The sequence below is a fragment of the Pseudomonas sp. MF6394 genome (genome assembly GCF_002018845.1).
Lineage (GTDB): Bacteria > Pseudomonadota > Gammaproteobacteria > Pseudomonadales > Pseudomonadaceae > Aquipseudomonas > Aquipseudomonas lactis.
Genome location: NZ_MVOJ01000005.1, coordinates 173,015 through 275,804, shown reverse-complemented (window position 1 = coordinate 275,804; position 102,790 = coordinate 173,015). Strand labels below are relative to the sequence as shown.

The following is a 102,790-nucleotide window of genomic DNA, read 5'->3' as shown; positions in this document are numbered from 1 at the left end:
GTGGGGGCCTGGGGCAAAACAAAGCGGGTGCTCAGCAAGGTTTCCTGCAGCGCTTCGGCCACCGGCAAGAAGTCGTAGCGATCGGCGCCCAGGCCATGCAGCCAGATAACGCAGGCGTCTGCGGGCTTGGCAGGCTGAAGAATCAAGGGTTCGGTCATGTTTGCTCCATAGATGTGCGGGCGCTCCGATTAGGTGCGTCGGAACGGTGCGCGACAGGTTGATCTGTTAAGAGAATGTCGCAAGGCTGAATCTTTTGCCATTCAAGCGCAGTTGCAGCCACTCGGCCAAGACTCTGGTACGCGCCTTGCTATGTGTATCTCGATGTCAGAACTCTCCTAGGACGGTAACACTATCAGTGACTGCCGCTCGTGGGAAAGCAACTGGAATTACCGCAAAAACCTCATGCTGCTTGGCCCCAAAAAAAACCAACACGGGTCGATATCGCCTCATAAGGGTGCGCTGAGGTTGGAGCTCCGACACAACAAGAGCAATTGGAGGTTTGTAATGAAGGTATTGAAATCCACCCTGGCCATCGTCACTGCGGCGGCTGTACTGGGTGTCAGTGGTTTTGCCCAGGCGGGCGCCACCCTGGACGCCGTGCAGAAAAAAGGCTTCGTGCAGTGCGGTGTGAGTGACGGCCTGCCGGGTTTCTCGGTGCCGGATGCCAGCGGCAAGATCCTTGGGATCGACGCTGACTATTGCCGCGCTGTGGCGGCTGCCGTGTTTGGCGATGCCACCAAGGTCAAGTTCAGCCAGTTGAACGCCAAGGAGCGTTTCACCGCGCTTCAGTCAGGCGAAGTCGACATCTTGTCGCGCAACACCACCATGACCAGCTCCCGCGACGCGGGCATGGGCCTGAAATTCCCGGGCTTCATTACCTACTACGACGGCATCGGCTTTCTGGTGAACAACAAGCTGGGCGTCAAGAGCGCCAAGGAACTGGACGGTGCAACCATCTGCATCCAGGCCGGTACCACGACTGAGCTGAACGTTTCCGACTACTTCCGCGCCAACAACCTCAAATACACCCCGATCACCTTCGACACCTCCGATGAAAGCGCCAAGTCGCTGGAATCCGGGCGTTGCGACGTTCTGACGTCCGACAAATCCCAGCTGTTCGCCCAGCGCAGCAAGCTGGCTTCGCCGAAAGACTACGTGGTGCTGCCGGAAACCATTTCCAAGGAGCCCCTGGGCCCGGTCGTGCGTAATGGCGACGACGAGTGGCTGGCCATCGTGCGCTGGGTGGGCTACGCCATGCTCAACGCGGAAGAGGCCGGTGTGACCTCCAAAAACGTCGAAGCTGAAGCCAAGTCCACCAAGAACCCGGACGTTGCGCGTCTGCTCGGTGCCGACGGCGAATACGGCAAAGACCTGAAAGTGAAGAAGGACTGGGTAGTACAGATCGTCAAGCAAGTGGGTAACTACGGCGAGATGTTCGAGCGCAACCTGGGCAAGAGCACGCCATTGGAAATCGACCGTGGCCTGAACGCCCTGTGGAACAACGGCGGCATTCAATACGCACCCCCTGTGCGCTGATCGCTGATGGTTCTGTCACCCGGTAGGCCAACTGCCGGGTGATGTTCTGTTCCATTATTTTCGGGGCACTTCATGCAAAATCAAATCGGCGCACCCAAGCAGAAGCTCAGCTTCAGCGACCCCAAAGTGCGTGCGTGGCTGTTCCAGATCATCACGATCGTGGCGGTGGTCTCGCTGGGCTGGTACTTGTTCCATAACACCCAGACCAACCTGCAACACCGGGGCATCACCTCGGGTTTCGACTTTCTTGAGCGCAGTGCCGGCTTTGGCATCGCGCAGCATTTGATCGACTACACCGAATCGGACAGCTATGCCCGGGTGTTTGTCATCGGCCTGCTCAACACCTTGCTGGTGACCGTCATCGGTGTGGTGCTGGCAACGCTGCTCGGCTTCATCATCGGCGTGGCGCGCTTGTCGCCCAACTGGATGATCAACAAGCTGGCGACGGTGTACGTGGAGGTGTTTCGCAACATTCCGCCGCTGCTGCAAATCCTGTTCTGGTACTTCGCGGTGTTCCTGACCATGCCAGGGCCGCGCAACAGCCATAACTTCGGTGACACCTTCTTTGTCAGCAGCCGTGGCCTGAACATGCCGGCAGCGCTGGCGTCCGACGGGTTCTGGCCGTTTGTGGCCAGCCTGGCGGTCGCCATCGTTGCCATCGTGCTGATGACCCGCTGGGCCAACAAGCGCTTTGAAGCGACCGGGGTTCCTTTCCATAAATTCTGGGCGGGCCTGGCGCTGCTGGTGGTGATCCCGACGCTGTGCGTGTTGCTCTTCGGCACGCCGCTGCATTGGGAAATGCCCAGGCTTGCTGGCTTCAACTTCGTCGGCGGCTGGGTGCTGATCCCGGAACTGCTGGCGTTGACCTTGGCGCTGACGGTGTACACGGCAGCGTTCATTGCCGAGATCGTGCGCTCGGGCATCAAGTCCGTCAGCCATGGCCAGACCGAAGCGGCACGTTCACTGGGCCTGCGCCCAGGGCCGACGCTGCGTAAGGTCATCATCCCGCAAGCGTTGCGCGTGATCATTCCGCCGCTGACCAGCCAATACCTGAACCTGGCGAAAAACTCGTCGTTGGCCGCCGGTATCGGTTATCCGGAAATGGTTTCGCTGTTTGCCGGCACGGTGCTCAACCAGACCGGCCAGGCCATTGAAGTCATTGCCATCACCATGAGCGTGTACCTGGCGATCAGCATCAGCATTTCCCTGCTGATGAACTGGTACAACAAGCGCATTGCGCTGATCGAGCGGTGAGGACACACCCATGACTACGCATACGTTCAAACCTGACATGCCACCGCCGAGCAAAGTCTTCGGGCCGGTGGCCTGGATGCGCGCCAACTTGTTCTCGAGTTGGCTCAATACACTGCTGACCTTGCTGGCGATCTACCTGGTGTACCTGGTGGTGCCGCCGATCCTGCACTGGGCCATCCTCGATGCCAACTGGGTGGGCACCACCCGCGCCGACTGCACCAAGGAGGGCGCCTGCTGGGTGTTTATCCAACAGCGCTTCGGGCAGTTCATGTATGGCTACTACCCCGTCGACCTGCGCTGGCGCGTGGACATGACGGTATGGCTGGCCATCGTCGGCGTGGCGCCGTTGTTCATCGCGCGTTTCCCGCGCAAGGCGATTTACGGCCTGGGCTTTCTGGTGCTGTACCCGATCATCGCCTACTGCTTGCTGCACGGCGGCGTGTTCGGCCTGAGTAATGTGGCGACCAGCCAATGGGGCGGCCTGATGCTGACCCTGGTGATCGCCACCGTGGGCATCGCCGGTGCCTTGCCGCTGGGCATTGTGCTGGCGCTGGGACGGCGTTCGAACATGCCGGCCATTCGGGTGGTCTGCGTGACCTTCATCGAGTTCTGGCGCGGCGTGCCGTTGATCACTGTGCTGTTCATGTCGTCGGTGATGCTGCCGCTGTTCCTGCCCGAGGGCATGAACTTCGACAAGCTGCTGCGGGCGCTGATCGGGGTGATCCTGTTCCAATCAGCCTATGTGGCCGAAGTGGTGCGCGGTGGTCTGCAGGCGATTCCCAAGGGGCAATACGAAGCCGCTGCGGCGATGGGCCTGGGCTACTGGCGCAGCATGGGCCTGGTGATTTTGCCGCAGGCCTTGAAGTTGGTGATCCCTGGGATCGTCAACACCTTTATCGCCCTGTTCAAGGACACCAGCCTTGTGATCATTATCGGCCTGTTCGACCTGCTCAACAGCGTCAAGCAAGCCGCCGCCGACCCCAAATGGTTGGGCATGGCCACTGAAGGCTACGTGTTCGCCGCTTTGGTGTTCTGGATTTTCTGTTTTGGTATGTCGCGCTATTCCATGCATCTGGAACGCAAGCTCGACACTGGCCACAAGCGTTAGGAGTTTTTTGATGAGCGAAGCAATCAAACAGCCTGTGAGCCCTGAAGGCATTATCCAGATGCAGGGCGTCAACAAGTGGTACGGCCAGTTCCACGTGTTGAAAGACATCAACCTCAACGTCAAGCAGGGCGAGCGTATCGTGCTGTGCGGCCCGTCGGGTTCGGGCAAGTCCACCACCATCCGCTGCCTCAACCGCCTGGAAGAGCACCAGCAAGGCCGCATCGTGGTCGATGGCGTGGAGCTGACCAACGACCTCAAGCAGATCGAAGCGATCCGCCGTGAAGTCGGCATGGTGTTCCAGCACTTCAACCTGTTCCCGCATTTGACCATCCTGCAAAACTGCACGCTGGCGCCGATGTGGGTGCGCAAGATGCCCAAGCGCAAGGCCGAGGAAATCGCCATGCATTACCTGGAGCGCGTGCGCATTCCGGAGCAGGCGCACAAGTTTCCGGGGCAGCTTTCAGGTGGTCAGCAACAGCGCGTGGCGATCGCCCGCGCGCTGTGCATGAAGCCCAAAATCATGTTGTTCGATGAGCCGACATCGGCGCTGGACCCGGAAATGGTGAAAGAGGTACTGGACACCATGATCGGCCTGGCCGAAGACGGCATGACCATGTTGTGCGTGACCCACGAAATGGGCTTTGCCCGCACCGTGGCCAACCGCGTGATCTTCATGGACAAGGGCGAAATCGTGGAACAGGCGGCGCCGAATGACTTTTTTGATAATCCGCAGAATGAGCGGACTCGGTTGTTCTTGAGCCAGATACTGCATTGATGGAGCGTTAAAAAATAAACCCGGCCTGGTAGCCTAATGCCGTTCAGTCAAGGATTTTTGTAGGAGCGAGCTTGCTCGCGAGAAACTCACAGGCGCCGCGTTCAATCAGGAAACACGCGTTCTCGTTGACGTTTTTCGCGAGCAAGCTCGCTCCTACACGGCATGGTTCAGGAGGCTTGGGCCGCCATAAGGTTTTCTACTTTTCCATAAGACACCTGCGTCCAATAATTACCCTCTGAGGGTAATTTTCAATCGAAAATACTGCTCCTTTTCCTGCCTAAGAACCCTAGTGCGTTGCCTTTGTAGGCAACTCCGAATAGCCTGTAGGAAAATTCATCCTATGATTGGACGAAAGCGCAAATCCCATGACAGACATCGCCCCGCTGATCAAACGCTCGCTGGTTGACCAGGCCCTGGAGCAACTGCGCCTGCGCATCTCCCAGGGCGTATGGGCGATCGGCGAGCGCCTGCCCACCGAGCCCGAGTTGTCCGCCGAGCTGGGGATCAGCCGGAACACCGTGCGTGAAGCCATGCGGGTATTGGCCTTCTCGGGCTTGATCGACATTCGCCAGGGCGATGGCAGTTACCTGCGCTCGATGACCGACCCGCTGGGCACGATGCGGGCGCTGTCTCATTGCACGTTGGAGCAGGCGCAGGAGACGCGCCAGATTCTGGAAGTGGAGGCCATCGGCCTGGCGGCATTGCGTCGTACCGAAGCGGACCTTGAGGCATTGCGCAAGGCGCTCGCTCTCAGCGCCGAGCGGTATCACGGTGATCTGGAGGCCTATATCTGCGCCGATCTTGTATTCCACCAGCACTTGGTAGACGCGGCGCACAACCCGGCCTTGAGCGAGCTGTACCACTACTTCTCGGCCATTGTCGGCGCGCAGCTGCGCCAGACCCTGAACCGCTCACCGCGACGCCAGGCGGTGTTCGACCTGCATGGAGCGCTGCTCGATGCGGTGGAACAACAAGACCCGGACCGCGCCAAATCCCTCTGCCGGCAGTTGATCAATGAACCCTGAAGCCCCACGCAAGACCGAACTCGAAGAACTGTTGATCGATGCCGAAGCCGACGACGACAGCGTGCAGCAGGCGCCGCCGAGCGTGGTTCGGCCATGGCTGCTGTTGCTGGGCCTGGTGTTGGTGGCCTTGAACCTTCGCCCGGCCTTGTCGAGCCTGTCGCCGTTGCTGGCAGAGGTTTCGAACAGCTTGGGACTGTCCGCCGCCAAGGCCGGTTTGCTGACCACCTTGCCGGTGCTGTGCCTGGGCCTGTTCGCGCCCACTGCGCCGATACTGGCACGGCGTTTCGGCGCCGAGCGCGTGGTGCTCGGTATCCTGCTGACCCTGGCCGCCGGGATCATCCTGCGCAGCTCATTCGGTGAGGTGGGGCTGTTCCTCGGTAGCCTGGTTGCCGGGGCGAGCATTGGCATCATCGGCGTGTTGCTGCCGGGTATCGTCAAGCGTGATTTCGCCAGGCAGGCCGGGGCCATGACCGGTGTCTACACCATGGCGTTGTGCTTGGGCGCCGCCATGGCGGCCGGTGCCTCGGTGCCGCTGAGCCAAGCCTTTGGCGACAGTTGGAAGATCGGCCTGGGCTTCTGGATCCTGCCGGCTCTGGTGGCGGCCCTGGTATGGTTACCCCAGATTGGGCAGAAGCACGGCGCCCATCGTGTGGCCTATCGTGTGAAGGGTTTGCTGCGCGATCCCCTGGCCTGGCAGGTCACCCTGTACATGGGCCTGCAATCGTCCCTGGCCTACATCGTGTTCGGCTGGTTGCCGTCGATCCTGATCGGCCGTGGCCTGAGCGCGACCGAAGCCGGGTTGGCGCTGTCGGGCTCGATCATCGTGCAACTGCTCAGCTCCCTGGCCGCACCGTGGCTGGCGACGCGCGGCAAGGACCAGCGCCTGGCGATTGTGGTGGTGATGCTGCTGACCCTCGGCGGGCTGTTCGGTTGCCTGTATGCACCGCTGGAGGGCCTGTGGGGTTGGGCGATTTTGCTCGGCCTGGGACAGGGCGGTACCTTCAGCCTGGCACTGACCTTGATCGTGTTGCGCTCGCGCGATTCCCATGTGGCGGCCAACCTGTCGAGCATGGCCCAGGGCATCGGTTACACCCTGGCGTCGATGGGCCCGTTCGCGGTCGGCCTGGTGCATGACTGGACCGGCGGCTGGACCGCCATTGGCTGGATCTTTGCCGTGATCGGCCTGGGTGCCATCGTGGCCGGCCTGGGCGCCGGGCGTGCGCGCTATGTGCAGGTCACCAGCGAGAAGGTCTAGAGATACACCACTTCCAGCGTGGCTGAGCCATCGAGCGCAGTTTCCACGCTCAGGTCCAGGTTCTGGCGGGCATTGATCACGGTCTGCACCGTGACATTGCCCCCCAGGGTACCGATGGCCGTGGGCCCGCTGACGCTGCCTTCCACGTCGGTAAAGCCCAGGTAGCTTCGCGAGCCAATATCGATGGGGTTGAGATTGGAGGTGCGCCACGCCAGGCCACCGGTGGTGGACTCGGTGCCATAGACCTGCGCGGTGTTGCTGGCCTGGGTTTGCCGCGGGTCGAAGGTCATGGAGTAAACCCCCAGGCGGTTGCCGCTGCTATCAAACCCCAGCCCGTAGTAAATCTCGCTGTTGACCATGGCCGAGCCGTCGCGGTTGTCGCGCATGCGAAGGGCGTAGCGGACGGGGCCATTGCAGGCGATGCCGACATGCAGCGTCTTCAAGGGCAGGCGCGTGGCGGTCTCCAGGTTCAGGTCTTGCTGGGCAACCTTGCCGTAGTCGATCAGGCCGCCGCTGGAAAGCTGCGGCATGCAGGCGGCGGGGACGATCAGGCCGTGGACGCTCAGGTCTACCGCCGAGGCGGCCAGCACCGAGGGCGCGCAGGCCAGTGACAACAGGCTGGAAAGGATGCGGGTTTTCATGGGAGGGACTCCTTACAGGGGGCTCAGGGGTAGACGATCTCGAGCGTGCCGGAACCGTTGATGTGCACCACGTCACGCAAGTCCAGGGTTTGCATCGGCGCCAGGTAAGTCTTGATACGCATCGTGCCGGTCAGGGTATGCAGGGCGACTGGCCCTGTGGTAACGCCGGTTTTGTCGGTAAAGCCCATGATGCTGTTGGCCGCCATGGGGATTTGCCTCGCGGTGGAACTGCTCCATGCCACGCCATTGCTGGTGGAGTCGGTGCGGTACAAGGTGGGGAAGGCATCGGCGCTGAATTCGGCCGGGTCGATGGTCAGATAAAAGCGCCCGATCTTGTTGCGGCTGGCATCCAGGTCCAGCCCGTAGGCCGTTTCATCGGTGCCGCCCGTGGCCGAACCGTCGCGGTTGTCCTTCATGCGCAGGGCGAAGCGGATGGGCGCGTCGCAGGTCACGTTCAGGCGCAAGGTGCGGGTGGGCAGCGGTGTTTCAGTGCTGGCGTTGAGGTCTTTGGCGTACAGGGTGCCGTAGTCCACCACGCCTTGGTCGGACAAGCTCGGCAGGCAGGCGATAGGCGCGAAGTGCGCGCGCAGTGTCAGTTCCCGGTAGCGCCCGTGGCGCGGGCCATACAGCATGCCGGCGACTTCCCAGGTGGTCGCATCGCGTACTTGGGTGGCGGCAGGGTCGGCCCAGGCGCGCAGGGTCAATTGCAGCGCCAGGGTTTTTCCGCTGAGCACCACGCCCCTTTCCACCGGTGCGATGCCGTGGTCGGGTCGCCATTGCATGACGCTGCCGGTGGCTACGGGCGCCTGCCCCACGGCGGGCAGCACACCCAGCTCCACCGCGCGGCCGTCGAGCAGCCCATTCCCGACTTCAATGGCGTAGCTACCGTGCTCGGTAAACTGCCAGCGCTGTGGGTTGGCAGCTTGCGCTCGGTAGAACAGGCTGAGGTCTTCGGCCTGGGGGCAACTGACGGTCACACTCAGTCGACGCTCGCCGAGCAGGCGTTGTGGTGCGCTGTCGTTCTGGGCCAGGCGGCTCATCAGGCCCAAATCGAGCAAGGGTTCACTGACGTTCAGTTGGCATTCTTCAAAAGCCTGGGCTGTGCCGGCGACGCCGACCAACAGCCCCAGGCACAGTTGACGCAAACAGCTTGCAAGGGGCATGGCGGGAATCCTCAAGGTGCGTGACAGCGTGCGGGGGCCGTTTCGAAGTACACCGAGGGGTCGGCTTTTTCCGGCAGCGAATAACGCAATTGGCAACGACTGCCCTGGGGCGTGGTTATCCACAGCGTCGATTGGCCCAGCACATTGGGTAGAAATACTTGGCTGCCGTCCTGCACCAGGGTGATGAACTCACCCTCGGCACTGCTGACCGAGGCACCCGCCGGCAGCGGTGCGCCCTGGTCGTTGCTGACGGTGAGCAGCAGGCGGCGGGTCAGGCCGACGCCGAACTCGACGCGGTCCACGGCGCCGCGGCCGGACGAAATCATGGCCAGGCCGTTGTTGATATCGGCGTTGCGCGGCAATGAACGCGTTTGCACTTCCACCGGGCTGCGCCCGTAGGCGGCGACCTGCGGCACCACAGCCTGGCCTTGCCAGTCGGTCCACACCGGGCCGCTGGGGGTGCTGAGCTTGATGCCGCTCATGTCGCCGACCGACACCAGCGCGAAGGTGTCGCGCACCGGGTAGGGGGAAAAGGTCATACCGTCGCCATGCAGCACCACACCGCCGCGCGCACCGCCTTGATAGCTGGAACGCTCGGCGTCGGAGCGGCTGTAGCTGAGGTCTAGCTGGCTGTAGCGTGGCAGCGCGGAGATGCCCAGGGTGGTTTCCACTTGATGGTCGCTGCTGTCGTGTTCGGCGCTGACGCGGTAGCTGAGTTGGTCGTCGATCTGTTCAGTGATGCCCAGGCCGGTGCGGTTTTCGCCGCCGGAATTGCGCACCCAGCTGCGCAGCCGACGGCTCTCGCCCAGCGGTACGCTGATATTCAGGTACACCGCGTTGTCCTGCTGCTGGTCGCCGCCCATTTGCCACTCGGCGCTGGCCGACAACGACACCGCACCGATGCTCGTGCCCCAGGAGGCCAGCGCCCGGCTGCTGCTGTCGCCGGCAAAATTGGCCGAGCGCGAAACCCCGGCGCTGAACGCACCCAGACGTGGATGGGACCAGCCCAGGTTGAGGCTTTGCTGGTCGCGGTAGCGCGAATCCCGGTTGTTGTCGTCGCGCGCGTAAGTGCTTTCTTCAAGCTCGCGATAGCCGATGCTGCGCCAGGAATTGGCGGCGCTGATCGACCACTGCTCACCCAGGCGCTGGGACCACGACAGATCGGTCTGTACCCCGGAGACTTTGTCTTGCGCCTGGCTGTTGGACACTTGCGTGGACAGCTGGATCTGACTGTCCAGCCACGGCAGCCAGCCCAGGCTGGCGCCCACCGAGCGGTATTCACTGGCCGCCAGCACGCCCGTGCCGAGGGTCAATTGCGGGTGCAGGGCGCCGGTCCAGCCGCCACTGACTACCCACGGATCCTCGCCTTTGGCATCGCCCACATTACGCACTCGGCCCGCTGCCACGGAGTAACCCGGGGCTGGCAACCCAAGCCCGAGCATGGCCGCTGGCACGGTGAAGCGTCGTTCACCGCCGACGCTCTCCTTGACCGTGACTTCAACGTCCGAGCGCGTGTTCAAGCGACGCACATCGGTGAGGGTAAAGGGCCCGGCGGGCACCACGGTGGAATGAATCAACGCGCCGTTCTGGCGAACCTCGACCTGGGCCGGGCTGTTGGCGATGCCCTGGATCAGCGCGCCCTGGCCCTGTTCTTGAAGGGCGTGCTCGGTGAGCACCTGCACGCCGGTAATCTGCGCGCCGGACAGCACCGGGTTGTACAGGTTGATTTGCCCGGCTTGCAGCACCGCCTGGTGGCTGGCGAAGGTGCGTTGGGCATAGGCTTGCAAATGGGTGCTGCGTGACAGGCCATCCTGCCAGGTCTGCACCTGGCGGCTGCGCACGATCCAGTCGCCGGCATTGAATCCCACCTCGGTATTGGCCGAGCCAAACCGGCTGGCGTCATCGCCGAAGCGGTTGTAGAAGCCGCTGAGGTCGTAGTTGAGCAGGCCGGCAAACCCGCCGGTTTCGTAGCCGGAGATATCCTGCTGCACGGGGCGCAGGGCGTCGGTGGGCACCACCAGCGACACCGTCAGTGTCGCCGGGTCTGGTTCCACCAGGGTTTGCGGGTAGCGCGCAAGAAAATCATAGCAGCCCTCGATTTCACCGGGCGGCATCAGATTGGCGGCGTCCAGCAAGGCGCGGTCAAAGCACAGATTGCCTTGCTGATCGAAGTTCACCGCCAGCCGGCCACGGCGCTGGCCGTTGACGCGCAGGTTGACGGTGTGTTGCCCGGCCGCGTAACGCGGTGCGGAGAGCAACAGGCTGGCCAGCTGTGGGTCGATACCACGTTGTTGCAAGGTCTGGGCATCGAAGCCGGACGGGCTGGAATCTTCGGCGCACACCTTGGCCGGTATGAGCGCACACAGCAGCAACGCCAGCACCAGGGCAGGGCTGGCAGAGGGAGCGGGCACGGCTTCGCCGTCACGGTAACTCAATACTGTTTTCACGCAAGGTACTCGAATAGTGAACGCGCAGCCCTTGTGGGCCGGGCGTTCTGGTGACGATCAACAAGCCGTCACTTCGTTACTCAGGCGGCGCAGGGGGGTACGCCGCCTGGGGTGTTCCGTCAAAAGCTGATTGGTGCGTCGTAAGCCTTGACCGCGAACCCGTACACCGTGGCCGGCTGCAGCCTGACTGTCTTGGCCTGGCTGCTGCTGGCCGGCACGCTCAAGGCTTCGCCGGGCAGCACATACGTACGCGGCAGCAGGGCCTTGCCGTCGCCTGGCAGCAGTAACAACTCCTGCGCGAGACGCACCACATAGGGCGTGTCGTTGCGCACCTGCAACTGGCCGTCGCGCAGTGTCCAGGTCAGGTCGGTCCAGGGCGTACGGTTGGGCGCCAGGCCCTTGGGGTGCACGATCACCGGCAGGTTCTGGCGCACGGTCACGCCCACGCGGGCATGCCCGGCGGCTGTGGCGGCGCGGCCTTGGGGCATGCCTTCGAACACCGCGCGTTTAAGCCGCTGGGTCAGTAACGGTTGCTGGTTTTGCAGAATAAAACGCACCAGCTGGGATTTGGACGCTTCGACGCGTGACAGCGGCGGTGTCACCACCAGCAGCGGTTCGGTGTCTTCCGGAATGTCCTGCAAGGTCACATGCAATAGGGCGAGTTGGCTGTCGGTGTTGGTCACCGACACGGCCGCTTCGCCTTCGGCCTCGTGCACGATCACCACGGAGGTGTCCGGGACCATGCCGTCGGCTTTAACCTGGTCGCCGAGCATCAAGAGCAAGGCAATCAGGCCGACAGCGGTGTTTGAGAATGTCGTCGTCATGACGGGTTTCCATTAGCCAATAAAGAGGGGCGGTCAGAGGTAGCGCAGGTCCAGGACGATGGCACCGTCGAGCGGGACTTCCTGGTCCAGGGTCAGGTACTGGGAAAAGTTGATGGCGGTGCTCACCTGAACCTGGACGGTCAGTTGGCCGATGAAGTCCGGTTGACGGTCGCCGACTGGCGCAAAGGCCATGTAGGTGCGGGGGTAGGCATTGGGCTCCTGGGACCAGGTTTCACCGTTGTCGCTGGACGCCATTACCTGCATGGCCTGCGCATCGCCCACCGCGTTGCGATAGGCCAACGCCACAGAACCCAGGCGCTCTTCGGGGACGTGGATATTCCTGCCCAGCCCGTAGAAATAATCAGGGGCCGACGAGGAGTCGGCGCGCTCGTCAATGCCCACCAACGCAAACAGCATGGGCCTGGCGCACTGCACACGCAGGTCGAGCGTCTGGATGGGCAGCACGGTGAACTCGTCGGCGTTGAGGCTGTGGGCAGGAATCTTGCCGTGATCGACGGTGCCGTCATTGGTCAGCTCGATATGGCAGGCGTCCGGGGTGACCCGGCCGGTAACCGTAAGGTCGACAGCCGACGCTGCGTGGGCATCGGTCATCGCGGCCAGGCCAAGCACCATGACCACATTTCGCCCCCATGCCATCAGCATGGGCAACGCCAGACGCCGCCCATGCCTGCCACTATTCAAGGACGGGGCGGCCATGGGTCAGAGGTACTTCACTTCAAGGGTGGCGGAGCCGTCGATGGTGACTTCGTTGCTGAGGTCCATCCCGGCAGTGCCCATGATGAAGGTGTGTACTTGCAGATCGACCAGCAGGTCTTTGACAGGTAACGGCTGGCTGTCGTCATCCATTGCGGCGACCGACATGTATAGGCCCGAATCCCAGAACTTTTCTTTAAACCAGGTATTACCTTGGTCGTACGATGCAATGGGTTGCACCACTACACCATCCTCTGCCAGTGGATTGGCCAGCGTGAGGTTGTATCCCCCGAGCTTCTGGGTGTCATTGATAAAGCCCAGGCCGTAATTCGAACCGATACTTGAGGAGGCACGGTTATCGATCGAGTGCAGGGCGAACTTGATTGGCGCGTCGCAATTGACGGCTAGGATCAGGGTATGGTTGCCAATGACTGTCGGGTTGTCCGGTTTCAGATCCTTGGCGGAGATCTTGCCATGGTCGATCACTCCCCCACCGGACAGGCTCGGTGTGCAGGCGCTGGGCACGATCAGGCCTTTGACAGTCAGGTCCACGCTGGAGGCGGCGAAGGTGTTGGCCGAGTGAAGCAGCAGCACGCTGGCGGCCAGGGTGGTCAATCGGGTTTTCATCGGGAGGCTCCTTAGAGGTAATTGACTTGCACAGTGGCGTGGCCGTCGATGGGCACTTCGTCGGTCAGCGTCAGGTTGCTGGCGGGGGCGATGTGGGTAATCAGGCGTATTTCGGCGTCCAACGCCTGGATCGCAATCGGCGCCAGGCCGTCGCTGTCGGCGACGGCCGTCAACAAGGTGTGGCTGAGCATCACCGAGGGGATCCAGGTCACGCCGCCATCCCGGGAGGTGATGGTGCGTACCGGGATGCCATCGGCCACCGGGCTATACAGGCCAAGCCCGGCATCGCCGACTTTTTCATCACTGGGCGTCATCCCCAGGCCGTGCCAGCTGAAGTGGCTGGCGGCAGTGCCCGCACGGTTGTCGATGGTGTTCAGGGTGAAAATGGTCGGCCCTTCGCAACGCACACTCAGCAGCAGGGTTTCCCTGGGCAGGTCGGTGTAGGTGTCGGCATTGAGGTCTTTGACCGACACCTTGCCGAAGTCGACGGTGCCGCCGCCGGAGACCACGGGCGCGCAGGCGCTGGGGGTGATGACCCCTTTGACCGTCAAGTCCTGGCTACTGGCGGCCCATACCGGGCCGGCGCCGATCAGCAACAATGTCGCGGTGAGGGTAGTGAGGGGGCTAACCATGGGTCACGTCCTGTGGGTGGGTTGGCGATTACAGGTATTTCACTTCAAGGGTGGCGGAGCCGTTGATCGGCACTTCTGTGCTCAGGTCCATGCCGGCAGTGGGAGCGATCACGGTTTGCACCATCAGGTCTGCCGTGACCTGCTGGACCGGGGAGGGTGCCCAACTGCCGGAGGAGCGATCGCCAAACGAAGCGTGGGAGGTAATCGGCCAGGCGTCACCTGGGTAACTTTCATGCCAGGTGAGACCGTTATCCACAGATTCAATTGTGGAGATCACCGCGCCGTCAGCCATAGCATTACTTAGCGCCAGTAGGTATTCGCCCAATTTCTTGTCGCCAACCAAACCCAAGCCATAGCTGTTTCGTGAGTCAAACGCGTTACCGATATTATCGATGCCCTTTAGAGCCAACAGGGTTGGCGCATCACAGGTAATCGCCAGTTGCAGGGTGTGGTTGTCCAGCATTGTCCAGTGGTCGGGCTTCAAATCCTTGGCTGCGACTTTGCCGTGGTCGACGAGGCCGCCGCTGGAAAGGCTGGGCGCACAGGCGCTGGGCGTGATCAGGCCCTTGACGGTCAGGTCGACGCTGCTGGCGGCGCACACGGCGTTGGACAGGGCGAGCAGCAGGGCGAGCAGCAGGGCACCGCCCAGCAGGGGCATGCAGGTTTTCATGTGGGAGGCGTCCATTTACAGGTACTTGACTTCAAAGGTCGCGGAACCGTCGATCGCGACTTCGTCGGTCAATGTCAGGTCTTTTGCGGGATTAATCGTCGCTTCGAGCGTGACATCCATGACCGCGTCCTTGATAGGGTGAGGCGCCCAACCGCTGTCGCCCCGACTACCCAGCGCCACCAGTACGTGGGGGCCAATGACTTCGTCAGACAGCAGCGTCACCCAGAACCCGTCAGCGTTGTACATGGCCAACAGGGTGGAGGGGGTTTCGGCCACCGGGTTGGTGAACGCCAGCAGATACCGCCCCAGCTTCTGGTTTTCGTTGGTCATGCCCAGGCCAAAGTAAAACCTGTTAACCGCAGAGCCGGCTCGATTGTCGATGGGCTGGATGGCGAACAGCGTTGCTGCATCGCAGTTCACGCTCAGTGGCACGGTCTTGCGTTCAAGCAAGGTACCGGTGTCGATATTCAGGTCTTTTGCCGCGATTTTTCCGAAGTCGATATCACCTGGCAGGCTCGGTGTACAAGCGCTGGGCGTGATCAACCCTTTGACACTCAGGTCGACGCTGCTGGCGGCAAACACCGAGGATGTCATGGTGAGCAGCAGGGCACTGCTCAACAGGGATACAGGGGTTTTCATTTCCAATTGTTCCATTGCAGTCTGGCAGATAGAGACGCGTACAGGTCAGCGCTCGGCCCTGTGTGGGCGAGTGGTTGGCGTGGTGGCGTTCTCACTGTTTTTTTGCGTTGCCGGGAAGTGGCAAACCGTCCCTCTTTTGGGGTGGGCACAATTTAGCGAGGGGGCTTTGAGGGGGAAATACAACTAATACGACATTGGCGGGTTGGGCTGTAAACGCGGTGCGGGACGGTAGATTTTCGCGGCGTTTTTCGTAGTTGTTGTATCGGCGTAAGGCCATTCAAAAGGTTATAGGTTGAAAGCCGATAACAATCAAAAGGGTGCGCCTGGCATTGCTGTATCAGTGCCCTGGATGGCTGCCGAATTAATCACCACGAAGAGGTACTGATGGGTTCGCCAGGAGGTTCAACCGCAGGAGCGAGCCGGACAGTCAAACCGCCTTTTTCTCCCCCGCCTCATTGGCAGGACTTGAATGTTCTGGTCGTGGAGGATCATTCAGCCTATCGCCTGTTGCTGGGTTGGTTGTTGCAAAAACTGGGGCTCGGACACGCGTTGGCCACCGATGGCTTTATGGGATTGGACGCCTTTACCAACCGGCCCTTCGACCTGGTGATCAGTGATTGCCGGATGCCCTTCATGGACGGTTACAGCATGGCCCGTGCGATTCGCCAGCATGAGCGCGAGCACGGGTTGAAGCGGGTGCCCATCATTGCCTTGACCGCCAACCTGCAAAACGACAGCCCCCAACGTTGCTGCAAGGCCGGCATGGATGCCTGGCTGCTCAAACCCCTGACCCTTGAACAACTGCACGCCGTGCTGGTGCGCTGGTTACCGGGCGGGGAAGGCCGTTCTGTCGAGCCATACGCTGCTGCTGCGGTGGCGAACTGGCCCACCCGAGCCACGCTTGTGACCACGTTTGGCAGCGACCTGGTCGTCGACCAAATGCTGGAAACCCTGTTGATGGAGGCCTGGGAAGACCAGCGGGTGTTACGTCATGCCCGTGTGACGTTGAACGCGTCATTGACCGCCGAGCGTCTGCATCGGCTGGTGGGCAGCCTGGTATTTCTGGGCGGCACGGGGTTGGAATCCAGTGCCGTGAGCTTGATCGAGCAGGTCCAGGCCGAGGGTGTCGCTACGCATAAGGCGCAACTGGAAGTGTTTGAAGCACGGCTGTGCGCTTATCTGGAGTATCTGTCTGAGTTGTGAAGAATGCTGTTGCAGAGCGTTATACCTGGTCGTTGGTCTAAGTTTGGCTGTAGGTATTTTCCTATTGTGTTGTAGTCCAAAAAACAGCCACTACTGAACATTGGGTTCGGCCGCAAGCGCCTCTTTGTTAGCAGTTGTTGATGATCGCAGGCAGAGGTATTTTGCGCGGATTCAAGTTGCCATCATTCGTGGGTGCCTATGCTTCGAGTAATTATTGCTGACGATCACCCTATTGTCCGGGTCGGACAGAAAGTTGTGATCGAGGCGAATGGCAAGTGCAAAGTGGTCGGTGAGGCCGACGGTCCCGATCAGTTACTCGACGTGCTCAGTCGCACGCCGTGCGACGTACTGGTCACGGACTTCGCCATGCCAGGCGGCCAGCAGGCCGATGGCTACTGCTTGTTGGGCCTGTTGCAGCGCCAGTATCCGCAGTTGCCGGTGGTACTGGTCACCATGTTCGCCAACGTCGCCACGTTACGCGCAGCCTTTGCCCACGGCGCCAGGGCAGTGGTCGCCAAAAGTGCTTCGGCCAAGGAGTTGCCCTTGGCGATCAAGGCGGTGTGTGCTGGCCAGACCTTCGCCAGTGAATGCCTGCGGGTGCAACTGGTGGAAGCCGGCACTGGCGATCAATCCCAGGAGCCGCAGTTGTCCGGCAAGGAACGCGAAGTGGTGCGCATGCTGGCCAGCGGCATGACCGTCAGCCAGATTGCAGCCCAGGTCAACCGCAGCATCTCCACCATCAGCAAGCAAAAAAGCACGGCGATGCAGCGCCTGAGTATTTCCACCGACGTTGACTTGTTCGCTTATGCCCGCAGTACCGGGATAGCGCCGTAGCGCGCTTATTTGCGTGGCGAATGACAGTAGCCATGACGGCCTGGGCGGCTTATCGTGCGCCTACTCTTTTGACGCCTGCGGAGCCTGCCCATGAGTGATGCCCATAATGCCCTGATCAGCCAGTTCTACAGCGCCTTCCAGCGTCTGGATGCCGAGGCCATGGTCGCCTGCTACAGCGATGACGTGGTGTTCAGCGACCCGGCCTTTGGTGAACTGCGAGGCCGTGACGCAGGGGACATGTGGCGCATGCTCACCACCCGTGCCAAGGACTTTTCGTTGACCTTCGACCAGGTGCGCAGCGACGAGCGCACCGGCAGTGCGCATTGGGTGGCCACCTACCTGTTCAGCACAACCGGCAATACGGTGGTCAACGATATCCAGGCGCGTTTTGTGCTGCGCGACGGCAAGATCTGCGAGCACCACGACCACTTCGACCTGTGGCGCTGGTCGCGCCAGGCGTTGGGCACCAAGGGCCTGCTGTTGGGCTGGACGCCGCTGGTACGCAATGCCGTACGCGCCCAGGCGAACAAAGGCCTGAAGGCATTCCAGGCCAGTCGTTGATAAACTGCGCGCCCCTTTTGCCTTGCCGAACCTGTCCGTGAGTACGCCTGAACCCAAGCCTTGGTATGTCTACCTGGTGCGCGCCGCCAATGGCGCGCTGTATTGCGGCATCAGCAACGACCCGGTGCGCCGGTTCGCTTCGCACCAAAGCGGCAAGGGCGCGCGGTTTTTTCTGTCCAGCCCCGCAGTGGCGCTGGTGTACACCGAGCAATGCGCGAGCAAGGGTGAGGCGCTGCGCCAGGAGCGCCTGATCAAAAAGTTGAAGAAGAGCGCCAAGGAATGCCTGGCCGCAAATGGCTCATCACTCTGACTGATAGGTTCCCATCACGCAGTCAGGACCGTTTGCGCGGTAATCTGCGTGCTCATTCGCCAAGCGGAAATCCGTATGTCTGAGCTCATCCTGCACCATTACCCGACCTCACCCTTTGCGGAAAAAGCGCGGCTGTTGCTGGGCTTTAAAGGCCTGTCCTGGCATTCCGTACACATCTCGCCGGTGATGCCCAAGCCCGACTTGACGGCCTTGACCGGCGGCTACCGCAAAACTCCGGTGCTGCAGGTGGGAGCGGATATCTATTGCGACACCGCCCTGATCGCTCGCCGCCTGGAGCAGGAAAAGTCCTCGCCGGCCCTGTTTCCGCTGGGCCAGGAAATGATCACCCAGACCTTCGCCACCTGGGCCGACAGCGTGGTGTTCGCCCATGCCGTCAGCCTGGTGTTCCAGCCCGAATCGGTGGCGGTGCGCTTTGGCAAGTTACCGCCCGAGGCCATCAAGGCCTTTATCGCTGACCGCGCCGCGCTGTTCAGTGGCGGCACGACGAGCAAGCTCCCGGCTGAACTGGCCAAGCACCAATGGCCGGCGATCATGGCGCGGTTGGAGCAACAGTTGCAGCGCGAGTCCGGCGACTTTCTGTTCGGCGCGCCGTCGATTGCCGACTTTGCCTTGGCCCACTCGCTTTGGTTCCTCAAGGCCACGCCGGTCACCGCGCCGCTGGTGGATGCTTACCCGGCCGTGCTGGCCTGGCTGGGGCGCGTGCTGGGTTTTGGTCATGGAACTGCCAGTCAGATGACCGCGGAGCAGGCTTTGGATATCGCCCGCAATGCTACACCGGCACCTCTGCCGGATGAGGTGTTCGAGGATTTGAACGGCTTTAAGGTGGGTCAGGAGGTGACCATTGCGGCTATCGACTATGGCGTTGATCCGGTGGCTGGCGAGTTGCTGTTCGCTGGGCGTGAAGAGCTGATCCTGCGTCGCACGGATGAGCGTGGTGGTACGGTGCATGTGCATTTCCCGCGCTGGGGGTTTCGTATCCAGGGCATAGGTGCCTGAAGGGTGAACTAATCACTCCTGTAGGCACTACGTGGCCAGTGGGGGAGCTGGCTTGCCTGCGATGGCGGCCTGACAGCCGACACCTATCTACCTGATACCCCACGATCCAACTGTGGGAGCGGGCTTGCTCGCGAAGGCTGCCTGACAGTCAACACGGTTGGATTGTGTACATATCCATTGCTGCGGTAACGGCTACTTAGGGTTCCGCCCTGACGGCGGCTCACTTTTGAAAAGCGCAAAAGTAAGCAAAACGCTCTTGCCCCACCACTCGGCACCTCGCTTAGGCTCGGTGTGCCCGTAATCCGCCAGTGATTTGGGGGGCCGCCGCCACGCGCCATCCATGGCGCGGGGCGGCTAAACCGGCATCCCTGCCGGTTTACCCCCCAAATCCCTGTCGAATTCCGGCCAGCGTGGTTTGACGGGGCGCTTAAGATCAAGATCACAAGCAGATCAAGAGCAAGAGCAGCTCGCTTCGCATCGTGGTTAGCGTTGAGCGAAATGGGCCAACTGGCCCCATCGCAGGCAAGCCAGCTCCCACAGGGTTTTGTGGTGTGGTGCTGAGGGGGTTATTCGGCAGGCAATGCCAGGCGCTGGCCGGCCATCAGCAGCGACAGACGGCTCAGGCTCATCCATGGCGAGCCGGCTGCCTGGCCTTTGATCTGTGCATCGATGCGCTGTGCTTCCAGCAGCAGTTGCGCCCAGCGTTGCGCCGAGTGCCGTTGCAGGGCTTTGCTCATCAGGGGTTTGCGTTTGTCCCACACCGGTGGCCGGGCCTGGCTGAAGCATTTGTCCAGCGGGGTGCCCTGGCTGTATTGCAGGGCAATGTTCGCCAACACGCGCAGCTCACGGGCCAGGGCCCACAGGATCACCGGTGGTTCCACCCCTTCGCCGCGCAGGCCTTCGAGCATGCGCAGGGCGTGGGCGGGCTCGCCGTTGAGGATGGCGTCCACCAGGCCGAACACATCAAAGCGCGCGCTATCGGCCACTGCGCCTTGTACGGTTTCGACGGTGATCTGCCCGTCTTCAGCCATCAACTTGAGCTTTTCGATCTCCTGGGCGGCGGCAAGCAGGTTGCCTTCGACCCGAGCGGCGATCAGCTCCACGGCGTCCTGTGTCGCCGCCAGGCCTGATTGCGACAGGCGCTGACGAATCCACTGCGGCAACTGGTTGCTGTCCACCGGCCAGATCTGGATGAACTGAGTCTGTGGACCTTCGACCAGGGCCTTGCCCCACTTGGTTTTCTGAGCGCTGCCGTCGAGCTTGGGCAGGCTGATCAGCAACACGGTGTCTTCGGCGGGGCGCGAGCAGTATTCCATCAGGGCTGCCGCGCCTTTATCGCCCGGCTTGCCCGAGGGCAGGCGCAGTTCCAGCAGGCGTTTCTCGGCAAACAGCGACATGCTCGCGCCAGCTTGCAGCAGCGTGCCCCAGTCGAAACTGGCGTCAGCGCTGAACACTTGGCGTTCATCGAAGCCTTGCTGGCGTGCGGCGGTGCGGATCGCGTCGGCCGCTTCCTGGCACAGCAGCGGGTCATCGCCGCTGACGATATACACAGGCGCAAGGCCACCTTGCAGGTGTTTGGCGAGTTGGGCGGGGGCAAGTTTCATAGGCGGGGCGAACGGGGCGCCAGGGGCGCCCCGTCTGGCTTACTCGACAGGGACTTCAACAGGCGACTGTTTCGGCGTGTTGTCTTCATATTCCTGCGCGGCTTTCAGGGCGTCGGCGTCAGCCTTGGCCTTGTTGTCGGCCACTTGCTGCAGCTCAGCCAGTTTTTCCGGGGTGAGCATTTGCAGGCGAGTCATCATGCGCTGGATCAGCTCACGACGCATTTCCTTGCGCACCTGGATGGTCTCGGAGTCCGAACCCACGAGGTTGTTGCCGTCGTGGCTCACCACTTTCTGCACCTGGATCTTATCACCCATCAGCGGCAGCTGATCACGGCCTTGTATTTCGAACATCAGCGCCGTGTTCAATTCAACGTCGGACGCACGGCCGGCACTGGCGTAGCTGATATTGCGCTGGGTTTCGCGTTCATCCGTCAGGATCAGCTTGTAGGTGGCGCCGTTGTACACGTGCACACCGCTGTTTTCCAGGGTCTGGCGCAGCTGGGTGACGGTTTCGCCGTAGGCGTTGCGGGCGCTGACGTCGAGTTCCTTGAGCGACAGCTCATTGGTGCCGGTGCCGCGCAGCTGGAAGCCGCAAGCGCTCAACAGCACGGCAAGGCCCATAACCAGCAGATTGCGTTTGATCATTTTGTTGCTCCCCTTGAAACCAGGTGGGCCTTCTCGGGCCCTAAAGGTTTAGTTCGGCGTGGGGCCCAAGCCCCGCGCCCGATCCGATTTAGCTGGCGACGATATTGACCAGTTTGCCGGGCACCACGATCACCTTGCGGATGGTCAGGCCTTCGGTAAAGCGCAGCACGTTCTCATTGATACGTGCAGCTGCTTCAACCTCTTCACGGCTGGCGCTGGCCGGCATGTCGATCTGGCCACGCAGTTTACCGTTAACCTGGATGACCAGTTGCAGCGTGTCCTGTACCAGGGCGCTGTCATCCTGCACCGGCCAGGCGGCATCGATGACGGCACCGCTGTGGCCCAGGCGGCTCCACAGTTCATGGCTGATGTGCGGCGTGATCGGCGCGAGCAACAGGGTAACTGTTTCCAGGCCTTCCTGGATCAGCGCACGGTCTTGTTCGCTTGCCTGCGGGGCTTTTTCCAGCACGTTCATCAGCGTCATCACCTGGGCGATGGCGGTGTTGAATTTGTGGTTCTGCCCGACGTCCTGGCTGGCCTGGCGAATAGCCAGGTGGATGCTGCGGCGCACGGCTTTCTGCTCGTCGTTCAAGGCGCCGAGGTCCAGCTTGCCCGGCAGGCCCTGGCTGACATGGGCGTGGGCCAGGCGCCAGACGCGCTTGAGGAAACGGTGCGAGCCTTCGACACCCGAGTCGGACCATTCGGCGCTCATATCGGGCGGTGAGGCAAACATCATGAACAGGCGGCAGGTGTCGGCGCCGAACTGGTCGATCATCGACTGTGGGTCGACGCCGTTGTTCTTGGACTTGGCCATCTTCTCGGTGCCACCGATTTCCACCGGCAAACCGTCGGCTTTCAACTTGGCGCTGATGACCTTGGCCTTGCTGTCACGCTCAAGCTCGACATCCGCCGGGTTGAACCAGGTGTAGGCGCCATTGGCTTCGCGACGATAGTAAGTGTCGGCGATCACCATGCCCTGGGTCAGCAGGTTCTTGAACGGCTCATCGGAGCTCACCAGGCCTTCGTCACGCATCAGCTTGTGGAAGAAGCGCGCGTACAGCAGGTGAAGGATGGCGTGTTCGATGCCACCGATGTACTGATCCACCGGCAACCAATGGTCGGCTGCGGATTTCTCCACCAGGCCACCTTCATAGTGCGGCGAGGCGTAGCGGGCGTAGTACCACGAGGACTCGACGAAGGTGTCCATGGTGTCGGTTTCACGCTTGGCCGGCGCGCCGCATTTAGGGCAGCTGCACTCGTAGAACTCAGGCATGCGTGCCAACGGCGAGCCAGCGCCATCCGGCACTACGTCTTCTGGCAGCACGACCGGCAGTTGGTCTTCTGGCACCGGCACGTCACCACAGGTTTGGCAGTGGATGATCGGGATCGGGCAGCCCCAGTAGCGCTGGCGGCTGATGCCCCAGTCGCGCAGGCGGAACTGGGTGCGCGAGGCGCCGAGGTTTTTCTTGATCAGGGCCACTTCCATGGCGTCGAACGCGCCCTGGAAATCCAGGCCGTCGAATTCGCCGGAGTTGATCAGCGTGCCGTGCTCGCCGTAGGCGTCTTGCCACGGCGCGGGGTTGGTGTCACCCGAGCTGGTGCGCACAACCGACTTGATCGGCAGGTTGTACTTGGTGGCGAATTCGAAATCGCGCTCGTCGTGGGCCGGCACGGCCATGACGGCGCCATCGCCGTAGTGCATCAATACGTAGTTGGCGACCCATACCGGCAGCTTCTCGCCGGTCAGCGGGTGCTCGACGAACAGGCCGGTTGGCAGGCCCTTTTTCTCCTGGGTGGCGACGTCGGCTTCGGCCACGCTGCCACCTTTGCATTCAGCGATGAACGCCTGCAGCTCAGGGTTGTTCTGTGCGGCCTGGGTGGCCAGCGGGTGTTCGGCGGCCACGGCGACGTAGGTCGCGCCCATCAGGGTGTCGGGGCGGGTGGTGAACACCTTGAGTGCGCCCGCTTCGCCGATGGAGTCGACGTTGTACGGGAACTGCACTTCCATGCCTTTGGATTTGCCGATCCAGTTGCGCTGCATGGTCTTGACCTGTTCAGGCCAGCCCGGCAGATCGTCGAGGCTCGACAACAGTTCATCCGCGTAGGCGGTGATCTTGAAGTAGTACATCGGGATTTCGCGCTTTTCGATCAGCGCGCCGGAACGCCAGCCGCGACCGTCGATGACCTGTTCGTTGGCCAGTACGGTCTGGTCGATCGGGTCCCAGTTCACGGTGCCGCTTTTTTTGTAGATCACGCCTTTTTCGAACAGGCGAGTGAACAGCCATTGTTCCCAGCGGTAGTAATCGGGCTTGCAGGTGGTGACCTCGCGGGACCAGTCCACCGCCAGGCCCAGGCTGCGCAGCTGGGTCTTCATGTAGGCGATGTTTTCGTAGGTCCACTTGGCGGGCGCCACGTTGTTTTTCATCGCGGCGTTTTCTGCCGGCATGCCGAAGGCGTCCCAACCCATGGGTTGCAACACGTTCTTGCCGAGCATGCGCTGGTAGCGCGAAATCACGTCGCCGATGGTGTAGTTGCGCACGTGCCCCATGTGTAGCTTGCCGCTGGGGTAAGGGAACATCGATAGGCAGTAGTAAGTCTCCTTGCCTGGCTGTTCACTGACTTCAAAGGACTTTTGCTCGTCCCAGAAGGTTTGGGCGGCATTTTCTATTTCACGGGGCTGATATTGTTCGTGCATGGCTACTTTTGAACTGGATAGGGGTGGCCTAATCCTCTTCGGTGCACTGTCCGGGTTGTTCGACACCAAGAAGCGGCGCGTCCATGCCCAAACCCTGCGGGAAGTGGAGTTACAGGAAGCGCCGTAGCATACATGACCCCACTCTATCGAGGGAAACCCTGATTGCGCGCCAAGGGCCGTCTGTCGCGGCACCGGGCAGGCGCAGCAACGGGGGCTACGCTGTTTAGTGGGGAGCAAGTATTTCTTCAATGAGGTGAGGGGATGGTTGAATCGCAGCGAACTTTAACGAAACCGCAGTTGTACGAAGGATTGATCGACCGTTTGGGTCGGGCATTGGATGCCGCAAGAACCGCAGGCCGATTGCGTGATGAGCGGCCTCTGGAGCTGGAGTTGCGAGGCTTGAGCCAGGCGGAGCTTGAATTGATCAATAACTACCTGGCGTTGAATCACGACCGCGCCTCCCATGGGCAGGCTTCCCCGCCCGCTCATTCGGCCAAGGTCATCTGGATCAAAGACCTGGCGACCGGCCGCAGGCCAGAGAACTTGCGGTCTGTGCGGTGCAAGTGAGCCCCGCGTTATCCGTTAGCGTTATCAAAATGTTGTCGGTAAGGATTGTTGCAAAACCCCGTTGCATCTAGGCTTCGGGCATCTTTGGAGATGCCCGATGCCTTTTCGTTATTTCATTAAACAACTGTTGTTGCCGCCCGGTATTTTTCTGCTGTTGTTGGCGTGTGCCTGGTGGTTTCGCCGCAGCCGTCCGCGCCTGGCGGGCTTGTGTTTTGCCCTGGGGCTTGGCGGGATGTGGTTGATCAGCCTGCCCGTGATGGTGCAGTGGGGCGCCCGTGCCCTGGAGACAGAGCCGCCTTTGGCCCGGGAAGACTGGGCTACATTGGCCCAGCGTGCCGACGCGATTGTGGTGCTGGGCTCGGGGCGCGAGCGTGGGGACATTGCGTGGGGCAGCGACCAGCCCACTGGTATCGGCCTGGAACGTGAGCGTTTTGCCGCGCGGCTGGCCAAGGCATCCGGTTTGCCAGTGCTGACCAGCGGCGGCTTGCACTACGGCACGCCACCCAGTGAGGCCGAGCTGATGGCGGTGTCGATGCAGGATGACTTCGGCGTTAGCGTGCGCTGGAAAGAAGAACGCAGCCGCACCACCTGGGAAAACGCCCAAATGAGCGCCGAGATTTTGTTGCCGCAAGGCATCAAGCGGGTGGTGGTGGTGACCCAGGCCTGGCACATGCCGCGTTCGGTGTGGAGCTTTGAGAAAGCCGGCTTCACCGTGGTGCCGGGGCCGGTGGGCTTTCTGGGTGTGGACCATGGTCGACCGCTGGGCGGTTGGATGCCGGACGTCAAGGCGGTGTGGCAAAGCGGGCAGTTGATCAATGAAGCGGTGGGGCAGGTGGGGTATCGGTTGTTCTACCGATAGGTGCAACACAGGCGATCAATGGTGGGAGCTGGCTTGCCTGCGAAGACGGCCTGACAGTCAACACAGTTGGACCGTGTACATATCCATTCCTGCGGTAACGGCCACCTAGGGTTCCGCTCTGACAGCGGGTCACTTTTGGAAGGACCCAAAAGTAACCAAAAGGTCCTCGCCCCACCACTCGGCACCTCGCTTAGGCTCGGTGTGCCCGTAATCCGCCAGTGATTTGGGGGGCCGCCGCCACGCGCCATCCATGGCGCGGGGCGGCTAAACCGGCATCACTGCCGGTTTACCCCCCAAATCCCTGTCGAATTCCGGCCAGCGTGGTTTAACGGGGCGCCTGAGATCAAAAGCAGATCAAGATCAAGAGCGACTCGCTTCGCATCGTGGTTACCGTTGAGCGTTACAGTGTTGTGTAGATACCTATCGCCATCGCAGGCAAGCCAGCCCCCACAGGTCAGAGCGTTTTGGACATTCGTGCGGCCAGCAGAGCCCAGCCAAACAATGCCAGGCACACAATGATCAACGGCCACGAACGCCATTGCAGGTACGGCGTGAGGTTATGCATCGGCACCACCTCCCCATAGAGAATGCCGCGCTCGAACTGCGGGATCTGCGCGGTGATCTGCCCGAACGGGTTGATCAGCCCGGTCACGCCGTTGTTGGTGGCGCGGATCATCCAGCGGCCAGCCTCCAATGCACGCATCTGCGCCATTTGCAGGTGCTGCAGCGGGCCGATGGAGCGGCCGAACCAGGTGTCGTTGCTGATGGTCAGCAGCAGGTCGCTCTGGGCCGACAGGCCGGCGGCGAATTCGGGGTACACCACTTCATAGCAAATGAACGGCGCAATCTGATAACCCTTGGCCTGCAGCATGGCCTGGTCAGAAGGGCCGCGGGCGAAGTCCGACATGGGCAGGTCGAAGAAGGCAATCAGCCCACGCAGCATGTCCTGCAGCGGCACGTACTCGCCAAATGGCACCAGTTTTTGCTTGAGGTAGGTGCCGTCGCCTTCACCCACCACGGTGATGCCGTTGAAGTAGCGCTTCTGGTGGTGCACTTCTTGTCGAATCGGTACCCCGGTGATCAGCGCGGTGTCCCGGTCAGCGGCAAACTTGCCCATCATGCCCAGGTAGCCCTCCACGGACTCCTTGAGCACCGGCACGGCGGTTTCCGGCCATACCAGCAGGTCGACACGCTTGGAGCTCAGGCTCATGTCGCGGTACAGCGCCAACTGTGCATTGAGCTGGTCCGGGTCCCACTTCATGCTTTGCTCGACGTTGCCCTGGATCGCGGCCACGCTCAGCGGCGCGCCAGACGGCGATGTCCAGGCGTGATGCTTGAGCGCCAGGCCAATGGCCCAAGGCGCAACCAGCAATAACAGGCCTGCGCCGATGAAGGCATTGCGCTTGCTCGCCAGCAGGCGCGGCAGGTTGCACAGCAATGCGGCGGTGAGTGCCAGCGCGAAGGAAATCAGCCACATCCCGCCCAATGGCGCGAGGCCGGTCAACGGCCCATCGAGTTGACTGTAACCGGAGTACAACCACGGGAAACCGGTAAGGAACCAGCCCCGAAAGGCTTCCTGGCCGACCCACAACGCGGCGAACGTCAATGCGTCCGCCAGCGGTGCTTCGTTGCGGCGCAACCAGCGTGCCCATAGCCAGGCGGGCAGGGCGAAGAACCAGGCGATGGCGGCGGTGAACAGCAGCATCAGGAACCCCGCCAGCAGCACCGAAGCGCCGCCGAAGTGGTGGATGCTGTAGTAGATCCAACTGGTGCCGGCACCAAACAGGCCGAAGCCGAAACACCAGCCACGGCCCAGGGCCTGGCGGGGCGAGAGTTCCCGCAGGCCGATATAGAACAGGCCGACCGCTACCAGCGCCAACGGCCAGATATCGAACGGCGCCAGCGCCAGGGTAGTGATGGCGCCGGCCACCACGGCCAGCAGATTACCGGGCCAGCCGGGTGCGGTGAGACGGCGCATGTCAGTCCTTAGCGGGCAATAGGTGTCAAACGGATCAGATGGATACGACGGCTATCGGCATTCAAAATGCGGAAGCGATAGGCACCGATCTCGGTGGTTTCATTGCGCTTGGGCAAATGCCCGAACGCACTCATCACCAGGCCGCCGACGGTGTCGAACTCATCGTCCGAGAACTCGCTGTCGAAGAACTCGTTGAAGTTCTCGATCGGCGTCAGCGCCTTGATCAGGAAATCACCGCTGGGCAGCGGCTTGATGTAGCTGTCTTCTTCGACGTCGTGCTCGTCTTCGATGTCGCCGACGATCTGCTCCAGCACGTCCTCGATGGTGACCAGGCCGGCCACGCCGCCGTATTCGTCAATCACAATGGCCATGTGATTGTGGTTGGCGCGGAACTCGCGCAGCAGCACATTCAGGCGCTTGGACTCGGGCACGAAGGTGGCCGGGCGCAGCAGGTCCTTGATGTTGAAGCTGTCGCCGTTCTCCTTGAGGATCAACGGCAGCAGGTCCTTGGCCAGCAGGACACCCATGACGTCGTCATGGCTTTCACCGATCACCGGGTAGCGCGAGTGCGCCGAGTCGATCACGGCCGGGAGGAATTCCCGTGGGGTCTGGGTCGCCTTGATGCTGATCATCTGCGAGCGCGGGACCATGATGTCACGCACTTGCAGGTCAGCCACCTGAATGGCGCCTTCGACGATGGCCAGCGCTTCGCTGTCCAGCAATTTGTTCTGGTGTGCATCGCGCAGCAGCTCCAAGAGCTCCTGGCGGTTTTTCGGCTCGTGGGCAAAAGCCTGGGTCAGTTTACCCAGCCATGACTTCTGCCCGTTGCTCGATCGGTCTTCGCTCATAGCGATTACTCTAAATCCTTTGATATGACAGTTGAGTGTTGATCAGCTTTCGTCGTCTGCATACGGGTCGCGGTGACCCAGTTCTGCAAGCAACGTTCGTTCCAGCGCTTCCATTTCCCAGGCTTCGTCATCGTCTATATGGTCGTAACCCAAGAGATGCAAGCAGCCGTGGATGACTAGATGGGCCCAATGGGCCTCAAGTTCCTTGCCTTGTTCCGCCGCTTCGCGTTCGACCACCGCGACGCAGATCACCAGGTCGCCCAGCAACGGGATATCCAGCAATTCGTCGGGTACGTCGGCTGGGAAGGACAGCACGTTGGTGGCGTAGTCTTTCTGGCGCCAGGTGTGGTTCAGCTCACGGCCTTCGGCCTCGTCCACCAGACGAATGGTCAGCTCCGAGTCGGCGGTGCGCTGGCGCAAGGCCAGTTCACACCATTGGCGGAACTGGGCTTCGCTGGGGGCGGGCGCGTCGGTGGCCAGCTGCAGGTCTAGCTCAAGCATCGTGGCGAGCGTCCTTGGCGGGCGCGTCGTCGCGGTGTTCGAAACGCTCATAGGCTTCGACAATGCGCTGCACCAGCGGGTGGCGTACCACGTCCTTGGGCATAAAATGCGTGAAGCTGATACCCGGCACGTCCTTGAGCACCTCGATCACTTGGCCCAGGCCCGACTTGGTGCCCTTGGGCAGGTCGACCTGGGTGATGTCGCCCGTGATCACGGCGGTTGAGCCGAAACCGATACGGGTGAGGAACATCTTCATCTGCTCGACGGTGGTGTTCTGGCTTTCGTCGAGAATGATGAAGCTGTTGTTGAGCGTACGGCCACGCATGTAGGCCAGCGGGGCGATCTCGATCACCTGGCGCTCGATCAGCTTGGCCACGTATTCAAAGCCGAGCATTTCGTACAGCGCGTCGTAGAGCGGTCGCAGGTACGGGTCGATCTTCTGGGCCAGGTCGCCGGGCAGGAACCCGAGCTTTTCGCCGGCCTCGACCGCTGGGCGCACCAGCAGGATGCGCCGCACTTGCTCGCGCTCCAGGGCATCGACGGCGCAGGCCACCGCCAGGTAGGTCTTGCCGGTACCGGCCGGGCCGATGCCGAAGTTGATGTCGTTGCCGAGGATTTCCTTGACGTACTTCTGCTGATTCAAGCCGCGTGGGCGAATCATGCCTTTTTTGGTACGCAAGGCCACGCTGGCTTCGGCCACCGGGTTGTTGGCCAGGTCTTCCACAGCCGATTCCTGCAAGTACAGGTGCACGGTCTCCGGCGACAGCTCGCTACCCTTGGTTTCGCGGTAGAGGCGGCGCAGCAGGTTTTCTGCAGACGTGGTGTGTTGGGGTTCACCAATGAGCTCGAACTGATTGCCGCGGTTGCGGATCTCGATGCTCAGGCGTTGTTCGATCAGGCGCAGGTGCTCGTCGAACTGTCCGCACAGGTTGGCGAAACGGCGAGCCTCAAAAGGCTCGAGGATAAAACGATGGGGTTCTGCTATGGGTGCGTTCAAGGTTGCTTTTAGCCGCCCTTTGGCTGATGAGGTGAGAGAGAGAATAACGCCAGGCGCCGGTGTGCGAAAGCACTTAAATAGCCCGAGTGTGGCGCAGATCCCATGTGGGAGCGGGCTTGCTCGCGAATGCGCCAGTTCAGTCGATATTTATATTGGCTGACACACTGCATTCGCGAGCAAGCCCGCTCCCACATTTTGATCTCCATCAGACAAAAATATCGATGGGTTACTGGATCAGCGAGCCACGCAACGAGTGTGGCTGCGCCGCATCAATGTGCACATCGGCAAACTGGCCGATCAGCGTGGGATTGTCGCAGCGGAAGTTGACGATTCGGTTGTTCTCGGTACGCCCCTGCAATTCACCCGGGTCTTTCTTCGAATAATCGGTGACCAGAATGCGCTGGATCGAACCGACCATTTGTCGGCTGATTTCAAAGCCCTGTTGATTGAGGCGATGTTGCAGCGCGTTCAAACGCTCTTTTTTCAACGCCTCCGGGGTTTCATCCAGCAGGTCGGCAGCCGGGGTGCCCGGGCGCTGGCTGTAGACGAACGAGTAGGAGAAGTCGAAACCGACGTCTTCGATCAGCTTCATGGTCTGCTGGAAATCTTTCTCGGTTTCACCCGGGAAGCCGACGATAAAGTCCGAGCTGATGCAGATGCCTGGCACGGCGGCGCGCAGTTTGCGCAATTTGGATTTGTATTCCAGCGCGGTGTGGTTGCGCTTCATCGCCGACAGAATGCGGTCCGAACCCGATTGCACCGGCAAGTGCAGGTGCTTGACCAGCTCTGGTACTTCGGCGTGGGCCTGGATCAGGCTGTCGGAAAACTCCAACGGGTGCGAGGTGGTGTAGCGGATGCGCTCGATGCCGTCGACGGCGGCGACCACGCGGATCAATTCCGCCAGGTCGGCCAGGCGGCCATCATCGGTCTGGCCACGGTAGCCGTTGACGTTCTGGCCCAGCAGGGTCACTTCGCGCACGCCGTTTTCAGCCAGGTGGATGATTTCTGCCAGCACATCGTCAAACGGCCGGCTGACTTCTTCGCCACGGGTGTAAGGCACCACGCAGAAGGTGCAGTACTTGCTGCAGCCTTCCATCACCGACACATAGGCGCTCGGCCCGTCGATGCGCGGTTCGGGCAGATGGTCGAATTTTTCGATTTCGGGGAACGACACGTCCACTTGCGGCAGCTTGGTGACGCGTGCGGCGTCGATCATTTCCGGCAGGCGGTGCAGCGTTTGCGGGCCGAACACCACATCGACATAGGGCGCGCGGTCGCGGATCGCAGCGCCTTCCTGGCTGGCCACGCAACCGCCGACGGCGATCACCATGTCCGGGTTGGCCAGTTTCAATTCACGCCAGCGGCCCAGCTGCGAGTACACACGGTCCTGGGCCCGCTCGCGGATCGAGCAGGTATTGAGCAGGATCACGTCGGCATCTTCGGCGCGGGCAGTGACTTCCAGGGCCTGGTGTTCGCCCAGCAAGTCGACCATGCGCGAGCTGTCGTACTCGTTCATCTGGCAACCGTGGGTTTCGATGTAAAGCTTCTTGGCCATGGGAATCGTCAACTGGTGGTAAATAACAGCGCATTATAGGGGGCATGCCCATTGGTTCCTAGCGCTGTGCATCGGGTGCCATGCTATAGTTCGCGCCCTCTTTTATATCCCCATGTGTTGTTCGCCCACCATGACCAAACGTGAAGCTCCAATCTATAAGGTGATTTTCCTCAACCAGGGCCAGGTGTTCGAAATGTACGCCAAGCAGATCTATCAAAGTGATCTGTGGGGCTTCCTGGAGGTGGAAGAGTTCGTCTTTGGCGAGCGCACCCAGTTGGTGGTCGATCCGGGCGAAGAAAAGCTCAAGGCCCAGTTCGAAGGGGTAGTGCGCAGCTTTGTGCCCATGCATTCGATTGTGCGCATCGATGAGGTCGAGCGCCTGGGCACGCCGAAGATCAGTGAGGCTCGGGGCGTGAGCAATGTGATGCCGTTTCCGATGCCGATGCCTGAGAAGTGATCTGCAATTAATTTGTAGGGCGTTTCCGAAACTGCCTCTCAATGGATAGACATTTTGTTTGAAAGATAGCAAATTTTGTTTATTCAGAGAGGGCATCATGAATATACCAATAATAAGAAAACCTCGAAGTTTCCCCCGTTCGACTGCGTTTAATCACGCCACTCATTAGCGTCAAGTTCCATCACGCCGTCATTAACGAACTGACCTGTTCGGGAGTAGCCCTGTGCGCGATCCTCGCTATGACATTCTGTTTGAACCGGTGCAAATAGGCCCGGTGCGTACCCGCAATCGCTTTTATCAAGTTCCGCACTGTAATGGCATGGGCCACGTGCACCCCTCGGCGATGGCGCGCATGCGCGCAGTGAAAGCCGAGGGCGGCTGGGGCGTGGTGTGCACGGAAGAATGCGAAATCAGCCCGCTGAGCGAGTTCTCCCCTTATATAGAAGCGCGTCTTTGGGATGAACGCGATATTCCTGCACTGGCGCGCATGTGTGAGGGGGTACACCGTCACGGGGCGTTGGCTGGGGTAGAGCTGGCATTCAATGGTTACTCGGCGCCCAACCGCTACAGTCGCGAAATTCCCTGGGCGCCTTCCAATACCCCGGTGCGCAGTTACGACCCGGTGCAGGCTCGGGCCATGAGCCATGCCGATATCCGGCAATTGCGCGCCCTGCATCGAGCCGCCGCATTGCGCGCCCGGGAGGCGGGTTTCGACATCATCTATGTGTACGCCGGCCACGACTTGAGCGTGCCGTTCCATTTCCTCACGCCACGCAATAACCGGCGTACCGACGAATACGGCGGTACGCTGAAAAACCGTGTGCGCCTGTTGCGCGAGTTGATTGAAGACACTCGCGACGCAGTGGGTGATCGGTGTGCCGTAGCGGTCCGCCTGGCGGTGGATGAGCAAATGGCCGACGGCCTCAGCCGCGAGGGCGAAGGTGCCGAAATCTTCTCGATGCTGGCGGACCTGCCGGACTTATGGGACGTCAATGTCGCCGATTGGTCCAATGACAGCGTGACGGCGCGCTTTGCCGGGGAGGGTTACCAAGAGGCCTTCCTGCTGGGGCTCAAGGCGCTGACCAGCAAGCCCGTGGTGGGCGTCGGCCGCTTCACTTCGCCGGACACCATGGTGTCTTTGGTTCGCCGTGGCGTACTGGACCTGATCGGGGCGGCCCGCCCTTCGATTGCCGATCCGTTCTTGCCCAAGAAGATTGAAGAGGGGCGCGCCGAGGAAATTCGCGAATGCATCGGCTGCAATGTATGTGTCAGTGGCGACCACACCAGCACGCCCCTGCGCTGTACACAGAACCCGACCATGGGCGAGGAGTGGCGGCGTGGCTGGCACCCCGAGTCGGTCAACCGTACGCAGCAACCCGGCCGGGCGCTGGTGGTCGGCGCCGGGCCATCCGGGCTTGAGTGTGCACGGATCCTAGGTGCGCGAGGGATGGAAGTGGCCCTGGTCGACAGCCTGCGCACCCTAGGCGGGCGTGTAGCGTTGGAAGCCCGGCTGCCGGGGCTGGCGAGTTGGGCACGGGTGATTGACTATCGACTGGATGCGTTGAGCCGCATGCCGTCAGTCGAGATCTATCGGGAAAGCCCCTTGCAGGCCCAGGATGTGCTGGATTTCGCCGCCGAGCATGTGTTCATCGCTACGGGTTCCCATTGGCGGCGGGATGGCTTGGGACGCGCCTTGCGCTCTCCCTTAACGGGCCTGGAGAGCCTGCCCGTGCTGACGCCTGATGATCTGATGGCGGGGGTGTTGCCCACTTCGCCGGTGTTGCTGTTCGATGACGATCACTATTACATGGGCAGCGTGCTGGCCGAACACCTGGTGGCGCGGGGTGTGGAGGTGATATTCATCACCCCTGCGGCGGACGTGGCGGCCTGGACCCATAACACTCTCGAGCAGCACCGCATTCAGCGTCGTCTGATGCAGTTGAATGTCACGATCATACCGTCCCATACGCTGGTCAGCGTTAAGCCAGAGGGTGTGGTAGCGGGTTGCATCTACACCGAACGTACGCGGTTGATCCCAGCTGCAGCCTTGCTGCTGGTCACTTCCCGGGAGCCTGAGCAGGCGCTGTATCAGGCCTTGAACAACTCACCCGAACAGTTACAGGCGGCAGGCATCCGAACGCTGACGCTGATCGGCGACTGTGTGGCGCCGGGCACCATTGCGGCGGCGGTGTATTCAGGTCATCGCATCGCACGTGAGTTCGATGCGCCCGAAGGCTCGCTGATAGTGCGGCGGGAAATTCCATTTATCGAGGTGTAGTCAGTTCGACTGTTCAATCAATAACGAGGAATACAATAATGAAAAAAATACTCCTGATGTTATTCACCACACTCCTTATTAATTCATCGTTGTTTGCCAGCGATTATAAAGTGATCCGTTTCGCTGCCGATCCCAACTATGCGCCCTTTGCTTATAAAGACAGTACGGGCACTTTGACCGGTTTTGAAATAGATATTGGCAATGCAATTTGTGCACGTTTGAATGTTCGCTGCCAATGGGTCGAGAGTGACTTTGACGGCATGATTCCCAGCCTCAACGCCGGCAAGATCGACGCCATCCTTGCTTCAATGACCATCACTGCCGCTCGGCAAAAGGTCATCGACTTTTCCTCGGAGGTGTTTTCCAGTCCCACCGCCATGGTGATGCGCCCTGGCACTGAGCTTTCCACAGGCATGGCCGTCGGCTATTTGCAGGGCAGTACTCAAGAAGTGTATGCCCGGCAAGTGCTCGCCGGGCAGGGTATGAAGGTGGTGGCTTATGCCGATCAGGAGCAAGTGTACGCGGACCTGCTGACAGGGCGTTTGCAGGCATCGCTGCAGGATGCTCAGCAAGCACAGAGCGGATTTTTACGTTCACCCCAAGGCGTCGGGTTCGTGCTGGGCCCGTTGATTGACAGCGAGTTGATGCCGTCCAAAAGCGGCATTGGCATCGCCAAGGGCAACCACACGTTGAAAGCGCTGTTGGATAAGGGGCTGGCTGCCCTGCACGCCGATGGCACCTACGCTCGCCTGCAAGAGCAGTACTTCCCCGGAGTGAACATGTTCAGCGGCCAATAACCGCCCTCAACGGCCAGCGAGGACACAATCATGCTACCTGCCTTCACTCAATTCGCCGCGTCCCTGGGCGGTTTTTTGCCGATGTTACTGCACGGGGTCTGGGTCACCCTGCAACTGGCACTGTTGTCATTGCTGCTGGGGCTGATCCTGGGCCTGCTGGGGGCAGGCGCCAAGCTGTCCAGGGTCAGGGCATGGCGCCTGTGCGCGCAGGTGTATACCACCTTGATTCGCGGGGTTCCGGACCTGTTGTTGATGCTGTTGATTTTCTACGGGTTGCAGACAGGCCTGAGTCGTCTGACCAGCGAATTGGGCTGGGCCTACATCGATGTCGACCCTTTCAGCGCCGGCGTGATCACTCTGGGGTTTATCTACGGCGCCTATTTCACCGAAACCTTTCGCGGCGCGTTGCTGGCTGTGCCACGGGGCCAGTTCCAGGCTGCCAAAGCCCTTGGCCTGACCTTCAGGCAGAGTTTTGTGCATGTGATATTCCCGCAAATGATGCGGTTTGCCCTGCCGGGGCTGGGCAATAACTGGATGGTCTTGCTCAAGGCCACGGCGTTGGTGTCGATCATCGGCTTGGCAGACTTGGTGAAAGTGGCGCAGATGGCGGGCAAGAGCAGTCAGCAATTACTGGCTTTTCTGCTGCTGGCGGCGCTGGTTTACCTGTTGCTCAGCAGTGTTTCAAACGCGGCGTTGCGCTGGCTGGAGCGTCGGTATGGTGACGGTGTGCAGGAATCATCATCATGATCGAGCTTATCCAGGAGTATTGGCGGCCGTTTATCTATTCTGACGGCCAACAAATCACCGGCCTGGCCATGACCTTGTGGCTGACTAGCGCCTCTTCGTGCCTGGGCCTGCTGTTGGCGTTGCCACTGTCCATTGCCAGGACGTCCAGCCGACGCTGGCTGCGTTGGCCGGTGCAAAGCTTTACCTACGTGTTTCGCGGCACACCGCTGTATATCCAGTTGCTGATCTTCTACACCGGCATCTACAGCATTGGCGCCGTTCGCGAGCAACCGTTGCTGGATGCTTTTTTTCGCGAAGCGCTCAATTGCACCCTTCTGGCGTTTGCCCTCAATACCGCGGCCTACACCACGGAAATACTCGCGGGCGCGATCCGGGCGATGCCGCGCGGTGAAATCGAGGCTGCACGGTCGTTGGGTTTCGACGGTTGGAAGCTGTACGTGCACTTGATCATGCCCTCGGCCCTGCGCCGGTCGTTGCCCTACTACAGCAATGAAGTGATCTTCATGTTGCATTCCACCACCCTGGCGTTCACGGCAACGGTGCCGGATATCCTGAAAGTCGCACGGGATGCCAACGCTGCAACCTTCCTCACCTTCCAATCCTTTGGCCTAGCCGCGGCGCTCTACTTGTGCATTACGTTCGCGTTGATCTGCCTGTTCCGTCTGGCAGAACGACGCTGGCTGAGCTTTCTTGATTCGAATCGATAGGAGGCGATATGCAGACTTGCAGACATGAACTGTTGACGGCTGTGCCAGGTACCACGTGGCATATTCATAGTTTTCATTACGGCCCAGCCGATGCGCCGAGCAAGGTTTACATCCAGGCTTCCCTGCACGCCGATGAGTTGCCGGGGATGTTGGTGTTGTGGCATCTCAAACTACGGCTGGCAGATCTGGAGGCCAAAGGTGCGCTGCGTTGGCAGGTGGTGCTGGTGCCGGTGGCCAATCCGCTGGGTTTGGAGCAGGTGCTGATGGACGTGCCGCAGGGGCGCTTCGATAACGACAGTCGAGAGAACTTCAATCGCTTCTTCGTCGACGTCAGCCAGCAGGTCGGGGATCAGGTCCAGGATGTTCTGACTGATGATCCTGCGCATAACCTGCACCTGATCCGCGCGACCTTGCGGCAAACCCTTGTCAGCCAAGTGCCGGGGACCCAGCTGCATTCCCTGCGCCTGGCCCTGCAAACGCTGGCCTGTGACGCCGACAGAGTGCTGGACCTGCATTGTGATTTCGAGGCGGTGCAGCACCTGTACCTGGCACCGGACGCCTGGCCCCAGGTGGAACCGCTGGCGCGGTACCTGGGCGCCCGGGCCTGCTTTATGAGCCCGGACGCGGGCGGGCATTCGTTCGACGATTGCTACACCTTGTTCTGGGCACGGATGCAGGCGCGTTTTCCTGGGGTCTTTGCGGCGCCGGGTTTTGCCGTGACCGTGGAGTTGCGCGGCGTGGCTGATGTGAGCCACGGGCTGGCGCGACAGGATTGTCAGGCGTTGATCAACTATCTGACTTTGCAGGGAGGCGTTGAGGGGCAAGCGCCTCCACTACCGGCGTTATTGAGTCCGCCAACACCCTTGGCGGGGGTCGCGCCGGTGGTGAGTGCGGTGGGAGGCTTGATTGTGTTTTGCGCGCAGGTGGGGGATTACCTGGAAGCAGGACAAATCGTGGCGCACGTCATCGATCCGATTACAGACCGTGTGACCGAGGTAGTGTGTGAGCGTGCAGGGCTTTTGTATGTACGATCAATACGCCGAATGGCAAGCGCCGGTATGGCGATTGCCCACGTCGCAGGGGCCACGGCGTATCGACAGGGCTACCTGTTATCGCCGTGATCAAGGCAGGGGAGAGAAAGGCGAACGCCCATCGGCGCTCTGCAACTCCTGCAGGTAGTTGCGGAAAATCTGCCCCAGCACCTGGGTCGCCACTTCCAGTTCATCGCGCTGCATGTGCTCGGCGACTTCGTCGGCGGTGTCCAGCGCGTCTTCGGCGCCATTGACCGCGGCCATTTTCAGCACGATGTACGCCTGAATGTTGTTGGCCGGCACGCCTTCGCCTTTGAAGAACATGTTGCCCAACTGGTATTGCGCCTGGGCGTGGCCCTGCAACGAGGCTTTCTCGAAGTAGCTCAACGCTTTGTTGAGGTCAACGGCCGGGTTCTTGCTGTCGTGGTAGTACTCGCCCAACTCGTATTGCGCCTGCGCATCTCCGTCCTCGGCCTGTTTCTGGCACGCGCTCAGGGCTTCGGCCTGGCTGTCTGGCTGGGTATTGAGGGTGCAACGACCCATCGCTGGGATTAACAACGAGTTGCCGCCGGCCTGGGCATGTGCCAGTAGCGGTTGAAGGAGCAACAGGCAGCCCAGAACCAGGGTGCGGCCGGTGCGTTTCATGGGAATCGACTTACCTCTGACGGGGCGCGGGACCCTCGGGGGAGTCCAATAAGCGCGCATTATGAAATAAGCAGGCCTCTGCTTACAAAGTCTTTACTCGTTTTTCTGCTGCTTGGGCAAGTTATCTGCCGGATTGCAGGGCAATTCTCGAAAAAACCAGGAATTGTCTGTAAGCAAAGTAGCAAATCTGACGCTGCCAGGGGCAACGTCAGAAGGTTGCCGTCACTTATTTCAGGGCCGCGAAGGCGCGTTCGGCAGCATCCAGGGTCAATTTCAGCTCGGCTTCGCCATGGGCGATCGAGGTGAAGCCAGCTTCAAAGGCGCTCGGTGCCAGGTACACGCCGCCTTCGAGCATCAGGTGGAAGAAGCGCTTGAACAGCTCGGCATCGCTGCCCATCACGTCATCGAAGGTGACAATATCGTCGGCGCCGCTGAAGTACAGGCCGAACATGCCACCGGCCTGGGTGGTCACGAACGGGATGCCAGCGGCATCGGCGCGCTGTTGCAGGCCGTCGAGCAGGCGCGTGGTGTAGTCGGTCAGCTCGGCGTGGAAGCCCGGGCGGCTGATCAGGCGCAGGGTGGTCAGGCCGGCGGCCATTGCCAGCGGGTTACCCGACAAGGTGCCTGCCTGGTAGACCGGGCCGAGCGGGGCGATGTGTTGCATGATCTCGCGCTTGCCGCCGAAGCAGCCTACCGGCATGCCGCCGCCGATGATCTTGCCGAAGGTGCTCAGGTCCGGCGTGACGCCGTAGTAAGCCTGGGCGCCACCAAGGGCGACCCGGAAACCGGTCATCACTTCGTCAAAAATCAGCACCACGCCATGCTTGTCGCACTGCTCGCGCAGGCCCTCAAGGAAACCCGGGGCCGGGGGGACGCAGTTCATGTTGCCGGCGACTGGCTCGACGATGATGCACGCCACGTCCTGGCCGACTTCGCTGAGCATCTGCTCGACGGCCGCGATGTCGTTGAACGGCAGGGTCAGGGTGTGCTTGGCGAACGCCGCAGGTACGCCAGCGGAATTGGGTACGCCTTGGGTCAGCGCGCCGGAACCGGCTTTTACCAGCAGGCTGTCGGAGTGGCCGTGGTAGCAGCCTTCGAACTTGATGATGTTGTCACGGCCGGTAAAACCACGGGCCAGGCGGATCGCGCTCATGGTCGCTTCGGTGCCGGAGCTGACCATGCGTACCATCTCCATCGACGGCACGATCGAGCAGACCAGGTCGGCCATCTCGGTTTCCATCGCGGTCGGGGCGCCGTAAGACAAGCCGTGTTGCAGTTGCTGGCGCACCGCGTCGAGCACGTCCGGATGGCTGTGGCCGAGGATCATCGGGCCCCAGGAGCCGACGTAGTCGACATAACGCTTGTCGTCTTCATCGGTGACGTAGGCGCCTTCGGCATGCTTGAAGAACAGCGGCGTGCCGCCCACGCTCTTGAACGCACGCACGGGGGAGTTCACACCGCCGGGGATGTGTTTCTGGGCGTTGGCAAACAGGGTTTCGGAACGGGACATGGTCGGGCTCTCTAAACTGAAGATTTAAGAAGGTCGTTGAACGCACGGGCGCGGCGGGTGACTTCCTGGGTGCTGTCGGCACCGAACAGGCCATGGACCACGGCGAGCAGGTCGGCCCCGTGGGCCACCAGCGGCTCGGCGTTTTCCAGGGTGACGCCGCCGATCACGCAGATCGGCAGGTGCAGGCGCTTGCGGGCCTGGGCCAGCATGTCAACGGTGGCGGCAGGTGCGCCGGGTTTGGTCGTAGAATTGAAGAAGCGGCCGAAGGCGACGTAGCTGGCGCCTTCTTTGGCGGCCTGTTCGGCCAGTTCGATCTGGCTGTGGCAGGTGGCGCCGATGATCGCCTTGGCGCCGAGCAGTGCCCGGGCCGAGGTCAGCGGGCCGTCGGTCTGGCCCAGGTGCACGCCGACGCCCAGGCGCGCGGCCAGTTCGGCATCGTCGTTGATGATCAATTGAGTCTTGTAGCGCGAGCACAGCTCATGCAGCTTTTCGGCTTCACGCAGGCGCCGTGCTTCGTCGCTGCTTTTGTCGCGGTACTGCAACAGGGTGACGCCACCGTCCAGCGCCGCCTCGACGTAGGCGAGGAATTTGCCGGCCAACAGCTGGCTGTCGGTAATGGCGTAAAGGCCGCGTAGTTTCATCGGGCAAACCCCTTGCTGACGAGCGATAAGTTACGAGCAGAAATCCAGCGGCAATCGGCGCGGCACGAACTGGCCCTGGCCGAGTTGTTCGGCATCGCGCAGGGTACGCCACGTGTAGTTGAGGGCCGTTTGCACGGCGCTGGCCAAGCCTTCGCCCTGGGCAATGCGCCCGGCCAGCGCACTGGCCAAGGTGCAACCCGAGCCGTGATAACTGCCGGGCAGGCGCTGGCAGGTAAAGGTCTGGCGCGTGCCGTCGCGGCTGTACAGACGGTTGTGCACTTCGTGCTCATCGCCATGGCCGCCGGTGATCAGCAGGTGCTTGATGTACGGCAGCAGCTTCTCGGCGCAGTCGTCGGCGCTGCCGTCGGGCAGTTCCGCGAGGATCCGCGCTTCGGGCAGGTTGGGGGTGGCGATCAATGACAACGGCAGCAGCCGCTCGCGCATCGCATAACCGACCTCGTCCTTGCCCAGGCTACCGCCGCCGCCGGCGCGCAGCACCGGGTCGCAGACCACTGGCAAATGCGGGTGCGCCTGCAGCAGTTCGACCACGGTGTCGACCATCGCGGTGGAGCCGAGCATGCCCAGCTTGACCGCCGCGACTTCAGAGTCGCCGAGCACGGCATTGGCCTGGGCCAGTACCCACTCACGGTCAAGCACGCGGAAGTCGCTGACATTGACGGTGTTTTGCACGGTCAACGCGGTGACGGCCGGGGCCGCGTGGCAGCCCTGGGCGAGCAGGGCTTCGATATCTGCCTGCAGGCCGGCGCCACCACTGGGGTCGTGGCCGGAGAGACAGAGGACAACGGGGCGAGAGCAGTAGATATTCATGGTGCGCGAGCTTACCACCAAACGCTTTTTGCGTGGCTGTATGGCAATGGCAGAAGTTTGCCGCTGCGGTGTCGCTTTGCGTGGCTGAAAACCGCAATGGAAGTGGTCTGAAAGCATTGCCCTAGAGCCGTTCTAAAAAAAGTTCCAGCAGTGGCTAATGGCTTTTACTGGCTATGCTAAAGTGCATCCAAACAACTTACTGTATCGCCGGTGTACGTCTTCTCAAAAGGAATGGGGGGCTTTTGACACAACCGGACCAGGCTACGCTGGGGCTCTATGCGCTATTTGCTGATTTTTTTATTGTGCGGGCTGCCGATGCTCGCCAGCGCCGTCGAGTTCAACCAGAACACGCGAAGCCTCCCGTTGGGCCGGGTCATGCAAGTGCTCGAAGACCCAACCGATGCCCTGACCATCGCCGATGTCAGCTCTCCCGCCTATGCCGCCCAGTTCAAGACCCATGACAAAGACACCCTCAATGCCGGCTATTCGCGCTCGGTGTTCTGGCTGAAGGTCAACCTGCACTACACCGCCACAGATCCCCGCGCACCACGCACCTGGTTTCTGGAACTGGCCTACCCGCCGCTCAATCGCCTGGACCTTTACCAGAACGACGGCACCGGGAATTACCGACTCACCGCCCGCACCGGCAGCGCGTTGCCGTTTTCCAGCCGAGAGGTGAGCCAGAGCAACTACCTGTTCAAGCTCAGCTTCTTGCCCGACCAGCAACAAACCGTCTACCTGCGCTTGCAAAGCCAAGGTTCGATCCAGGCACCGCTGACATTATGGGCCGGCACCGCCTACATGGAGGAGCAGCCGCTGCGCTTGTACGTGCTCGGCGCCATCTACGGTGTGTTGCTGGGCATGCTGATCTACAACCTGTTCATCTACCTGAGCGTGCGCGACACCAGCTACCTCTATTACATCCTCTATATCGCCTCGTTCGGCTTGTATCAGCTGTCGGTCAATGGTGTGGCGGTGGAGTACTTCTGGCCGAACAACCCGTGGTGGGCGAATGCCGCGGTGCCCTTCCTGATTGGCTCGGCGTCCTTGTTCGGCAGCCTGTTCGCGCGCAGCTTCCTGCACACCGCGCAGCACAGCCGCTGGCTCAACCGTATTCTGCTGGCGCTGGCGGCCTGTGGTGGGGTGGTGATGGCGCTGGCGCTGTTGACCAGTTACGCCGTGGCTCTGCGCCTGGCCACTGCGCTGGCGCTGGTGTTTACCGTGACCATCTTCGTGGCGGCCATCAAGGCCTGGTACTGCGGGCAGCGCATGGCGCGTTATTTCATCATCGCCTGGTCGGCCTTCCTGCTCGGCGGGGTGGTCAATACCCTGATGGTGCTGGGTTACCTGCCTAACGTGTTCCTGACCATGTACGCCAGCCAGCTCGGCTCGGCCATTGAAGTGGCGCTGTTGTCCCTGGCCCTGGCCGACCGCATCAACGGCATGCGCGAACAGCAGGCACAGATTCTGCTCGATGCCAGCCAGAAACTCGAAGCGCTCAACCAGCAACTGGCCCGCAGCAACCGCCTCAAAGACGAATTTCTCGCCACCCTGACCCACGAACTGCGCACGCCGATGAACGGTGTGATCGGCTCGTTGGAGCTGATGCAAACCGTGTCATTGGACGATGACATGACGCAGTACCAGCAAACCGCCGCCGGCTCGGCGCGGGACATGATGCGCATGGTCAACGGCATTCTCACCCTCACCGAGTTGCAGGCCGGTCGCCTGGTGGCCCAGCCGCAAGTGTTCAGCCTGCGCGGCACGCTCGACACCTTGCGCCAGCAGTTCACCGGCAGCGCCCAGAGCAAGGGCCTGGCGTTCTCCATTGATATAGCCGATGAGGTGCCGGATCGGCTGATCGGCGATGCCGACAAACTCCTCCAGTGCCTGGATTGCCTGCTCGATAACGCCTTCAAATTCACCCACGTCGGCGCGGTGCGTTTGCGCGTGGTGGGCGTGCCCCAAGGGGACGGCGCCTTGCACCTGAGCTTTATCGTCACCGACACCGGTATCGGTTTTGCCTTTCTCGATGAAGCCACGCTGTATCAGCGTTTCTTCCAGCTCGATGGTTCGATGACGCGTGAATACGGCGGCCTGGGCATTGGCCTGGCGATCTGCCGGCAGTTGATCGAACTGCTGGGCGGGCGTCTGACCCACCATTCGGAACCCCGTAAAGGCAGCCGCTTCCAGTTGGAAGTGGACGTCTCGGTGCCGCAGCAGATCACGCCCGCCACGCAAACGCTGCCTGCACAGCGTGCGCCTCAGGAATGCACGGTGCTGCTGGTGGACGACAACAGCGTGGGCCAACTGGCGGTGCGTGGCATGTTGCTCAAGCTCGGTTACCGGGTCAAAACCGTGGACAGCGGCCCGGCAGCCCTCGCTGCATTGCAAGGGCACAGCTTCGACGCCGTGCTGCTGGATGTGCCAGAGGGTGGTTTCTCGTTGTGCTGTCAGATTCGCGCGTTACCTGGCTGCGGTGAATTGCCGGTGATCGCCCTGAGCACTTCGCCCAATGGCCCGGAGCGTGAGCGCTGCCATGGCATTGGCATGACGGATCGGCTGGCCAAGCCGGTGCGTTTCGATGCCTTGCAGGCGGCGCTTGAGCGCAGCGTGCTGTGCGCGGATGAGGGTGAAAGCGCCGAACATTCGGCGCGTATGCCACTTTTTTAAGCGCAGTGGCAGTGCTTAACTGAAAAAACCGGCCTCAATCGATCTGTGTTTTTTTGTAGGAGCGAGCTTGCCCCCTCCTGGGTTAGCGCGTTGCGCTCAGGTTTTTCGCGAGCAAGCTCGCTCCTACAGGCAGCCTGAAATCGATGCGGCCTTTTTTCCAGGAGGCCCGTCATGAACCTGCATCAGTTTGCCGAAACCCACGACGTCACCAACCAGCCACCGTCCCTGGACGGCACCAACCTGTATCGCATCGACGTGCCTTTGCAGGAATGGTCGCGCCGCTTTGGCGCTAGCTGGGCCGAGTCGCGCATGGATGCCTACGGCGCGCTCGCGGGTGGGCCGTTGATGGCGGCCGGGTTCCTGGCCAACCAGAACAAGCCGGTGTTCAGCAGCCACGACCGTTATGGCCATCGCATCGACCTGGTGGAGTTTCACCCGGCTTATCACGAACTGATGCGCACCGCCGTCGAACATGGCCTGCCGTCGTTGCCGTGGGCCTATCCGCAGGCTGGCGCGCATGTGGCGCGTGCGGCGATGACGTACCTGCACAGCCAGGCCGAAGCCGGTAGCGGTTGCCCGCTGACCATGACCTTCGCCTGCGTCCCGGCCCTGCGCCTGCAACCGGAGTTGGCGGACCTCTGGCTGCCGAAGATCCTCAATACCCAGTACGACCCACGCAATGTCGGCATCGCCCACAAGGCCGGCGCCACTATCGGCATGGCCATGACCGAGAAGCAGGGCGGCACCGACGTGCGCGCCAACACCACCCGCGCTTACCCCGTGGGCGCGGGCGGCCCCGGCCAGGCCTACGAACTGGTGGGGCATAAATGGTTCTGTTCGGCGCCGATGTGCGATGGCTTTCTGACCTTGGCCCAGACCGACAAGGGCCTGACCTGTTTCCTGCTGCCTCGGCACCGCCCGGATGACACGCGCAACGAGTTCTACATCCAGCGCTTGAAGAACAAACTCGGCAACTGCTCCAACGCCTCCAGCGAAGTGGAATTTCGCGGCGCCCTGGCGTGGATGGTCGGTGAAGAAGGCCGCGGCGTTCCAACCATCATCGAAATGGTCGCCATGACCCGTTTCGATTGCATGGTCGGCTCCAGCGCCTTGATGCGCCAGGCGCTGACCCAGGCCAGCCATCACTGCGCCCATCGCCAGGTGGGTGGCCGCGTGCTCAGCGAGCAGCCGCTGATGCAGAACGTGCTGGCCGACCTCGCCCTGGAAAGCGAAGCGGCCCTGGCCTTGAGCCTGCGCATGGGGCGCGCCCTGGATCATCTCGATGATGCGCATGAAGCCAAATTTGCCCGGCTGGTCACGGCCGTGGGCAAATACTGGATCTGCAAGCGCGCACCCGCGATGATCAACGAAGCCGCCGAATGCATGGGCGGTGCCGGGTATGTGGAGGACAGTATCCTGCCGCGCCTTTACCGCGAGGCACCGGTGAATTCGACGTGGGAAGGTTCCGGCAATGTGCAGTGCCTGGACGTATTGCGTGCACTGTCCAAAGAGCCCGGTGTGCTTGAGGTGCTGTTTGTCGAACTGGGCGATGGCCACGGCCACAAACAGTTGGCGCGGCATATCGAGCAGTTGAAGGCAGCGTTCATGGACACCCAGGACATCCAGTATCGGGCGCGGCAACTGACCGAGGACATTGCCCTGGCGTTGCAGGCCAAGTTGCTGTTGGAGGCGGGTAATGCGGCGGTGAGCGATGGGTTTATTGCCAGCCGGCTGGGTGAATCGTCGGGGCGCGTATATGGCACCTTGCCGCGTGGCGTCGACGTGGAAGCAATTGTCGCCCGCTCAACCCCGCAATCGCTCTGAATAAACACAATCCAAATGTGGGAGCGGGCTTGCTCGCGAATGCGGGGGGTCAGTAACTGAATAGGTAACTGATACACCGCATTCGCGAGCAAGCCCGCTCCCACATTATTTACCGCATTCCAATCCTGTGGTTTCGGTGAAGCCTGGATACAGGCAAGATAAAGGCCTGCAAGTCAGAACACAGGATGCTTACCGTGACCGAAGCTTTTGTTGTCGTTAAAACCGCCGAAGAAGCCGTGGACCGGCTGGCGGCGCTGCATGAGCGTGCCACTGGCGCGCTCAACCAGGCGCTCAAGCAATACCTCAAGGACCGCGTCGAGCCCGACGCCGCGCAGCGCGCATTGTTTCGCTACCCGGAACTGCGCCTGACCTACCACTGCCACGGTGAAGTGCCACAGACCACTCGGGCGTATGCCAAGGTGCAACTGCCGGGTACCTACAGCGTCACCGTGACCCACCCGGCCGCGTTCCGTAAGTACCTGCTGGAGCAACTGGTGCCGCTGATGCACGACTTCACCGTCACGGTGGAAGTGGGCGTCAGCCAGCAGAACATTCCGTACCCCTATGTGGTGGAGCAGGGCGATGAACTGGCCGGCTCCGGTGTTACCGCCGCGACCCTGGCTCGCGTGTTCCCCAGTACCGACCTGTCTGCCGCCACCGATGGCATTGCCGATGGCCTGTACGACTGGGAAAACACCGACCCGCTGCCCCTGGCCCTGTTCGATGCCGCCCGCGTGGACTTTTCCCTGCGTCGCCTGGTGCATTACACCGGCAGCGACTGGCGCCATGTGCAGCCGTGGATCCTGCTGACCAACTACCACCGCTACGTGGACCAGTTCATCTTGCATGGCCTGGAACAACTGCGCAGCGACCCGCGGTTCATCCGCATGGTGCTGCCCGGCAATGTGGTGATCGACAAGAGCATGGACCACGGCGAAGCCTCGGCCATTGCCGCCGGCGTGGTGTGGCACCGCTACCAGATGCCGGCGTATCACCTGCAAGCCACTGATGGCCACGGCGTGACCCTGGTGAACATCGGCGTGGGCCCGTCCAACGCCAAGAACATCACCGACCACCTGGCTGTATTGCGCCCGCATTGCTGGCTGATGATCGGCCACTGTGGCGGCCTGCGCCAATCCCAGACCATCGGCGACTACGTACTGGCCCACGCCTATATGCGCCGCGACGGAATTCTCGACCGCGTGGTACCACCGAACATCCCGATCCCGGCCCTGGCCGAAGTGCAGTTGGCGCTTCAGCAGGCGGCGGCCAAGGTCACTGGCGAAAAAGGCGAAGAGCTGAAAAAACGCCTGCGCACCGGCACGGTGCTGACCTACGACGACCGTAACTGGGAACTGCGCTGGGCTCAGGAGCGGCCGCTGATCAACCTGTCCCGCGCCGTGGCCGTGGACATGGAAAGCGGCACCATCGCTGCCCAGGGTTACCGTTTGCGCGTGCCTTACGGCACCTTGTTGTGCGTATCGGACAAACCCTTGCACAGCGAGATCAAGCTGCCGGGCTCGGCCAACGCGTTCTATGAGCGTGCGGTCAGCCAGCACTTGAAGATCGGCATCGAAGCGGTCGACCTGTTGCGCACCGAACTCAACTCCCTGCACTCGCGCAAACTGCGCAGCTTCGACGAGCCGCCGTTCCGCTAAGCGGTTGGGATGGTCATTTAGCGGTCAGGCCACTAGCATTGTCGGTCCTGACCGTTAGATGTTCCTTTGCCATGTCCCGTCCCACTCGTCCCGATTCACGTCGCCCTGGCGTGAAACCTCCGCACTCTGCCGCTCGCCGCGTTGCCAAGGCGCCACCGGCCGAGCCGAAGTTGATCCTGTTCAATAAACCTTTCGACGTGCTGACCCAGTTCAGCGACGAAGGCGGGCGTGCGACGCTCAAGGATTTTATTGATATTCCCGGTATTTACCCGGCAGGGCGCTTGGACCGGGACAGCGAGGGCCTGCTGCTGTTGACCAATGATGGTCAGCTACAGGCGCGGATTGCCGACCCCAAGCACAAACTGGCGAAAACCTACTGGGTGCAGGTAGAAGGCGAGCCCACCGAAGAGCAACTGCAACGCCTGCGTGACGGCGTGGAGCTCAACGACGGCATGACCTTGCCGGCCGAGGCACGGCAACTGGATGAACCGGCATTATGGCCGCGCAACCCGCCGGTACGTTTTCGTAAAAGCGTGCCCACCCACTGGCTGGAATTGGTGATTCGCGAAGGGCGTAACCGCCAGGTACGGCGCATGACCGCGGCAGTAGGCTTGCCGACCCTGCGCCTGGTGCGCGTGCGTATTGGTGAGTGGTCGATCGACGGCCTGGATCAAGGCCAGTGGAAGGCGGTGCCGGCGCGCTTATAAGGCGCCGGATTCGATCAGGCCGATCACCACGCTCTTGATGATGAACGCCGCCACGCCCAGCCCCAGCACGAAAAACAGGATGAACGAACCAAAGCGCCCGGCCTTGGATTTCTTCGCCAGGTCCCAGACGATAAAGCCCATGAAAATGATCAGGATGCTGACCAGGCCAGTCATCATCCATTCTTCAAACAGGGCGGGATCGATGTTGTTCATGGGGCTCTTCCGACAAGACAAGCGAGCAGTATACGGCAGCGTCACACCGGCAACATTGACCTGAGTCCTGCACGGTCAAACGGCGGGGGGCCTGATGCCATTGTAGGAGCGAGCTTGCTCGCGAAAAACTCACAGGCGCCGCGTTCATTCAGAAGGCAGGCGTTATCGTTAACGTTTTTCGCGAGCAAGCTCGCTCCTACAGTTGGACATCGTTGTTCTCAGGTGCGCAGGTGGGTGAGGGGCAGTTCGGTGCTGTTCAATACCTGATTGAGCACAAAGCTGGAGCGCACGCTGGTCACGCCTTCAATCCGCGTCAGGTGGCCCAGCAGCAGCTTCTGATAATGGTCCATGTCCGGCACTACCACCTTCAACTGATAGTCCGCATCCATGCCGGTCACCAAACTGCACTCCAGCACTTGCGGCAGGGTGCGGATGGCGGCTTCGAAGTTTTCGAAGCGTTCCGGCGTGTGACGGTCCATGCCGATCAATACATAAGCCGTGAGGCTCAGGCCGAGCATCTTGCGGTCGAGCAGGGCGACCTGGCGGGCGATGTAGCCGTCGTCTTCCAACTGCTTGACCCGGCGTGAGCAGGGCGAAGGCGACAGGCCGATGCGCTCGGCCAGCTCCTGGTTGGAGATCCTCGCGTCGCGCTGCAATTCCGCCAGAATACTCAGGTCGTATCGGTCAAGCTTGCTCATTGGGTTGGCCTTTGTCGTAACTATTGCGGTGAATTATCCATGAAGGGTTAAAAATTGCGCAAGCACTGTTTATTGACGCAATCTTCGCAATCCTCTGCCCGCCCGGCACGCCTATGATTACCAACAGAATCACCGCCTGGACAACAGTCCACAGCAACGCGCCCAATCAGGCCCGTTGCGGCCGCCGCCCCAGCAGGGTTGAGCCGGCCTCCAGGCTGCACACTGTCCACAAGACGGCGTGAGGTGAGCCAACGTCAAAAGCGTTGAGCCAGGACGAAATTCTCAAGGGGTGGCCGACGGGTCACCCCTTTTTCTTTGTGTGCGTTTTGCCTTCAGAAAATAGTTCTCGTGACTGATAACCTGTCTCAGAACCGGGCGAGGCTTTTCCAGTCTCATGATCAAGCCCCAATCCGCAGTGAGGAAAAGCATGAAGCGCATCTGGCGTATGGCAGGTGTTGGTTTGCTGGTGGTCAGCGTCGGCTCCCAGGCGATGGCCGACGAACGCGATAACTCACCGGGCCCGGGGCATGGGCCGCAGGGGCAGCATGAACGGGGCCCCGAAGGTGGGCCGCGGCCGGAGCATAACCTGCCGATCCAGGGCCGGCCCGATACCGTGCGTCAGACTCAGGAGCCGCGCCAGGGTTATTACCGTGATATTCCCAGACGTCCCGATGACAATCGGCATTGGGAGGCCGGCGGCCCTGGTTCGCGTCCGGGTAACGATCGCCCCGGTGATAACCGCTGGCCAGGCCGCCCCGACGGGCATGGCAACGGCTGGGGCCCTGGCCCGCAACATCGCCCTGGTTATGTCATCGACCGTTTTCCCGACCGCAATTACCGCGTGCCTTACCGTGGCCAGGACTACTTTTTCTCCGGTGGCTACTGGTATCGCCCCCAAGGTCCGCGCTACGTGGTGGTGACGCCGCCCTACGGCATCCGCGTGCATTACCTGCCGGACTACGCGCGTGAAGTGTGGGTAGGCGGCTCGCTGTTGTTCCTCGCCGCAGGCGCGTATTACACCTATGAGCAAAGCACCCAGCAATACGTAGTGGTGCAGCCGCCGACGCAGGTGCCATCACCCCAGCCGGCGCCTCAAGGCAACGGCTATGACGTAGTGGCTTACCCGGCCAATGGCCAATCCCCGGCCCAGGTCCAGCAGGACGGCTACGACTGTTATCGCTGGGCGGTGCAGCAAAGTGGCTTCGACCCGCGCACCGTGACTTACGCCCCCGATCCGGCAGTGGTGCAAACCTACCGCCAGGCCCAGGGCAACTGCCTGGGCAGTCGCGGGTATCAGGTGCAGTACTAGGCCTTGTTGCCGGTGACCACTTCCCGTGGGTCGGCGTGCACCAGCACTTCGGCTTTCGGGTATTCCCGGTGAATGGCATCGGCGGCCTGGTCGCTGATGCCGTGGGCCACCGACAGGGTCAATTCCCCCGGCAATTCCAGATGCAATTGCACAAACCAGTGATTACCGGAAACCCGCGTGCGCAAGTCGTGGGCACCCAGTACGCCGGGCACGCCCCGGGCCAGTTCCAGCATGTGCTGGCTGACGTCTGGCGGTAACTCTTCATCCATCAGCACCGCAAAGCTTTCCCGGGCGATCTGGATCGCGCTCCACAGAATGTAGGCGGCGATTCCCAGGCCGAACCAGGCGTCGACCTGATGAAAGCCAAAGCCTGCCAACACCAGCGCAATCAGGATACTGCCATTGAGCAGCAAGTCTGAGCGGTAATGCAGCGAGTCGGCACGCACCGCGTTGGAGCCGGTCTCGCGCACCACGCGGTGTTGCAGCATCAGTAGGGCTACGGTCAGCGCCAGGGACAAAATAATCACGCCGATACTCAACCACGGTGCGCCGACCGGCTCCGGATGCTTGAGCCGTTCATACGCCTGCAGCGCAATCAGCACTGCACTGCCGGCGATAAACAAGGCCTGCGCCATTCCCGCCAGTGACTCCGCCTTGCCATGCCCATAGCGGTGATCGTCATCGGCCGGGCGCAGGGCGTAATGCACCGCCAGCAAGTTCAACAGCGACGTCACGCCGTCGAGCAGTGAGTCGGTCAACCCGGCGAGCATGCTCACCGAGCCGCTGAGCCACCAGGCGATGGCCTTGGTCACAATCAGCACACAGGCCACGCCCACCGAGGCGCGGGTGGCCAGGCGCAAGAGCCTGGCGTGTTCGGGGCTGCTGGTCATGGGCAGCCCTTACGCGGCAGGCTGCAGGCCCAGGGCCGCCAGTTGCTGCACGCTGCCCTTGAACTGGATCAGGCGCGGGTCATCCAGCGGCAAAGTGCGGCCGGTTTCCTTCTGGATGATGCTTTGCAGCTTGGCGTTATCGACCTTGCCGTCGGCGCCGATGGCTTCGTGCAGTTTCTCGGGGGCGACCTGGGCGGTCTTGCCCGGTTCGAAGTAAATGGCGCCCGTGGCAAAGTCGACACCGAAGGCGATCAGGCCGGGGATCACATAAAACAGCAGGCCGAGGGCATCGAGTACCGCGATGGTCGGGTCGATCTTGCCGTCGATCTGGCCACGGCGGTCGGGGTAGAAAATCGACCCGCAGGCGGTAAGTTGGCTCAGCAGGGTAACGGCGAGGACACCGCCGATGACACGGGAAGCGATACGCATGAAAAAGTCTCCTGAACGCATTTGAAGAATGACTATAAGCGAGTCTACAAGGCGATGATGTCCAAATGTGGGAGCGGTGTATCAGCCATCCGATATGTCGCAGACCCACCGCATTCGCGAGCAAGCCCGCTCCCACATCTGACTCTGTTCCCAATGGGATTATGCAGTTCGCCGTTATACTCGCCGCTCTGCTTTGGAGCCAGTATGAATTCGTTGCCGATCGATGATGTTTTACCCGCCCTGCGTGACGCCTTGGCGCATCGCCATGAAGCCGTGCTGGAAGCGCCCCCCGGCGCCGGTAAAACCACCCGCGTGCCCTTGGCCTTGTTGCATGAGCCGTGGCTTGCCGGGCAAACCATCCTGATGCTCGAACCCCGGCGCCTGGCTGCCCGTGCTGCTGCCGAGCGGCTGGCCAGTGAGCTGGGCGAAAAGGTCGGTGAGACCGTGGGCTACCGCATTCGCCTGGACAGCAAAGTCGGCCCTAATACGCGCATCGAGGTGGTCACCGAAGGTATCCTCACCCGCCGCCTGCAGGACGACCCGGCGCTGGATGGCGTGGGCCTGTTGATCTTTGACGAGTTCCACGAGCGCAGCCTCGATGCTGACTTGGCGCTGGCCTTGAGCCTCAACGGTCGCGAGCTGTTTCGCGACGAGCAGCCGCTGAAGATCCTGCTGATGTCCGCCACCCTTGAGGGCGAGCGCTTGGCGGGCTTGCTGGATGACGCGCCGATCCTGCGCAGTGAAGGGCGCATGTTCCCGGTGCAGATGCGCTGGGGCCGGCCGTACCAGGCTGGGGAGTTTATCGAGCCGCGCGTGGTGCAGACTGTCCTCGAAGCCCTGCATGACGAGACCGGCAGTGTGCTGGTATTTCTGCCGGGGCAGGCGGAGATTCGCCGGGTCAACCAGCAACTGGCCGAGGCCTTGGGTGATCGCCCTGATGTGCTGCTATGCCCGTTGCACGGTGAGCTGGACCTCAATGCCCAGCGCGCCGCCATCGACCCGGCGCCGGCCGGCAAGCGCAAAGTGGTGCTGGCCACCAACATCGCCGAGACCAGCCTGACCATCAACGGCGTGCGTGTGGTGATCGACGCTGGGTTGGCGCGGGTGCCGCGTTTCGACCCCGGCAGCGGCATGACCCGCCTCGACACCCAGCGCATCTCCCGCGCCAGCGCCACCCAGCGCGCCGGCCGGGCAGGGCGGTTGGAGCCGGGGGTGTGTTACCGGTTGTGGTCTGAAGACCAGCACGACGGTCTGGCTGCTTATGGCAGTGCGGAAATCCTCGCCGCCGACCTGGCAGGGCTGGCCTTGCAACTGGCCCGTTGGGGCGTGACGCCCAACCAATTGGTGTGGCTGGACGTACCACCGACGGCCGCATATGCCCAAGCTCAGGACCTGTTGCAACGCCTCGGTGCATTGAACGAAGAAAACCTCACCGCCCATGGCCAGAAGATGGCGGAGTTGCCGGCTCACCCGCGTATCGCCCATCTGTTATTGCGTGGCCAGGACCTGGGTCTCGCCGCCACCGCCTGTGACGTGGCAGCCCTGTTAGGCGAGCGCGACATCTTGCGCGGCGGCGGTGCCGATTTGCACAGCCGCCTGGCGCTGATGTCCGGAGAAGAGCGTGCGCGCGGCACTCAAGGTGGCGTGCAGCGCGCCAAGCAACTGGCCCGGCAATACCGTGGCTACCTGCGGGGCAAGGCGACCCAGCCGGTGGACAACCCGGACCACCCGCGCTGGCTCGGCGCCTTGCTGGCACTGGCCTACCCAGACCGCGTCGCCCAGCAACGCCGCCCCGGTGGCGCTGAATACCGTCTGGCCAATGGCCGAGCGGCGCTGTTTGCCGAAGCCGACAGCCTGATGAAACAACCCTGGCTGGTGATCGCCGACCTGGGCAGCCGCCAGGGCCAGCGCGAAGAACGCATCTACCTGGCGGCGGATTTTGATCCGGCGCTGTTCGATACGGTGCTGGCCGAGCAAGTGCGCAACGTCGACCAACTCGACTGGGACGAGCGCGAAGGCGTCTTGCGCGCCGAGCGCCAGCGTAAAGTCGGCGAGTTGGTACTCAGCCGTGAACCCTTGACCGGCCTCGACGAGTCCGCCCGCAGCCAGGCGCTGGTCAACCTGGTGCGCCGCAAAGGCCTGGAACTGCTGCCCTGGACCCCGGAACTGCGCCAATGGCAAGCCCGTGTGATGTTGCTGCGCCAACTGGATGCGGGCAACACCAGCGAGTGGCCCGACCTCAGCGACAAGGCCCTGCTCGCCAGCCTGGAGCATTGGCTGATGCCTTACCTGGGCAAGGTCTCGCGCCTCAGCCATTTCGCCAATCTGGATATTTCCAGCTACCTGCACAACCTGCTGCCCTGGCCCTTGCCCCAACGCCTGGAAGAGCTGGCGCCGCAGCATGTGAAAGTGCCGTCGGGCTCCTCAGTGCGCCTGGACTACAGCGAGCAGCCGCCGATTTTGGCAGTGCGCTTGCAGGAATTGTTCGGGCTGGCAGACACCCCGCGCATTGCCGGCGGGCGCCTGGCCGTGAAGCTGCACCTGCTGTCCCCGGCGCGGCGGCCGGTGCAGGTCACGCAGGATTTGGCGAACTTCTGGCGCAGTACCTACGCCGAGGTGAAGAAGGATTTGAAAGGGCGCTACCCCAAGCATTACTGGCCGGATGACCCGTTGGTGGCCGAAGCGACGGCTCGGATCAAGCCTCGCAAACCCTAACGACAAAGATCCAATAGGTGGGAGCGGGCAATGACCGGCAAATGGTTGGAGATGCGCAACGTGTCTTCCTGCCTCACCTTTGCCTCTACCCGCTTGATGCGCGGGCTGTAGAACAGGTAATCCAAGGTGCGATCCGGCCCGTCCAGGCTTGGGTCGTTGGGGAAGTGCGTCAGCCATTTTTCGCGATCAACCCCGCTGGATTCGCTATTGCGCGGGATCATCGGGTACTTGTCCCACAGCAGGTGCAGCTCGCTGTCCGGCGAATACTGCCCGCGCTTAGCGGCGTCCAGGCGCAGGTATTGGCCCAGTGGCAGCAGGTTGAAATCCCCGCCGATCAACCAGGGCGTGCCCCGGCCTTCGAACTTGTCCAGCAGTTTGGCTGTGGCTTGCACCTGTTGTTGCGCGGCCGAGCGGCCAGGTGCGCCGCCGTCCAGGCGTGTATTGAGCACGGCCAGTTGGCCGCCATCGCTCAAGGGCAGGTAAGTCAGCAGCAACGCAGGTTTAGGCTGGAACTGGCGGCTGATGAAGTTGGCTTCGGCGGCCGGCAGTTGCAGGCGTTCGGCGTGTTCGATCTGGTAGCGGCTGAGTGTCGCCAGCTTGCGCCCGACGCTACCGAAGATAGGCAGGCTGGGCACAAAGTCGGCCTTCCAGTCGAACGCCTGAGTGCTGCACGGGTACAGATCCACCAGGCGCTCCTGCAACAGCGCAAGCTGGTCCTGATAGTGGGAAGGCTTGGCGCCTTCGTCGACTTCCTGCAACAGCAGGACGTCAGGCTGTTCGTCGCGAATCACCCGCGCCACTTCGTCGAGGCTGAACGCCATGTCTTCGACGGTGGGGCGATCGTCCGGGCCGCTGCCATCCGGGGTGTCGTACCAGAACACGTAGTTCTTGCCCGCCAGGTATTGCACATTCCAGGTCATGACCTTGAGCGCCTGCCCCGGCAACAGCGTCGGCGCGCGGGGTGCCACGCAGCTGACGGGCAGGGTTTCTTTGTCGGCAGGGCGCCAGGTCAGGCTGTAGATCAGCGCGGCCAGCAGGCCGGCGATGATCAACAGGCTCAACAGGGTGATGCGCAATAAACGGGTCATCGGCTCGGCTTATATGCGTGTCAGAAGAGCCACGGAGCATATCACCGCACGTCGGCGTCGCCACCGATCAGCATGAATAAACGGAACAACACCACGCTGGTAAACAGTTGCAGGAAGCTGTGGGCGCTGTCCATCAGCAGCCCCAGCAACGGCGCCGGCTCAGGGTACGCCGCTACGCTGGCGCCCTTGAGCAGCCACAACGGCGTCATCACGCACAGCAGGCACACCAGGATGCGCCAGAAATGCCCACGGGTCAGGCGCAGGCTTTCTTTCATCGCCGCTAACGCCGGCATGCCGCGCAATACCAGCAGGTATTCGGCAAACGCCAACACCACCATCAGCCACAAGCCCGGCAGGAAATACAGCGACAGCCCCAGCAGAATCAGCAAGGTGCTCATGGCCGTCAGCAGGGCGAAACGCGGCCACAGGCTCAAGGCCATGGCCCACACATCCTTGGTGCGCGGCGACTCACCGCGGGTGCGGGCGTCGAGAAACAGGATCAAGGCGCCGGTGTACAGCGGGTACACCAACAAACCCACGACCACGCTGTAGCCGGGAAACGCATCCGGGCCCAGCGTGTGGTCCAGCACCTGTTGCAGCAAGGCTTCGAGGATCACCAAGGGCAGGCACAGCTGGACGATGGCGCCCAGGTTGCGCTGGGTAAAACGGAAAGAGTCGCGCAAAACGTCTAACGGATTCATCAGGGTCATCACAGGCCTGGAAGCAGAGGGCGACACTTTAACCGATCAGGCTCAAAGGGGCGCAAACGTAAACCTTGAGTAAAGACCATTGAAACAACTCGTAACATCCCCATAACTGAAACGCCCCTGGCCTGATCACAGGCGGGACGAGAATTTTTTATCGGCAATCTACGAGGTCGCCATGAACAGCGAAGAGCAAACCCTGATCGATGGACTGTTTTCACGGTTGCAGCAAGCCGAAACGGACTCAGCCCCCCGCGACGCCCAGGCCGAAGCGCGGATCAAGGAGCATATGGCTCGTCAACCCGCCGTCGGCTACTACATGACCCAGTCGATTCTGGTGCAGGAACATGCGCTGCAGAGCCTCGACGCGCAGAACAAGCAACAGGCCCAGCAGATCCAGCAATTGCAGGACGAGCTGCAACGGGCCAAGGCCACGCAACCTGCGCCGGCCAGCGGTGGTGGGTTCCTGTCGAGCATCTTTGGCGGCAGCTCCCGTGACCCACAGCCTGCGCCGAGCAACTCAGGTGGCGGCTGGCGTGAGCCGGCGCGGCCCGCTTTTGGCCAGCCAGCGCCGCAACAGAACTACCAGCCACCTCAAGCACCGGTCGCCGCACCAGCCGGCAGTGGTTTCCTAGGTGGCGCCATGAAGACCGCCGCCGGCGTGGCCGGTGGTGTGTTGCTGGCCGAAGGGATCAGCAGCCTGTTCCATCACAACTCGCAGCCCCAGGTGGTGGAAGAGATCATCGAACAACCGGCACCGGCCAGCGATCAAGGCAACTGGGGCAACGACGACCAGCAGTTCGCCGGTAATGACCGCTGGGGCAGTGATAACACCGACAGCGATTATTCGGACGATTCCTCATCCTTTGGCGACGACGATTCTTTCGTCTGACCCACGCAGACCGGAACGCTGCGGCGCTCCGGTCTGATTTTTTCCCGGAAACACTCCCTTGGCTGGCATACTGGCGCCCTTTCCGGGCGCTGGCGCCTGGCTGTCCATGAGGAAGTGCGGTGAAAAAAATTGCGGTGTTCGCCGATGTGCAAAACCTCTACTACACCGTGCGCCAGGCCTATGGTTGCCACTTCAACTACGCCGCCCTGTGGGCTGACATCAGCGCGCGCGGGCAGATTGTCGAGGCGTACGCCTATGCCATCGACCGTGGCGACAGCAAGCAGCAGCAATTCCAGCAGATCCTGCGCAACCTGGGCTTTACGGTAAAACTCAAGCCGTATATCCAGCGCAGCGATGGCTCGGCCAAGGGCGACTGGGACGTGGGCATCACGCTGGACATCATGGACGCCGCCGACCATGTCGACGAAGTCGTGCTGGCCTCCGGTGACGGTGATTTCGACATGTTGCTCGAGCGCATCATCCACAAGCATGGCGTGCGGGCCGTGGCCTACGGCGTGCCGGGGCTGACGGCCAACTCATTGATACGCGCCGCCAGTCACTATGTGCCGATCGAAGGCGCGTTGTTGCTCAAATAGATCGTAGAACGGAGTTGGAACAGGTTTGGAACGTATAGCGGTCATCGACTTTGAAACCACCGGCATCACCCCCAGCAGCCACTGCCGGGCCACGGAGATTGGCGTGGTCATCCTTGAGCGCGGGCAAATCGTGGACCGCTACCAGAGCCTGATGAACGCTGGCGTGCGCATACCGGCGTTTATCGAACAGCTCACCGGCATCAGCAACGCCATGCTGCGCAGCGCGCCACCGGCTGAGCGGGTGATGAACGAGGTCAATGAGTTCGTCGGCACCACGCCCTTGATGGCGCACAACGCCGCGTTCGACCAGAAGTTCTGGGACTTTGAGCTCGGCCTGATCCGCCGCACTCGCCTGCAGAAATTCGCCTGCTCCCTGCTCCTGGCCCGCCGCCTCATACCAGCGGCGCCCAACCACAAGCTCGGCACCCTCAACGCCTACGCCAAACTGCCCCACACCGGCCAGGCTCACCGTGCGCTGGCGGACGCGGAAATGGCCGCCAACCTCACGGCCCACCTGGCCCAGGAACTGCGCCAGACTCACGGCCTGCGTGAACTGTCCCATGACCTGTTGTGCACCTTGCAGAAAGTGCCGGCGGCGAAGATCAATGAACACCTGAAGAAACATCGCGGGTTCTAAGTACGCTGAAGATCCCCATGTGGGGGCGGGCTTGCTCGCGAATGCAGGGTGTCAGTCGCTAAATAAGTTGACTGACGCACCGCCTTCGCGAGCAAGCCCGCTCCCACAGGGGTTATGCGTCGACTATCGAGGCTGTGCGCACTCCAGCGCCTGGTCCATCACCCCGTTCATCACATCATCCGACGCATGGGCCAGGGTATCTTCGAGGCTCAGGTTGTTATTCAGGATAAAAGGCGGCTAGAAATGAAGGATCATTCGACCAGAGCCGAGATCAGCGAAAAAGTGATCCAGCTATTCGTCGATATCATCGGTTTTATCGACCGAAGCGAAGTGACGGAGCAAACCGACTTCATCCATGACTTCGACATCATTGATGACGACCTGACGTGCTTTGTCATGCAGATCAAATGGCAGTTCAAGCTGCAAGCGACGCAGGAGGATTGGGATCACATCACGACCATCAAGCAGATAGTCGATCTGATCGAGCGCAGATCAAGCCCTTTGTAGGAGCGAGCTTGCTCGCGAAGAACGCCAACGGTGACGCTGGCATCCTGAATGCACGCGGCGCCCTCAGGTCTTTCGCGAGCAAGCTCGCTCCTACAGGGGGCGGCGCGCAAGCGGTGAGGCCACTGACGCCATCGCAGGCAAGCCAGCTCCCACAGTTGACCGCGTCGCTCGGGCAGTGCGCGATCGCTCAGCCAGCATTTTTGCCATTGGTGTCCAACTGCCCCAACGGCACCCGCCGCTCTATGGCGCTGGACAAAATAATCGAGGTCTTGCTGAAGCCGAACTTCGCCACCCGGTTAATCAGGTTTTCCAGCTCGGGCATCGAGCCCACCGCCGCTTGCATGATCACGCACGGGTCGCCTGTGACGCGGTGGCATTCGGTCAGTTCGGGAATTTGCGCCAGGGCGTCGTACACCTTTTGGCTGCCATGGTTGGTCAGCCGCAACTCGATCACGCATTGAATCGGCAAACCCACTTTGGATAAATCCACCTTGGCCTGGTACCCGGTGATCACGCCGCTGGCCTCAAGCTTGGCCACGCGTTCGGCCACGGCGGGGGCGGAGAGGTTTACGGTGCGTGCCAGTTGCGCGTAGGAAGCGCGGCCATCTTCAAGCAGGGCGCTGAGGAGCATGCGGTCGTATTTGTCCATGATAAGGCTCCGGTTGCGCATCGCTTTCGAAAGCACGGTTTATAGCCTTGATAACCATGGTTTGAGAAGTGTATTGGCGTTTTAAACAGGTTTTGTAACTTAAGTTTATCCACCTTCGTTTCTAGAATAAGTCTCCCATTTCCTGCCATAGAGCCGCCCAATGCCTGGCCCACGTCGCTTTCCCTTACCGTTGATCGCCGCCTTTTTTGCGTTGTATGTGATCTGGGGTTCCACCTACCTGGTGATCCGCATTGGCGTGGAGTACTGGCCGCCGTTGTTGCTGGCGGGCATTCGGTTTTGCACGGCGGGCGCGTTGATGTACGGCTTTCTCAGGTGGCGCGGGGTGCCGGCGCCGACCTGGCCGCAGTGGAAGGCGGCCGGGATGATCGGCATTTTGCTGCTCACCGTGGGCAATGGTGGCGTGAGTGTGGCCGAACATATGGGCGTGTCATCCGGCGTGGCCGCGCTGGCGGTGGCGACGGTGCCGCTGTTTACCTTGCTGTGTGGGTTTTTCTGGGGCGCACGTAATACACGGCTGGAATGGGCCGGGGTGCTGCTGGGGATCATCGGCATTGCCATGCTCAACATGGGCAGTACCTTGCAGTCGAGCCCACTGGGCGCGGTGTTGCTGTTGATGGCGGCGGCGTCCTGGGCCTTCGGCTCGGTGTGGAGCCGCCACTTGCCGCTGCCCCAAGGCGCGATGGCCAGCGCCGCGGAAATGCTCGTGGCTGGCGTGGCGCTGCTGATCGTCAGCGCATTGTCTGGCGAGCACCTGCAGGCCATGCCGCCGCTGGAAGGCTGGCTGGCCCTGGCGTACCTCACGGTGTTCGGCTCGATCATTGCCTTCAACGCTTATATGTACTTGCTCAAGCACGTCCGCCCGGCGGCGGCGACCAGCTATGCCTATGTGAACCCGGCCGTGGCCGTGTTACTGGGGATTGTGTTCGTGGGTGAGAGCATCGGCCTGGAAGAAGCCCTGGCAATGCTGGTGATCATCAGCGCGGTGTTGCTGATCAGCCTGCCCCAATGGCGCAAGCCCAAACCCGAAATAAGGTAAACTGCCGCGCATTACGCCCTTGCGCTGAATTTTTCCTACGGTAACTACATGACTTTCGCCACCCTTGGCCTGATCGAACCCTTGCTGCGCGCCCTTGAGACGCTTGGCTACCAGACCCCGACGCCGGTGCAGGCCCAAGCCATTCCGGCCGTGCTGGCCGGTCGCGACCTGATGGCCGCGGCCCAGACCGGCACCGGCAAGACCGCAGGTTTCGCTTTGCCGCTGCTGCAACTGTTGACCATGGAAGGGCCGAAAGTCGCCGCCAACTCGGCGCGTGCGCTGATCCTGTGCCCGACTCGCGAACTGGCCGAGCAAGTACACGCCAGCGTTGCCGAGTACGCCCAACATCTGCCGCTGACCACTTACGCGGTGTACGGCGGCGTGAGCATCAACCCGCAGATGATGAAGCTGCGCAAGGGTGTGGACATTCTGGTCGCCACCCCTGGCCGCCTGATCGACCTGTTCCGCCAGAACGCGCTGAAGCTCAACCAGCTGCAAACCCTGGTGCTGGATGAAGCCGACCGTATGCTCGACCTGGGCTTCTCCGAAGAACTGGCGAACATCTATCGCATGTTGCCGAAAAAGCGCCAGACCCTGCTGTTTTCCGCGACCTTCTCCGATGACATCCGCCTGCTGGCCGGGCAAATGCTCAACGACCCGCTGAGCATCGAAGTCAGCCCGCGCAACGTCGCCGCCAACACCGTCAAGCAGTGGGTGGTGCCGGTGGACAAGAAGCGCAAGCCGGAACTGTTTGTGCACCTGATGCGCAAGGGCCGTTGGAAGCAAGTGCTGGTGTTCGCCAAGACCCGCAACGGCGTAGACGCCTTGGTGGACAAGTTGCAGGGCCTGGGGATCAACGCCGACGGCATCCATGGCGACAAACCCCAAGCCACCCGCCAACGCGCACTGGACCGCTTCAAGGCCAGCGACGTGCAGATCCTGGTGGCTACTGATGTGGCGGCCCGTGGCCTGGATATCGAAGACCTGCCGCTGGTGGTCAACTTTGACCTGCCGATCGTGGCCGAAGACTACATCCACCGCATTGGCCGTACCGGGCGTGCGGGCAACACCGGTGAGGCGATTTCCCTGGTGTGTGCCGATGAGGTGAACATGCTCTCGGCCATCGAGATGCTGACCCGCCAGACCCAGACCCGCAAGATGGAACCGGATTTCGAGCCCGAGCACCGCGTGCCGGATACCGATGCCAGCGGGCAGGTGGTGAAGAAGCCGAAAAAGCCGAAGAAGCCTAAGGCCTCTGGCGGTGGCGGCAAGCGCAACCTGGGCAAGTGGGTGGACAGTGGGGAAGTGGCCCCAGCTGAGCCTTCGATCAAGCCGGTGCGCAAGGTGCCGGTGTTTAATACCGGGCCGCGTAAGAAGAAGTGATTTTGCGCTGTGGCTGATGGCCTCATCGCAGGCAAGCCAGCTCCCACCTTTTGAATTGTGAACACAGTCAAAGGTGGGAGCTGGCTTGCCTGCGATGGCGGCCTTAAGTCCACCGCAGCGCTCAGCGGTTAAGCCATTCCAACATCCCCAGCCCAGCCGCCCGGCCACTGGCAAAACAGCCGGTCAGCAAATACCCACCGGTCGGCGCTTCCCAATCGAGCATTTCCCCCGCACAGAACACCCCAGGCAATGGCTTGAGCATCAACCGCTCATCCAGCGCTTCAAACGGCACACCACCGGCCGTGCTGATCGCCTCATCCATCGGCCGCGTCCTCACCAGCGTCAGCGGCAACGCTTTGATATCCACCGCCAATTGCGCCGGATCGGTGAAGTGTTCAGCGGGCGTCAGCTCGCGCAACAACGCCGCCTTCACGCCATCCAATCCCAACTGACTGTGCAAATGCTTGCTCATCGACCGCGAGCCACGGGGCTTGGCCAATGCGGCCTGCACCTTGTCCAACGGCTTGCTGGGCAGCAAATCGATATGCACCGTGGCCGCACCGTCGCGGTTGATCGCTTCGCGAATCGGCGCTGACAAGGCGTAGATCAAGCTGCCTTCAATGCCGGTGGCAGTGATCACACACTCGCCCAGCCGAGGTTTGTCATCTGCCAAGCCAATGGCGACGTTTTTCAACGGTGCGCCCGCGAATTTGCTGACCATCAACTCGCTCCATGCCGACACTTCAAACCCGCAGTTGCTCGGTTGCAGCCGCACATAGGGCAGGCCTTTGCCTTCAAACAGGTTAAGCCACGCACCGTCGGAGCCCAGGCGCGACCAACTGCCGCCGCCCAGGGCCAGTAGCACGGCGTCGCTGTGGACAACTTTTTCGCCCTCCGGGCTGTGGATAAGTAAATCGCCCTCGGCATTCCAACCCGTCCAACGATGCCGGGTGTGGATAACCACACCTTGCTCCCGCAGGCGCTTGAGCCAGGCGCGCAACAGGGGCGCGGCTTTCATATCGGTAGGAAATACGCGGCCAGAGGTGCCGACAAAAGTTTGAATGCCCAGGCCATGAATCCATTCGCACAACGCCTCGGCGCCAAAGCTGCGCAGTAGCGGTGCCATGTGCGGGGCGCGTTCGGCATAGCGCGACAGAAACGTCGGGTACGCCTCGGAGTGGGTGATATTCATGCCGCCCACGCCTGCCAGCAGGAACTTGCGCCCCACCGATGGCATGCCGTCGTACAGGTCCACGCGCACGCCCGCCTGGCTCAAGACTTCGGCGGCCATCAGCCCGGCGGGGCCACCGCCGATAATGGAGACGTGGTGGGCAGAAGTCTGAGGCATGGGCAGGGCTACGGTGATATGAATAGGCCGAGCATTCTACCCGACCACGACGGCGCTGCCTGATCAAAAAACGTACACTTTCCTACAGGCCATACGGCCAAACGCTTGCAGCCGCTTACGCTCAAGTTATCCACAGGCCGTTCCACAGGCATTGTGGGTAACGCTCACACTTCAATGACAGCCTGATGACGTCCATACCCGTTGTGCGCTGTGGTGCAAGATGCCGTGGCGGCGGGCGAGGGCGGGGCGGTCCTTGCTGTAGCCGCCACCGATGACGCCCATCACTGGAATGTCGCGGCCCAGGCAGTGGCGCATCACGCTTTCATCACGGGCGGCGACGCCGGCGTCTGTCAGCTTGAGGTAACCAAGGGCGTCGTCCTTGTGCACATCCACGCCGGCGTCGTACAGCACCAGGTCTGGCTGGTAGAGCGGCAGCAGGTAGTTGAGCGCGTCATCCACCACCTTGAGGTAATCGCCATCGCCCATGCCCATGGGCAGCGGGATATCCCAGTCGCTCTGGGCCTTGCGGGCCGGGAAGTTCTTTTCGCAATGCAGCGACACGGTGATGGCATCCGGCGTGTCGTGCAGGATGCGTGCAGTGCCGTCGCCCTGGTGCACGTCGCAATCGAAGATCAGCACACGATTGACCCGGCCGCTGGCCAACAGGTAATGGCTGATCACCGCCAGGTCATTAAAAATGCAGAAACCGGCCGGATAATCGTAATGGGCATGGTGGGTGCCGCCCGCCAAATGGCAGGCCAGGCCATGTTCCAGGGCCTGTTCAGCCGCCAGGATCGAGCCGCCCACCGCCCGCACCGTGCGCCGGGCCAGGGCTTCGCTCCAGGGCAGGCCGAGGCGGCGTTGGTCTTCGCGGGACAGTTCGCCGCCCATGTAGCGTTCGATATACCCAGGTTCATGGGCCAGGGCCAAAATGTCTGCCGGGCACAGCGACGGGCGCAGCAATTGGCTGTCTTCGGTGAGGCCGCTGTCCACCAGGTGGTCACGCAACAGGCGAAACTTGTCCATGGGGAACCGGTGGTCCGCCGGGAACTCAGGGCTGTAGTCTTCGTGGTAGATCAATGGCAAGGGCATGGGATTTTCTGACGGGAACCTGCGAAGGATCTTAACAGCGCTGTACACTCACGCACATGGCAAGGCAGGGGGACCCATGGAGCCGATACTGGAATTGGAAAGTGCACGCTTGGTGCTGCGCCAATGGCGCGACAGCGACCTGCCGGACTTTGCGCGCATGTGCGCCGACCCGCAGGTGATGCGCTACTTCCCGGCGCAATTGAGCCACTTGGAAAGCGCGGCGCTGATCGGCCGGATACGCGGGCATTTTGCTGAATATGGCTTTGGTTTCTGGGCTTTGCAGCGCAAGGACACCGGTGAGTTTATCGGCCTGACGGGCCTTGCGAATGTCAGCTTCGAAGCCGGCTTTACCCCGGCGGTGGAAATCGGCTGGCGCCTGGCCCGTGAGCATTGGGGCCTGGGTTATGCCAGTGAGGCCGCCTGGACGGCGTTGCGCTGTGGTTTTGACCGCCTGCAACTGGACGAAATCCTGGCTTTCACCACCGAGAGCAATCTGCCCTCACAAAAAGTCATGCAGGCCATCGGTATGCATTACGATCCGCAGGCAGATTTTGAACACCCGAAAGTCGCAGCCGGTGACCCGCTGCGCCCTCATGTTTTATACCGCATCACCCGCGCCCAATGGTTGGACACGCTGCACGGATAAGCAGGCGGTCATGCTCAACAGAAACCTGTAGGAGCGAGCTTGCTCGCGAAGAACGCAAGAGCGCTGCGGTAAACCAGAAGCGCTGCGTCATCGTTAACGACCTTCGCGAGCAAGCTCGCTCCTACAGGTAGATACCGTTTTGCTTTGAGGAGAGTTTCAATGAGCCAAGTATTGGAAGATCTGGTGGACTTGCTGACCCTGGAGCCGATCGAGGAAAACCTCTTTCGCGGCCGCAGCCAGGACCTGGGCTTTCGCCAGTTGTTCGGCGGCCAAGTGCTCGGCCAGTCGCTGTCAGCGGCCAGCCAGACCGTAGACGAAGCGCGGCATGTGCATTCCCTGCACGGTTATTTCCTGCGCCCTGGCGATGCGGCCTTGCCGGTGGTGTACTCGGTGGACCGCGTGCGCGATGGCGGCAGTTTCAGCACGCGTCGTGTCACCGCGATTCAAAAGGGCAACCCGATCTTCACCTGCACGACCTCGTTCCAGTACGACGAAGAAGGCTTTGAGCACCAGACCACCATGCCGGTGGTAGTGGGCCCGGAAAACCTGCCGTCGGAGCTGGAGCTGACCCAGCAGCGTGCGCACCTGATCCCCGAGCACATGCGCGACAAGCTGCTGTGCCCCAAGCCCATCGAAGTGCGCCCGGTCACCGAAAAAGACCCGTTCAACCCGCAGCCGTCCGACCCGGTCAAGTACGTGTGGTTTCGTGCCGACGGGGCCTTGGCGGACACGCCGGCGCTGCATAAATACCTGTTGGCCTATGCCTCGGACTTCGGCCTGTTGACCACCTCGTTGCTGCCCCATGGCAAGACTGTGTGGCAGAAAGACATGCAGGTCGCCAGCCTCGATCACGCGCTGTGGTTCCACGCCGACCTGCGTGCCGATGACTGGTTGCTGTACGCCATGGACAGCCCTTGGGCCGGCAACTCCCGGGGTTTCTCCCGGGGCAGCGTGTACAACCGCGCCGGGCAATTGGTGGCGTCGGTGACCCAGGAAGGTTTGATCCGCCATCGCAAGGATTGGGCATGAGCCTCTGCGACGTTAAGCACTGGGTGTTTGACATGGACGGCACGCTCACGGTGGCGGTGCATGACTTTGCGGCTATCCGCGAGGCGCTGGACATTCCACCCGAAGACGACATCCTCACGCACTTGGCGGCCTTGCCGGCGCAGGAGGCCGCGGCCAAGCATGCCTGGTTGCTGGAGCACGAGCGCGAGCTGGCCCTGGGTTCGGTGGCGGCGCAGGGCGCGGTGGAGCTGGTACAGGAATTGGCCGCTCGCGGTTATCGCCTGGGCATCCTGACCCGCAATGCACGGGAGCTGGCGCATATCACCCTGGAGGCGATAGGCCTGGCGGACTGCTTTGCCATTGAGGATGTGCTGGGGCGCGATGATGCGCCGCACAAGCCGGATCCGGGTGGGTTACTGAAGCTGGCGGCGGCTTGGGACGTAGCGCCCAGCGAAATGGTGATGGTGGGGGATTATCGCTTTGACCTGGATTGTGGTCGGGCAGCGGGGGCCAAGACGGTGTTGGTGAACTTGCCGGAGAACCCGTGGCCGGAATTGGCGGATTGGCATGCCGAGGATTGTGCGGCGCTGCGCCGAATGATTTGAATCGGCTAGCGCAAATACAATTGTGGGAGCGGGCTTGCTCGCGAATGCAGAGTGTCAGTCGCCAGATAGGTTGACTGGTGCACCGCATTCGCGAGCAAGCCCGCTCCCACATTTTTATTGGGTTTCGTCAGTGATTACTGGGCGAACAGCACCTTTTCTCCCTCTGGCGAGGTAAACATCTTGTCCCCGTCATGCCCCACCCCCGGCACTTCTACCAGCCTGTGAGCCAACTGCGGATGCCGCTGCTTGAGATAGTCAAAGTAGTTGTGCCCACGTATCAGCCGGTACGCACCCTGGGTTTCGGCTTCGCAGCTTTTATCCAGCGCCGGGTGGTTGGGGTCGGTGTCCTGCTGGCCCAGCAGGTAAGTGATATCCCGTGACACGTAGGCCTGTTCCAGTTGCTGGGCGCCTCGGTCACCCACGTAATCCGGCAGGTTTTGCATGCCGTACTTCCAGTCGTTGAAGCCTGGGCAACTGGTCGCATCGAACTTCACCGGGCGTTGCGGGCTGAAGTACGCATAGGACGACGGGTTAGCCACCACATACCGCAGGCGGATGCTTTCGGTGTTCAGCAGCGGGTGGTCGTGGCCGGTGAGGGCGAAGCGCTGCACCACTTGGCCGCCACCGGAATGCCCGGCGACCACGATTTCTTTCAGCGCCGGGAACAGTTTGCGGTTGCCCAAGTGCTTGATGATCTGGTCCAGAGCGCCATAAGAGCTGATCTGCCCTGGGCCGGTGGACGCGTCGCCGGCCATCCAGTCGTTGCCCTTCCAACGTAATACGTCGTTGCTCAGGTGGTTGCGCTTCACGTCGGCTTGATTGAGAAACTGCGGTGCGATCACCAGCGTACTGCCGCCCACCCCGGCATGCTCGGCGGCGTCGATGCCGCTTTGCAGGTAGGTTTGCGCATTGCGCAGGCGGCCATGCACGATGATCAATGCGCGCGTGACCTTGGGCAGCGGTTGGCGCCAATCCTGGCTCAGGCCCAGTCTGAGGTCGCCGGCCTCCAGATGAAAGCGATCGGGGCTGACCACCTTGACGCCGTGTTCGGCCGCGAAGGTGCAACAGGACACGAGCATACCCAGCAGTAACCCCAATCGTTTGATCATTTAGAGACTCTTGGCCGCGAAGGTATCGCATTGAGTGATCTGGCCCTGGGCGAAGCCGGTCTTGAACCAGCGCACGCGCTGGGCCGATGTGCCGTGGGTGAAGGAGTCCGGTACCACGCGCCCCTGGCCCTGCTGCTGCAAACGGTCGTCGCCGATGGCATTGGCTGCGTTCAGGGCTTCTTCGATATCGCCGGGTTCCAGCCAGTTCAGGCGTTTTTGCGCATGGTTGGCCCACACGCCGGCAAAGCAGTCGGCTTGCAGTTCCTGGCGAACCAGCAGGCCACCGTCGCCTTCCATCTGCCGACCCTGTTGGCGCGCCGCCTGGATCTTGGACGAGATGCCCAGCAACGTTTGTACGTGGTGCCCGATTTCGTGGGCGATCACGTAAGCCTGGGCGAAGTCACCGGCGGCCTGGAAGCGTTGCGACATTTCCCGGAAAAAATCCAGGTCCAGGTACACCTGCTGGTCAGCCGGGCAGTAGAACGGGCCGCTGGCTGAAGTGGCGCCACCACAGGCTGAATTCACCCGGCCACGGAACAGGATCAGTTTCGGGTTCTTATACGCCAGCCCGTTTTGCTGGAACACTTGGCCCCAGGTGTCTTCGGTATCGCCCAGCACAGCGCGCACAAAGTCGGCTTGCTCATCGTTGGCCGGCGGTGCCTGACGCGGCTGGGTGCTGACCGACGGCGCCTGTTCCATCTGGCCGGTCAATTGGCCGAGGATCTGCATCGGGTCCTGGCCGGTCAGCCAGCCAATGCCGACGATCAGCACGATGGCCGTGAGGCTCAGGCCCTTGCCGCCGCCGAAGCGCATACCGCCACCGCCGCCGCCACTGTCATTACGGGCATCCACCACGTTGTCGCTGCGTCGGCCTTTTTTCCATAGCATGGGAGCAATCCTCTGTGTGCTAACCGTGATTGATTATGGTCGGTATTAACGGCAATAGCCTTCGCCAGTAGCAACGATCAGGCAGTCTTTTTTATCTGCCAGCCACTTCAAACCGGTGGCGGCGCCATCGCCCGCGCGCAACAGCTGCGGGCCGTCGGGGCGGGTGAAGGCGATGCCGTCGTCAGTGGCCTCACCTTTGAAGGTGCCAGCGTCATCGGCATCGAGGCCGTATTGCATGGTCAGCAGGTAGTGGCCGCGGCCAATGCTGTCGTCTTTGGCGATGGTCAGGTGCAAGCCTTCGACACCGATCCACTTGCCAACCCATTTATCGGTGGGCGGGGTCTCTGGCACCAGAGTCGCTTGCACGGAAGCGGGCGCGGGTTTGGGGGCTTCTTTCGGGGCTTTGTCGCAGGCAGCGAGCAGGGCGAGGGCAGACAGGGCAAAGAGGATTTTTTTCATAGCGGCAAGGCCTTGGTTAAAAAGTGTGCAACGCCGGGGCGAGCGTGCAGCGTTGGACTCGGATCCATCGATTTAGTGCGCTGTTCGCCCGGTGTTTGGTTATGCTCTTGGGGCAGACTCCGGCCCGGCTGCTAGATTACCGGGTTGAGCGCTACTTGGTTCAGTGCTCAGCGTCCCGCTCGCCACACAAGAGAATTCAATGACTGTCAGTACCCCGCTCTCCGGCGTCAACCATCCGTTCAAAGGCATCCTGCTGATTGTGCTGGCGACGTTTCTGTTCTCCAGCCACGACGCCTTGTCCAAATACCTGGCCGGGTTTTACCCGATCGTGATGGTGGTGTGGGCGCGGTACATGGTGCACACCTTGCTGATGGCTGGGATCTTCCTGCCGCAATCGGGCCTGCGTGTGTTGCGCAGCAAGCGGCCGGGCATGCAGGTGGTGCGGGCGTTATGCCTGTTGGGCACCAGCCTGTTCTTCACCACGGCGCTGCATTACATCCCGTTGGCCGAAGCCACGGCGGTGAATTTCCTGGCGCCGATCCTGGTGACGGCGCTGTCGGTACCGTTGCTCGGTGAGCACGTGACCCGTGGCCAGTGGCTGGCGGTGATCTGCGGGTTTATCGGCGTGGTGATCATCATCCACCCCGGCGGCGAGTTGTTTACCCCAGCGGTATTGCTGCCGCTGTGCTCGGCGCTGTTCTTCTGCTTCTACCAGTTGCTCACGCGCATCCTCAGCCAATACGACAGCCCCACCACCAGCAACTTCTTCGCCGGCCTGTGCAACACCTTGGTGATGAGTGCGATGGTGCCGTTCTTCTGGCAAGTGCCGACGCTGTGGCACGCGGTGATGATGCTGGCGCTGGGCACCTGCGGGATGACCGCGCACCTGATGCTCACCCAGGCGTTCCGCTTCGCGGCGCCGGCCTTGCTGGCGCCGTTTGGCTATTGCCAGATCGTGTTCGCGGGGTTGTTGGGCTGGCTGGTGTTCAGCCATACCCCCGATATGACCACGGTGGTGGGTATCGGGGTGATCTGCATGAGCGGGTTGGCCGCTGCCTGGCAGCAGCGGCGGCGTTAGTTAAACGTCTACCGTGGGGATCTTGCGCGGCGCCATGAAGTACATCCACACCAGTGCGATGAAATACATCGCCGGGATCAGGGTGAACAAGATCGTGTAGTTGTTGTTGGTTACCGTGAGGATGTGGCCGACGATCTGGGTCATGAACATGCCGCCGATGGCCGCGCACATGCCGCCGAAGCCGAACACCGTGCTCATCATGTGCTTGGGCGTGTAGTCCATCACCAGGCTCCAGATGTTGGCGGTCCAGGCCTGGTGCGCGCCGATGGCCAGGGAGATGGCAAACACCGCGACCCACAGCTGGCTGGAACCGGCCGCCATGATCACGCCGACGATGCAGCAGGCGAACAGCAGCATCGACAACAGCCGCGCCTTGATCGAGTTCATCCCACGGCCAATCAGGAATGACGACAGGATCCCGCCGCCCACGCTGCCAAAGTCGGCGGTGAGGTAGATGATGATCAGCGGAATGCCCATTTGCGTCACGTTGATGCCCAGGTTGTATTGCTGGTTCAAGAACGGCGGCAGCCAATACAGGTAGAACCAGAACACCGGCGCGGTGAGCGAGTAGGCGAGGGCGAAGGCCCAGGTGCCGCGCATGCGCAGGATGCGGCTGAACGGCACACGGGGTTGTTCCGGTTCGACTTCCTGTTGCACGTAATCCAATTCGGATTGTTTAACGGTGGGGTGGTCTTCCGGGTTGTAGTACTTCAAGCCCCAGAGCACCAGCCAGATCCCGCCAAGTGCCGACATGCACAGGAACGCCGCCTGCCAGCCCCACACGTGCAGGATCAACGGCAGCAGCATCGGCGTCATCATTGCGCCGACGTTGGTGCCAGCGTTGAAGATGCCGGTGGCCACTGCACGTTCACCCGCCGGGAACCACAAACGTGTGGTCTTGACGCAGGCCGGGTAGTTGGCGGCTTCGGTCAGCCCGAGGATAAACCGGCAGACCATAAAGCCGACCGCCGAGGTGGCCAGGCCATGGGCGCCGGTGGCCAGGCTCCACAGCAGCACGGCGCAGAAGAACACGCGTTTGACGCCAACCCGGTCAATCAAGCGGCCTTGCAGCACAAAGCCGATGGCGTAGCCGACCTGGAACCAGAAGTTGATGTTGGCGTAGTCCATCGCCGTCCAGCTCATTTCCTTGGCGAGGATCGGTTGCATCACGCCCAGGGCGGCGCGGTCGATGTAGTTCAAGGTGGTGGCAAAGAACACCAGGGCCAGCATGCCCCAGCGCGTTTTACCCACGGCCAGGGCACCGCGGATCTTGTCGCCGATACCGGCGTGCGGGTTGCCCGGGCGCGCGGCCAGGGCTGGATTTTGCAGAGGCATGAGGTTTGTACCCGTTTTTTGAAATTCTTATGGTGTGTTCTGGGTCTTTGTTACGTGAACGAATTGCCCGGTCGATGGTGCGCAGTGGTTAAAAAGTCGTCAATTCGCCAAAGGGGCTTAGTGTTCGATAATCGCACCAAAAACTAACCGGTTCGTACATTTTAATTGCTGCCTGTAGGCTAGGGGCGAATAATTTGCCACAAACAACAATTGCCGGGAGTCTTCCATGCAACGTTCTATTGCCACTGTGTCCTTGAGCGGCACCCTGCCGGAAAAACTCGAAGCCATTGCCGCCGCCGGGTTTGATGGGGTGGAGATCTTTGAGAACGACTTGTTGTATTACGACGGCAGCCCGCGCGAGGTTAGGCAGATGTGCGCCGACCTGGGCATCGCCATCACCCTGTTCCAACCGTTTCGCGATTTCGAAGGCTGCCGCCGCGATCGCCTGGCGCGCAACCTGGAACGTGCCGAACGCAAATTCGATTTGATGCAGGAACTGGGCACCGACCTGCTGCTGGTGTGCAGTAACGCCTCGGCCGACAGCGTGGGCGACGAACGTATTCTGCTCGATGACCTGAGCCTGCTGGCCGAACACGCCGGCAAGCGCGGCCTGCGCATCGGCTATGAAGCCCTGGCGTGGGGCAAGCATGTGAACACCTGGCAGCAGGTGTGGAACCTGGTGCGCCAGGTCGACCACCCGAGCCTCGGTGTGTTGCTCGACAGCTTCCACACCTTGTCGCTCAAGGGCGACCCGAGTGCCATCGCCCAGATTCCGGGCGACAAGATTTTCTTCGTGCAAATGGCCGACGCACCGATCCTGGCCATGGATGTGCTGGAGTGGAGCCGGCATTTCCGTTGCTTCCCAGGCCAGGGCGAATTTGACCTGGCGGGCTTTCTCGCGCCGATCATCAAAAGTGGCTACAGCGGGCCCTTGTCCCTGGAAATTTTCAACGATGGTTTCCGCGCCGCGCCCACCCGCGCGAATGCGGCGGACGGCTTGCGCTCGTTGCTGTACCTGGAAGAGAAAACCCGCCAGCGCCTGGCGCAGGAAGCACCCGCTGCGCCGGTGGACATCCTGTTTGAAACCCCGGCGGCCAGCGAGTACGACGGGATCGAATTCCTGGAATTTGCCGTGGATGAAAGCCTCGGCGCCAAGCTGAGCAATTGGCTGGAGCGCCTGGGCTTCGCCAAGGCCGGCCAGCATCGCTCGAAGAATGTGAGCCTGTTGCGCCAGGGCGATATCAACCTGATCCTCAACTGCGAACCCTATTCCTTCGCCCACAACTTTTTCGAGGCCCATGGCCCGTCGTTGTGTGCCACGGCGGTGCGGGTCAAGGACAGTGCCAAGGCCCTGGAGCGGGCGGTGGCCTACAAGGGCCAGCCTTATCGCGGCTTGGTCGGCCCCAACGAGCTGGAATTGGCCGCCGTGCGTGCACCGGATGGCAGCCTGATTTACCTGGTCGACCCCAGCGAAGGCGGGCTGTACGACACCGATTTCAACCTGCAGGCGGCCACACCCGCCAGCGGCGGCTTGTTGCGCATCGACCACATGGCCATGGCCTTGCCGGCCGACAGCCTCGACAGTTGGGTGCTGTTCTACAAGAGCCTGCTGGATTTCGAAGCCGACGATGAAGTGGTGTTGCCCGACCCTTACGGCCTGGTGAAAAGCCGTGCATTGCGCAGCCGCTGCAGCTCTATTCGCCTGCCGCTGAACATCTCCGAAAACCGCAACACCGCGATTTCCCACGCGCTCTCCAGCTATCGCGGTTCGGGCGTGCACCATATTGCGTTTGATTGCGCGGACATTTTTGCGCAAGTACGCCGGGCCAAGGAAGCCGGTGTGCCGCTGCTGGATATCCCACTCAATTACTACGACGACCTCGCGGCGCGCTTCGATTTTGACGATGAGTTCCTCAGCGAGCTGGCGTACTACAACGTGCTGTACGACCGCGACGCCCAGGGCGGTGAGCTGTTTCATGTGTACACCGAGCCGTTCGAAGGGCGGTTTTTCTTCGAGATCATCCAGCGCAAGCACGGCTATGCCGGCTACGGCGCGGCCAACGTGGCGGTGCGTCTGGCGGCGATGGCCAAGTCACGCAGCGGTGCGGTGCGCCAGGCCCGTTTATAAGGGCAGGGTGGGTGCTTCCTTCGGGGAGCGCCGCGGCCCATAATCAGCGCCTGCACAACAATGGCCGTGAGCGCACCATGACCTCGAGTCCCGATCTCCCCGCGGTAGCTGACGCACCGCGCAAGAGTCGCAAGAACAATCCGGAAAAGACCCGCGAAAATATTCTGCAAGAAGCCATTGTCGAGTTTGTTCAGCAGGGCCTGGCCGGCGCTCGTGTGGACGCCATCGCCGAGCGCATCCATACCTCCAAGCGCATGATCTATTACTACTTCGGCAGCAAGGAGCAGCTATACGTCGAAGTGCTGGAGAAGCTCTACGGCGATATCCGCAACACCGAAACGCGCATGAACCTCACGGCTCTGGAGCCGCGTGAGGCGATTCGCCGGTTGGTGGAGTTCACCTTCGATCACCACGACCAGAACGTGGATTTCGTGCGCATCGTCAGCATCGAAAATATCCACAACGCCGAGTACGTCAAGCGCACCGAGACCATCAAGGCGATGAACAGCAAAATCCTGGAAGGGCTGGGGGAGACCTTGCGCCGCGGGGCTGAGTTGGGGCTGTTTCGCGAAGGGCTGGAGCCGCTGGATGTGCACTTGCTGATCAACTCGTTCAGCTTTTATCGGGTGTCCAACCGGCACACCTTCAGCGAGATTTTCCAGATCGAGCTGTCGGATGAGGCGATCAAGCAGCGCCATCGGGAGATGATTTGCGAGTCGGTGCTGCGCTACCTGCAAGCCTGAGAACACCCGTTTTCAAGACCGAATTCAGCTTGCCCCAATGTTGTAGGAGCGAGCTTGCTCGCGAAAAACGTCAACGATAACGCGTGCTTGCTGAATGAACGCGGCGCCTGTGAGTTTTTCGCGAGCAAGCTCGCTCCTACAGCGTTGGGGCACACCCACATTTTGATGGGGTTGCATCCCTAGATATTCATGCTCTGGAAATGCGCCAGCATCCTGTCTGCATCCGCCACTTCACCGCTGAACAACTCAAACGCCTTCACCGCCTGAAACACCGCCATATTGCCGCCATCCAACGTACGGCAACCCAAGGCGCGAGCGTCACGCAGCAGTTGGGTTTCCAGCGGGAAGTACACGATCTCCGCTACCCACAATTCGGCCCGCAACAACGCCGCTGGCACCGGCGTGCCGGGCAGCTTGGCCATGCCCATCGGCGTGGTGTTCACCAGGCCATCGGCCTCGGCCATGGCGTTTTCCAGGTGGCTGCCGACTTGAGCGCTACCGGCACCGAACTGCCGGGCAAGGTTATCCACAAGGTCCTGGGCGCGGGTGCGGTCGACGTCGAAGATGCTCAACTGCTCCACACCTTCTGCCAACAGTGCATGGGCCACCGCCGCGCCCGCGCCACCGGCGCCCATCTGCACCACGCGTTGGCGCGGCACGTTGTGCAAGTTGCGCCGAAAGCCTTCGGCGAACCCCAGGCAGTCGGTGTTATGGCCAATGCGCTTGCCATCCTTGAACACCACGGTATTGACCGCGCCAATGCCCCGGGCCTCATCGGAGAGTTCATCGAGCAGCGGCAGGATCGCCTGCTTGCACGGGTAGGTAATGTTCAGCCCGGTGAAGTGCATCAGCTCGGCGGCCCGCAATAGTTCCGGCAGGGCGTTGAGGTCCAGGTGCAACGGCTCCAGGTCGATCAGGCGATACAGGTAGCGCAAGCCCTGGGCGTCGCCTTCCTGTTCGTGCAGTGCCGGGGTACGTGAGGCCTGGATACCGGCGCCGATCAGGCCGGCGAGAATGCGTGGTTTCATCAGGTGCGTCCCTTCAGCGTATGGCTGAAATGTTCCAGGGCCAGGTGGTAGCCATGGCTGCCAAACCCGGCCAGCACGGCCTTGGCGATCGGTGACACAAACGAGTGATGACGAAAGGCTTCACGGGCATGCACGTTGGATAAATGCACTTCGATCACCGGCACTTCACTGGCTACCAGGGCATCACGGATCGCGACTGAGGTGTGGGTCCAGGCCGCCGGGTTGATCACGATACCGGCGCAGCGGTTGCGGGCGGCGTGGATCCAGTCGAGCAATTCGCCCTCGTGGTTGGTCTGGCGAAACTCGATGGTCAGCCCGAGTTTGTCGGCGCTGCGGCCACACAGGGCGGCAATGTCGGCCAGGGTTTCATGGCCATAAGTGGCAGGCTCGCGGGTGCCGAGCAGGTTGAGGTTGGGGCCGTTGAGCACCAGCACGATGGGCGGCATAGAGGCTTCTCCACAGTTCTTATTGGTTGTGGAGTCAAAATGTACTGGTTGGTTAATTTGGTCAATGGATGGCAGCGGATCTGTTCGGTGATCGAACGTTTAATCAAGGCAAACGCTCGGCTCAATCGGATTAGATATCAATTGAAAACCATTCTCGACAACGCTTAAGATGCCCGCCTGTTTCCTTAACATTCCAGGGAGTCGGTTTGTCGGACGTGGATCTCAAGGGCCTGTTTCTCAAGCACGCTGATACGCTGCGCGGTTATCTGGCCCGCAGAGTACGGGACCCGCAATTGGCCGCAGACCTGGTGCAGGAGAGCTTCCTGCGCCTGGCAGAAAAACCGGCCGGTGAGCGTATCGACAACTCCCAGGGCTATCTCTATCGAACGGCGAGCAATCTGCTGATCGACCATATTCGCCAGGAAGCACGGCGCAAGACCGACACCGTGCCCCACGAGGCGCTGGCCGAGATTGAAGATGACGTGGCCGGGTTGGAGGCTCAGGCAATGGCGCAGCAACAGCGGCAGGCATTGAAGCAGGCGCTTTCGGAATTGCCGGCGCGCACCCAGCAGATTTTCCGCTTGAACCGTATCGAAGGCATGACCCACGCTCAGGTCGCCCGGCATCTGGACATCAGCGACAGCAGCGTGCAAAAGCATCTGGCCAAGGCCCTGGCCTATGTGATGCAGCGCTTGCAGGAAGGCGAGGTGACGCCATCCGACGAATGAATTACCGAAAAACGCCAGGCCAGACGTCACAGCGTCTATATAACGAGAATTCGAGATTCACACGTGAATAGCCAGGGACCGCAACAGCACAGCATTACCGAGGCGGCCGCCGAGTGGGCGGTGCGCCTGCACGCCGGTGCCTTGAGCGAACAGGAACAAGCCGAACTGCGCCAGTGGATCGCCCGCGACAGCCGCCACGAAGCGGCCCTGCGGTTTGCCGAGCAGACCTGGGCGGCGCTGGGCGAGGTGCACAAGGACGAGGGTGTACACAGACAGCGCCCGCCCGCGCCCGCTATACCCTTGCGCCGCGCCAAACGTCGAAGGCCGTGGCAACGTGCGGCCGCCGTGGCGCTGGTGCTGGTGGCGGCGGGCATCGGCTGGGTGCGCGGGCCGGATGCCTTGCTGCGCTTGCAGGCCGACTACGTCACCCACAAAGGCGAAGTGCGCACGGTGCACCTTGCCGATGGCAGCGTGGTGGAGCTGGATTCCGGTAGCGCCATTCGCCTTGAGTACGACGGCGTACAGCGCGGCGTCAACCTGCTCCAGGGCTCGGCGATTTTTCAGGTGGCGCCGATGGCCGGCGAAGAAACCCGACCGTTCGTGGTGCACAGTGCCGGCGGCCAGACCCGGGCGCTGGGCACACGGTTTGTGGTCGAACGTGAGCGCGAGAGCCAGGCCTGGGTGGGCGTGCTGCAACACAGCGTCGAAGTGTCAGTGCCGGCTTCACCCAGAAACGGCCCTGCCGAGCAGGTCCTGCAACAGGGCCAGGCTGCGCGCTACAGCCCCCAGGACGGGGTGGTCAGCCTGGATCAGTTTGATGTGGATCGCGCCACCAGTTGGCACCGTGGTGTGTTGATCTTCGACCGGCAGCCGCTGGCCAAGGTCATCGAGCAACTCAACCGTTACCGCCCCGGGCGGGTGGTGTTGGCTAACGCGGACCTGGGCGAGCGCGAAGTCAGCGGCGTCTTCCGCCTGGACATGCTCGACAGCGCCCTGGCCACCCTGACCCAAGAGCTTCAAGTGCAACGCGTGGAGCTGGCTGGCCTCAGCCTGATCTACTGACCTTCCCCCGTTAAAAACCGATGCCCCTGTAGGCGCGAGCTCGCTCGCGAAAATACCAGGGCACCGCGTTTTCGTTGACGTTCTTCGCGAGCAAGCTCGCTCCTGCAAAAAATATTACTGACTTCCCGCGCCTCGCACGTCTTGCTAGGTGAGAAGTATTCGCATAAACAAAAAATGCTCAGCGCAGGGATCACCACCAATGTCAGCACTCACCAAGGGGCGTACCACCGGCAGCCGCTTAGCCCTGGCCATTCACCTGGGGTTGTTCACCGTGGCCGTACCGGCCTATGCGCAGCCTCCAGCTGCCACGGCTCAGTCCGCCGTGTTGACGTTCGATATCCCTGCGCAATCCCTCGGCAGTGCGGTGCTGGCGTACGCTGACCAGGCCGGCCTGCAAGTGCTGTTCGACAGCCAGCGTCTGCACGGGCTGAGCAGCACCGCGCTCAAGGGGCGCTTTGACGTGCAGGAAGGCCTGGGCCGCCTGCTGGGTGCCGCCCCGGTGGAGTATCGCTTTACCGGCGATCGCCAGGTCACCCTTACCCGGGTCGAGCAACAGGCCGGTGCCCTGGCCTTGGCCACCACCACGGTCACCGGCCTGCACCCGCAGGATTGGGTGTATTCAACTCCGCGCGCGGTGAGTGTGGTGGGGCGCGAACAGCTGGATCGCAACCCGCCGCGTCATGCCGCCGAGATGCTGGAAGAGGCGCCGGGCGTCTACTCCGCCGTCAGCCAGCAAGACCCAGGGGTGTCGGTGAATATCCGCGGTATCCAGGACTATGGCCGGGTCAATATGTCGGTCGATGGCATGCGCCAGAATTACCAGCAAAGTGGTCACCAGCAACGCAATGGCACGCTGTATGTCGACCCGGAGTTGCTGTCCGAGGTGGTGATCGAAAAGGGCGCGACCTCCACCCAGGGCGGTGCGGGGGTGATTGGCGGGGTGGCGAACTTCCGCACGCTTGAAGCCGCTGACCTGCTCAAGGATGGCAAGCAAGTCGGCGGGCGCATTCGGCTCACCTCGGGGCTGGGTGGGCGCAGCAACGGCACGCACTTTATCGGCAGTTCGGCGTTTGCGGTGGGCACCGATGTCTGGGACATGCTGGTGGCCGCCAGCGAGCGTCACCTCGGTGATTACAACCCCGGTACCCGGGGCAGCATTGGCGAGTTGCGTACTGGCGCGGCGTACATGCCGGCGAGTGAGGAGCGGATCAAAAACACCACCGTTGCCTATTCGGGCTCGGTGATGCGTTCACGCTTGCTCAAGCTGGGGCTCAGTCTTCCGGTTGAGCAGCGCCTGCAACTGAGCTACCTGGTCACCGAGGTCGACTACGACGACGTCAATATGATGACCGCCGAAAAGCCCCAGTTATGGGAAAAGCTCGGCAGCAGCAACGTCAAGGCGCAGAACTTCGCGCTCGATTACAGCTATGCGCCAGACAACCCGCTGATCGACTTCAAGGCCAAGCTCTACCATGTGGATACCCGCAACGACCAATCCACCCTGGCCCGGGGTATCAACAAGGCTTACGACGTCACCTATCAAACCAATACCTACGGCGCGCAGGCGCAGAACATCTCGACCTTTGCCCTTACGGAGCTGGCCACCCTCAAGGCCAACTATGGGTTGGAATTTTTCTACGACAAGGTCCGACCGGACTCCAACCAGGGGGTAGAGGCGGGCTCGGCGCTGACGGCTTCGGCGGCAGAGAGCATCACGCCCAAAGGTGATCGCGCCATGGGCAGCCTGTTCGGGCGCCTGGACTTCGACTACGACGGTTGGCTGAACCTCAACGCCGGCTTGCGTTATGACCGTTATCGGCTGCGCGGCGATACCGGCTTGAACACCCGTACCTTCATCATTGGCACCACTCGCCAGATCAGTGTGCCCACCACTTATGACGTGGATCGCGAGGAGGGCCGTTTTTCGCCGACGTTTGGCTTGTCGGTCAAGCCGGGTGTGGAGTGGCTGCAACTCTTCGCCACCTATGGCAAGGGTTGGCGCCCGCCGGCTGTGACCGAAACCATGGTCAGCGGCCGGCCCCACGGCGGCGGTTCGGAGTCGATTTTCCCCAACCCTTACCTGAAGCCGGAGCGGTCCACGGCGTGGGAAGTCGGCTTCAATGTGCTCAAGGAAGACCTGCTGTTTTCCGATGATCGCATGGGCATGAAGGTGTCCTACTTCAACACCCGGGTCGATGACTTTTCCTATATGGCCCTGGGCGTGCAGCCGCCGGGTTATGGCAACGTCAATATCGGCAGTGCGGCCTATGTGAACAACCTGGAGACCACGCGTTTTCGGGGGCTTGAATACCAACTCGATTACGACGCCGGTTTTGCCTACGGCCAGTTCAACTACACGCGCATGCTTGGCAGCAATCAGTTCTGCAGCAAAACCGCGTGGCTGGGCGGCGTGACCAAGACCCAGAAACGCCCGGGTAACCGTGCCCCGGTGGACGCGATGGTGCCGGACGACGCAGCCAATGCCGGCGTGGGTTGCAGCGCGATCCTCGGCTCCTCCGAACACATGCCCATGGACCGCGGCACCGCCACGCTGGGCGCGCGGTTCTTTGAACGCAAGCTGGACGTGGGTGTGCGTGCCCGCTACAGCGCCGGCTACTACGTCAAGGGCGCCGCCGGGGTAACCACCTCGCAAACCGGCGTCTACCCCGCTGACTGGAAGCCCTACACCGTCTACGACCTGTATGGCAGCTACCGCGCCACCGACCAATTGACCCTGCGCCTGGCCATGGAAAACGTCACCGACCGCGCCTACCTGGTGCCGCTCGGGGATGTGCTGGCCTTCACCCTGGGCCGTGGGCGCACCGTGCAGGGCACCGTTGAATATCAGTTCTGACCGCTTTTGCCCAGTGACGGGCAAAACCACAGCAGGCACCGGCTTGCTGGGGAGTGACCACCCAATGACTTGGAGTTTTGCATGAGCATTTCTATTTCATACAGCACGACCTACGCCGCCAGCACCGTCGCCCAATACCTGAACGACTGGTCGGCTTACTTTGGTGATCTCAACCACCGTGAAGGTTCGGTGAAAGAGGGTGTGAACACCGGTGGTTTCAACCCGGGGCCGTTCGATGGCACCCAATATGGCGTGACAAGCAGCGTCAGCGATGCGGCAGTGGTGGCTGAAGGCAGCCTGCATTACACCCTGTTCAATCCGCCGACCCACACGCTGTGGGGTTCGCTCGACGGCCTGACCCTGGGCGATACCCTCGCCGGCGGCGCGAGCAGCGGTGGTTACACCATCGCCAACCAGGAGGTCAGCTTCACCAACCTGGGCCTGTCGAGCCTGCAATCCGAAGGCCGCGATGGCCAGGTGCACAAAATCGTGTACGGCCTGATGAGTGGCGACAGTTCGGCGCTGGCCTCGGCCATCGACACCCTGCTCAAGGGCATCGACCCAAGCCTGTCGGTCAACTCCACCTTCGATCAACTGGCCGCTGCCGGTGTGGCCCATCAGGAGCCGGCTGCATTTGCAGCTGCCGATGTGGGCCTGGTGGGTATTCAGGACGCGCCGCACGACTTCGCCCTGGCCGCCTGATGCAAAAAAGCCGATGAAAGATCGCTCTTTCATCGGCCTTGCTCGAACACCGTCGCCGCCCGAGTGCTTGCAGGCCAGGGCGGCGGCGGCTGCAAATTCTGTGGGCGCGCCACAGGTGCTGTCAACGCACCGGGCGGGCCCTTGCTTGACTCTTCAATGGGATGCCCTTCATGACTCGGCCCGGTGCCAAGCGCGCGAATGAGATGCTGGCTGCACTCACCGCCTATAAAAGCGCCTTCTTCAACATTGGTTTGTTCTCGGCGGTGATCAACCTGCTGATGCTGGCCCCGGCGCTGTACATGTTGCAGGTGTACGACCGCGTATTGGCCTCGGGCAACCAGATGACCCTGCTGATGCTGACGCTGATGATCCTCGGCCTCTTCGGCTTGATGGGCGCGCTGGAGTGGGTGCGCAGCCAGGTGGTGATTCGCCTCGGTACGCAGATGGACATGCGCTTGAACCAGCGTGTATTCGACGCCGCCTATGAAGCCCAACTCAAGGGTGGCACCCAAGCGGCGGGCCAGGCCCTGCACGACCTGACCACCTTGCGCCAGTTCGCCACCGGCCAGGCGTTGTTCGCCTTTTTCGATGCGCCGTGGTTTCCGGTGTACCTGCTGGTGATCTTCCTGTTCCACCCCTGGCTGGGCCTGCTGGCATTGGGTGGGGCGTTGCTTCTGATCGCATTGGCCTGGGCTAATCATTATGTCAGCCAGGCACCGATGGCCCTGGCCAGCCAACTGTCGATCAGCGCCAGCCAGCAGGCCACGGCCAACCTGCGCAACGCCGACACCATTGAAGCCATGGGCATGCTCGCCACCTTGCGCGGGCGTTGGTTCAGCCAGCACCAGGCGTTTCTGGTGCAGCAGAACCTGGCCAGTGAAAAGACTGCGGTGGTCACGGCCTGGTCCAAGGGCGTACGCCTGGCCCTGCAATCGCTGGTGCTGGGCCTGGGCGCCTGGTTGGCGGTCAACGGCGACATAACGCCGGGGATGATGATTGCCGGCTCGATCCTGATGGGACGTGTGCTCAGCCCCATCGACCAGTTAATCGGCGTGTGGAAACAATGGGGTTCGGCGCGCCTGGCCTATGAGCGCTTGTCGTTAATGCTGCAGGACAACCCGGCGCGGCCGGTGCGCATGAGCCTGCCCGTGCCCAAGGGCCAGGTGAGCGTGGAGCAGATCAGCGCCTGCGCGCCCGGCAGCCGACGTCCGGCGTTGGCAAACCTGGGTTTCAGCCTGCCGGCGGGGGATGTACTCGGTGTTATCGGCCCATCGGGGTGCGGCAAGTCCACCCTGGCGCGGGTGCTGGTGGGGGCCTGGGCACCCTTGGCCGGCAAGGTGCGCCTTGATGGCGCCGACCTGGCCCTGTGGGACAAGCAACAACTCGGCCCGCATATCGGTTACCTGCCCCAGGACATCCAATTATTCGCCGGCAGCATCGCGCAGAACATCGCGCGTTTTGAAGCGGTGGAGGCCGATACCGTCCTCGCCGCCGCGCAGATGGCTGGCGTGCATGAGTTGATCCTGCAACTGCCCCAGGGCTACGACACGCAACTGGGGGAGGGCGGCGCGGGCTTGTCCGGCGGGCAAAGGCAACGGGTGGCCCTGGCGCGTGCGCTGTATGGGTTACCGGCACTGATCGTGCTGGACGAACCGAACGCCAACCTCGACGAAGTGGGCGAACAGGCGTTGTTGCAGGCCATTGCCCAGCTCAAGCAGCAGCGCCGCACCTTGATCCTGATTACCCACAAACCCAACGTGCTGAGCCTCACCGACCAGTTGCTGATCCTCAAGGACGGCCAGATGCAGGCCTTCGGCCCTACGGCGCGAGTGCTGGAGGCGCGGCAAAAAACTGCGGCAAACAAACCGGTCTCGACCATGAGCATGAGCTACCGCCTCGGTGCAGGAAAACCCGCATGAGCCAGAGCAAGCCCATTTTGCTCAGTGACCCGTCTAACGTGCTGGCGCTGGATGACAAAAAATACTCACGCCTGGGTTGGTGGCTGGTGCTCGGCGGCTTTGCCGGGTTCCTCGGCTGGGCGGCGCTGGCGCCGTTGGACAAGGGCGTGGCGGTGCCGGGCAAGGTCATGGTGTCGGGGCATCGCAAGACGGTGCAGCACCCATCGGGCGGGATCGTCGAGCGTATCCAGGTGCGTGACGGTGACCGGGTCAGCGCGGGCCAGGTGTTGTTGCGGTTGAAGCAAACCCCGTTGCGCGGGCAGATGCAGTCATTGCGCAGCCAATACCTGGCGTCGTTGGCCAGCGAAGCGCGCTTGAGTGCCGAGAGTGAAGGCTTGCAGACCATTGTGTTCAGCCCCGAGCTGCTGGCCGATCCCGACGCCGCGAACACCCTGAGCCTGCAACGCCAGCTATTCAACAGCCGTGCCCAGGCACTGGCTACCGAACAGGCGGGCCTGCGTGAAACTATCGCTGGCTTTGAAGCGCAGTTGCGCGGCACGCGGGCCTCCCAGGCAAGCAAGGTTTTGCAGCGCGCGGCGTTGAATGAGCAGCTTCAGGGGCTGCGCGAGTTGGCGCGTGAGGGTTATATCCCGCGCAATCGCCTGCTCGACAGCGAGCGGCTGTACGCGCAAATCGACGGTGCCATCGCTGAGGATTTTGGCCGTATCGGCCAGTTGCAGCGCCAGGTACTGGAACTGCGCCTGCGCATCCGCCAGCTCGGCGAGGACTTTCAGAAAGACCTGCGCAGCCAGTTGGCCGAGACCCGCACCCGCAGCGACGACTTGCGCAATCGCCTGGCCTCTGCCGAATTCGAACTGGCCAACAGCCTGGTCCGCGCACCGGCGTCTGGCGTGGTGGTGGGGTTGCAGGTGTACACCGAAGGCGGGGTGATCCAGCCCGGCCAGACGCTGATGGACATCGTGCCCGAAGGCGAGCCACTGCTGGTGGAAGCACGGGTGCCGGTGCAGATGATCGACAAGGTGCACCCAGGCTTGCCGGTTGAATTGATGTTCTCGGCGTTCAACCAGTCCACCACGCCACGGGTGGCGGGCGAAGTCACCTTGGTCTCGGCCGACCGCCAGGTCGATGAGCGCACCGATGAGCCGTATTACACGCTGCGGGCCCAGGTCAGCGCGGCGGGTATGCAGCAACTGCACGGCGTGCAGATCCGCCCGGGCATGCCAGTGGAAACCTTCGTCAAGACCGGTGAGCGTTCGATGCTCAACTACCTGTTTAAACCCTTGCTGGATCGCACCCATATGGCCCTGGTGGAAGAATGAAGGCGTTGTTGTTCACCCTCTGTTTAAGCTGTACACCGGCGGCGCACGCCCTGGGGTTGTTGGATGTGTATGACTTGGCGCTGCGCAACGATCCAACCTTTCAGGCGGCGATTCAGGAGCGCGAGGCCGGTGAAGAAAACCGCGTGATCGGTCGGGCCGCATTGCTGCCTAACCTGTCATGGAGCTACAACAATTCGCGCAATGAGTCTGAAGTGACCCAGAGCACGGCAATCGGAAATGTCAGCAGCGACCGCAATTACCGCAGCTACGCCTCGGCCCTGACCTTGCAGCAACCGTTGCTTGATTACGAAGCCTATGCGCGTTTTCGCCAAGGCACCGCCCAGGCGTTGATGGCCGACGAGCGCTTTCGCGGCAAGAGCCAGGAACTGGCCGTGCGGGTGCTGAGCGCCTACAGCCAGGCATTGCTGGCACAAGAGCGCATCGCGTTGAGCCGTGCCCAGAAACGTGCGTTTGCCGAGCGCCTGCAACTCAATGATCGCCTGCTCAAAGGCGGTGAGGGCACGCGGACCGATGTGCTCGAAACCCAGGCGCGCCTGAGCCTGGCCCAGGCCGAAGAAATCGAAGCCATGGATGCCCAGGACAGTGCCTTGCGTGAGCTGGAAGCCATTGTCGGCCAGCCGCTGCACATCGAAGAGCTGGCGCCCCTGGCGCGTCAATTCGAGATCGCGCCGCTTGAGCCCCATCGTTTTGAAACCTGGCGTGAACTGGCCATGGCCAATAACCCCGAACTCAAGTCCCAGCACCACGCGCTTGACGTGGCCTCGTATGAGGTGGAGCGCAAGCGCGCCGGGCACCTGCCCAAGGTCAGTCTGTACGCGACCAGTCGCAAAACCAGTTCCGATTCAGAAAGCAGCTACAACCAGAAGTACGACACCAACAGCGTCGGCATCCAGGTCAGCCTGCCGCTGTTTGCCGGTGGCTCGGTCTCGGCCTCCACCCGTCAGGCGGCTAACCAACTGTCTCAGGCCCAATACGAGCTGGACGCGCAAACCGCTGCGACCTTGGTGGAGTTGCGCAAGCAATTCAACCTCAACACCAGCGGCGCGGCCAAGGTGCGCGCCTATGAAATAGCAGTGAGTTCCGCCACGGCGCTGGTGAGCGCCACGAAGAAAAGCGTCAGTGGCGGCGAGCGGGTCAACCTCGACGTGCTCGACGCCGAGCAGCAACTGTTCACCGCCCGCCGCGACCTGGCCAATGCCCGTCATGCGTACCTGCTGGCGCGCATTCAGTTGAAGTATTACGCGGGGTTGCTGAGCGAGCAGGACTTGCGGGCGTTGGCCGGGTATTTCCAACCCTCGGCATGAGTGGTTACAACCCGGCATTCGCCGGGTTTTTTATGGTGACTAATCTGTGAAACAGCTTCGGGAATAGGAGCCGGTTGTCGGGTGGCAGAGGGAAATTGTTACCTGGCGGAAAATAACCTAACGGATGGGTTACGATGAGAGTAGGTGCTTACAAAGGCTATGTCATTTCGGTGTTTATCAGGGATGAGCATTGCCCGCCCCATGTGCATGTCAGGGGCAAGGGATGGGATGCGCGGTTTCGTTTCAGTTTCCTGGATGGGGAAGTTGAGTTGTGGGACGTAGAGCCTGAACGGAGGCGGCCACCCATAGCACTTCTGAAAGAGATACGCGGGGCGATCATGCAGCGGCACTACTTGGCGCGGGCCCGCAGGATCTGGTGGGAAAAACTGCAGACGGTTTGCCTGGAGAATCATTCCTGGAATTGGGACGCTGGCGAGTTGGTCCGGGGTTGGTCATTCGACAAGGTGTCTACGTCATCGCGAGCGCCAGGCACGACGTCGTAGCGCAACGGACAATTTTGAATCTGGTAAGAGCGCCAGATTGCGTGGGGATTAATTTATGAAAATCATAAAAGCCAAAGTCACACCTTATGTACCTCTCACTGAAGCCGACGTTGACAAGGCAATCGCCCGTGGGCGCAAGTTGAAACGCCTGTACGCCAACGCCAGCAACGTACGTTATGAAAACGACTGCCTCTCCATTGGCTTCAGCGATGGCAGCCGCGTCGTGTTGCCGGTGGCTGGCCTACCGGAGTTCGAAGGGTTTTCAGCGAAGGATTTCCAGCAGTTGGAAGTGACGTTCGGTGGCAAGGCGATTAGCTGTGAGGCTCAGGACCTGGATGTTTCGATCACAGGCCTGATCGCTACAAGCCAGCCGCTGATGGACCTGGCAACCAGCCTGGTGGCATCGCGCAATGGCCGCAAAAGCAGCGCGGCTAAAACCGCAGCGGCTCGCGCCAATGGCAAGAAGGGTGGGCGGCCACGCAAGGAAGTCCCGCAGCCCCCAGAGACCACAGACACTTGAATAAACTGTAGGAGCGAGCTTGCTCGCGAAAACCCCACAGGCACCGCGTTCATCCAGGAAGCACGCGTTATCGTTGACGTTTTTCGCGAGCAAGCTCGCGCCTACTCCGCAGGTTTATCGGCGGGTCAGCAACACACCCGATTCCATATGGTGCGTCCACGGGAACTGGTCAAACATTGCGCACTGGGTAATCCGATGCGTGTCGTGCAGTTGCGCGATGTTCGCCGCCAGCGTCTCCGGGTTGCAGGAGATGTACAGGATGTTGTCGAAGCGCCGGGTCAGCTCGCAGGTGTCCGGGTCCATGCCAGCGCGGGGCGGGTCGACGAAGACGCTACCGAACTCATAGCTTTTCAGGTCGATGCCGTGCAGGCGGCGGAACGGGCGCACTTCATTCAGGGCTTGGGTGAGTTCTTCGGCGGAGAGGCGCACCAGGGTGACGTTATCCACGCCATTCTCATCCAGGTTGCTCAGGGCCGCATTCACCGAGGTCTTGCTGATCTCGGTGGCCAGCACCTTGCGCACGCGGGTCGCCAGCGGCAAGGTGAAGTTGCCGTTGCCGCAATACAGCTCCAGCAAATCGTCCGGGCGGTCGCCCAGCGCTTCATAGGCCCAGTTGAGCATCTTCTGGTTCACCGTGCCGTTGGGCTGGGTGAACGCGCCTTCGGGTTGGCGGTAGCTGAAGGTGCGGCCACCGACGTCGATTTTTTCCACCACATAGTCATGGCCGATCACATCGCGCTTGCCCTTGGAGCGACCGATGATGCTTACATTCAGCTCAGCGGCCAATTTGTTCGCGGCGGTGTGCCAATGCTCATCCAACGGGCGGTGATAACACAGGGTGATCATCGCGTCGCCGGCCAGGGTGGTGAGGAACTCCACCTGGAACAGCTTGTGGCTCAGGGCAGCGCTGGCTTGCCAGGCGGCCTTGAGTTGCGGCATCAACTGGTTGATGCGCTGGCTGGCGATGGGGAATTCTTCGATGAGGATCGGCGTGCGCTTGTCCTCCTGGGAGAACATCGCGTAGTGGCGCTCGCCGCCTTCGCGCCACAGGCGGAACTCCGCACGCAGGCGAAAGTGCTGCAGCGGCGAGTCGAAGACCTGCGGCTCGGGCGCGTCGAACGGTGCCAGCAGGTCACGCAGGCGCGTGACCTTGTCTTGCAGTTGAGCGGTGTAGCTTGCGGCGTCAAAAGTCATGCGTTGAACCAGCCCAGCTTGATCACAAACAGGATCGACAGGATCACCAGTGCCGGGTTCAGCTCACGGTAGCGGCCCGAAAGCAGCTTGATGGCGGTCCAGGCGATGAAACCGAAGGCGATGCCGTTGGCGATGGAGTAAGTGAAGGGCATCGCCAGGGCGGTGATCACCACCGGCGCTGCCACCGTAATGTCGTCCCAGTCGATTTCGGCCAGGCCTTGGCTCATCAGCACCGCCACAAACAGCAAGGCTGGCGCGGTGGCATAGGCCGGCACGCTGGCGGCCAGTGGCGAGAAGAACAACGCCAGCAAAAACAGGATCGCGACCACGACGGCGGTCAAGCCGGTGCGGCCACCGGCGCTCACGCCTGCGGCCGATTCGATGTAGCTGGTGGTGGTCGAGGTACCCAGCAGGGAACCGGCCATGGCAGCGGTACTGTCGGCAATCAGCGCACGGCCCATTTTCGGCATATGGCCGTCCTTGCCCATCAGGCCGGCGCGCTTGGCGACGCCGATCAGGGTGCCGGAGTTGTCGAACAGATCAACGAACAGGAAGGCGAAGATCACGCTGACCAGGCCGATGTCCAGCGCGCCCTTGATGTCCAGCTGCAGGAAGGTCGGGGCCAGAGACGGCGGTACCGAAGTCACGCCGATGAACGGCGTGAAGCCCAGGACGATGGAGGCGACGGTCACCGCCAGGATGCCGATCAGCACCGCGCCGCGTACGGCCAGGGCTTCCAGCGCGACGATCAGCACGAAACCCAGGGTGGCCAGGATCGGCGCCGGTTGTTTCAGGTCGCCCAGGCCCACCATGGTGGCCGGGTTGCTCACCACGATACCGGCGTTATGCAGGGCGATCAGCGCCAGGAACAGGCCGATGCCGGCGGCAATCGCCGAGCGCAGGGGCAGGGGGATGGCGTTGATGATCCACTCACGAATGCGGAAGATCGACAGCAGGAAGAACAGCACCGCCGAAATGAATACCGCGCCCAGCGCCACCTGCCAGGTGTGGCCCATGTGCAAGACCACGGTGTAGGTGAAGAACGCGTTGAGGCCCATGCCCGGTGCCAGGGCAATCGGGTAGTTGGCGATCAGGCCCATCACGGTCGAACCAATGGCCGCCGCCAGGCAGGTGGCGACAAACACCGCGCCCTTGTCCATGCCGGTCTCGCCGAGGATGCTCGGGTTTACGAACAGGATGTAGGCCATGGCCAGAAAGGTGGTGATCCCCGCGAGAATCTCGGTGCGCACATTGGTGTTGTGGGCTTTGAGTTGAAACAGCTTTTCCAGCATGCCGGCTCCCTGTGACGCTAGTGTGCGTCGTGATTTGTTGACCTCTAAGTCAAAGCACAAACTGCGCCAAGCGCTTGTGGATTCAAGAGAGGATCGGAAAAAGCGGCGCATCATACCAGCAGCCGAGGCTGTGTGGCGCATGGGCTTGAGGCATACTGCGCCGACGTTCAACAGCCGGTCATCGACAGCATGAAAAAAGCCAACCCGTGGAGTCTAGCTCTGATCGCCAGTATCGGCCTGTGGCTGGGTGCGGCACCGGCGTGGGGCGCGACTGCACCGGCCTTGAGCGAGGTGCGGGTGTTCAAGGTGGAATCGGCCAAGTGCAGCGAAGCGATCCCGGAGCGGGTCAACACCACCCAGATGTGCGAGCACCGCGGGCCCACCAAGGTTTCAGTGATGGAGGTCGGCTTGGGCAACAATCCCGTCGGTCAATTCAATGGCGCGGTACTCAACGGCCAGCGCACGGCGGTCTGCCAGGTCGGCAACATCAGTGAGGCGTGCAACGGCGTGGGCACCTTGATGGGCTACATCTATGTGTTCGACCTGAACGTCCAGGCCCAGGGCTGGTTCGAATTCACCAATACCTCGATCAACCCACCGAAAAACACCCTGAAAGCCCAGCTCAATATCCGCTGATCAATCATCTTGAACGCTCAAAACACCCGGAAGTCGTACCCCTAAGACGGCGATTTTCCTGAACGCCGCGGACGTACACCAACCCGTGAGGTGTTTATGAGCGCGACCCCCAATGGCGCGGCGGCCCAGCCGTTCGTCGCCCACCCGATACGCCTGACACTCAACGGCCAGGCTCGCCAACTGAACGTGTTGCCCTGGACCACCTTGCTGGACTTGCTGCGTGAGCAGTTGGACCTGGTGGGCAGCAAAAAAGGCTGCGACCACGGCCAGTGCGGCGCCTGCACCGTGTTGCGTGACGGCAAACGCGTGAATGCCTGCCTGACCCTGGCGGTGATGTGCGACGGCGCCGAGTTGACCACCATCGAAGGCCTGGCCGACGGCGACCAACTGCACCCCATGCAACAGGCCTTTATCCAGCACGACGCGTTCCAGTGCGGCTATTGCACGCCGGGCCAGATCTGTTCCGCCATAGGCTTGGTCAATGAAGGCCGCGCAAACGACCGTGCGCAGATCCAGGAATTGATGAGCGGCAACCTGTGCCGCTGCGGCGCCTATAACAACATCCGCGATGCCATCGAAGACGCGCTGCCGGCCTGCCGCCGCCAGGGAGGTGAGTCATGAACCCCTTCCACTACAGCAGGCCGACCGAGGTGCAGCAGGCCGTGCAGATGAGCAGCGCCGCCTCGCGCTTTATCGCCGGTGGCACCAACCTGCTGGACCTGATGAAAGAAAACATCAGCCATCCAGAGCACCTGATCGACATCACCGGCTTGCCGCTGCATGACATTCAAGAAACTGCCGAAGGTGGCTTGCGTATCGGTGCGCTGGTAAGCAACGCCGACCTAGCCTGGCACCCGTTGATCGAGCAGCGTTATCCGTTGCTGTCCCAGGCCATCCTCGCCGGGGCATCGCCGCAGTTACGCAACATGGCCAGTACCGGCGGCAACCTGTTGCAGCGCACCCGTTGCTATTACTTCTACGACGCCGCGGTGCCGTGCAACAAACGCCAGCCCGGCAGCGGCTGCCCGGCGCGCAACGGTTTGAACCGTATCCATGCGATCCTCGGCGCCAGTGAACAGTGCGTGGCCACCCATCCTTCGGACATGTGCGTGGCCCTGGCGGCACTCCAGGCGCAGGTGCATGTAGAAGGCCGTGGCGGCCCCCGGGTGATCGAGTTCGCCGACTTCCACCGCTTGCCAGGCGATGCGCCGCAACGCGACAACCAATTGGCCGACGATGAGCTGATCACCGCGATTGAACTGCCCGCCGATCACCTGGCCCGCCACAGCCATTACCTGAAGATCCGCGACCGTGCCTCCTATGCCTTCGCCTTGGTGTCGGTGGCTGCCGCCTTGGAGCTGGACGGTGATGAAATCATCGACGCCCGCCTGGCCTTGGGCGGTGTGGCGCATAAACCGTGGCGTGACCGCGCAGTGGAAGCCTTGCTGATTGGCCGCACGGTCAGCCGCGAAACCTTCAGCGCCGCCGCCGACGCCCTGCTGCAAGACGCCGAACCGTTGGAACACAATGGCTTCAAGGTCAAGCTGGCGCGGCGCGCAATCATTCGTGCCCTGAGCGACGCCGCCGTCGCAGGAGAACAGCCATGAGCGCTATCGGCAAACCCCTGGACCGCGTCGACGGTCTGCTCAAGGTCACCGGCCAAGCGCGCTACGCCGGTGAATTTCCCGAGAACGGCCTGCTGCATGGCAGCGTGGTGTCGAGTTCGATCGCCAAAGGCCGGGTGGTGCGCATCGATGCGTCCAAGGCGTTGGCGTTGCCGGGTGTGGTGGACGTGATCCATCACCTTAACCGGCCGAATATCGCCAGCTATGACGAGGCGTTCGCTGATGCCGATGCGGCCGATGGCTCGCCCTTTCGCCCGCTGTATAACGACCGCGTGCTCTACAGCGGCCAGCCCCTGGCCCTGGTGATCGCCGATAACCTTGAACTGGCGCGGCATGCCGGCTCACTGGTGCAGATCGACTACGCGCCTGAAGCCTTCGAAACCGACCTGCTCACCCAGCAAGCGGCGGCGCACCCGTCGCCCCAGAGCCCACCCAAACCGCGAGGCAACTTCGAGGCTGAATGGGCCGGTGCTGCAATCAGTCTGGACTTGCACTACAGCACGCCCATCGAGCATCACAATCCGATGGAGCCCCACGCCAGCACCGTGCTGTATCAGCCCGACGGCAGCCTGCATATTCACGACAAGACCCAAGGCCCGCAGAACTGCCAGGCCTATGTGCAAAAAGTCTTCGGCTTGGATAAGAGCCAGGTGCGCATCTTTGCCGCTTTCGTCGGTGGCGCCTTCGGTTCGGGCCTGCGCCCGCAATACCAATTGCCGCTCGCGGTGATGGCGGCCATGGCGCTCAAGCGCTCGGTGCGCGTCACCCTGACGCGCCAGCAGATGTTCACCTTCGGCTATCGCCCGCGCACCTTGCAGCGTTTGCAGATGGGCGCCGCCGCCAATGGGCGCTTGCTGGCGCTGGGGCATACCGCGATTGGCCAGACGTCGCGCTTCGAGGATTTCAGCGAGCACGTGGTGGAGTGGAGCGGCATGCTCTATCACTGCGACAACGTGCAACTGACCTACAAGCTGGCGCCGTTGGACGTGTTTACCCCACTGGACATGCGCGCCCCCGGTGCGGCACTGGGTGTGATCGGCCTGGAATGTGCCATGGACGAACTGGCCTGCGCCCTGGCCATCGATCCGGTGCAATTGCGCCTGATCAACTACGCCGAACGTAACCAGAACGAAGACAAACCCTGGTCGAGCAAGGCCCTGCGCGAGTGCTACAGCGAAGGCGCCGAACGCTTCGGCTGGAGCCAGCGCAACCCGGAACCGCGCAGCATGCGCGACGGCCGCCAGTTGATCGGCTGGGGCATGGCCGGCGGCGTGTGGGAAGCCATGCAGATGAAGGCCAGCGCCAAGGCGCGCCTCGATGCCGAGGGCACGCTCACCGTCAGCAGCGCCACCACCGACATTGGCACCGGCACCTATACCGTGATGACCCAGATCGCCGCCCAGGCCAGTGGCGTGGCGATGGCCGACGTGCGCTTTGTGCTGGGCGATTCGTCGTTGCCCACTGCGCCGTTGCAGGGTGGCTCGTTTACCGTCTCGTCTGTCGGCACTGCCGTGCAGCAAGCGTGCGAAGCGCTGAATGCCAAGTTGCTGGAGATCGCCCGGCAGACTTACCCGGTATTCAAGGAGGCCGATTCGGTTCGGTTTGAAGACGGCCAGCTACACAGCGGTGACGTGAGCGTGTCGTTGGCGCAATTGGTCAAGGACAGCGGTGAAGAGGCCCTGGAGGTACAGGTCGACAGCCAGCCCGACAAGAAGCGCGAGGGTTATGCCAGCGCTACTCACTCGGCGGTGTTCGTCGAAGTGCGGGTGGATGAAGACCTTGGCACCATCAAGGTCAGCCGTGTGGTCAGCGCCATTGCCGCCGGGCGCGTGGTCAACCCCAAGATGGCCCGCAGCCAGATCCTCGGCGGCGTGGTATGGGGCATTGGCATGGCCCTGCATGAAGAGACTCAGGTCGACCACCAACTGGGACGCTACATGAACCACAGCCTGGCCGAATACCACATCCCGGTGAACGCCGATATTGGCGAGATTGATGTGCTGTTTGTCGAAGAGCACGACGAGATCGTCAATGCGCTCGGGTCCAAGGGCGTGGGGGAAATCGGCATTGTCGGGGTGGCGGCGGCGGTGGCGAATGCGGTTTACCATGCCACCGGCAAGCGGGTGCGGGCGTTTCCGATTACCTTGGATAAGGTGATTTAAAATGTGGGAGCGGGCTTGCTCGCGAATGCGGTGGTTCAGTCAGTGATGTACTGAATGACACACTGCACTCGCGAGCAAGCCCGCTCCCACATTGACTGTATTCCAACCTCAGGTCGGGCGGTGAAGCCTATAACTTGGTTTCTTCCACCGGCACATGCATGCGATCCCGGTTAGCCAGGGTCGGGAACAGCTTGATCCACACCCCAGTCACCACCAGCGTGCCAACCCCGCCCATCACCACCGCAGGCACGGTGCCAAACCAGTGGGCGGTTATCCCGGATTCGAACTCGCCCAATTGATTCGAGGCGCCGATAAACAGGCCATTGACCGCACTCACCCGCCCGCGCATTTCATCAGGCGTTTCCAACTGCACGAACGACGCACGGATCACCATGCTGATCATGTCCGCCGCGCCCAGTACCACCAGCACCGCCAGGGAAAACCAGAATGAGGTCGACAGGCCGAAGGCAATGGTTGCTACGCCAAACACGCCGACGGCGGTGAACATCACGCGGCCCACCTGGCGGTCCACCGAAAAGCGCGCCAGCCACAGTGACATCAGCAACGCGCCCACGGCCGGCGCCGACCGCAGCAGGCCCAGGCCCCAGGCGCCGGTCAGCAAGATGTCCTTGGCGAACACCGGCAACAGCGCGGTGGCGCCGCCCAGCAGCACGGCAAACAGGTCCAGGGAGATGGCGCCGAGAATGTCCGGGCGGCTGCGGATAAAGCGAATGCCGGCCAGCAGCGAGTCCAGGGTGGCCTTGGCTTTGTTCAGCGGGGTCTGGCGTGCGGGCAGGTTCAGGGTCAGCACGCAGGCGATCAGGTACAGCGCCACGGTGGGGCCGTACACCCACACGCTGCCAAACGCGTAAAGCAGGCCGCCCAGGGCCGGTGCGACGATGGTCGCCAGTTGCTGGGCCGATTGCGAAGCGGCCACGGCGCGGGGGAACAGCGCGCTGGGCACGATGCTCGGCAACAGCGCCTGGGTGGTGGGCATTTCAAACGAACGGGCGGCGCCCAGCAGGAAGGCGAGAATAAAGATCATCTCGCGGGTCACGTTGCCGGTCAGGCCACCGATGGCTAAGGACAAGGCAATCAGCGCTTGTAAGGTCTGGCAGATGGCCGCGACCCGGCGGCGCTCATAGCGATCCGCCACGTGCCCGGTGTGCAGCATGAACAGTACGCGCGGTATGAATTCCACCAGGCCGACCAGGCCCAGGTCCAGCACATTGCCGGTCAGTTGGTAGAGGTTCCAGCCGATCGCCACGGTGAGCATCTGGAAACCGCTGGCGGTAAAGATCCGCGCCAGCCAGAACGCGATGAAAGGGCGGTGGTGACGTAACAGCAACGCAGGTTCACTGGGCATCGGCAATCAGGTCGGCAACGGGAGAAGGGCGAGATTAGCATCAAGCTGTAACAAATAGTTGCAAGAACTGAGCTGAGGCAAGCTGTCACGCGGCAAAAGACCACACAGTCCTACCGCAAAAATGGGACTATTCTTTCAACGATGCTTGATCCAGATCAAAACCTGCCCCGGGATTGTTCTGGCGGCCGCAAGGCCAGATTCCCCACGCGATGGGTAATAAAAGAAACGAATTGAAATTCGCCACACTCCATATCCGTGGGGGCAGTGGGTGCAGGCTCCCAGCCAGCAGCCGGTATTACCTGACAGAGGAAGACTTATGTTCGGTTTGGAGGCGCTAGATCTCGCCCGAATTCAATTCGCGTTCACCATCTCATTCCACATCCTGTTCCCGGCGATCACCATCGGCCTGGCCAGTTACCTTGCGGTGCTGGAGGGCTTGTGGCTCAAGACCCACAACGACACCTACCGTGACCTCTACCATTTCTGGTCGAAGATCTTTGCCGTCAACTTCGGCATGGGTGTGGTATCGGGCCTGGTCATGGCCTACCAGTTCGGCACCAACTGGAGCCGGTTCTCGGACTTCGCCGGTTCTGTCACCGGGCCGTTGCTGACGTACGAAGTGCTCACGGCCTTCTTCCTCGAGGCCGGTTTCCTGGGCGTGATGTTGTTCGGCTGGAACAAGGTGGGGCGCAAGCTGCACTTCTTCGCCACGGTGATGGTGGCCGTGGGTACGTTGATCTCCACGTTCTGGATTCTTGCCTCCAACAGCTGGATGCAGACGCCCCAGGGCTTTGAAATCATCGATGGCCGCGTGATACCGACTGACTGGCTGGCGGTGATCTTCAACCCGTCGTTCCCCTATCGCCTGATGCACATGGCCACGGCTGCTTTTGTTGCCACGGCGTTCTTCGTCGGCTCGTCGGCGGCCTGGCATCTGCTGCGCGGCAAGGACAACCCGGCGATCCGCAAAATGCTCTCGATGGCGATGTGGATGGCGCTGATCGTTGCGCCCATCCAGGCAGTGATCGGCGACTTCCATGGCCTTAATACCCTCAAACATCAGCCGGCCAAAATCGCGGCGATTGAAGGCCACTGGGAAAATATCGGCAACGAGCCCACGCCGTTGATCCTGTTCGGCTGGCCGGACATGAAAGCCGAGAAAACCAAATATGCCGTCGAGATTCCGTACCTGGGCAGCCTGATCCTGACTCACTCTCTGGACAAGCAGGTGCCGGCGCTCAAGGAGTTCCCGCCTGAAGACCGTCCCAACTCGACCATTGTGTTCTGGTCGTTCCGGGTCATGGTCGGCCTGGGGTTCCTGATGATCTTCACCGGTCTGTTCAGCCTGTGGCTGCGCCGGGGCGACAAGATGTACACGTCCAAGCCGTTCCTGTACCTGGCGTTGTGGATGGGCCCATCTGGCCTGATTGCGATTCTGGCCGGTTGGTTCACCACCGAAATCGGTCGCCAGCCCTGGGTGGTCTACGGGTTGATGCGCACGGCGGATGCCTCCTCCGGGCATAGCCTGACGCAGATGACCATTACGCTGGTGTTGTTCGTGGTGGTGTACTTCGCACTGTTCGGCGCGGGCCTGGGCTACATGATGCGCCTGGTGCGCAAAGGCCCTGTAACCCACGACAGTACTGAGCCAGCCCACGGCGGCCCTGGCCAGAAACGCACCCCCGCGCGTCCGTTGTCTGCTGCCGACGATGGCAGTGATAACGACCACGACCACATCCAGCACAAGGGGAATTGAGATGGGTATTGATCTTCCGCTGATCTGGGCCGTGATCATCATCTTCGGCATCATGATGTACGTGGTCATGGACGGCTTCGACCTGGGGATCGGCATTCTTTTCCCGTTTATCCCGGGCAAAGTCGACCGTGACGTGATGATGAACACCGTGGCGCCCGTATGGGACGGCAACGAAACCTGGCTGGTACTTGGCGGCGCGGCGTTATTCGGCGCGTTCCCGCTGGCCTATTCGGTGGTGTTGTCGGCGCTGTACCTGCCGCTGATCCTGATGCTGATCGGGCTGATCTTCCGCGGCGTGGCCTTTGAGTTCCGCTTCAAGGCCAAGGACCACAAGCGTCACCTGTGGGATAAGGCGTTTATTGGCGGCTCGCTGGCGGCGACCTTCTTCCAGGGCGTGGCGCTGGGTGCCTTTATCGACGGCATCCCCGTGGTGGACCGCCAGTTCGCCGGCGGCTCACTGGACTGGCTCACGCCGTTCACGATGTTCTGCGGTGTGGCGCTGATCGTGGCGTATGCCTTGCTCGGCTGCACCTGGCTGATCATGAAGACCGAAGGCAAGTTGCAGGAGCAGATGCACAACCTGGCGCGGCCTTTGGCCTTTGTGGTGTTGGCGGTGATTGGTATCGTCAGCATCTGGACGCCGCTGACCCACCCGGAAATCGCTTCGCGCTGGTTTACCCTGCCGAATCTGTTCTGGTTCCTGCCGGTGCCGATCCTGGTGCTGGTCACCATGTACGGTTTGATCCGCGCCGTGGCACGTAACGCGCACTACACGCCGTTCCTGTTGACGCTGGTGCTGATTTTCCTCGGCTACAGCGGCCTGGGGATCAGCCTGTGGCCGAACATCATCCCGCCGTCCGTGTCGATCTGGGATGCCGCCGCGCCGCCGCAAAGCCAGGGCTTCATGCTGGTGGGCACGCTGTTCATCATCCCGTTCATCCTGGGCTACACCTTCTGGAGCTACTACGTGTTCCGCGGCAAGGTCACCCACGAAGACGGCTATCACTAGGAGGGTTGAAACATGTCCAAACCTTCGTTGCACGAGATTGAACAGGCCGAGAAGCAGCCGTTGTGGCGGCGTCTGGGGTGGCTGGCGATGATCTGGACCGGTAGCGTGCTGGCCCTGTTCGTGGTGGCCAGCCTGATGCGCATGTTCATGAATGCGGCAGGCCTGAGCACCCACTGACACCCATACCAATAATGTAGGAGCGAGCTTGCTCGCGAAAAACGTCAACGATAACGCGGGGTGCCTGGCGCCCCGCGGTATTCTCAGGTTTTTCGCGAGCAAGCTCGCTCCTACAAGTAAGCAGGGGTTTTTTATTTTCGCGCTTTGAGGATGACGAACTTGGGCGTGGCGGCTACTTGCTCGACGCCACGGAACAGCCGCGCCAGCTTGCTGTGGTAGCCCAGGTGACGATTGCCGACGATGTACAAGGCGCCACCGACCACCAGCGCTTCGCGTGCCTGCTGGAACATGCGCCAGGCGAGGAAGTCACCGACCACTTGTTGTTGGTGGAACGGTGGGTTGCACAGCACCACGTCCAGCGACTGCGGCTCCTGGCCGGCCAGGCCGTCGCCGGCATGCACGGTGACGTCCCGTTCACCCAAGGCGGCTTGCCAGTTTTCGGCGGCCGATTGCACCGCCATGTACGACTCATCCACCAAGGTGTAATGCGCGTCGGGGTTGTGCAGGGCGCTGGCAATTGCCAGTACGCCGTTGCCGCAGCCCAGGTCCGCCACGCGGGCGCTGCCCAGGTTTTTTGGCAGGTGCGGCAGGAAGGCGCGGGTGCCGATGTCCAGGCCTTCGCGGCAAAACACGTTGGCGTGGTTACGCAACTCGATGACCGGAGCATCCAGGGTATAGCGGGTCGGGTAGGGCGAGACCGCAGCAGGACGGGCCTCGACGCTGGCGATCAACAGCCGCGCCTTTTTGACCGCCAATGAGGCGTGCATGGGGCCGATGTAACGCTCCAGCAACTCGCCTGCGGCCCTGGGCAAATGCTTGACCATCGCACCTGCGATCACCTCGGCGCCGGGCGCCAGTTGCCCTTGCAGGCGGATCAGTTGTTCTTCCAGCAACGCCAGGGTTTTCGGCACGCGGATCAATACGCGATCGAATGGCCCGGTCGCAAGCTGGCTGGCCGGTATGAAGGGCACGGCATCAAAGGGTTTGCCGTTGCGCATCAGGTTTTTTTCCAGGCCTTGAGCGGCGAGGAACGAGTCACCGCTGGAGGTCACCTGCACCTGGCCTTGAAGGCTGGCCGCCAGGGCGCCGAAGCTGTCATTGAGGACCAGCACGCGGGTGGCGGCAGTGGGCTGTTGCGCGGCGAGGTGGCTGAGCAGGTATTCGTCGGCGGCATCGAAGGCTTGCAGCGGATCATTGTGTTGCTCTGGCTGACGAATCAGGTCGAGCTGGGCGAAAGGGCTGTCAAGCAGGGGCATGGTGGGGCAAGGCTCTGGGTAATCGACGGACCGTCTGAGTGAACGGCGGGGCAACCATGGGAAGCGCACCCTCAACACTCAGAATTGGCCGTAAATGTTACGTTTTTTTCAACGCGATGACATGCGGTGTTTTGCGTAGGTTAAAACAGCCCGGCTTTAGCGGCACGCAGCACCGCCTGGATCTTGTTATGCACGCCCAGCTTCTTGAAGGTACTGCTGATATGAAAGCCCACGGTGCGTTCGGACAGGCAAAGAATCGCGGCAATCTCGGAGGCCGTCTTGCCCATCGCAGACCACTTGAGGATTTCCGTTTCCCGGGCGGTCAATTTGCTGGGCGCTTTGATCTCGGGCGCGTCGGCGTACTTCTGCGCGACGACCGCATGCATCGCGTGGCAAAGCCACAACACCTGGCCGGCTTTTTCGTAAAGCTCTTCAGGGCTGACCTCGCCCTTGCTGCGAACCAGGGTCAGCATGCTGAACACACCTTGGAAATCATGCACGGCTTGGGTCCAGCCTAAATGCACCCCGCATGACTGGGCCAACTCCCACAACTGGGGGGTGTTGGCAAAGGTTTTTTGCTCCCAGAGAATGGGCAGTACCGAATTTTTGCAGTGGGTTACAACGGGGTCTACATCGAAGTAGTGTGCTTGTTTATAAATGTGGCTCCATTCGTTTGGATAGTTATTGAATAGAATGGGTTTTGTTTGAGTGTCTTGTGACTGGGAGCTCATCGTAAAAGAGCAATATTCGAAACCCAGCTCATAGGTGTGGTTAATCACCATCTCAAACACACTGGTGATTTCACTCTCGCCTTCCAGCTTGGGCAGCCGGGTGTTATGCCAATTGACCATCGGTGACTCTCCATAGGTTTCTGTGTGACTTGGGTACGTCCTGATCTCCCAATGCAACTCGAAAACAAGTGTAGGGGAAGTCCTACAACTGAGTCTGAAAAATATTTTACTTACAGGGTTTGTTTCGCTCGCCGGCTTTGTACAAGACTTTGGGCTTTGTATAAGAGCGCTTGGCAGCGGCTTTTTTTTCAATATTTTTAATGTCTTAAAAACAGTATCAAAATGATGTCGTTGTAAGTGCCGTTTCATCTAGTGAGGTGTTCGGGGGGCATTAATAGCCAAATAATTAGTTCCAGTGAGGCGCTCATGGTTTAGCCCCTGGCTGGCTCAAAAAACGTGCGCGCCAGCTGCGCGAGCCTTCAGCGATTGCAAAGCCAGTACCAATCATCGGTGTTTGCGCGGTCTGTTTTGAGGGACACTAACGGCCTGTGCAAAACGGAGCCCCCCATGACGGCCAGTGCTGAGAAATTTACCCGCCAGACCCTGCTCGATGTGCAATCGCTGACCCCCAGCCTGTTCACCTTGCGCACCACCCGCGATGCCGGTTTTCGTTTTACCGCCGGCCAGTTTGTGCGCCTGGGCGTTACCAAGGCGGATGGCAGTACCGTCTGGCGTGCCTATTCCATCGTGTCTTCGCCGTTTGACGAGCATCTGGATTTCTTTTCCATCGTGGTCCCCGGCGGTGAGTTCACCAGTGAACTGAGCCGCCTGAAGGTGGGCGATACCTTGCTGGTAGAGCGCCAGGCCACCGGGTTTCTGACCCTCAGCCGCTTTGTCGACGGGCGTGACCTGTGGTTGCTGGGAACCGGTACGGGCGTCGCGCCGTTCCTGTCGATCCTGCAGGACTTCGAAGCCTGGGAAAAATTCGAGCGCATCATCCTGGTGTACAGCGCCCGGGAAGCCAAGGAACTGGCCTACCAGTCGCTGATCAACACACTGGGTGAGCGTGAGTACCTGGCCGATTACGCCCACAAGCTCACCTACATTCCCATCGTCACCCGCGAGCTGCATCCGGGCGCGTTGAACGGGCGTATTACGGCCCTGATCGAAAATGGCGAATTGGAGCGGGCCGCCGGCGTGGAGCTGACGGCGCAGGATTCGCGCGTACTGATTTGCGGCAACCCGCAGATGGTCGATGACACGCGCCAGTTGCTCAAGCAGCGGGACATGCAACTGAGCCTGAGCCGACGGCCTGGCCAGGTGGCGGTAGAAAACTACTGGTAGAAAAAAGGCGCCTTACGAGGGCGCCTTTTTTGCATCCGCAGGTTAAAGCGGCTTGTTGTTCTGCGCCTTGAGCAGATCGCGGATCTCGCCCAGCAGCACTTCTTCCTTGCTCGGCGTCGGCGGCAGGCTTGGGGCCACGGCCTCTTCGCGCTTCAGACGGTTGATCGCCTTCACGCCCATGAAGATTGCAAACGCGACGATCACAAAGTCGATGATGCTCTGGATGAACTTACCGTACGCCAGCACAACCGCGGGTACATCACCCTGTGCTGCCTTGAGCGTGATGGCCAGATCGGCAAAGTCCACACCACCGATCAGCAGGCCGATGGGAGGCATTATCACGTCGCCTACAAATGAGGAAACAATCTTGCCGAAGGCAGCACCGATGATGATACCGACGGCCATGTCGACCACATTACCTTTGACCGCGAAGGCCTTGAACTCACTGATCACGCCCATAGGTTATTCCTTGTTACAGTTGAGGAGGGTGGAGGTCAGTGTAATTCAGTCGAACAGCGCTTGCTCGACACAACTGTTAACACTGTCGGTTTTTATCGACACATTAAATCGCAAATAGTTTGCAAAGTGCCATCAATCGCGCGCGAATTACCGGCTATTTCAGCGAGTTACCAGATTTTTTTCTTAATCGGGCCTGTGGTGTTTTTCTATTTATCTTCTGACTCGCAGGTCACTAGCCTCTGGCAAGCACAACTGAATGTGCATTAAAAAAACCAGAGGAAACCTCGATGAACACTCCAATCAGCCGCAGGCCCGTGTCGGCGCGCCACACGCTGGCCCTGGTGACCGCCAGCCTGCTTTCCCTCTCTGTGCAAGCCGCCAACCTGACCCGCGATAACGGGGCCAACGTCGGTGATAACCAGAACTCCCAGACCGCCGGCGCCAACGGCCCGGTGCTGCTGCAGGACGTGCAACTGATCCAGAAGCTGCAGCGCTTCGACCGCGAACGCATCCCGGAGCGCGTGGTTCACGCACGCGGCACGGGCGCCCATGGCACCTTCACCGTGACCGACAACCTCAGCGACCTGACCAAGGCCAAGGTATTCGCCGCCGGTGAAACCACGCCGGTGTTCGTGCGCTTCTCGGCTGTGGTGCATGGCAACCACTCCCCGGAAACCCTGCGCGACCCACGAGGCTTCGCCACCAAGTTCTATACCGCCGAAGGTAACTGGGACCTGGTCGGTAATAACTTCCCCACTTTCTTTATTCGCGATGCCATCAAGTTCCCGGACATGGTCCATGCCTTTAAACCGGACCCGCGCACTAACCTGGACGATGACTCGCGGCGTTTCGACTTCTTCTCCCATGTTCCAGAGTCCACTCGTACACTGACCGAGTTGTACTCGGACTCCGGCACCCCAGCCAGTTACCGCGAAATGGACGGCAATGGCGTACATGCCTACAAGTTGATTAACACTAAAGGTGGAGTGCACTACGTCAAGTTCCATTGGAAGAGCCTGCAGGGCATCAAGAATCTTGATCCCAAGCAAGTTACCGAAGTGCAGGGGCGTGACTACAGCCATATGACCAATGATCTGGTCACGCACATCAACAAAGGCGACTTCCCCAAGTGGGACTTGTATGTGCAGGTGCTCAAGCCTGAAGACCTGGCCAAGTTTGATTTC

At 61.5% G+C, this 102,790-nt stretch carries 96 protein-coding genes and 2 pseudogenes (1 of these 98 only partly in view); 55 read left to right on the top strand and 43 right to left on the bottom strand.

From position 1 onward, the window contains the following. Positions 1–158: pseudogene (locus tag MF6394_RS08465) on the bottom strand (alpha/beta hydrolase); the annotation flags it as partial. A 346-nt stretch (positions 159–504) separates the two neighbouring features. On the opposite strand from MF6394_RS08465, the gene MF6394_RS08460 reads away from it, so the two are divergent. The 6 genes from MF6394_RS08460 to MF6394_RS08435 all read left to right on the top strand — a co-directional run bounded on the left by MF6394_RS08460 (position 505) and on the right by MF6394_RS08435 (position 6,953). Beyond that, positions 505–1,536, top strand: a complete 1,032-nt coding sequence (locus MF6394_RS08460) for an amino acid ABC transporter substrate-binding protein (protein ID WP_044271982.1) — start codon at positions 505–507, stop codon at positions 1,534–1,536. Between the two features lie 72 nt (positions 1,537–1,608). Beyond that, positions 1,609–2,790 (top strand): amino acid ABC transporter permease, encoded by a 1,182-nt coding sequence (locus MF6394_RS08455; protein ID WP_044271984.1) that lies wholly within the window; start codon positions 1,609–1,611, stop codon positions 2,788–2,790. Positions 2,791–2,800: 10 nt separating this feature from the next. Next, complete coding sequence (locus MF6394_RS08450) at positions 2,801–3,898, top strand: amino acid ABC transporter permease (protein ID WP_047712643.1); 1,098 nt, start codon at positions 2,801–2,803, stop codon at positions 3,896–3,898. Between the two features lie 10 nt (positions 3,899–3,908). Further along, positions 3,909–4,673, top strand: a complete 765-nt coding sequence (locus MF6394_RS08445) for an amino acid ABC transporter ATP-binding protein (RefSeq protein ID WP_003188759.1) — start codon at positions 3,909–3,911, stop codon at positions 4,671–4,673. Positions 4,674–5,038: 365 nt separating this feature from the next. Beyond that, positions 5,039–5,698 (top strand): FadR/GntR family transcriptional regulator, encoded by a 660-nt coding sequence (locus tag MF6394_RS08440; protein ID WP_044271987.1) that lies wholly within the window; start codon positions 5,039–5,041, stop codon positions 5,696–5,698. Then, positions 5,688–6,953: a CynX/NimT family MFS transporter gene (locus MF6394_RS08435; protein WP_078466481.1), complete on the top strand. Its 1,266-nt coding sequence runs from the start codon at positions 5,688–5,690 to the stop codon at positions 6,951–6,953. Before MF6394_RS08440 ends, MF6394_RS08435 begins: the two co-directional genes overlap by 11 nt. Here the strand turns inward: MF6394_RS08435 and MF6394_RS08430 are convergent. The 9 genes from MF6394_RS08430 to MF6394_RS08390 form a co-directional block, all read right to left on the bottom strand. Beyond that, complete coding sequence (locus tag MF6394_RS08430) at positions 6,950–7,594, bottom strand: DUF1120 domain-containing protein (RefSeq protein ID WP_078466480.1); 645 nt, start codon at positions 7,592–7,594, stop codon at positions 6,950–6,952. The two genes, MF6394_RS08435 and MF6394_RS08430, sit on opposite strands and share 4 nt — an antisense overlap. A 23-nt stretch (positions 7,595–7,617) precedes the next feature. After that, positions 7,618–8,757 carry a DUF1120 domain-containing protein gene (locus tag MF6394_RS08425; protein WP_177345132.1) on the bottom strand — a complete coding sequence of 380 codons (1,140 nt, stop codon included), beginning with the start codon at positions 8,755–8,757 and terminating at the stop codon, positions 7,618–7,620. 11 nt (positions 8,758–8,768) lie between these two features. Further along, on the bottom strand, positions 8,769–11,204 hold the full coding sequence (locus MF6394_RS08420) for a fimbria/pilus outer membrane usher protein (RefSeq protein WP_177345131.1): 2,436 nt from the start codon (positions 11,202–11,204) through the stop codon (positions 8,769–8,771). Between the two features lie 119 nt (positions 11,205–11,323). Then, positions 11,324–12,028 carry a fimbria/pilus chaperone family protein gene (locus MF6394_RS08415; protein ID WP_044271993.1) on the bottom strand — a complete coding sequence of 235 codons (705 nt, stop codon included), beginning with the start codon at positions 12,026–12,028 and terminating at the stop codon, positions 11,324–11,326. Between the two features lie 33 nt (positions 12,029–12,061). Beyond that, positions 12,062–12,745: a DUF1120 domain-containing protein gene (locus MF6394_RS08410; protein ID WP_078466478.1), complete on the bottom strand. Its 684-nt coding sequence runs from the start codon at positions 12,743–12,745 to the stop codon at positions 12,062–12,064. 3 nt (positions 12,746–12,748) lie between these two features. Beyond that, positions 12,749–13,369, bottom strand: a complete 621-nt coding sequence (locus MF6394_RS08405) for a DUF1120 domain-containing protein (RefSeq protein ID WP_047712648.1) — start codon at positions 13,367–13,369, stop codon at positions 12,749–12,751. An 11-nt stretch (positions 13,370–13,380) separates the two neighbouring features. Beyond that, entirely contained in the window at positions 13,381–14,001 is a 621-nt protein-coding gene (locus MF6394_RS08400) for a DUF1120 domain-containing protein (RefSeq protein WP_044271998.1), read from the bottom strand. A 28-nt stretch (positions 14,002–14,029) separates the two neighbouring features. Next, positions 14,030–14,671: a DUF1120 domain-containing protein gene (locus tag MF6394_RS08395; RefSeq protein WP_078466477.1), complete on the bottom strand. Its 642-nt coding sequence runs from the start codon at positions 14,669–14,671 to the stop codon at positions 14,030–14,032. A 15-nt stretch (positions 14,672–14,686) separates the two neighbouring features. Next, a complete protein-coding gene (locus tag MF6394_RS08390; RefSeq protein WP_032893448.1) occupies positions 14,687–15,310 on the bottom strand; it encodes a DUF1120 domain-containing protein in 624 nt (207 codons plus the stop codon). Positions 15,311–15,694: 384 nt separating this feature from the next. On the opposite strand from MF6394_RS08390, the gene MF6394_RS08385 reads away from it, so the two are divergent. The 5 genes from MF6394_RS08385 (at position 15,695) to MF6394_RS08365 (ending at position 19,235) form a co-directional block, all read left to right on the top strand. Then, positions 15,695–16,513, top strand: coding sequence for a response regulator (locus tag MF6394_RS08385; RefSeq protein ID WP_078466476.1), 819 nt, complete (start codon positions 15,695–15,697; stop codon positions 16,511–16,513). Positions 16,514–16,711: 198 nt separating this feature from the next. Then, positions 16,712–17,347, top strand: coding sequence for a response regulator transcription factor (locus MF6394_RS08380; protein ID WP_032893444.1), 636 nt, complete (start codon positions 16,712–16,714; stop codon positions 17,345–17,347). Positions 17,348–17,437: 90 nt separating this feature from the next. Further along, complete coding sequence (locus tag MF6394_RS08375) at positions 17,438–17,908, top strand: nuclear transport factor 2 family protein (RefSeq protein WP_078466475.1); 471 nt, start codon at positions 17,438–17,440, stop codon at positions 17,906–17,908. A 37-nt stretch (positions 17,909–17,945) separates the two neighbouring features. Further along, a complete protein-coding gene (locus tag MF6394_RS08370; protein WP_032897605.1) occupies positions 17,946–18,218 on the top strand; it encodes a GIY-YIG nuclease family protein in 273 nt (90 codons plus the stop codon). Positions 18,219–18,293: 75 nt separating this feature from the next. Beyond that, complete coding sequence (locus MF6394_RS08365) at positions 18,294–19,235, top strand: glutathione S-transferase family protein (RefSeq protein ID WP_078466474.1); 942 nt, start codon at positions 18,294–18,296, stop codon at positions 19,233–19,235. Between the two features lie 566 nt (positions 19,236–19,801). Here the strand turns inward: MF6394_RS08365 and holA are convergent. From holA to leuS, 3 genes are all read right to left on the bottom strand, one after another. Next, entirely contained in the window at positions 19,802–20,839 is a 1,038-nt protein-coding gene (gene holA, locus MF6394_RS08360) for a DNA polymerase III subunit delta (RefSeq protein WP_032895162.1), read from the bottom strand. A 39-nt stretch (positions 20,840–20,878) separates the two neighbouring features. Next, positions 20,879–21,484, bottom strand: coding sequence for an LPS-assembly lipoprotein LptE (locus MF6394_RS08355; protein WP_014720078.1), 606 nt, complete (start codon positions 21,482–21,484; stop codon positions 20,879–20,881). An 88-nt stretch (positions 21,485–21,572) separates the two neighbouring features. Further along, positions 21,573–24,179 (bottom strand): leucine--tRNA ligase, encoded by a 2,607-nt coding sequence (gene leuS / locus MF6394_RS08350; protein WP_078466473.1) that lies wholly within the window; start codon positions 24,177–24,179, stop codon positions 21,573–21,575. A 261-nt stretch (positions 24,180–24,440) separates the two neighbouring features. Here leuS and MF6394_RS08345 point away from each other — a divergent pair, with 261 nt between their 5' ends. Continuing rightward, on the top strand, positions 24,441–24,746 hold the full coding sequence (locus MF6394_RS08345; protein WP_057711032.1) for a hypothetical protein: 306 nt from the start codon (positions 24,441–24,443) through the stop codon (positions 24,744–24,746). 97 nt (positions 24,747–24,843) lie between these two features. Next, on the top strand, positions 24,844–25,605 hold the full coding sequence (locus MF6394_RS08340) for a YdcF family protein (protein ID WP_047711857.1): 762 nt from the start codon (positions 24,844–24,846) through the stop codon (positions 25,603–25,605). A gap of 454 nt (positions 25,606–26,059) precedes the next feature. On the opposite strand, the gene lnt is transcribed toward MF6394_RS08340, so the two are convergent. From lnt to miaB, 5 genes are all read right to left on the bottom strand, one after another. Continuing rightward, complete coding sequence (gene lnt, locus MF6394_RS08330; RefSeq protein WP_047711856.1) at positions 26,060–27,583, bottom strand: apolipoprotein N-acyltransferase; 1,524 nt, start codon at positions 27,581–27,583, stop codon at positions 26,060–26,062. Positions 27,584–27,591: 8 nt separating this feature from the next. Next, positions 27,592–28,431 carry an HlyC/CorC family transporter gene (locus MF6394_RS08325; protein WP_003194444.1) on the bottom strand — a complete coding sequence of 280 codons (840 nt, stop codon included), beginning with the start codon at positions 28,429–28,431 and terminating at the stop codon, positions 27,592–27,594. 42 nt (positions 28,432–28,473) lie between these two features. After that, on the bottom strand, positions 28,474–28,932 hold the full coding sequence (gene ybeY / locus MF6394_RS08320) for an rRNA maturation RNase YbeY (protein ID WP_044268940.1): 459 nt from the start codon (positions 28,930–28,932) through the stop codon (positions 28,474–28,476). Further along, positions 28,925–29,929, bottom strand: coding sequence for a PhoH family protein (locus MF6394_RS08315; RefSeq protein WP_019818064.1), 1,005 nt, complete (start codon positions 29,927–29,929; stop codon positions 28,925–28,927). The genes ybeY and MF6394_RS08315 overlap by 8 nt, the downstream gene beginning before the upstream one ends. 226 nt (positions 29,930–30,155) lie before the next feature. Next, positions 30,156–31,484, bottom strand: a complete 1,329-nt coding sequence (gene miaB / locus MF6394_RS08310) for a tRNA (N6-isopentenyl adenosine(37)-C2)-methylthiotransferase MiaB (RefSeq protein ID WP_047711855.1) — start codon at positions 31,482–31,484, stop codon at positions 30,156–30,158. Between the two features lie 130 nt (positions 31,485–31,614). Between miaB and MF6394_RS08305 the strand changes: the two genes are divergently transcribed. The 6 genes from MF6394_RS08305 (at position 31,615) to MF6394_RS08280 (ending at position 37,591) form a co-directional block, all read left to right on the top strand. Continuing rightward, positions 31,615–31,941: a DUF1820 family protein gene (locus MF6394_RS08305; protein ID WP_003236992.1), complete on the top strand. Its 327-nt coding sequence runs from the start codon at positions 31,615–31,617 to the stop codon at positions 31,939–31,941. Between the two features lie 223 nt (positions 31,942–32,164). Continuing rightward, a complete protein-coding gene (locus MF6394_RS08300; RefSeq protein WP_078466472.1) occupies positions 32,165–34,219 on the top strand; it encodes an oxidoreductase in 2,055 nt (684 codons plus the stop codon). Positions 34,220–34,257: 38 nt separating this feature from the next. After that, positions 34,258–35,016, top strand: a complete 759-nt coding sequence (locus MF6394_RS08295; RefSeq protein ID WP_078466471.1) for a transporter substrate-binding domain-containing protein — start codon at positions 34,258–34,260, stop codon at positions 35,014–35,016. Positions 35,017–35,046: 30 nt separating this feature from the next. Beyond that, positions 35,047–35,763, top strand: a complete 717-nt coding sequence (locus MF6394_RS08290) for an ABC transporter permease (protein WP_014720068.1) — start codon at positions 35,047–35,049, stop codon at positions 35,761–35,763. Next, on the top strand, positions 35,760–36,470 hold the full coding sequence (locus tag MF6394_RS08285; protein WP_014720067.1) for an ABC transporter permease: 711 nt from the start codon (positions 35,760–35,762) through the stop codon (positions 36,468–36,470). The genes MF6394_RS08290 and MF6394_RS08285 overlap by 4 nt, the downstream gene beginning before the upstream one ends. A gap of 8 nt (positions 36,471–36,478) precedes the next feature. Continuing rightward, positions 36,479–37,591: a succinylglutamate desuccinylase/aspartoacylase family protein gene (locus MF6394_RS08280; RefSeq protein WP_078466470.1), complete on the top strand. Its 1,113-nt coding sequence runs from the start codon at positions 36,479–36,481 to the stop codon at positions 37,589–37,591. Here the strand turns inward: MF6394_RS08280 and MF6394_RS08275 are convergent, their stop codons facing one another. From MF6394_RS08275 to MF6394_RS08260, 4 genes are all read right to left on the bottom strand, one after another. Next, positions 37,592–38,146 (bottom strand): tetratricopeptide repeat protein, encoded by a 555-nt coding sequence (locus MF6394_RS08275; RefSeq protein WP_047711854.1) that lies wholly within the window; start codon positions 38,144–38,146, stop codon positions 37,592–37,594. A gap of 226 nt (positions 38,147–38,372) precedes the next feature. Further along, on the bottom strand, positions 38,373–39,656 hold the full coding sequence (gene hemL / locus MF6394_RS08270) for a glutamate-1-semialdehyde 2,1-aminomutase (protein WP_032895176.1): 1,284 nt from the start codon (positions 39,654–39,656) through the stop codon (positions 38,373–38,375). A gap of 11 nt (positions 39,657–39,667) precedes the next feature. Then, complete coding sequence (gene thiE, locus MF6394_RS08265; protein WP_044268936.1) at positions 39,668–40,297, bottom strand: thiamine phosphate synthase; 630 nt, start codon at positions 40,295–40,297, stop codon at positions 39,668–39,670. A 30-nt stretch (positions 40,298–40,327) separates the two neighbouring features. Then, positions 40,328–41,125 carry a hydroxymethylpyrimidine/phosphomethylpyrimidine kinase gene (locus MF6394_RS08260; RefSeq protein ID WP_044268934.1) on the bottom strand — a complete coding sequence of 266 codons (798 nt, stop codon included), beginning with the start codon at positions 41,123–41,125 and terminating at the stop codon, positions 40,328–40,330. 276 nt (positions 41,126–41,401) lie between these two features. Here MF6394_RS08260 and MF6394_RS08255 point away from each other — a divergent pair, with 276 nt between their 5' ends. The 4 genes from MF6394_RS08255 (at position 41,402) to MF6394_RS08240 (ending at position 47,987) form a co-directional block, all read left to right on the top strand. Further along, positions 41,402–43,798 carry a hybrid sensor histidine kinase/response regulator gene (locus MF6394_RS08255; protein WP_078466469.1) on the top strand — a complete coding sequence of 799 codons (2,397 nt, stop codon included), beginning with the start codon at positions 41,402–41,404 and terminating at the stop codon, positions 43,796–43,798. 171 nt (positions 43,799–43,969) lie between these two features. After that, positions 43,970–45,622 (top strand): acyl-CoA dehydrogenase family protein, encoded by a 1,653-nt coding sequence (locus tag MF6394_RS08250; RefSeq protein WP_078466468.1) that lies wholly within the window; start codon positions 43,970–43,972, stop codon positions 45,620–45,622. 185 nt (positions 45,623–45,807) lie between these two features. Continuing rightward, positions 45,808–47,280, top strand: coding sequence for an AMP nucleosidase (gene amn / locus MF6394_RS08245; RefSeq protein ID WP_153475217.1), 1,473 nt, complete (start codon positions 45,808–45,810; stop codon positions 47,278–47,280). Positions 47,281–47,351: 71 nt separating this feature from the next. Then, positions 47,352–47,987 (top strand): pseudouridine synthase, encoded by a 636-nt coding sequence (locus MF6394_RS08240; protein WP_078466467.1) that lies wholly within the window; start codon positions 47,352–47,354, stop codon positions 47,985–47,987. Here MF6394_RS08240 and MF6394_RS08235 read toward each other — a convergent pair. Both MF6394_RS08235 and MF6394_RS08230 read right to left on the bottom strand, forming a co-directional pair. Then, entirely contained in the window at positions 47,982–48,191 is a 210-nt protein-coding gene (locus MF6394_RS08235) for a DUF2788 domain-containing protein (protein WP_016773053.1), read from the bottom strand. The genes MF6394_RS08240 and MF6394_RS08235 overlap by 6 nt on opposite strands. Positions 48,192–48,418: 227 nt before the next feature. Beyond that, a complete protein-coding gene (locus MF6394_RS08230; protein WP_003194418.1) occupies positions 48,419–48,898 on the bottom strand; it encodes an Lrp/AsnC family transcriptional regulator in 480 nt (159 codons plus the stop codon). Positions 48,899–49,325: 427 nt separating this feature from the next. Here MF6394_RS08230 and MF6394_RS08225 point away from each other — a divergent pair, with 427 nt between their 5' ends. Further along, positions 49,326–50,207, top strand: coding sequence for a DUF6515 family protein (locus tag MF6394_RS08225; protein WP_047711852.1), 882 nt, complete (start codon positions 49,326–49,328; stop codon positions 50,205–50,207). On the opposite strand, the gene MF6394_RS08220 is transcribed toward MF6394_RS08225, so the two are convergent. Then, a complete protein-coding gene (locus tag MF6394_RS08220) occupies positions 50,204–51,097 on the bottom strand; it encodes a cation diffusion facilitator family transporter (RefSeq protein ID WP_047711851.1) in 894 nt (297 codons plus the stop codon). The genes MF6394_RS08225 and MF6394_RS08220 overlap by 4 nt on opposite strands. 9 nt (positions 51,098–51,106) lie before the next feature. After that, on the bottom strand, positions 51,107–51,526 hold the full coding sequence (locus MF6394_RS08215; protein ID WP_014720057.1) for a hypothetical protein: 420 nt from the start codon (positions 51,524–51,526) through the stop codon (positions 51,107–51,109). Between the two features lie 204 nt (positions 51,527–51,730). Between MF6394_RS08215 and hrpB the strand changes: the two genes are divergently transcribed. Next, complete coding sequence (hrpB, locus tag MF6394_RS08210) at positions 51,731–54,241, top strand: ATP-dependent helicase HrpB (protein ID WP_047711850.1); 2,511 nt, start codon at positions 51,731–51,733, stop codon at positions 54,239–54,241. Here the strand turns inward: hrpB and MF6394_RS08205 are convergent. Together MF6394_RS08205 and MF6394_RS08200 are read right to left on the bottom strand one after the other, a co-directional pair. Then, positions 54,238–55,329: an endonuclease/exonuclease/phosphatase family protein gene (locus MF6394_RS08205; protein WP_078466466.1), complete on the bottom strand. Its 1,092-nt coding sequence runs from the start codon at positions 55,327–55,329 to the stop codon at positions 54,238–54,240. The two genes, hrpB and MF6394_RS08205, sit on opposite strands and share 4 nt — an antisense overlap. A 41-nt stretch (positions 55,330–55,370) precedes the next feature. Further along, positions 55,371–56,030 carry a YciC family protein gene (locus MF6394_RS08200; RefSeq protein WP_034133780.1) on the bottom strand — a complete coding sequence of 220 codons (660 nt, stop codon included), beginning with the start codon at positions 56,028–56,030 and terminating at the stop codon, positions 55,371–55,373. Positions 56,031–56,211: 181 nt separating this feature from the next. Here MF6394_RS08200 and MF6394_RS08195 point away from each other — a divergent pair, with 181 nt between their 5' ends. The 4 genes from MF6394_RS08195 to MF6394_RS08180 all read left to right on the top strand — a co-directional run bounded on the left by MF6394_RS08195 (position 56,212) and on the right by MF6394_RS08180 (position 58,665). Further along, the gene (locus tag MF6394_RS08195; RefSeq protein WP_044268915.1) at positions 56,212–56,925 is read left to right on the top strand and encodes a DUF2076 domain-containing protein; all 714 of its coding nucleotides are present in this window, start codon (positions 56,212–56,214) and stop codon (positions 56,923–56,925) included. A gap of 119 nt (positions 56,926–57,044) precedes the next feature. After that, entirely contained in the window at positions 57,045–57,521 is a 477-nt protein-coding gene (locus MF6394_RS08190) for a LabA-like NYN domain-containing protein (protein WP_003194396.1), read from the top strand. 25 nt (positions 57,522–57,546) lie between these two features. Continuing rightward, complete coding sequence (locus MF6394_RS08185; RefSeq protein WP_047711848.1) at positions 57,547–58,158, top strand: 3'-5' exonuclease; 612 nt, start codon at positions 57,547–57,549, stop codon at positions 58,156–58,158. 243 nt (positions 58,159–58,401) lie between these two features. After that, positions 58,402–58,665, top strand: coding sequence for a hypothetical protein (locus MF6394_RS08180; protein WP_057711043.1), 264 nt, complete (start codon positions 58,402–58,404; stop codon positions 58,663–58,665). A gap of 187 nt (positions 58,666–58,852) precedes the next feature. On the opposite strand, the gene MF6394_RS08175 is transcribed toward MF6394_RS08180, so the two are convergent. Then, positions 58,853–59,314 (bottom strand): Lrp/AsnC family transcriptional regulator, encoded by a 462-nt coding sequence (locus MF6394_RS08175; RefSeq protein ID WP_047711847.1) that lies wholly within the window; start codon positions 59,312–59,314, stop codon positions 58,853–58,855. 160 nt (positions 59,315–59,474) lie between these two features. On the opposite strand from MF6394_RS08175, the gene yedA reads away from it, so the two are divergent. Further along, complete coding sequence (yedA, locus tag MF6394_RS08170; RefSeq protein WP_003194388.1) at positions 59,475–60,371, top strand: drug/metabolite exporter YedA; 897 nt, start codon at positions 59,475–59,477, stop codon at positions 60,369–60,371. 48 nt (positions 60,372–60,419) lie between these two features. Continuing rightward, on the top strand, positions 60,420–61,754 hold the full coding sequence (locus MF6394_RS08165; protein ID WP_078466465.1) for a DEAD/DEAH box helicase: 1,335 nt from the start codon (positions 60,420–60,422) through the stop codon (positions 61,752–61,754). A 121-nt stretch (positions 61,755–61,875) separates the two neighbouring features. On the opposite strand, the gene MF6394_RS08160 is transcribed toward MF6394_RS08165, so the two are convergent. Together MF6394_RS08160 and MF6394_RS08155 are read right to left on the bottom strand one after the other, a co-directional pair. Then, a complete protein-coding gene (locus MF6394_RS08160; protein WP_078466464.1) occupies positions 61,876–63,102 on the bottom strand; it encodes a TIGR03862 family flavoprotein in 1,227 nt (408 codons plus the stop codon). A gap of 171 nt (positions 63,103–63,273) precedes the next feature. After that, a complete protein-coding gene (locus MF6394_RS08155; RefSeq protein WP_078466463.1) occupies positions 63,274–64,194 on the bottom strand; it encodes a histone deacetylase family protein in 921 nt (306 codons plus the stop codon). Between the two features lie 76 nt (positions 64,195–64,270). Between MF6394_RS08155 and MF6394_RS08150 the strand changes: the two genes are divergently transcribed. The 3 genes from MF6394_RS08150 (at position 64,271) to MF6394_RS08140 (ending at position 66,453) form a co-directional block, all read left to right on the top strand. Beyond that, positions 64,271–64,840: a GNAT family N-acetyltransferase gene (locus tag MF6394_RS08150; RefSeq protein WP_014720044.1), complete on the top strand. Its 570-nt coding sequence runs from the start codon at positions 64,271–64,273 to the stop codon at positions 64,838–64,840. 159 nt (positions 64,841–64,999) lie between these two features. Next, the gene (gene tesB, locus MF6394_RS08145; protein ID WP_032895201.1) at positions 65,000–65,869 is read left to right on the top strand and encodes an acyl-CoA thioesterase II; all 870 of its coding nucleotides are present in this window, start codon (positions 65,000–65,002) and stop codon (positions 65,867–65,869) included. Continuing rightward, complete coding sequence (locus MF6394_RS08140; protein ID WP_078466462.1) at positions 65,866–66,453, top strand: HAD family hydrolase; 588 nt, start codon at positions 65,866–65,868, stop codon at positions 66,451–66,453. Before tesB ends, MF6394_RS08140 begins: the two co-directional genes overlap by 4 nt. A gap of 134 nt (positions 66,454–66,587) precedes the next feature. Here the strand turns inward: MF6394_RS08140 and MF6394_RS08135 are convergent, their stop codons facing one another. Genes MF6394_RS08135 through MF6394_RS08125 form a run of 3 tightly spaced genes read right to left on the bottom strand, consistent with a single transcriptional unit; the run spans position 66,588 to position 68,909 of the window. After that, positions 66,588–67,562 (bottom strand): hypothetical protein, encoded by a 975-nt coding sequence (locus MF6394_RS08135; protein WP_078466461.1) that lies wholly within the window; start codon positions 67,560–67,562, stop codon positions 66,588–66,590. Beyond that, positions 67,563–68,450 carry a KPN_02809 family neutral zinc metallopeptidase gene (gene ypfJ, locus MF6394_RS08130; RefSeq protein ID WP_003194372.1) on the bottom strand — a complete coding sequence of 296 codons (888 nt, stop codon included), beginning with the start codon at positions 68,448–68,450 and terminating at the stop codon, positions 67,563–67,565. 45 nt (positions 68,451–68,495) lie between these two features. After that, positions 68,496–68,909, bottom strand: coding sequence for a lipoprotein (locus MF6394_RS08125; RefSeq protein WP_032895205.1), 414 nt, complete (start codon positions 68,907–68,909; stop codon positions 68,496–68,498). 199 nt (positions 68,910–69,108) lie between these two features. Between MF6394_RS08125 and MF6394_RS08120 the strand changes: the two genes are divergently transcribed. Next, on the top strand, positions 69,109–69,987 hold the full coding sequence (locus MF6394_RS08120; RefSeq protein WP_003194370.1) for a DMT family transporter: 879 nt from the start codon (positions 69,109–69,111) through the stop codon (positions 69,985–69,987). Here MF6394_RS08120 and MF6394_RS08115 read toward each other — a convergent pair whose 3' ends face one another. Further along, positions 69,988–71,322, bottom strand: a complete 1,335-nt coding sequence (locus MF6394_RS08115; RefSeq protein ID WP_003194368.1) for an MFS transporter — start codon at positions 71,320–71,322, stop codon at positions 69,988–69,990. Positions 71,323–71,548: 226 nt separating this feature from the next. On the opposite strand from MF6394_RS08115, the gene quiC reads away from it, so the two are divergent. Both quiC and MF6394_RS08105 read left to right on the top strand, forming a co-directional pair. Beyond that, positions 71,549–73,450 (top strand): 3-dehydroshikimate dehydratase QuiC, encoded by a 1,902-nt coding sequence (quiC, locus tag MF6394_RS08110; protein WP_078466460.1) that lies wholly within the window; start codon positions 71,549–71,551, stop codon positions 73,448–73,450. Positions 73,451–73,527: 77 nt separating this feature from the next. Continuing rightward, positions 73,528–74,193, top strand: coding sequence for a TetR/AcrR family transcriptional regulator (locus MF6394_RS08105; RefSeq protein WP_014720036.1), 666 nt, complete (start codon positions 73,528–73,530; stop codon positions 74,191–74,193). A 179-nt stretch (positions 74,194–74,372) separates the two neighbouring features. On the opposite strand, the gene MF6394_RS08100 is transcribed toward MF6394_RS08105, so the two are convergent. Beyond that, positions 74,373–75,221, bottom strand: coding sequence for a shikimate dehydrogenase (locus tag MF6394_RS08100; protein WP_069556901.1), 849 nt, complete (start codon positions 75,219–75,221; stop codon positions 74,373–74,375). Beyond that, entirely contained in the window at positions 75,221–75,667 is a 447-nt protein-coding gene (gene aroQ, locus MF6394_RS08095) for a type II 3-dehydroquinate dehydratase (protein ID WP_003194361.1), read from the bottom strand. Before aroQ ends, MF6394_RS08100 begins: the two co-directional genes overlap by 1 nt. A gap of 206 nt (positions 75,668–75,873) precedes the next feature. Here aroQ and MF6394_RS08090 point away from each other — a divergent pair, with 206 nt between their 5' ends. The 9 genes and pseudogenes from MF6394_RS08090 to MF6394_RS08050 all read left to right on the top strand — a co-directional run bounded on the left by MF6394_RS08090 (position 75,874) and on the right by MF6394_RS08050 (position 86,599). Further along, a complete protein-coding gene (locus tag MF6394_RS08090; RefSeq protein ID WP_003194359.1) occupies positions 75,874–76,395 on the top strand; it encodes an RNA polymerase sigma factor in 522 nt (173 codons plus the stop codon). A gap of 63 nt (positions 76,396–76,458) precedes the next feature. Further along, positions 76,459–77,457: a FecR family protein gene (locus tag MF6394_RS08085; protein WP_078466459.1), complete on the top strand. Its 999-nt coding sequence runs from the start codon at positions 76,459–76,461 to the stop codon at positions 77,455–77,457. Between the two features lie 199 nt (positions 77,458–77,656). Continuing rightward, positions 77,657–80,311: a TonB-dependent receptor gene (locus MF6394_RS08080; RefSeq protein ID WP_078466458.1), complete on the top strand. Its 2,655-nt coding sequence runs from the start codon at positions 77,657–77,659 to the stop codon at positions 80,309–80,311. Positions 80,312–80,392: 81 nt separating this feature from the next. Then, positions 80,393–81,013, top strand: coding sequence for a heme acquisition protein HasA (locus tag MF6394_RS08075; RefSeq protein ID WP_003194354.1), 621 nt, complete (start codon positions 80,393–80,395; stop codon positions 81,011–81,013). Between the two features lie 170 nt (positions 81,014–81,183). Next, complete coding sequence (locus MF6394_RS08070) at positions 81,184–82,932, top strand: type I secretion system permease/ATPase (RefSeq protein WP_078466457.1); 1,749 nt, start codon at positions 81,184–81,186, stop codon at positions 82,930–82,932. Then, on the top strand, positions 82,929–84,251 hold the full coding sequence (locus tag MF6394_RS08065) for an HlyD family type I secretion periplasmic adaptor subunit (protein ID WP_069556903.1): 1,323 nt from the start codon (positions 82,929–82,931) through the stop codon (positions 84,249–84,251). The genes MF6394_RS08070 and MF6394_RS08065 overlap by 4 nt, the downstream gene beginning before the upstream one ends. Next, positions 84,248–85,576, top strand: a complete 1,329-nt coding sequence (locus tag MF6394_RS08060) for a TolC family outer membrane protein (RefSeq protein ID WP_078466456.1) — start codon at positions 84,248–84,250, stop codon at positions 85,574–85,576. The genes MF6394_RS08065 and MF6394_RS08060 overlap by 4 nt, the downstream gene beginning before the upstream one ends. 134 nt (positions 85,577–85,710) lie before the next feature. Then, positions 85,711–86,138 (top strand): annotated as a pseudogene (locus MF6394_RS08055) (DUF4160 domain-containing protein). Beyond that, positions 86,135–86,599, top strand: a complete 465-nt coding sequence (locus MF6394_RS08050; RefSeq protein ID WP_047711837.1) for a DUF2442 domain-containing protein — start codon at positions 86,135–86,137, stop codon at positions 86,597–86,599. Before MF6394_RS08055 ends, MF6394_RS08050 begins: the two are co-directional and overlap by 4 nt. 114 nt (positions 86,600–86,713) lie before the next feature. Here MF6394_RS08050 and trmA read toward each other — a convergent pair whose 3' ends face one another. Beyond that, positions 86,714–87,793 carry a tRNA (uridine(54)-C5)-methyltransferase TrmA gene (gene trmA, locus MF6394_RS08045; RefSeq protein WP_078466455.1) on the bottom strand — a complete coding sequence of 360 codons (1,080 nt, stop codon included), beginning with the start codon at positions 87,791–87,793 and terminating at the stop codon, positions 86,714–86,716. After that, positions 87,790–89,085: an NCS2 family permease gene (locus MF6394_RS08040; protein ID WP_044268839.1), complete on the bottom strand. Its 1,296-nt coding sequence runs from the start codon at positions 89,083–89,085 to the stop codon at positions 87,790–87,792. Before MF6394_RS08040 ends, trmA begins: the two co-directional genes overlap by 4 nt. 189 nt (positions 89,086–89,274) lie before the next feature. Here MF6394_RS08040 and MF6394_RS08035 point away from each other — a divergent pair, with 189 nt between their 5' ends. From MF6394_RS08035 to MF6394_RS08020, 4 genes are all read left to right on the top strand, one after another. Further along, positions 89,275–89,721, top strand: coding sequence for a DUF4879 domain-containing protein (locus tag MF6394_RS08035; protein WP_047712254.1), 447 nt, complete (start codon positions 89,275–89,277; stop codon positions 89,719–89,721). 96 nt (positions 89,722–89,817) lie between these two features. After that, the gene (locus MF6394_RS08030; protein WP_044268836.1) at positions 89,818–90,342 is read left to right on the top strand and encodes a (2Fe-2S)-binding protein; all 525 of its coding nucleotides are present in this window, start codon (positions 89,818–89,820) and stop codon (positions 90,340–90,342) included. Continuing rightward, complete coding sequence (locus MF6394_RS08025) at positions 90,339–91,328, top strand: FAD binding domain-containing protein (RefSeq protein WP_057711053.1); 990 nt, start codon at positions 90,339–90,341, stop codon at positions 91,326–91,328. The genes MF6394_RS08030 and MF6394_RS08025 overlap by 4 nt, the downstream gene beginning before the upstream one ends. Then, on the top strand, positions 91,325–93,508 hold the full coding sequence (locus MF6394_RS08020; protein ID WP_078466454.1) for a xanthine dehydrogenase family protein molybdopterin-binding subunit: 2,184 nt from the start codon (positions 91,325–91,327) through the stop codon (positions 93,506–93,508). The genes MF6394_RS08025 and MF6394_RS08020 overlap by 4 nt, the downstream gene beginning before the upstream one ends. Positions 93,509–93,635: 127 nt before the next feature. On the opposite strand, the gene MF6394_RS08015 is transcribed toward MF6394_RS08020, so the two are convergent. Continuing rightward, positions 93,636–94,874 carry an MFS transporter gene (locus MF6394_RS08015; protein WP_047711834.1) on the bottom strand — a complete coding sequence of 413 codons (1,239 nt, stop codon included), beginning with the start codon at positions 94,872–94,874 and terminating at the stop codon, positions 93,636–93,638. A 316-nt stretch (positions 94,875–95,190) separates the two neighbouring features. On the opposite strand from MF6394_RS08015, the gene MF6394_RS08010 reads away from it, so the two are divergent. Genes MF6394_RS08010 through MF6394_RS08000 form a run of 3 tightly spaced genes read left to right on the top strand, consistent with a single transcriptional unit; the run spans position 95,191 to position 97,816 of the window. Beyond that, positions 95,191–96,630 carry a cytochrome ubiquinol oxidase subunit I gene (locus MF6394_RS08010; protein ID WP_044268827.1) on the top strand — a complete coding sequence of 480 codons (1,440 nt, stop codon included), beginning with the start codon at positions 95,191–95,193 and terminating at the stop codon, positions 96,628–96,630. A 1-nt stretch (position 96,631) separates the two neighbouring features. Then, the gene (gene cydB / locus MF6394_RS08005; protein ID WP_014720024.1) at positions 96,632–97,639 is read left to right on the top strand and encodes a cytochrome d ubiquinol oxidase subunit II; all 1,008 of its coding nucleotides are present in this window, start codon (positions 96,632–96,634) and stop codon (positions 97,637–97,639) included. Between the two features lie 12 nt (positions 97,640–97,651). After that, positions 97,652–97,816 (top strand): DUF2474 domain-containing protein, encoded by a 165-nt coding sequence (locus MF6394_RS08000; protein ID WP_003194328.1) that lies wholly within the window; start codon positions 97,652–97,654, stop codon positions 97,814–97,816. A 131-nt stretch (positions 97,817–97,947) separates the two neighbouring features. Here the strand turns inward: MF6394_RS08000 and MF6394_RS07995 are convergent, their stop codons facing one another. Both MF6394_RS07995 and MF6394_RS07990 read right to left on the bottom strand, forming a co-directional pair. Then, positions 97,948–99,072, bottom strand: coding sequence for a methyltransferase (locus MF6394_RS07995; RefSeq protein ID WP_078466453.1), 1,125 nt, complete (start codon positions 99,070–99,072; stop codon positions 97,948–97,950). 140 nt (positions 99,073–99,212) lie between these two features. Then, complete coding sequence (locus MF6394_RS07990) at positions 99,213–99,923, bottom strand: helix-turn-helix transcriptional regulator (protein ID WP_078466452.1); 711 nt, start codon at positions 99,921–99,923, stop codon at positions 99,213–99,215. Positions 99,924–100,370: 447 nt separating this feature from the next. Here MF6394_RS07990 and MF6394_RS07985 point away from each other — a divergent pair, with 447 nt between their 5' ends. Next, positions 100,371–101,147 carry a ferredoxin--NADP reductase gene (locus MF6394_RS07985; RefSeq protein ID WP_078466451.1) on the top strand — a complete coding sequence of 259 codons (777 nt, stop codon included), beginning with the start codon at positions 100,371–100,373 and terminating at the stop codon, positions 101,145–101,147. A 42-nt stretch (positions 101,148–101,189) separates the two neighbouring features. On the opposite strand, the gene mscL is transcribed toward MF6394_RS07985, so the two are convergent. Next, positions 101,190–101,606, bottom strand: coding sequence for a large-conductance mechanosensitive channel protein MscL (gene mscL, locus MF6394_RS07980; protein ID WP_003194320.1), 417 nt, complete (start codon positions 101,604–101,606; stop codon positions 101,190–101,192). Between the two features lie 287 nt (positions 101,607–101,893). Between mscL and katB the strand changes: the two genes are divergently transcribed. Further along, positions 101,894–102,790: the 5' portion of a catalase KatB gene (katB, locus tag MF6394_RS07975; RefSeq protein ID WP_078466450.1), read on the top strand. 645 nt of this gene lie beyond the right edge of the window; 897 of the gene's 1,542 nt are visible here — the first part of the coding sequence; its start codon is at positions 101,894–101,896; its stop codon lies beyond the right edge, outside the window.

Bases quoted from the DNA above. Each gene is read 5' to 3' on its own strand.
- MF6394_RS08460 (WP_044271982.1), top strand. From the start codon at position 505: ATGAAGGTATTGAAATCCACCCTGGCCATCGTCACTGCGGCGGCTGTA.
- MF6394_RS08455 (WP_044271984.1), top strand. From the start codon at position 1,609: ATGCAAAATCAAATCGGCGCACCCAAGCAGAAGCTCAGCTTCAGCGAC.
- MF6394_RS08450 (WP_047712643.1), top strand. From the start codon at position 2,801: ATGACTACGCATACGTTCAAACCTGACATGCCACCGCCGAGCAAAGTC.
- MF6394_RS08445 (WP_003188759.1), top strand. From the start codon at position 3,909: ATGAGCGAAGCAATCAAACAGCCTGTGAGCCCTGAAGGCATTATCCAG.
- MF6394_RS08440 (WP_044271987.1), top strand. From the start codon at position 5,039: ATGACAGACATCGCCCCGCTGATCAAACGCTCGCTGGTTGACCAGGCC.
- MF6394_RS08435 (WP_078466481.1), top strand. From the start codon at position 5,688: ATGAACCCTGAAGCCCCACGCAAGACCGAACTCGAAGAACTGTTGATC.
- MF6394_RS08430 (WP_078466480.1), bottom strand. From the start codon at position 7,594: ATGAAAACCCGCATCCTTTCCAGCCTGTTGTCACTGGCCTGCGCGCCC.
- MF6394_RS08425 (WP_177345132.1), bottom strand. From the start codon at position 8,757: ATGCCCCTTGCAAGCTGTTTGCGTCAACTGTGCCTGGGGCTGTTGGTC.
- MF6394_RS08415 (WP_044271993.1), bottom strand. From the start codon at position 12,028: ATGACGACGACATTCTCAAACACCGCTGTCGGCCTGATTGCCTTGCTC.
- MF6394_RS08410 (WP_078466478.1), bottom strand. From the start codon at position 12,745: ATGGCCGCCCCGTCCTTGAATAGTGGCAGGCATGGGCGGCGTCTGGCG.
- MF6394_RS08405 (WP_047712648.1), bottom strand. From the start codon at position 13,369: ATGAAAACCCGATTGACCACCCTGGCCGCCAGCGTGCTGCTGCTTCAC.
- MF6394_RS08400 (WP_044271998.1), bottom strand. From the start codon at position 14,001: ATGGTTAGCCCCCTCACTACCCTCACCGCGACATTGTTGCTGATCGGC.
- MF6394_RS08395 (WP_078466477.1), bottom strand. From the start codon at position 14,671: ATGAAAACCTGCATGCCCCTGCTGGGCGGTGCCCTGCTGCTCGCCCTG.
- MF6394_RS08390 (WP_032893448.1), bottom strand. From the start codon at position 15,310: ATGAAAACCCCTGTATCCCTGTTGAGCAGTGCCCTGCTGCTCACCATG.
- MF6394_RS08385 (WP_078466476.1), top strand. From the start codon at position 15,695: ATGGGTTCGCCAGGAGGTTCAACCGCAGGAGCGAGCCGGACAGTCAAA.
- MF6394_RS08380 (WP_032893444.1), top strand. From the start codon at position 16,712: ATGCTTCGAGTAATTATTGCTGACGATCACCCTATTGTCCGGGTCGGA.
- MF6394_RS08375 (WP_078466475.1), top strand. From the start codon at position 17,438: ATGAGTGATGCCCATAATGCCCTGATCAGCCAGTTCTACAGCGCCTTC.
- MF6394_RS08365 (WP_078466474.1), top strand. From the start codon at position 18,294: ATGTCTGAGCTCATCCTGCACCATTACCCGACCTCACCCTTTGCGGAA.
- holA (WP_032895162.1), bottom strand. From the start codon at position 20,839: ATGAAACTTGCCCCCGCCCAACTCGCCAAACACCTGCAAGGTGGCCTT.
- MF6394_RS08355 (WP_014720078.1), bottom strand. From the start codon at position 21,484: ATGATCAAACGCAATCTGCTGGTTATGGGCCTTGCCGTGCTGTTGAGC.
- leuS (WP_078466473.1), bottom strand. From the start codon at position 24,179: ATGCACGAACAATATCAGCCCCGTGAAATAGAAAATGCCGCCCAAACC.
- MF6394_RS08345 (WP_057711032.1), top strand. From the start codon at position 24,441: ATGGTTGAATCGCAGCGAACTTTAACGAAACCGCAGTTGTACGAAGGA.
- MF6394_RS08340 (WP_047711857.1), top strand. From the start codon at position 24,844: ATGCCTTTTCGTTATTTCATTAAACAACTGTTGTTGCCGCCCGGTATT.
- lnt (WP_047711856.1), bottom strand. From the start codon at position 27,583: ATGCGCCGTCTCACCGCACCCGGCTGGCCCGGTAATCTGCTGGCCGTG.
- MF6394_RS08325 (WP_003194444.1), bottom strand. From the start codon at position 28,431: ATGAGCGAAGACCGATCGAGCAACGGGCAGAAGTCATGGCTGGGTAAA.
- ybeY (WP_044268940.1), bottom strand. From the start codon at position 28,932: ATGCTTGAGCTAGACCTGCAGCTGGCCACCGACGCGCCCGCCCCCAGC.
- miaB (WP_047711855.1), bottom strand. From the start codon at position 31,484: ATGGCCAAGAAGCTTTACATCGAAACCCACGGTTGCCAGATGAACGAG.
- MF6394_RS08305 (WP_003236992.1), top strand. From the start codon at position 31,615: ATGACCAAACGTGAAGCTCCAATCTATAAGGTGATTTTCCTCAACCAG.
- MF6394_RS08295 (WP_078466471.1), top strand. From the start codon at position 34,258: ATGAAAAAAATACTCCTGATGTTATTCACCACACTCCTTATTAATTCA.
- MF6394_RS08290 (WP_014720068.1), top strand. From the start codon at position 35,047: ATGCTACCTGCCTTCACTCAATTCGCCGCGTCCCTGGGCGGTTTTTTG.
- MF6394_RS08285 (WP_014720067.1), top strand. From the start codon at position 35,760: ATGATCGAGCTTATCCAGGAGTATTGGCGGCCGTTTATCTATTCTGAC.
- MF6394_RS08280 (WP_078466470.1), top strand. From the start codon at position 36,479: ATGCAGACTTGCAGACATGAACTGTTGACGGCTGTGCCAGGTACCACG.
- MF6394_RS08275 (WP_047711854.1), bottom strand. From the start codon at position 38,146: ATGAAACGCACCGGCCGCACCCTGGTTCTGGGCTGCCTGTTGCTCCTT.
- hemL (WP_032895176.1), bottom strand. From the start codon at position 39,656: ATGTCCCGTTCCGAAACCCTGTTTGCCAACGCCCAGAAACACATCCCC.
- thiE (WP_044268936.1), bottom strand. From the start codon at position 40,297: ATGAAACTACGCGGCCTTTACGCCATTACCGACAGCCAGCTGTTGGCC.
- MF6394_RS08260 (WP_044268934.1), bottom strand. From the start codon at position 41,125: ATGAATATCTACTGCTCTCGCCCCGTTGTCCTCTGTCTCTCCGGCCAC.
- MF6394_RS08255 (WP_078466469.1), top strand. From the start codon at position 41,402: ATGCGCTATTTGCTGATTTTTTTATTGTGCGGGCTGCCGATGCTCGCC.
- MF6394_RS08250 (WP_078466468.1), top strand. From the start codon at position 43,970: ATGAACCTGCATCAGTTTGCCGAAACCCACGACGTCACCAACCAGCCA.
- amn (WP_153475217.1), top strand. From the start codon at position 45,808: ATGCTTACCGTGACCGAAGCTTTTGTTGTCGTTAAAACCGCCGAAGAA.
- MF6394_RS08240 (WP_078466467.1), top strand. From the start codon at position 47,352: ATGTCCCGTCCCACTCGTCCCGATTCACGTCGCCCTGGCGTGAAACCT.
- MF6394_RS08230 (WP_003194418.1), bottom strand. From the start codon at position 48,898: ATGAGCAAGCTTGACCGATACGACCTGAGTATTCTGGCGGAATTGCAG.
- MF6394_RS08225 (WP_047711852.1), top strand. From the start codon at position 49,326: ATGAAGCGCATCTGGCGTATGGCAGGTGTTGGTTTGCTGGTGGTCAGC.
- MF6394_RS08220 (WP_047711851.1), bottom strand. From the start codon at position 51,097: ATGACCAGCAGCCCCGAACACGCCAGGCTCTTGCGCCTGGCCACCCGC.
- MF6394_RS08215 (WP_014720057.1), bottom strand. From the start codon at position 51,526: ATGCGTATCGCTTCCCGTGTCATCGGCGGTGTCCTCGCCGTTACCCTG.
- hrpB (WP_047711850.1), top strand. From the start codon at position 51,731: ATGAATTCGTTGCCGATCGATGATGTTTTACCCGCCCTGCGTGACGCC.
- MF6394_RS08205 (WP_078466466.1), bottom strand. From the start codon at position 55,329: ATGACCCGTTTATTGCGCATCACCCTGTTGAGCCTGTTGATCATCGCC.
- MF6394_RS08200 (WP_034133780.1), bottom strand. From the start codon at position 56,030: ATGAATCCGTTAGACGTTTTGCGCGACTCTTTCCGTTTTACCCAGCGC.
- MF6394_RS08195 (WP_044268915.1), top strand. From the start codon at position 56,212: ATGAACAGCGAAGAGCAAACCCTGATCGATGGACTGTTTTCACGGTTG.
- MF6394_RS08180 (WP_057711043.1), top strand. From the start codon at position 58,402: ATGAAGGATCATTCGACCAGAGCCGAGATCAGCGAAAAAGTGATCCAG.
- MF6394_RS08175 (WP_047711847.1), bottom strand. From the start codon at position 59,314: ATGGACAAATACGACCGCATGCTCCTCAGCGCCCTGCTTGAAGATGGC.
- yedA (WP_003194388.1), top strand. From the start codon at position 59,475: ATGCCTGGCCCACGTCGCTTTCCCTTACCGTTGATCGCCGCCTTTTTT.
- MF6394_RS08165 (WP_078466465.1), top strand. From the start codon at position 60,420: ATGACTTTCGCCACCCTTGGCCTGATCGAACCCTTGCTGCGCGCCCTT.
- MF6394_RS08160 (WP_078466464.1), bottom strand. From the start codon at position 63,102: ATGCCTCAGACTTCTGCCCACCACGTCTCCATTATCGGCGGTGGCCCC.
- MF6394_RS08155 (WP_078466463.1), bottom strand. From the start codon at position 64,194: ATGCCCTTGCCATTGATCTACCACGAAGACTACAGCCCTGAGTTCCCG.
- MF6394_RS08150 (WP_014720044.1), top strand. From the start codon at position 64,271: ATGGAGCCGATACTGGAATTGGAAAGTGCACGCTTGGTGCTGCGCCAA.
- tesB (WP_032895201.1), top strand. From the start codon at position 65,000: ATGAGCCAAGTATTGGAAGATCTGGTGGACTTGCTGACCCTGGAGCCG.
- MF6394_RS08140 (WP_078466462.1), top strand. From the start codon at position 65,866: ATGAGCCTCTGCGACGTTAAGCACTGGGTGTTTGACATGGACGGCACG.
- MF6394_RS08135 (WP_078466461.1), bottom strand. From the start codon at position 67,562: ATGATCAAACGATTGGGGTTACTGCTGGGTATGCTCGTGTCCTGTTGC.
- ypfJ (WP_003194372.1), bottom strand. From the start codon at position 68,450: ATGCTATGGAAAAAAGGCCGACGCAGCGACAACGTGGTGGATGCCCGT.
- MF6394_RS08125 (WP_032895205.1), bottom strand. From the start codon at position 68,909: ATGAAAAAAATCCTCTTTGCCCTGTCTGCCCTCGCCCTGCTCGCTGCC.
- MF6394_RS08120 (WP_003194370.1), top strand. From the start codon at position 69,109: ATGACTGTCAGTACCCCGCTCTCCGGCGTCAACCATCCGTTCAAAGGC.
- MF6394_RS08115 (WP_003194368.1), bottom strand. From the start codon at position 71,322: ATGCCTCTGCAAAATCCAGCCCTGGCCGCGCGCCCGGGCAACCCGCAC.
- quiC (WP_078466460.1), top strand. From the start codon at position 71,549: ATGCAACGTTCTATTGCCACTGTGTCCTTGAGCGGCACCCTGCCGGAA.
- MF6394_RS08105 (WP_014720036.1), top strand. From the start codon at position 73,528: ATGACCTCGAGTCCCGATCTCCCCGCGGTAGCTGACGCACCGCGCAAG.
- MF6394_RS08100 (WP_069556901.1), bottom strand. From the start codon at position 75,221: ATGAAACCACGCATTCTCGCCGGCCTGATCGGCGCCGGTATCCAGGCC.
- aroQ (WP_003194361.1), bottom strand. From the start codon at position 75,667: ATGCCGCCCATCGTGCTGGTGCTCAACGGCCCCAACCTCAACCTGCTC.
- MF6394_RS08080 (WP_078466458.1), top strand. From the start codon at position 77,657: ATGTCAGCACTCACCAAGGGGCGTACCACCGGCAGCCGCTTAGCCCTG.
- MF6394_RS08075 (WP_003194354.1), top strand. From the start codon at position 80,393: ATGAGCATTTCTATTTCATACAGCACGACCTACGCCGCCAGCACCGTC.
- MF6394_RS08070 (WP_078466457.1), top strand. From the start codon at position 81,184: ATGACTCGGCCCGGTGCCAAGCGCGCGAATGAGATGCTGGCTGCACTC.
- MF6394_RS08065 (WP_069556903.1), top strand. From the start codon at position 82,929: ATGAGCCAGAGCAAGCCCATTTTGCTCAGTGACCCGTCTAACGTGCTG.
- MF6394_RS08060 (WP_078466456.1), top strand. From the start codon at position 84,248: ATGAAGGCGTTGTTGTTCACCCTCTGTTTAAGCTGTACACCGGCGGCG.
- MF6394_RS08050 (WP_047711837.1), top strand. From the start codon at position 86,135: ATGAAAATCATAAAAGCCAAAGTCACACCTTATGTACCTCTCACTGAA.
- trmA (WP_078466455.1), bottom strand. From the start codon at position 87,793: ATGACTTTTGACGCCGCAAGCTACACCGCTCAACTGCAAGACAAGGTC.
- MF6394_RS08040 (WP_044268839.1), bottom strand. From the start codon at position 89,085: ATGCTGGAAAAGCTGTTTCAACTCAAAGCCCACAACACCAATGTGCGC.
- MF6394_RS08035 (WP_047712254.1), top strand. From the start codon at position 89,275: ATGAAAAAAGCCAACCCGTGGAGTCTAGCTCTGATCGCCAGTATCGGC.
- MF6394_RS08030 (WP_044268836.1), top strand. From the start codon at position 89,818: ATGAGCGCGACCCCCAATGGCGCGGCGGCCCAGCCGTTCGTCGCCCAC.
- MF6394_RS08025 (WP_057711053.1), top strand. From the start codon at position 90,339: ATGAACCCCTTCCACTACAGCAGGCCGACCGAGGTGCAGCAGGCCGTG.
- MF6394_RS08020 (WP_078466454.1), top strand. From the start codon at position 91,325: ATGAGCGCTATCGGCAAACCCCTGGACCGCGTCGACGGTCTGCTCAAG.
- MF6394_RS08015 (WP_047711834.1), bottom strand. From the start codon at position 94,874: ATGCCCAGTGAACCTGCGTTGCTGTTACGTCACCACCGCCCTTTCATC.
- MF6394_RS08010 (WP_044268827.1), top strand. From the start codon at position 95,191: ATGTTCGGTTTGGAGGCGCTAGATCTCGCCCGAATTCAATTCGCGTTC.
- cydB (WP_014720024.1), top strand. From the start codon at position 96,632: ATGGGTATTGATCTTCCGCTGATCTGGGCCGTGATCATCATCTTCGGC.
- MF6394_RS08000 (WP_003194328.1), top strand. From the start codon at position 97,652: ATGTCCAAACCTTCGTTGCACGAGATTGAACAGGCCGAGAAGCAGCCG.
- MF6394_RS07995 (WP_078466453.1), bottom strand. From the start codon at position 99,072: ATGCCCCTGCTTGACAGCCCTTTCGCCCAGCTCGACCTGATTCGTCAG.
- MF6394_RS07990 (WP_078466452.1), bottom strand. From the start codon at position 99,923: ATGGTCAATTGGCATAACACCCGGCTGCCCAAGCTGGAAGGCGAGAGT.
- MF6394_RS07985 (WP_078466451.1), top strand. From the start codon at position 100,371: ATGACGGCCAGTGCTGAGAAATTTACCCGCCAGACCCTGCTCGATGTG.
- mscL (WP_003194320.1), bottom strand. From the start codon at position 101,606: ATGGGCGTGATCAGTGAGTTCAAGGCCTTCGCGGTCAAAGGTAATGTG.